Source organism: Paenibacillus sp. HW567, from assembly GCF_000374185.1.
Classification (GTDB): domain Bacteria; phylum Bacillota; class Bacilli; order Paenibacillales; family Paenibacillaceae; genus Paenibacillus_AQ.
This window is the reverse complement of record NZ_KB910518.1, coordinates 1,853,833-1,969,175: the sequence shown is the minus strand read 5'-3', so window position 1 is coordinate 1,969,175 and position 115,343 is coordinate 1,853,833. Positions and strand designations below refer to the sequence as shown.

The 115,343-nt window shown below is 50.7% G+C and carries 97 protein-coding genes (2 of these 97 only partly in view); 18 read left to right on the top strand and 79 right to left on the bottom strand.

All coding sequences use genetic code 11. The features are described 5' to 3' along the window. The 4 genes from B212_RS0108790 to B212_RS0108775 all read left to right on the top strand — a co-directional run. Nucleotides 1–199: the end of an alpha/beta fold hydrolase gene (locus B212_RS0108790; protein WP_019910235.1), read on the top strand. 611 nt of this gene lie to the left of the window's left edge; 199 of the gene's 810 nt are visible here — the last part of the coding sequence; its start codon lies beyond the left edge, outside the window; it ends in the stop codon at nt 197–199. Nucleotides 200–317: 118 nt separating this feature from the next. Further along, entirely contained in the window at nt 318–677 is a 360-nt protein-coding gene (locus B212_RS0108785; RefSeq protein WP_019910234.1) for a winged helix-turn-helix transcriptional regulator, read from the top strand. 98 nt (nt 678–775) lie between these two features. After that, nucleotides 776–1,216, top strand: a complete 441-nt coding sequence (locus tag B212_RS0108780; protein ID WP_019910233.1) for a pyridoxamine 5'-phosphate oxidase family protein — start codon at nt 776–778, stop codon at nt 1,214–1,216. A gap of 76 nt (nt 1,217–1,292) precedes the next feature. After that, the gene (locus B212_RS0108775; protein WP_019910232.1) at nt 1,293–1,811 is read left to right on the top strand and encodes a hypothetical protein; all 519 of its coding nucleotides are present in this window, start codon (nt 1,293–1,295) and stop codon (nt 1,809–1,811) included. Between the two features lie 176 nt (nt 1,812–1,987). On the opposite strand, the gene B212_RS0108770 is transcribed toward B212_RS0108775, so the two are convergent. The 17 genes from B212_RS0108770 to B212_RS0108685 all read right to left on the bottom strand — a co-directional run bounded on the left by B212_RS0108770 (nt 1,988) and on the right by B212_RS0108685 (nt 19,026). After that, a complete protein-coding gene (locus B212_RS0108770; protein ID WP_442950099.1) occupies nt 1,988–2,281 on the bottom strand; it encodes a hypothetical protein in 294 nt (97 codons plus the stop codon). 11 nt (nt 2,282–2,292) lie between these two features. Beyond that, complete coding sequence (locus B212_RS33100) at nt 2,293–2,916, bottom strand: HNH endonuclease signature motif containing protein (protein ID WP_019910230.1); 624 nt, start codon at nt 2,914–2,916, stop codon at nt 2,293–2,295. Between the two features lie 119 nt (nt 2,917–3,035). Continuing rightward, a complete protein-coding gene (locus B212_RS0108760; protein WP_019910229.1) occupies nt 3,036–3,590 on the bottom strand; it encodes an SUKH-4 family immunity protein in 555 nt (184 codons plus the stop codon). Between the two features lie 17 nt (nt 3,591–3,607). Then, nucleotides 3,608–4,024 (bottom strand): hypothetical protein, encoded by a 417-nt coding sequence (locus tag B212_RS31110; protein WP_019910228.1) that lies wholly within the window; start codon nt 4,022–4,024, stop codon nt 3,608–3,610. A 25-nt stretch (nt 4,025–4,049) separates the two neighbouring features. Next, the gene (locus tag B212_RS35905) at nt 4,050–4,724 is read right to left on the bottom strand and encodes an IS630 family transposase (RefSeq protein ID WP_019910227.1); all 675 of its coding nucleotides are present in this window, start codon (nt 4,722–4,724) and stop codon (nt 4,050–4,052) included. Further along, entirely contained in the window at nt 4,721–5,179 is a 459-nt protein-coding gene (locus tag B212_RS35900; protein ID WP_019910226.1) for a helix-turn-helix domain-containing protein, read from the bottom strand. The genes B212_RS35905 and B212_RS35900 overlap by 4 nt, the downstream gene beginning before the upstream one ends. A gap of 58 nt (nt 5,180–5,237) precedes the next feature. Continuing rightward, nucleotides 5,238–5,714 carry a hypothetical protein gene (locus tag B212_RS0108740; protein WP_019910225.1) on the bottom strand — a complete coding sequence of 159 codons (477 nt, stop codon included), beginning with the start codon at nt 5,712–5,714 and terminating at the stop codon, nt 5,238–5,240. 222 nt (nt 5,715–5,936) lie between these two features. Beyond that, nucleotides 5,937–6,632 carry an SMI1/KNR4 family protein gene (locus B212_RS0108735; RefSeq protein WP_019910223.1) on the bottom strand — a complete coding sequence of 232 codons (696 nt, stop codon included), beginning with the start codon at nt 6,630–6,632 and terminating at the stop codon, nt 5,937–5,939. A 9-nt stretch (nt 6,633–6,641) separates the two neighbouring features. Further along, a complete protein-coding gene (locus B212_RS33780; protein WP_019910222.1) occupies nt 6,642–10,946 on the bottom strand; it encodes a hypothetical protein in 4,305 nt (1,434 codons plus the stop codon). Between the two features lie 186 nt (nt 10,947–11,132). Then, nucleotides 11,133–13,061, bottom strand: a complete 1,929-nt coding sequence (locus tag B212_RS0108720) for an FtsX-like permease family protein (RefSeq protein ID WP_019910221.1) — start codon at nt 13,059–13,061, stop codon at nt 11,133–11,135. Then, nucleotides 13,058–13,813, bottom strand: coding sequence for an ABC transporter ATP-binding protein (locus B212_RS0108715; RefSeq protein WP_019910220.1), 756 nt, complete (start codon nt 13,811–13,813; stop codon nt 13,058–13,060). Before B212_RS0108715 ends, B212_RS0108720 begins: the two co-directional genes overlap by 4 nt. 97 nt (nt 13,814–13,910) lie before the next feature. Continuing rightward, on the bottom strand, nt 13,911–14,915 hold the full coding sequence (locus B212_RS0108710; protein WP_019910219.1) for a sensor histidine kinase: 1,005 nt from the start codon (nt 14,913–14,915) through the stop codon (nt 13,911–13,913). Beyond that, entirely contained in the window at nt 14,912–15,601 is a 690-nt protein-coding gene (locus B212_RS0108705; protein ID WP_019910218.1) for a response regulator transcription factor, read from the bottom strand. The genes B212_RS0108710 and B212_RS0108705 overlap by 4 nt, the downstream gene beginning before the upstream one ends. A gap of 22 nt (nt 15,602–15,623) precedes the next feature. Next, on the bottom strand, nt 15,624–16,517 hold the full coding sequence (locus B212_RS0108700) for a sensor histidine kinase (protein WP_019910217.1): 894 nt from the start codon (nt 16,515–16,517) through the stop codon (nt 15,624–15,626). 11 nt (nt 16,518–16,528) lie between these two features. Beyond that, nucleotides 16,529–17,326, bottom strand: coding sequence for an ABC transporter permease (locus B212_RS0108695; RefSeq protein ID WP_019910216.1), 798 nt, complete (start codon nt 17,324–17,326; stop codon nt 16,529–16,531). Further along, nucleotides 17,319–18,242, bottom strand: coding sequence for an ABC transporter ATP-binding protein (locus B212_RS0108690; RefSeq protein ID WP_019910215.1), 924 nt, complete (start codon nt 18,240–18,242; stop codon nt 17,319–17,321). Before B212_RS0108690 ends, B212_RS0108695 begins: the two co-directional genes overlap by 8 nt. 91 nt (nt 18,243–18,333) lie before the next feature. Next, nucleotides 18,334–19,026 carry a response regulator transcription factor gene (locus B212_RS0108685; protein WP_232231468.1) on the bottom strand — a complete coding sequence of 231 codons (693 nt, stop codon included), beginning with the start codon at nt 19,024–19,026 and terminating at the stop codon, nt 18,334–18,336. 169 nt (nt 19,027–19,195) lie between these two features. Between B212_RS0108685 and B212_RS0108680 the strand changes: the two genes are divergently transcribed. Next, entirely contained in the window at nt 19,196–19,441 is a 246-nt protein-coding gene (locus tag B212_RS0108680) for a (4Fe-4S)-binding protein (protein ID WP_019910213.1), read from the top strand. Nucleotides 19,442–19,522: 81 nt separating this feature from the next. Here the strand turns inward: B212_RS0108680 and B212_RS0108675 are convergent, their stop codons facing one another. From B212_RS0108675 to B212_RS35660, 36 genes are all read right to left on the bottom strand, one after another. Continuing rightward, nucleotides 19,523–20,221: a polysaccharide deacetylase family protein gene (locus B212_RS0108675; protein ID WP_019910212.1), complete on the bottom strand. Its 699-nt coding sequence runs from the start codon at nt 20,219–20,221 to the stop codon at nt 19,523–19,525. A 25-nt stretch (nt 20,222–20,246) separates the two neighbouring features. Next, nucleotides 20,247–20,837 (bottom strand): YkoP family protein, encoded by a 591-nt coding sequence (locus B212_RS0108670; RefSeq protein WP_019910211.1) that lies wholly within the window; start codon nt 20,835–20,837, stop codon nt 20,247–20,249. Between the two features lie 253 nt (nt 20,838–21,090). Then, on the bottom strand, nt 21,091–22,080 hold the full coding sequence (locus B212_RS0108665; protein ID WP_019910210.1) for an amidohydrolase family protein: 990 nt from the start codon (nt 22,078–22,080) through the stop codon (nt 21,091–21,093). Beyond that, nucleotides 22,080–23,015: an alpha/beta hydrolase gene (locus tag B212_RS0108660; RefSeq protein ID WP_019910209.1), complete on the bottom strand. Its 936-nt coding sequence runs from the start codon at nt 23,013–23,015 to the stop codon at nt 22,080–22,082. Before B212_RS0108660 ends, B212_RS0108665 begins: the two co-directional genes overlap by 1 nt. After that, on the bottom strand, nt 22,990–23,451 hold the full coding sequence (locus B212_RS31100) for a MarR family winged helix-turn-helix transcriptional regulator (protein ID WP_019910208.1): 462 nt from the start codon (nt 23,449–23,451) through the stop codon (nt 22,990–22,992). Before B212_RS31100 ends, B212_RS0108660 begins: the two co-directional genes overlap by 26 nt. Before the next feature lie 91 nt (nt 23,452–23,542). Continuing rightward, a complete protein-coding gene (locus tag B212_RS0108650; protein ID WP_019910207.1) occupies nt 23,543–24,157 on the bottom strand; it encodes a TetR/AcrR family transcriptional regulator in 615 nt (204 codons plus the stop codon). 208 nt (nt 24,158–24,365) lie between these two features. Beyond that, nucleotides 24,366–24,611: a hypothetical protein gene (locus B212_RS0108645; protein ID WP_019910206.1), complete on the bottom strand. Its 246-nt coding sequence runs from the start codon at nt 24,609–24,611 to the stop codon at nt 24,366–24,368. Nucleotides 24,612–24,788: 177 nt separating this feature from the next. Next, complete coding sequence (locus tag B212_RS0108640) at nt 24,789–30,761, bottom strand: tail fiber domain-containing protein (RefSeq protein WP_019910205.1); 5,973 nt, start codon at nt 30,759–30,761, stop codon at nt 24,789–24,791. 48 nt (nt 30,762–30,809) lie between these two features. Continuing rightward, a complete protein-coding gene (locus tag B212_RS0108635; RefSeq protein ID WP_019910204.1) occupies nt 30,810–30,992 on the bottom strand; it encodes a hypothetical protein in 183 nt (60 codons plus the stop codon). A 20-nt stretch (nt 30,993–31,012) separates the two neighbouring features. Further along, nucleotides 31,013–33,868, bottom strand: coding sequence for a tail fiber domain-containing protein (locus B212_RS0108630; protein ID WP_019910203.1), 2,856 nt, complete (start codon nt 33,866–33,868; stop codon nt 31,013–31,015). Between the two features lie 27 nt (nt 33,869–33,895). Further along, nucleotides 33,896–34,645 (bottom strand): phage tail protein, encoded by a 750-nt coding sequence (locus B212_RS0108625; RefSeq protein WP_019910202.1) that lies wholly within the window; start codon nt 34,643–34,645, stop codon nt 33,896–33,898. Beyond that, complete coding sequence (locus B212_RS0108620; RefSeq protein ID WP_019910201.1) at nt 34,642–35,514, bottom strand: hypothetical protein; 873 nt, start codon at nt 35,512–35,514, stop codon at nt 34,642–34,644. The genes B212_RS0108625 and B212_RS0108620 overlap by 4 nt, the downstream gene beginning before the upstream one ends. 258 nt (nt 35,515–35,772) lie before the next feature. Further along, nucleotides 35,773–39,420, bottom strand: a complete 3,648-nt coding sequence (locus tag B212_RS0108615; protein ID WP_019910200.1) for a putative baseplate assembly protein — start codon at nt 39,418–39,420, stop codon at nt 35,773–35,775. Next, the gene (locus B212_RS0108610) at nt 39,420–39,815 is read right to left on the bottom strand and encodes a GPW/gp25 family protein (RefSeq protein WP_019910199.1); all 396 of its coding nucleotides are present in this window, start codon (nt 39,813–39,815) and stop codon (nt 39,420–39,422) included. The genes B212_RS0108615 and B212_RS0108610 overlap by 1 nt, the downstream gene beginning before the upstream one ends. 3 nt (nt 39,816–39,818) lie before the next feature. Beyond that, entirely contained in the window at nt 39,819–40,214 is a 396-nt protein-coding gene (locus tag B212_RS0108605; RefSeq protein WP_019910198.1) for a PAAR domain-containing protein, read from the bottom strand. Nucleotides 40,215–40,230: 16 nt separating this feature from the next. Next, nucleotides 40,231–40,953, bottom strand: coding sequence for a phage baseplate assembly protein V (locus B212_RS0108600; protein ID WP_019910197.1), 723 nt, complete (start codon nt 40,951–40,953; stop codon nt 40,231–40,233). Beyond that, nucleotides 40,950–41,993 carry a phage late control D family protein gene (locus B212_RS0108595; protein ID WP_019910195.1) on the bottom strand — a complete coding sequence of 348 codons (1,044 nt, stop codon included), beginning with the start codon at nt 41,991–41,993 and terminating at the stop codon, nt 40,950–40,952. The genes B212_RS0108600 and B212_RS0108595 overlap by 4 nt, the downstream gene beginning before the upstream one ends. Before the next feature lie 12 nt (nt 41,994–42,005). Continuing rightward, complete coding sequence (locus B212_RS0108590; protein WP_019910194.1) at nt 42,006–42,617, bottom strand: CIS tube protein; 612 nt, start codon at nt 42,615–42,617, stop codon at nt 42,006–42,008. Continuing rightward, on the bottom strand, nt 42,617–44,170 hold the full coding sequence (locus B212_RS0108585) for a hypothetical protein (RefSeq protein WP_019910193.1): 1,554 nt from the start codon (nt 44,168–44,170) through the stop codon (nt 42,617–42,619). The genes B212_RS0108590 and B212_RS0108585 overlap by 1 nt, the downstream gene beginning before the upstream one ends. Beyond that, nucleotides 44,170–44,649: a phage tail protein gene (locus tag B212_RS0108580; RefSeq protein WP_019910192.1), complete on the bottom strand. Its 480-nt coding sequence runs from the start codon at nt 44,647–44,649 to the stop codon at nt 44,170–44,172. Before B212_RS0108580 ends, B212_RS0108585 begins: the two co-directional genes overlap by 1 nt. Before the next feature lie 9 nt (nt 44,650–44,658). Then, nucleotides 44,659–44,844, bottom strand: a complete 186-nt coding sequence (locus tag B212_RS35785; protein ID WP_028530696.1) for a DUF6760 family protein — start codon at nt 44,842–44,844, stop codon at nt 44,659–44,661. After that, nucleotides 44,841–45,209, bottom strand: coding sequence for a hypothetical protein (locus B212_RS0108570; RefSeq protein ID WP_019910189.1), 369 nt, complete (start codon nt 45,207–45,209; stop codon nt 44,841–44,843). The genes B212_RS35785 and B212_RS0108570 overlap by 4 nt, the downstream gene beginning before the upstream one ends. A gap of 140 nt (nt 45,210–45,349) precedes the next feature. Further along, complete coding sequence (locus B212_RS0108565) at nt 45,350–45,793, bottom strand: phage tail protein (RefSeq protein WP_019910188.1); 444 nt, start codon at nt 45,791–45,793, stop codon at nt 45,350–45,352. Between the two features lie 23 nt (nt 45,794–45,816). After that, nucleotides 45,817–47,355: a phage tail sheath family protein gene (locus B212_RS0108560; RefSeq protein WP_019910187.1), complete on the bottom strand. Its 1,539-nt coding sequence runs from the start codon at nt 47,353–47,355 to the stop codon at nt 45,817–45,819. A 312-nt stretch (nt 47,356–47,667) separates the two neighbouring features. Then, entirely contained in the window at nt 47,668–48,240 is a 573-nt protein-coding gene (locus B212_RS0108555) for a DUF4255 domain-containing protein (protein ID WP_019910186.1), read from the bottom strand. 2 nt (nt 48,241–48,242) lie between these two features. Then, the gene (locus tag B212_RS0108550) at nt 48,243–50,687 is read right to left on the bottom strand and encodes an ATP-binding protein (RefSeq protein WP_019910185.1); all 2,445 of its coding nucleotides are present in this window, start codon (nt 50,685–50,687) and stop codon (nt 48,243–48,245) included. A 180-nt stretch (nt 50,688–50,867) separates the two neighbouring features. After that, entirely contained in the window at nt 50,868–51,407 is a 540-nt protein-coding gene (locus B212_RS0108545; RefSeq protein WP_019910183.1) for a hypothetical protein, read from the bottom strand. A 65-nt stretch (nt 51,408–51,472) separates the two neighbouring features. Then, a complete protein-coding gene (locus tag B212_RS0108540) occupies nt 51,473–51,868 on the bottom strand; it encodes a hypothetical protein (RefSeq protein WP_019910182.1) in 396 nt (131 codons plus the stop codon). A 64-nt stretch (nt 51,869–51,932) separates the two neighbouring features. Then, entirely contained in the window at nt 51,933–52,166 is a 234-nt protein-coding gene (locus tag B212_RS0108535; protein WP_019910181.1) for a hypothetical protein, read from the bottom strand. Between the two features lie 81 nt (nt 52,167–52,247). Next, nucleotides 52,248–52,652 carry a hypothetical protein gene (locus B212_RS0108530; protein WP_019910180.1) on the bottom strand — a complete coding sequence of 135 codons (405 nt, stop codon included), beginning with the start codon at nt 52,650–52,652 and terminating at the stop codon, nt 52,248–52,250. Between the two features lie 208 nt (nt 52,653–52,860). Further along, nucleotides 52,861–53,529, bottom strand: coding sequence for an SMI1/KNR4 family protein (locus tag B212_RS0108525; RefSeq protein ID WP_019910179.1), 669 nt, complete (start codon nt 53,527–53,529; stop codon nt 52,861–52,863). A gap of 259 nt (nt 53,530–53,788) precedes the next feature. Next, entirely contained in the window at nt 53,789–54,451 is a 663-nt protein-coding gene (locus tag B212_RS0108520) for a hypothetical protein (protein ID WP_019910178.1), read from the bottom strand. A 17-nt stretch (nt 54,452–54,468) separates the two neighbouring features. Then, a complete protein-coding gene (locus tag B212_RS31095) occupies nt 54,469–58,587 on the bottom strand; it encodes a hypothetical protein (RefSeq protein WP_019910177.1) in 4,119 nt (1,372 codons plus the stop codon). Nucleotides 58,588–58,823: 236 nt separating this feature from the next. Further along, nucleotides 58,824–59,090, bottom strand: a complete 267-nt coding sequence (locus B212_RS0108510; RefSeq protein ID WP_019910176.1) for a hypothetical protein — start codon at nt 59,088–59,090, stop codon at nt 58,824–58,826. Nucleotides 59,091–59,201: 111 nt separating this feature from the next. After that, entirely contained in the window at nt 59,202–66,476 is a 7,275-nt protein-coding gene (locus B212_RS0108505) for an HYR domain-containing protein (protein WP_019910175.1), read from the bottom strand. Between the two features lie 137 nt (nt 66,477–66,613). Next, entirely contained in the window at nt 66,614–66,745 is a 132-nt protein-coding gene (locus tag B212_RS35660; protein WP_269636908.1) for a hypothetical protein, read from the bottom strand. A gap of 513 nt (nt 66,746–67,258) precedes the next feature. On the opposite strand from B212_RS35660, the gene B212_RS0108490 reads away from it, so the two are divergent. Both B212_RS0108490 and B212_RS0108485 read left to right on the top strand, forming a co-directional pair. Continuing rightward, nucleotides 67,259–67,477 carry a helix-turn-helix domain-containing protein gene (locus B212_RS0108490; RefSeq protein ID WP_051128163.1) on the top strand — a complete coding sequence of 73 codons (219 nt, stop codon included), beginning with the start codon at nt 67,259–67,261 and terminating at the stop codon, nt 67,475–67,477. Nucleotides 67,478–67,661: 184 nt separating this feature from the next. Further along, a complete protein-coding gene (locus B212_RS0108485; RefSeq protein WP_019910170.1) occupies nt 67,662–68,609 on the top strand; it encodes a serine hydrolase domain-containing protein in 948 nt (315 codons plus the stop codon). A gap of 12 nt (nt 68,610–68,621) precedes the next feature. On the opposite strand, the gene B212_RS0108480 is transcribed toward B212_RS0108485, so the two are convergent. Beyond that, nucleotides 68,622–69,380, bottom strand: coding sequence for a CPBP family intramembrane glutamic endopeptidase (locus tag B212_RS0108480; protein ID WP_019910168.1), 759 nt, complete (start codon nt 69,378–69,380; stop codon nt 68,622–68,624). Between the two features lie 28 nt (nt 69,381–69,408). Beyond that, nucleotides 69,409–69,927: a hypothetical protein gene (locus B212_RS33090; RefSeq protein ID WP_019910167.1), complete on the bottom strand. Its 519-nt coding sequence runs from the start codon at nt 69,925–69,927 to the stop codon at nt 69,409–69,411. A gap of 145 nt (nt 69,928–70,072) precedes the next feature. Here B212_RS33090 and B212_RS0108470 point away from each other — a divergent pair, with 145 nt between their 5' ends. Continuing rightward, nucleotides 70,073–70,480, top strand: coding sequence for a hypothetical protein (locus B212_RS0108470; RefSeq protein WP_156830096.1), 408 nt, complete (start codon nt 70,073–70,075; stop codon nt 70,478–70,480). Between the two features lie 84 nt (nt 70,481–70,564). On the opposite strand, the gene B212_RS34960 is transcribed toward B212_RS0108470, so the two are convergent. From B212_RS34960 to B212_RS0108450, 4 genes are all read right to left on the bottom strand, one after another. Then, nucleotides 70,565–70,741: a hypothetical protein gene (locus B212_RS34960; protein WP_019910164.1), complete on the bottom strand. Its 177-nt coding sequence runs from the start codon at nt 70,739–70,741 to the stop codon at nt 70,565–70,567. Nucleotides 70,742–70,820: 79 nt separating this feature from the next. Next, nucleotides 70,821–72,812 (bottom strand): chemotaxis protein CheA, encoded by a 1,992-nt coding sequence (locus B212_RS0108460; RefSeq protein ID WP_019910163.1) that lies wholly within the window; start codon nt 72,810–72,812, stop codon nt 70,821–70,823. 16 nt (nt 72,813–72,828) lie between these two features. Beyond that, entirely contained in the window at nt 72,829–73,254 is a 426-nt protein-coding gene (locus B212_RS0108455) for a chemotaxis protein CheW (protein ID WP_019910162.1), read from the bottom strand. A 22-nt stretch (nt 73,255–73,276) separates the two neighbouring features. Next, complete coding sequence (locus B212_RS0108450; protein WP_019910161.1) at nt 73,277–74,866, bottom strand: methyl-accepting chemotaxis protein; 1,590 nt, start codon at nt 74,864–74,866, stop codon at nt 73,277–73,279. A gap of 272 nt (nt 74,867–75,138) precedes the next feature. On the opposite strand from B212_RS0108450, the gene B212_RS0108445 reads away from it, so the two are divergent. From B212_RS0108445 to B212_RS0108435, 3 genes are all read left to right on the top strand, one after another. Continuing rightward, nucleotides 75,139–76,476 carry an MFS transporter gene (locus B212_RS0108445; RefSeq protein WP_019910160.1) on the top strand — a complete coding sequence of 446 codons (1,338 nt, stop codon included), beginning with the start codon at nt 75,139–75,141 and terminating at the stop codon, nt 76,474–76,476. A gap of 77 nt (nt 76,477–76,553) precedes the next feature. Then, nucleotides 76,554–77,309: a PIG-L deacetylase family protein gene (locus B212_RS0108440; protein ID WP_019910159.1), complete on the top strand. Its 756-nt coding sequence runs from the start codon at nt 76,554–76,556 to the stop codon at nt 77,307–77,309. A 92-nt stretch (nt 77,310–77,401) separates the two neighbouring features. Beyond that, nucleotides 77,402–77,830, top strand: a complete 429-nt coding sequence (locus tag B212_RS0108435) for a PH domain-containing protein (RefSeq protein WP_019910158.1) — start codon at nt 77,402–77,404, stop codon at nt 77,828–77,830. 94 nt (nt 77,831–77,924) lie between these two features. On the opposite strand, the gene B212_RS0108430 is transcribed toward B212_RS0108435, so the two are convergent. Further along, on the bottom strand, nt 77,925–78,776 hold the full coding sequence (locus B212_RS0108430; RefSeq protein WP_019910156.1) for a GNAT family N-acetyltransferase: 852 nt from the start codon (nt 78,774–78,776) through the stop codon (nt 77,925–77,927). 185 nt (nt 78,777–78,961) lie between these two features. Here B212_RS0108430 and B212_RS0108425 point away from each other — a divergent pair, with 185 nt between their 5' ends. Then, nucleotides 78,962–79,999: an asparaginase gene (locus B212_RS0108425; protein ID WP_019910155.1), complete on the top strand. Its 1,038-nt coding sequence runs from the start codon at nt 78,962–78,964 to the stop codon at nt 79,997–79,999. Here B212_RS0108425 and B212_RS0108420 read toward each other — a convergent pair. The 8 genes from B212_RS0108420 to B212_RS0108380 all read right to left on the bottom strand — a co-directional run bounded on the left by B212_RS0108420 (nt 79,996) and on the right by B212_RS0108380 (nt 94,761). Beyond that, a complete protein-coding gene (locus B212_RS0108420; RefSeq protein ID WP_019910154.1) occupies nt 79,996–81,096 on the bottom strand; it encodes a GerAB/ArcD/ProY family transporter in 1,101 nt (366 codons plus the stop codon). The genes B212_RS0108425 and B212_RS0108420 overlap by 4 nt on opposite strands. Before the next feature lie 30 nt (nt 81,097–81,126). Next, complete coding sequence (locus tag B212_RS0108415) at nt 81,127–82,299, bottom strand: Ger(x)C family spore germination protein (RefSeq protein WP_084673262.1); 1,173 nt, start codon at nt 82,297–82,299, stop codon at nt 81,127–81,129. A 9-nt stretch (nt 82,300–82,308) separates the two neighbouring features. Beyond that, complete coding sequence (locus B212_RS0108410) at nt 82,309–83,826, bottom strand: spore germination protein (RefSeq protein WP_019910151.1); 1,518 nt, start codon at nt 83,824–83,826, stop codon at nt 82,309–82,311. Between the two features lie 296 nt (nt 83,827–84,122). Further along, entirely contained in the window at nt 84,123–85,847 is a 1,725-nt protein-coding gene (locus tag B212_RS0108400; protein ID WP_019910148.1) for a GMC family oxidoreductase N-terminal domain-containing protein, read from the bottom strand. After that, nucleotides 85,840–86,499, bottom strand: a complete 660-nt coding sequence (locus B212_RS0108395; protein WP_019910147.1) for a hypothetical protein — start codon at nt 86,497–86,499, stop codon at nt 85,840–85,842. Before B212_RS0108395 ends, B212_RS0108400 begins: the two co-directional genes overlap by 8 nt. A gap of 152 nt (nt 86,500–86,651) precedes the next feature. Further along, the gene (locus B212_RS0108390) at nt 86,652–88,082 is read right to left on the bottom strand and encodes an amino acid permease (RefSeq protein WP_019910146.1); all 1,431 of its coding nucleotides are present in this window, start codon (nt 88,080–88,082) and stop codon (nt 86,652–86,654) included. A gap of 78 nt (nt 88,083–88,160) precedes the next feature. After that, entirely contained in the window at nt 88,161–93,584 is a 5,424-nt protein-coding gene (locus tag B212_RS0108385) for a diguanylate cyclase (protein ID WP_019910143.1), read from the bottom strand. A 13-nt stretch (nt 93,585–93,597) separates the two neighbouring features. Beyond that, nucleotides 93,598–94,761 carry a hypothetical protein gene (locus B212_RS0108380; RefSeq protein WP_019910142.1) on the bottom strand — a complete coding sequence of 388 codons (1,164 nt, stop codon included), beginning with the start codon at nt 94,759–94,761 and terminating at the stop codon, nt 93,598–93,600. Nucleotides 94,762–95,038: 277 nt separating this feature from the next. Here B212_RS0108380 and B212_RS34440 point away from each other — a divergent pair, with 277 nt between their 5' ends. The 4 genes from B212_RS34440 to B212_RS0108360 all read left to right on the top strand — a co-directional run bounded on the left by B212_RS34440 (nt 95,039) and on the right by B212_RS0108360 (nt 99,618). Further along, nucleotides 95,039–95,203: a hypothetical protein gene (locus B212_RS34440; protein ID WP_019910141.1), complete on the top strand. Its 165-nt coding sequence runs from the start codon at nt 95,039–95,041 to the stop codon at nt 95,201–95,203. A gap of 234 nt (nt 95,204–95,437) precedes the next feature. After that, nucleotides 95,438–95,872, top strand: coding sequence for a VOC family protein (locus B212_RS0108370; RefSeq protein WP_019910139.1), 435 nt, complete (start codon nt 95,438–95,440; stop codon nt 95,870–95,872). A gap of 100 nt (nt 95,873–95,972) precedes the next feature. Beyond that, nucleotides 95,973–99,110, top strand: a complete 3,138-nt coding sequence (locus tag B212_RS0108365; protein ID WP_019910138.1) for a hybrid sensor histidine kinase/response regulator — start codon at nt 95,973–95,975, stop codon at nt 99,108–99,110. 103 nt (nt 99,111–99,213) lie between these two features. Further along, complete coding sequence (locus B212_RS0108360) at nt 99,214–99,618, top strand: CBS domain-containing protein (protein ID WP_019910137.1); 405 nt, start codon at nt 99,214–99,216, stop codon at nt 99,616–99,618. An 87-nt stretch (nt 99,619–99,705) separates the two neighbouring features. Here B212_RS0108360 and B212_RS0108355 read toward each other — a convergent pair whose 3' ends face one another. From B212_RS0108355 to B212_RS0108305, 11 genes are all read right to left on the bottom strand, one after another. Next, nucleotides 99,706–99,984: an STAS domain-containing protein gene (locus B212_RS0108355; RefSeq protein WP_019910136.1), complete on the bottom strand. Its 279-nt coding sequence runs from the start codon at nt 99,982–99,984 to the stop codon at nt 99,706–99,708. Nucleotide 99,985: 1 nt separating this feature from the next. After that, entirely contained in the window at nt 99,986–102,001 is a 2,016-nt protein-coding gene (locus B212_RS0108350) for a methyl-accepting chemotaxis protein (protein WP_019910134.1), read from the bottom strand. Nucleotides 102,002–102,022: 21 nt separating this feature from the next. Next, a complete protein-coding gene (locus B212_RS31085) occupies nt 102,023–102,415 on the bottom strand; it encodes an ATP-binding protein (protein ID WP_019910131.1) in 393 nt (130 codons plus the stop codon). 14 nt (nt 102,416–102,429) lie between these two features. Continuing rightward, nucleotides 102,430–103,860, bottom strand: a complete 1,431-nt coding sequence (locus B212_RS0108340) for a SpoIIE family protein phosphatase (RefSeq protein WP_019910129.1) — start codon at nt 103,858–103,860, stop codon at nt 102,430–102,432. A 169-nt stretch (nt 103,861–104,029) separates the two neighbouring features. Beyond that, complete coding sequence (map, locus tag B212_RS0108335; RefSeq protein ID WP_019910128.1) at nt 104,030–104,776, bottom strand: type I methionyl aminopeptidase; 747 nt, start codon at nt 104,774–104,776, stop codon at nt 104,030–104,032. 193 nt (nt 104,777–104,969) lie between these two features. Continuing rightward, a complete protein-coding gene (gene cysI / locus B212_RS0108330) occupies nt 104,970–106,694 on the bottom strand; it encodes an assimilatory sulfite reductase (NADPH) hemoprotein subunit (protein WP_019910127.1) in 1,725 nt (574 codons plus the stop codon). A 54-nt stretch (nt 106,695–106,748) separates the two neighbouring features. After that, on the bottom strand, nt 106,749–108,608 hold the full coding sequence (locus B212_RS0108325) for an assimilatory sulfite reductase (NADPH) flavoprotein subunit (RefSeq protein ID WP_028530690.1): 1,860 nt from the start codon (nt 108,606–108,608) through the stop codon (nt 106,749–106,751). Between the two features lie 247 nt (nt 108,609–108,855). Next, on the bottom strand, nt 108,856–109,314 hold the full coding sequence (lspA, locus tag B212_RS0108320) for a signal peptidase II (RefSeq protein ID WP_019910123.1): 459 nt from the start codon (nt 109,312–109,314) through the stop codon (nt 108,856–108,858). Between the two features lie 130 nt (nt 109,315–109,444). Beyond that, a complete protein-coding gene (locus B212_RS33085) occupies nt 109,445–112,693 on the bottom strand; it encodes an ATP-binding protein (protein ID WP_019910121.1) in 3,249 nt (1,082 codons plus the stop codon). Then, a complete protein-coding gene (locus B212_RS0108310; protein ID WP_028530689.1) occupies nt 112,671–113,051 on the bottom strand; it encodes a response regulator transcription factor in 381 nt (126 codons plus the stop codon). Before B212_RS0108310 ends, B212_RS33085 begins: the two co-directional genes overlap by 23 nt. A gap of 52 nt (nt 113,052–113,103) precedes the next feature. Then, entirely contained in the window at nt 113,104–114,741 is a 1,638-nt protein-coding gene (locus B212_RS0108305) for a GGDEF domain-containing response regulator (protein ID WP_019910117.1), read from the bottom strand. 219 nt (nt 114,742–114,960) lie between these two features. Between B212_RS0108305 and B212_RS0108300 the strand changes: the two genes are divergently transcribed. Together B212_RS0108300 and B212_RS0108295 are read left to right on the top strand one after the other, a co-directional pair. Next, a complete protein-coding gene (locus tag B212_RS0108300; protein WP_019910116.1) occupies nt 114,961–115,230 on the top strand; it encodes an ACT domain-containing protein in 270 nt (89 codons plus the stop codon). A 60-nt stretch (nt 115,231–115,290) separates the two neighbouring features. Further along, on the top strand, nt 115,291–115,343 hold the 5' end (the start) of the coding sequence (locus B212_RS0108295; RefSeq protein WP_269637006.1) for a PFL family protein. It continues 1,303 nt past the right edge of the window; the window shows 53 of its 1,356 coding nt (coding positions 1–53); it begins with the start codon at nt 115,291–115,293; its stop codon lies off the right edge, out of view.

Sequence of the window (115,343 nt, the reverse complement as noted above, 5' to 3'; positions counted from 1 at the left end):
TCATGATCTTGCAAAAGTGCAGGTGCCTACATTGATTCTTCATGGCATTCATGATCAGGTTTGTTTGTACCCTTTGGCCGTGGCGCAGCATCAAGGAATAAGGAATTCTGTGCTTGTGCCATTCGAGAACAGCGGCCACGGATTATTCTATGACGAACGCGAGAAATTCAACCGGGAGCTGTCGAGGTTTGCCGGGTAGATCTAAATAAAGGAGAAACAGCCTTATATATAAGAGCTGCTTCTCCTTTTTTATGCCTCATAAACTATACTATAATCAGGTTGATCGAATGTAGTGACCTTGTGAAAGGAAGAAACGCGTGAAAATAAGAGATTCATATACCTGTCCACTGGAGCTTACACACGATATTATTCGCGGGAAATGGAAGCCGATTATTTTATGGCAGCTTGACAAACATAATGCTTCTCTTGCTCAACTCGAAAATGAAATTGAAGACATTAATCAGAAGATGCTGCTTGAACATTTGAAGGAGCTTGCCGAGCATAAAATCATTGGCAAAACTACATATGAAGGCTACCCGCTAAAAGTGGAATATTATTTGACGGAAAGAGGCAAACAGCTCGTAGAGGCGATTGTGATCATGCAAAGCGTGGGTGTCCAATTAATGCAGGAAAATGGCATGGAAAATTTTCTTAAAGTTAATAGCTTCATTAGCTAATCCGCAAGGTAAAAGACTTACAAAAAAGTGGGTACTGTTCTGCTAATTCAATAATTTGTATACTGCTCCTATAGCCATATGCCAAGGAGTGATTCATAGTGGAAAAAGTACCGGAAATGATCAATAGACTGCTAGACAGTCAAAGCACCGCCTTTATTGGTTCCGTGGACAGTGATGGATTTCCAAATATGAAGGCGATGCTTGCCCCCCGCAGGCGGGAGAACCTGCTTCATTTCTATTTTACGACCAATACCTCTTCAATGAGAGTGAAGCAGTTCAGAGAGAACAATAAAGCCTGTGTGTATTTCTGCGACCAAAATAATTTTATAGGTATGATGCTGACAGGGACGATGGATGTGCTTGAAGATGCGGCCTCCAAAGAAATGATTTGGCGTGAGGGAGATACCACCTATTATTCGCTGGGTGTAACAGACCCCGACTACTGCGTATTGAAATTCACCAGCCAATCGGGCAGGGTGTACCGCAGCTTTAATTCAGTCAATATTGACATTCATACGGGCGAAGTTCTCTTCCAGTAACATTAACGAATGACTCACCCTAAATTCAGGGGGTATTTGCTATTATTGCTGATCCCTTTAAAACATGGAGGTTTATATGGGAGCACATATTTATTTTGAAGTACAGAGCTTTACAGCGGTCAGATTTATAGGCAAAGAGGTACTTGTCGGCAAGAAGAACCCTGTTCCCGATTTATGGAAATCGATGTTAAACGATGGAACGAATAATCTTCTTCAAAGTCTGCCCAACCGAGTATCTCCACTTAGAGACACGATTGGATGGATGGGTGAGTACAATCCGCAGACAAAAGAGTTCACTTATATTGCAGGAATATTTGCCAAACCGGATACAATAGTTCCAAACGGATTTTCTTACCGCGACATTCCTGATTGTCTAATGGGGATTGGCTGGATACAAGGAACTACCTCTCACCTGGAAAAAGGCGCTCATGGTAAAACAGAGAAAATCATGAGAACAAATGGATATATGCCCGATTACTCAATCGTCGGAATTTCAATGGAATATTACTCATTCGATAAGTATGCAAATATTAAGGAAGATGGTAATAACATCTTTACTTTTGGATATTATTTACCATGCAAAAAAATTGTCTAGCCATAAACTTCGCCAGTATCCGGCCGAGCAGACCCATATTAACAACACTGACTGAATGAGTTTTTCGCTTATGATTATTTGCTCTGGTTGAATGATGGGTTTATTCAGCACTGGGTAGCTCCACCAAAAAGAAACCTTGAAGGGCCACGAAGCCGATCAAGGTGTTGAATGTTTTATTAATTTTGTTGCCTTATCCAAGAGCTTGACTCAGTTTCCCTCCAAGCAATCCAACCAAGCGGCAAATCATTAAGAATTGTTACAGATGAGTCATATTCCACGATTTCTTTAAGGCTTACTAGAAGAGCATTATCCATGTCTACATCTTCTCCACAATGAAACTGCCACATGCCATCATCCATATCATGTGAAACAAATAATATGGGCTTTTTCATTGCTAAAACATCTTTAGTCGTCAGAGCCATTGTGTTAGGTAAATCATTAAATGCCCAATTATTTGACAAATTAGTCACTCCTATTTTATTCAGTCATCCCATTTAAGTCTGTTCTCTTGTCTAGACAATACTTGCGCATTATCGTAGCTATTGGAGCCGCCTTTACTACGAGGGTCAATATGGTCAATCTGTACTTCATTCTGAGGTGGCTTAACACCCGTCTGACTTTTTTGAGAAGGCACTAACTCTTCCCCTGATAAGTCAGACTTTAATTTGCCACCATTTTTTTTCATGTTCTCTTCAATTATCTTTTGCTTTTGGGTTTGGGTAAATTTTTTTCCTGAGCCAACACTTTTTGAATCAGGTATGTTTGAGTATGGACCATTCCCCGTCCCCTTAATACTATCGAAATCTATCCTACTCTTATCTCCATCCGCACCCTTGGAGATCATTGCTCGCTCATCAATATCTACTTTATTGAGTTTTGCTAACTCCGCATCGCTAAGGGTGATCGGTTTCTTGCCATCACGTTCAAGCTGCTTCAGTTTTTGTTCATCGACATTGTGAATTGTTCCGTCCGCGAGCAGCACCCAAGGATTAACCTCGCCGTAAAGACGGATATGCTTCCCTTTGCGCTCCAGCTTAAACCTCTTGAACTTGAACTTCGCAAGAACCCGGTCAAGCAGGCCCTTAAGCTTTTTGACCTCCTTCATGAGACGAAAACTAGTCTTGAAGCAACCGATGTTAACAAAAAAACAGGTTGATCGTGGTAGCCGCTGACCATAATCAACCTGTTCAATGCAAAGGAAAAGCGATATGATAGTCCCAAATTTTAGTATTGAAAATTATTTAGCTCCTCTTCCCATAAACTCCCTTGAGTAAAGGAATCAGGATCTATCTCCTCAAGTCTGTTAGTAATCCATTGCAGCAAATCTCTACTTGCTTTTCTTTCAATAAATGCTCTTCTACCTTTTTCAGCTTTAATTTTTTTTATAAAATCCACATAAACTAACAAGGATTCCGCAAACTGTGCTATTGATGAATTTATTACCACTTCTTCATTGTCCTTATCATAGTCAATATATATGACCTCATCATTCTCCTCATTGATACATATGGGGTGACCGCTACCAGTGAATCCAACATATATATATTTCCGATAGAGAGATTCAGCATCATTATATTTCTCGGTTAATCTGACCCCACCTCCTTTAGCCGAGGATTCAAAAGTTAGAAATGGAGGAGCTGATTCAGGTAAACCCGCCTTAATCAAGAAATGCTTTGATTCTTGAGATAAGGAAAATGTATCTATGACTATATCATCATATTCAACTAGACCATAAGTTTCCTTATCCCAATTGTCTAAAAACTCTTGTGGTGTAATCATCCATACCTCCACTATTTTTATTGTTTTGGTGGTTTTTTCTTTCTTGGCTGTCTAGAACTCTTTGATAAGTTCGTACCCGATGTAAATACTTTTCCTATTTCAGATAATGGGTCGTTACCCCTTATATTGTGGTTTTTCTCAAAATTGTGTATGCCGCCAAAACCTTTATGCAATGATTGTGGCACAGCAGCAGCTTGACCTCCACCACCAATATGGTGGTGGATAAGCTTATCACCTTTGCAATCTTTATATTGAGGGAAGTGTTTAATAAACTCATCATCCACTACTGGAACTAATCCATCTTCAATTTTTGCTACATTTGCTTTACTAAAGACTTCAGGGTGTTTATCTAGTAATTCATTAAAATGTTTTGAAGCGTCTCTTTCCCACCCTGCCGAGTTTGTTCCACCCTTTCCCTTGCCCTTATAGTTCATTTCAGAAACTAGTACCTTGACCGCTTTAGATTTTAGGATACAAATGTTTTAATTTGCCTCTGGCTTCCTCGGTTGTGAATTGCCACTGGACCGATTTTTGATCCTGGTTGCGCTTGACTTTCCAAGCCGTTACTTCTTGCTGTAATTGTTCAATTGAGCTAATTCGGCGGTGCAGACATTGTATCGTCATTGCGCTCAGTTCAATTTCAGCAATATTTAGCCAGCTTCCATGCTTCGGTGTGTAGTGGATCTCCAAACGCTTTGCTAACGAGAGCGCTACATCAGGAGAAAAGGTTTCATACAGCGATGAGAGGGTATGCGTATTCAAGTTATCCATGACAAGTCGAATGCGCTTCGCCTTTGGATAGTGGACTTCGAGCAATTCGCGGATCTGTTCTGCCCAATCCGATTTGGTCCGTCTTTGGCTCGCACAAACGTGGCGCCAACCGGCCAAAGGTTCTGTGAATAAAAACAGGGTGCAACTACCTTTACGCTCGTATTCATAGTCTTCCCGGCGTACCTTCCCTGGTTTCATCTTCTCCGGCGGGCGGGTGTGATCCAGCAGTTGCACAGGCTGCTCATCCATACAAATGAGCGGGATCTCGAAATCATACGGGAGGGCGTAGGTTTCAAGCACGTCTTCCATGCGGGCAACAAATTCAGCATTGGCTTTTGCGGGTATGCACCATTGCTTTTTCAAATGAGGCTTAAGTTTCGTTTTTTTAACGTTTGGCGAATGGTTTCCCGTCCAACGGACTCCAGAATACCCAGTTCAATCACTCGACTTGTCAGAAGACGAATCGTCCAGCGGGCATATCCGTTTGGTGGCTCAGAACACGCGAGTGCAATGATCCGAGCTTCCTCTTCTCCGGTAATTGCAGCCGGACGACCGGGATTGGGACGTTGCCGATAGTGAAGTGTCAATTCCAGCCCATACGTACAATAGTCTTTAATTGTATGGTGGACGGTAACATCGCTGACACCGACACGCTGGGCGATTTCAATCTGTTTTGGAATCTGCCCCTGACTCTCATCAGCCAATAACAAAATGAGGCAGCGATTGCGAATCCCTTTAGAAGTCTTCTTGTCATGAATAAATCGATTAATCTGCTCCCGTTCTTTTGGACTCAATTCTATCTTATATTTTTTGTACATTGCTTTAACCCTCCCGTATACTTCTATATCAAGAGGGTAATTCTAAAATGCTATGCGGTCAAGGTACTAGTCTAGGGTCTGCTCTATATTCAATCGGTATTTTATCTACTTCAATATTACGGTACGCTCTACCTGAACTATAGTCAACCTCCTTGAGTGTATCTTCTAGAGCATCACCCAGCCCCTCAATATCATCAAAATCAATCTTACCGTCTTTACTAGCAACAGCCTTATTATAGACGTCTACTCTTTGAGAGTCTGTCAAGCTCTTGATCTTATCGAGTTCAGCCTGGGTGCTAATTCCTGCCTTTTTACCCTCAAGACTGTCTACTTCTTTTATTTTGCCATTAGCTAGCAATACCCACGGGTTAACCTCCCCGTAGAGAAGAATGCGATTCCCCTTGCGCTCCAGCTTAAATTTCTTGAACTTGAACCTCGCAAAAATTCGGCCGAGATGGGCTTGGAGCTTCTTAGCCCCCTTCATGAACCCTTTTTGCAGGCTCTTGATCACGATTTTGCCGCTCTGGATGATCATGCTGCCGCTCTTAGAGGCCAGTTTCGCTCCGGTTTTCAGTTGCGATTGATTTCAAAAATCTGCGAAAAAACGAATATAACAAAAAACAGGTCAATTACGATGGTCTGACCATAATCAACCTGTTTGATGTAAAAGAATAACGTTATTTAAGTTAAAAAATTAAAGCATCTTATGTGCGTACAACGAATAATAGATTCATTCGGCACCAGCCCCACCTTTTAATTACACCTCGAAGCCGATTACAATCCATTCGTCAACTACATCCCAAAAGTTTATCTTGTATCTTGGCTGTTTATTCGTCCACCACAAAGTAGCCAGATCATTATCAAAATTACTATAATCTACTGCAACATAACCACCCATTCCACTTTTAAAGAAACCGAAAGTAGTTTTCAAGTCAATTTGTAAAGGTTCCTCTAACTCCTCTATAATGCCCCATTCATCATTGTCAAAAAATGTTACATCTTCCAGAGGTACTAAGCCCATAGATTCACCCGCATAATAATAAAACCCATTATGAACATTTTCATAAAACTTCCGTATTGACGGGGGGATTTTATCCCAAGATTCTTCTAGCACCTTATGGTTAAACGCATCTTTGGGGCTTCGCCCCTCATAATAGATTTCCTTACTCCCCGTTTTTATCGTATATAAAATAGAGTACCTACCATCTATTTCCATCAATTCAATTTCTTTTAGATGCTCGGACAAATAAGATATAGTGTTACTCAATTCCGCACCCATATGTTCTCTCCACATTGACAGGATAGCTTCAATTCTCGTGGTTACATCAGTTTTGATAAACAAATCGTACCATGCACTTGGCATCCACTCAGGATCAAGTTTATTGATTTGATCAAATGGTATTATTCGCACATTTCTTTTATACTTTCTTAAAAAATCAAGTTTATTTTGCATACTATTATATCATCTCCTTCTATCATCTATATCTTTTTTATTTCGTTCAACAAAATCATCTATTTGTTTTTGTAGTTTCCTTCCCAGTTCTTGTTCTTTTTTGATCATTTCTTCTCTAAATTTAGGGTCAACATCAATATTTTCTTTTTTATACTTCGTCCATTCTGAAAAAGATTTCGATCCCTTTGATTTATTGGCTGATTCACTTAATCCTATAAAGTTATCAGGATTGTTTAATACTTCTAGTTGTTGTTCTTTAGTTAGCTTTTCGAAGCCTTCCATTGTTACTATGCTATTCATAGGCACGATATGGTCTGCTTGAAGTCTTCCTGTTATTTGCTTACCTGGAAGAGCAGGATCAGGAGTTCCTATCTTATCCTCAATGCTTTCATTTACCCGATCCCGTATTTCTTGAGTCGGTGTTTCATCTCTTAGCTCATCATATAGCTCTTTTGAAATCTTTCTATCTTCATACCGAGGCGCTGTACCAACTTCACCCTTCTCCTTAATACTGTCCAAATCAAGCTTACTCTTATCTCCATCCGCACTCATGGAGATCTTTGCCCGCTGATCCTTATCTAATTTATTGAGTTTTTCTAACTCCGCATCGCTAAGGGTGACCGGTTTCTTGCCATCATGTTCAAGCTGCTTCAATTTCTCTTCGTTAACGTTGTCTAGTTTCCCGTCAATCAACAGCACCCAAGGATTAACCTCGCCATACAGACGGATATGCTTCCCTTTGCGCTCCAGCTTAAACTTCTTGAACTTGAACTTCGCAAGAATCCGGCCAAGCAGGGCTTGGAGCTTCTTAGCCCCCTTCATGAACCCTTTTTGCAGGCTCTTGATCACGATTTTGCCATTGCGGATGATCATGCTGCCGCTCTTGGAAACCAGTTTGGCTCCGGTTTTCAAAAGACTCTTGATGCCCTTGGCTCCCGCACCTGCGGCGGCCTTTACCCCTTTGGCCGTTGCCGCTGCGCCTTTCTTCACGGCTTGTCCGGTCTTCTTGAGTCCCTTGCCGAGGCCCTTGAACCCCAGCTCCATCGCCATCTCGACCAGGCCCATCGCCAGCGCTGTTGCCAGCGCGATAGCCGCCGGTTCGATCAGCTTCTGCCAGCCTTGGCTCAGGTACGTGCCGATATAGCCCGAGGCCTGTGCGAGGGTTTGCGCCACGGATACAATCGCCTGCGCTTCCATGACGGTCATGACAATATTCATCAGGACCGGAAGAAAAGCCGTGACCGCTCCGCCTGTGAGAATTTCCGCAGCCACAACGCCGACCAGTATCCCTACAATGGCGGCCAAGAGCTGTAATCCATGGGCTTTCATCCATTTTATTACATATGTTTTGATCTGGTCAAACACCATTTTGGCATTGTTCGCCCGCAGCGACACGCCGTCTGCGATTTTGCCGCCGAGGCTTTGGTTCGCTTTTCCGGTATCAAAATCCGCCATAATACTATCCATCGTATGCGGATCGCTGCTGCCCGGAAGCTGCTTGGTTTCGCCGTCTTTGAGGTTCATGTCCTGGACCAGCTCAGGGTCCATTCCTCCCTCTTCCACCGACTCCATTTCGATGTCGTCTGCGGTAAGCTTCTCTTCCGGCTGCGGCTCTCCCGCTTCCTGGGCTTGCTCTGCTCCGCCTTCTGCGGCACCTGCGCCAAGCGGCTTCGAAATGTCCACACCGAGCAGATACTCCCACATCTTGCCTTCCAAATGGCTGAAGGATCGCTTCGCTGCCTTGCCAAGCGCCCCGATCCGTTCCATCACATCGAGGAACACAGCAATCAGGAGGTTGCCTATGGTGGAGATTAGTTTCGTGTAGAAGTTCTGCACAACAGCCAAAGCCTGATCCACTTTGGTAGCCAGGAAGTCCATGACCTGGGTGACTTTCGTTTTGAGCTTTTGTGCGAGCTGGTTGACGGCTTTGACGGCTTTGTTCACGACGCCGTCAATTTTGCTGCAAATCTTGGCGGCGATGCCCGGGAATTTGGCGAATACGACGGAGACCAGCTTTTTGAGCAGGGTGCCTAAGCCTTTGATCAGGGTGGTGATCAGCTTGCGGCCCAGCTCGATAATGCCCAGCACGGCTTGCTTTGCTTTTTCAAAAATAAACTTAACCGCTTTTCTCAGACCCTCGAAAATGAAGTTGACGGCCTTCTTGACGACTTCGACCACCGCTTCGAGCTTGTCCTTCACCCAGCCGAGGAAGCCGCCTTTTTTCTCTTCTTTGGCTTTTTCCTCTTGATGTTTGCCGTCGGCTTCTTTTTTGGCTTTGCTGTAGGCGGTTGTGGCTTCCTGCTCGGCTTCGGACTGCCGTTTCTTAGCTTCGCGTTCCTTTTCGGTGCGCACGGTGTTGATTTCGCTTTTCTTCTGCTGGGCGGCGGCTCCGGCTTGTCCGGCATAGTCGGCTTCGGCGGCATCCAACTCATGCTTCCACTCACCGCGCAGGGCATTCACTTCGGCCTTGGCTCCGGCCTGCTGGCTGAGCTGCTGCTCCTTGGCTTCGGCTTCCGCCTTCTGGATTTGCGAGTGGCTGTCCGCCTTGGAGAGCGTAACTTTGCTGTCGAATTTTTCTTTTTCTTTATGGTATTCGGCTTGCTTGGCTCCGAGCTGCTTGTTCATCTCCGGGGCCAGCGTCTTGTTGAGGCCGGCGGTCATCTCGCCAGGGATGGCTAAGGATGGCAGCTTTTTGGCAGAAGGAGTGTTGCCGCCTTGCAGCTTTGCGTCCGCCTTCAGAGTCGAGCCATCCGGTTCGGGGAAGATATCATTTTCACCGAACGGGGTGCTGATCTGGCCCATCTCCGCTTGCTTGGCGGCGCCTACTTGCTGCGTGGCTTCCTGGCTGAAGCTCTCCACTTGGGAAGGATCGGCTTCGCCGGTCATGCTGATGCCGGGCGGCTGGGCTGCGGCGGAACGGATTTCGCTCATGATGGCTTCGGGATTTCCCTCTGAGCCGGAGGAGCCGATGTTCATCCGCTCCAGGTTTCCCGGAGCTGCGGCTCCCCCGGTCCGCTTGCTCTTATAGCTCTCTGGAGCAGCGTGCTTCAGCGGCACCGGCTTTCTCCGGGCTTGCAGCACTTTCCCTTTCAGTCCTGTCGGCGCGGGGATCACCGGGAGGGACTGCTTCGCCTTTTGCTTCTGCTTCGCAAAAGCTCCTGCGGAAACGTCAACAGCCTGAGCATACGCATCCCCCATCTGGGTAGGCTGAACCTGGGTCAACTGGTCCAGAATCTGCCCCGGATCTTCGCCGCGGATATTGACCTTCTTGGCCTTGGCCGGGGTTTCCTTGCCGTCCCCGGCTATGGCGCCGAGGGCCGCTCCCAGTGAAGGCTCCTTTGAGGCGGCTTGTTCGGCTTTTCCTGCTTTCTCCGAGGCGTCCTTAGCGCCGTTGGTCCCTTTTCCAGCCTTGCCTTCCTTAGTTTCCTTGCCTTCCTTAGTTTCCTTTCCTTCCTCGGTTTCCCTAGCGTCCTTGCTTCCCTTAGCACCCTCAGCTTCCTTGCTGTCCTTTGCGTCTCCGCCAGCCTTGCCGTCCTTCTCATCCGCTGACTGCACTTCAGCCGGCTCCGCCGCTGGTTCATTCCCGCCGCCCGTAGCCTTGGAAGCAGCCCCCGCTTCCTTCTTCTGCTGAGCCGCTACAGCTTTACCTTCTCCATCTGATTGTCCAGCAGCCGAATTCCCACCGCCTCCTACACTGCCAGGTGAAGCTTCTCCTTTTACAGGGATTTCCAGCAGATTCTTCTTTAAAAATCCCTTTATTTTCTCGCTTGGCTTCGCCTTCTGGCTCGGCTGCTGCTCAAGAACAGCGCTGCTCTGTTTCGCAGCCGCCGCTGCCACACTCTGAGTCTGCCGCACCTGCGACTGCGCCTCATTTGCCGGTTCCACCTTAACCACCGGTGTCTCTTCCACCTGTGCGGGTTGTATGGGTTGTTCAAGTTGTTCAGGTTCGGATTGTGCAGCTTGAAACGCCTCTCCCCCTTGAACCTCTTGAACCTCACCAACCTTCGCCTGATCTCCCGGCCTCTTCCCTTCCAGCTTTCCGCCCGCCTCTCTATCCGTCTTTCCCTCTTTCTTACTGTTCTTTTTCAGCTCGGATAACAACTGAACCACCGCGCGGTGGCCCAGGGTCCGCTGAAGCGCCATCTGATCCTCCTGCGTTAATGAAGACGGGTTCTTGCGGATACGCCGGATAATTTCCACCGGGTCCGGCTGCCGCGCAGCCGCTGGCTTCCTATACGTCTGCTCATAGCTGTATGGTTTATGATAAACGGAAGTCTGTTCCTTTTCCTTGCTCACCTTTACCTGAGACTGCAAGCTAGGTTCCCCCTCTGTAAAAATCAGTCCTATAGAAGATGTAAATCCTATAGCGCTTTTTACAGCCAGGTGGAGAAAGCAATATTTTTTACTCTGAAGAAGACGCCCATATTGGGCGTACTAAGCAAAATGGCTACCGAGAACATCTCGGCAGCCTTTGGTCCATCTGGATATAGCTCGCTGGAGTCACAGCGACTCACGAATCACTCTTTTGTAATACAGCACCGACAGGAACCCGAAAATGGAATACAGCGCTGTATATAGCAGCATGACCAGAATCATTGGCGTGAGCATTTCCGTGCCGAAGAAGAACCAGCCGGACTTGACGGCGAAATAGCTATGGCTCAGGCCAACGACAAGCGGAATCCCGAAATTGAACAATTGCTTGAGCTGAATGCCGCGCAGGAGGTCAACTTGGGTAAAGCCCAATTTTCGCAGAATGGTGTAGCCTCCCTTTTCCTCCTCCCCTTCATCCATTTGCTTGAAGTAAAGAATACAGCCGGAAGTAACCAGGAAGGTCAAGCCCAGGAAGCCGACAATAAACATAATAAGCCCCATATTGTTGCGCTGGCTCATTTCAAACTCATGCTGTGAAAAGCTTGGAAACTCCGGCACCTGATCCGTAAAAATTTGATTGGCCTTGGCTGTCTTGGAGCGGTCGTCAAGCTCAACCCCGTAGTACTCCGCCTTGTCTTTTCCTTTTTGCAGCTTGGGGTCCAGCGCCTTAACCAGCTTCTGGTAGACTGTCTCATCGACAACAAATATGCCTGCGCCTCCGTTGTAAGTGTAGGGGACAATAGATTTCTCGGATATACCCACAAGCGTCTGCTTGATCGTACCGTTCAAGGTCTTAATGCCAACCTCACCGCTATCATTCAGTTTAATCAGCATATCCAGAGCACTGTTATACCCCATAATCCGGACTTCTCCGGGCTTAACATCCAGCCCCTCCAAGCCGCTGTCGCTGACTACGGCAGTAGAAAGAATGGTGTCTTTGGAATTCTTCGGCATAATTTGCGCTGCATCGACTTCTACCATTACGGGCTGCATATGAATTTCTCTGTATTTGATTTGCGCCGCATCCAGCGCCTGCACAAATTTCTCCTTGGCCTCCACCCGTGCAAACCCAAAATCGTTAGGCGAGCTGCTCTTGGCATTCGCTCCGGCAGAATAATATGAGATATAGCTGAGCGACAGCAGCCCGATCGCCAGCGCAGATACCGTTGTAATAATGGTCAGTAAGAGCGCATTCGACTTCATCCGGAACATAATGGATGAGAGCGAAAGTACCTCATTGATCGACAGGTAGCCTTTTTTACTCTTGCGGATGGCATTGAATACGAAGCTGACAGAGCCTTTATAGAACAAATACGTGCCAATAATAACCAGACCAAGGATAAGGATCATCGAGATCATCAGCTCGTTCATGCCGTTTATTTTCCCATTGAAGAGCAAGGTGGATAAGTAATACCCAACCGCGATAAAACCGATCCCGAGCAGGCCCATGACGATCTCCCACACCGGCATTTTCTTAATGCGCTCCTGTGCGGTGGAAGTGACCTTGAACAGGGAGAGAATGCTCTGCCCCTTAATGAACATGTAGTTCATCAGCATGATGAGCAGGTACACCGCGGCAAAAACAATCACAGTCTGCTGCAGCGCCTCGGGCGAGAAGCGGAGCTTGGCAACGGCGTCAATCGCCAGGATTTTGAACAAAATCATCAGAATCAGCCGCGACACCGCAAAGCCCGCACCGATCCCAACGACCAAGGCCCCGAAATAAAGGATCAGGTTCTCCGCGCTCAGCAGCTTGAAGATTCTTCCCTTCGTCAGTCCAATTAATTGAAACAGTCCAATCTCCCGGCTGCGCCGTTTGATGAAAATCGTATTGGCATACAGCAGGAAAATCGCCACAATTGCCACCAGCAGCACCGAGGATGCGCCGATAGCCGCTCCGCCTTTGAGCGTACCAGCGACTTTGTCCATTGAGGGATCATACTGTAGTGTAACGAAGGAGAAATACAGCGCCACACCGAAAATCAGCGCGAAGACGTACAGGTAATAGTTTTTAATATTTTTCCGCAAATTGCGCAGGATGATATAATTCAAGCTCATTGCTGGACACCGCCTAGTACACTCTGGGTCTTGATAATATCATTGAAAAAGGACTGCCGGGATTCATCGCCTTTGTTCAGTTGAGTGTAAATTTGCCCGTCGCGGATAAACACCACACGGCTGCAATAGCTGGCGGCAACAGCATCATGGGTGACCATTACGATTGTGGCCTGACGTTTGGTGTTCATGTCGGCAAGCTTGTTCAGCAGGTCGGAGGCAGACTTGGAATCCAGCGCCCCAGTTGGCTCATCTGCAAAAATAATGCTTGGCTCATGCACAAACGCCCGCGCCGCTGACGTCCGCTGCTTCTGTCCGCCGGAGATTTCCGCCGGGTACTTGTCTTTCAATTCGTAGATGCCCAGCTCGCCGGCCACCTGTTCAAATCTCTGATGGGCCTCTTTCTTGGAAATGCCGGTAATGGAGAGCGGCAGCAGCACATTTTCTTTGACCGTGAGTGTATCCAGCAAGTTATACTCCTGAAAAATAAACCCGAGATGGTGTTTACGGAATTCAGCAAGCTGCTTCTCCTTCATGCCCGTAAATTCCTTGCCTTCAATTTCAATTGTGCCCTGGCTCACCCGGTCAATGGAGGACAGCACATTCAGCAGGGTTGTTTTTCCCGAACCGGATGCCCCCATGATGCCGACGAACTCGCCTTTGTCCACCTGAAGGTCAATGCCCTTGAGCACTTCCTGTTTGTTGAATTTGTTGCCGTACGTTTTATAAATTTTATTCGCTTCAAGAATCATCATGTTTGCCCACTCCTTATCTATAGTTCTATCATAAGCGGGTTTTCTTACGTTTTCCTGCGTTTCGCCGAACAATATGAATAGGCATGTGACATTGTTGTCACATGCCCGTAATCCGCAGAAAGTCATTTTCCCGCGGAAAGGTTAACGTAAACGTTGTGCCCTCCCCGGGCATGGACGCTGCCTGAATGCCGATCAGCAGCGGCTCCGCAACCTGCCTTGTCAGGTACAGTCCCATTCCGGTTGCGGCTCCTTCCTGCCGGCCCAGTGTCGAGGTGAAGCCTTTGTCAAAAATCCGCGGCAAATCCCTCGGATCAATCCCCCGCCCTTGATCCTCAATGGCGAGCACGGCATGTCCATCCACTTCCCGGCTCACAATGAGGATATCGGAGGCTTCGCTGTACTTCACAGCATTCGTCAGCAGTTGTCGAAGCATGAAGCCCAGCCATTTGCCGTCGGTCAGCACCTCTTCTACAGCCAGCGAAACATCAAACCCGATCCCTTTGGGAATACACCATGATTTCAGCGCCCGGATTTCTTTGTTCAGAATCGGCTCAAGCCGGGTGACTCCAATAACCAGATCGTTGCGCATGAACGGAATCCGCTTCTGATGAAGCTGCTGGTCGAGCAAATGATGGAGCCGCAGCCATTCGTACATTAATTGGCTCTGCAGCGTCTCGTCCGGCAATCGCTCGATCATGAGCTGCATGGCGGTAAGCGGGGTCTTGACCTCATGAATCCAGGACAGCAGATCATCCTTCTCCTGCTCCAGCAGACGGAAATTCTGCGCAGACTCCTTCCTGTACCGTTCGGTTTGGGTATTCACCGCTTCCTGCACCAGCCGCTCGAACGGGCTTGCAGCTTCGCTGAATGTGCTATGATCATACACTTCGTCCCAGGCAGCCATGTTTTTATAGAACCGGGTCTCCTTCGAGTATCGGACAAACACAAAAGTAATGCAGACCAGAACATTTAATACGACAATGTACAGCACCGGCAGAAACGGAATTGTAACATCGACATAGGCCACGAACAGAATGATCACCTGCAAGACAACAAGCAGGAGCATCCAGCTCCGCCTTTCCTTTATGTATTTCCTAATCATGGAGCCGCCTCTTCGGTCGCCATATAGCCTTGTCCCACCTTGGTTTCGATACAATCGCTGAGGTCCAGCGGCTCCAGCTTTTTACGCAGCCGGTTCACGTTCACGGTCAGCGTATTGTCGCTCACAAAATGCTCGTTGTCCCACAGGCTTTTGATAAGCTCCTCACGCTCCACAATCTGATTTTTGCGCTCGACCAGAAGCTTCAGAATGAACATCTCGTTTTTGGTCAGCAGCGCTGTGCCAAGGCCGTTCGTAATTGTATTCTTCCCATATTCAATGGTTGCCCCGCGCCAGGTTTTCAATTCAATCCGTTCGGTGTTGTAGTTGTATACCCGGCGCAGCGTGGCCTGGATTTTGGCGATAAGCACCTCGAAATGGAAAGGCTTCTGTATAAAGTCATCGGCTCCGAGCTGCATGGACATTACCATATCACTAGGATGGTCGCGGGAGGACAGAAAAATGATCGGCACATTGGAATGGGCGCGAAGCATCCGGCACCAGTGGAACCCGTCAAAGCGCGGAAGCTGGATGTCGATAATGACCAACTCCGGCTTAACCGCCGCAAATTCCTCCAATACGTTGCCGAAATCCGAAATCCCGTAGATCTCATAGGACCACTGCGCCAAGCGCTCCTTGATCTCACTGAAAAGCGTAACATCGTCTTCGATAAGCATGATTTTGAACAATGAAGCTGCCCCCTTTCGAAATTTATACCGGTAGCTCAACGCGGATCTCAAGAAACCCGTCTTGCATAGCTGCGCTTGTGCTGCCATCAAGCTGTTCGGCCAGGAGCCTGACTATGGACAGTCCGAGACCTGTCGTTCTGCTCTTCGCTTTATTGGCTGTGTAAAAGCGCTCAAACAGCCGGTTCACATCCATTTCGGCAGCATGCTTCACGTGATTACGGAACACAATGACCGCATTCTGCGTTGTCCGAATCTGCACCTCCAGGTCGCCATCGGAATGTGCGATACAGTTGCGGATCAGATTGTGAACAATTCTTACGACCATTTCCTTATCGGCAAAAGCATACACGGGCGCCGCTTCCGCGATATGCACCGCTAAATGCTTGTCTTCAAAGGCTTCTGCGGCTTCCGCCAGGCAATCCGCGACCAGATTCGTCAGATTGATCCGCCGGAGCTCCGGGTCCGGCTCCGCGTTCACAAGGTAGGAGTATTCAAAAAACTGTTCAATCAGGCTGCCCAGTTCATCCGCGTGCTTCCCGGCAATCCGCAGCTTGTCCCGCTCGCCTTCGGACAGATTTCCCCGCTCCAAAAGCTGCTGATACCCCTTGATGGCGGTAAGCGGCGTCCGCAGATCATGGGAGATATTTGCGATCATTTCCTTGAAGCGTTTTTCTTCGCGGATGCTGTCAAGACGGAGGTTCTCCTCCGCCTTCAGGCATTTGTTGATATTGGCCGTCAACCGGTTCAGCTCCCGGTTGATCAGCTCCAGACTAAGCGGCTGCCGCGTTCTTTCACTCAGCCTCTTCTCAAGCTGCCGGTTAATATTGCGTAGCTGCAGCCGGAGCAAGATGTGATACACGGCGAGCAAAATAACTAAAAACACCAAAATGACAACCGCTGTCGTCAAAGCCTTCACCGGCCCTTCAATTACTTGATTTCCGTTCTCCGAAATACGCTGTACGTGATGGCAAGCATCACAAGCAGAAATATCAGACTCACCGCGATTGCCTTGAAAATAACTGCCGCACCTGAATTTATCGTCATTAGCGCATAGTTCCCGCTAAATGGAGTAGCGGCGAAAATACGGTCAAATCGAGGAGAACTGTCCGCCAATCTTCCAAGCTGCCCGCTCAGAATGGACAACCCATAAAAAATAGCAACCACAAGAACCGGCTTCTTGAGCACAAACGCGAGAGGCACGGTAATACTCAATTGTGCCATGTAGACGATCATTAGGGTGAGGCTGATTCCGAGCAGCTTCAATCCCCCAGAAGCAGAAAGGCCGCTGCCCGCTCCTGACGTCATAAGATGAAGGAAACCCAAGGCCACAGAACCCATACTATAGTCGGAATTCGTACCAAGAGCAATCCCCGTTATGATAACATAAGGAAGTAAGATGAACGCCAAGGCACAGCAGAATACGATGGTCTTGCTCACGATGACGGCTCCCCTGCCGCTTCCGGCCGCTATAGCATTATGGATCGTTTTGTTATCAAAATCACCGCAGATAAAGACCCCTGCAATTACCGCTCCGAGAATGCTAATTACGTTCACATCTGAGAAGAGGAACCCAAGGTCAGTTAAACTCTCATCAATCTTGTGTTGCGGGATCAGATAGGCCATAATTGCCATCGCTGCTGCGCTTAATGTCGTGATTCCAAATAGGATTTTGATCGCCATAGCTTTACGTAGTTTATATAAGTCAGCCCAAATCAGATTATACATTGCTGCCACCCCCGATAACAGAAATAAAGTAATCTTCAAGCGTGTCACCCTCAACGGAAAGGTTGGTTACGATAATTCCATGTTCATAGAGGACTCGCGATACTTTTTCTTTGTCGTCCAGGTAATCATAGAGCTTGACGGTATGATCCGGCAGCACGTTGTAGTTCTTCGTATGCAGCCTCATTTCCAGAACACTTGCCAGCTTCGCGGGATTGTCGCAGTGAATCCGAAGATGATGCCTGCAGCGTTCTTCAAGCTGTGCCAGCGTAAGCGTCTGTCTGACCTCGCCTTTATGAAGGATAATATAATCCGTTGCCGTCTGATACAGCTCCGGCAGGTTATGACTTGAAATCAGTATGGTCATTTGCTGATCATCACACAATTGTTTGAGCAGCTTGCGGATTTCCACGACACCTAACGGGTCAAGGCCGTTGATGGGCTCGTCCAGAATAAGCAGCTCCGGATTGCCCAGCAAAGCGATAGCGATCCCTAACCGCTGCTTCATGCCCAGGGAGAAATGCTTCACTTTCTTCTTCCCGGTATCCGCAAGACCGACGAATTCCAGCAGCTCTTGCTCCACTTCCTGATTGGGGATGCCCCGCATAATCCGGTGAAGCTTCAGATTTTCCTTAGCGGTCATACTCAGGGTGATCCCAGGATACTCAATCATGCAGCCCAATCTTTTGCGTTCAGCCTGTAAAGCCTTCTCTCCAGTATGGCCAAAAAGCTCAATGCTGCCGCCGGCAGGAAAGCTCAGCCCGGCAATAAGCCGCATGAGTGTAGTTTTCCCCGCTCCATTCTGCCCAATCAGGCCATAGATTCTGCCGGCTTCCAGTGTAATGGACACATGATGCAGCACACTCTGGCCCCGGTAGCTTTTTGTCAGGTGATTAGTTCTTAGCACAGCTTCTTTCATTTTGCTCACCAGCCCTCTCTGGCTCTACTGTAATTTTCAAAGGTTTAGAAAAGGTTAAGTGCGGCAAAAAGAGGTTCTGAGCATACTACCGTCACTTCTTGTATAACCGGTAGCCCAGGCCCCACACCGTTTCGATATATTCCTCCTGCGGATTGAATTGTCTAAGCTTATTGCGCAGGTTGCTGATATGGGTCTTCACCGCATTGTCATCGCCGAGATATTCATCCTGCCAGACCGACTCATACAGATTGGACTTGGTGAACACCTTGCCGGCGTGCGTCAGCAGCAGCTCCAGGATCATGTATTCTTTTGCCGTCAGCTCCACATCGTTATTGCCTACAGTGACATGCTTGGTGCCTGTATCCAGCAATAAATCTTTGTAGCGCAGAGCTGTGCTCTCCTGCTTCAGCTTACGGGACCGCCGCAGATTGGACTCAACCCGTGCGATCACTTCGCCCAAATCAAAAGGCTTGGTAATATAATCGTCTGCGCCCAGCTTGAGCAGTTCAATCTTCGTGCCGGTCATCCCCTTGGCGGAAATAACGATTACGGGGATATCCGAATATTCGCGCAGCTCTCTAAGCAGCTCGTCCCCGTTCTTGAAGGGGAGCATAATATCGAGCAGAATCAGATCATATTGGTTGCTGCGGATCTCCTGGCTGTCATCAATGCCGGTATAAGAGGATTTCACGAGGTAGCCCGCATCCGCCAAAGCTTCCGCAAGCATCAGATTAACATCCTCCTGATCTTCAATAATAAGAATACTCTCCACCGATCTACCCAATCCCTTCCTTGCTGCAGCTATGGAACATTTAACCAAAATGCCAGAATCATTTTAACACAGAACCTGGGGATGGGGTTATGCCTTCCCTGTATTGTCATGCTTCACTTAACTCGCATTCGGGTAATAACAATTGAAGTATATTTTAAAAAGGCAGGAAGGATGTAAGGAAATGAGCAGTGAACAAAAAGTGTACTACGGCAAGGATATCAACGTTACATTTAATTCGGAGAAATGCATTCATTCCGGTGTTTGCGTTAAGGGCTTCCCTTCCGTCTTTAATCTAAGCAAACGCCCGTGGGTCAACCCGGATGCCGCCACTGCGGAGGAGCTTGCCAGACATATTGACAAATGTCCAAGCGGTGCACTCAAATATGCGCGTCTGAGCGATGAACATTCAACAATGCAAGAGGTCTAAACAACATATAAGTTGGCAAACAGCCTGTAAACCGCACCCCGGGAGGGGCGGGTCTACAGGCTGTTTCAGTTTCAGTTGCGCTCATGCCATTTCATCCAGCCGGACGAATTCCAGATCCCTGGTCTTCAGTTGCTCCAGCGCTTGCTCTAAAGCCTGTAGCATGAAATGCGGCGCTTGCCGGTCCGCTCCTACTGTCTCGCCGCTGTCGTGCAACGCAATAATTGAGCCATCGGTAATCCGGCCTAATAGTGTTGACCGAAGCCTGGTCTGACAGACCCGGCTGCTCCAGTCACCCGGTATCAGCGTCCAGAGAACAATCCGGTATTGCTTGAGTCGCCAGAAATCAAACAGATTGATTAATCCCCAGGGCGGACGATAATGGTCAGGTCTCGTGCCAACAATCGACTCTATAATATCTGCGGAGCGCTCCAGGTGTTTCCGCCGGATTGTACCGGGCAGCATCAGCCAGTTGGACGTATGGCAATAATTATGGATGCCGATCTGGTGGCCTTCCCTGGCCATTCTTCTGATCAAATCAGGATACTGCTCCGCTTGGGCTCCAAGCACAAAAAACGTTGCCTTCACCTGGTGAGCCTCCAATAAGTCAAGCAGTCTTGGAGTGTACTCCGGGTGTGGTCCATCGTCAAAAGTAAAGGCGACCTGCCCGGTGGCCCTTCCTTTACGGATGACACCGAATCCGGCCATGCGTGTGATCAGACTGGGAACGATCATGTATAGAATTACGATGAATAGTATTGCGGTAGCCGTGTATTTGAACATATGTCCTCCCTCACTCCATATCTATTTACCCGGACATTTTCTGTGCAGGCGAGAATCGTTGCTTCAGTGAAGCCCGCGAATGGACCAGCCTCATCGGCACCAGTTGTTCGGTGCGCCGCCCAATCCGCTCCCGCCCTTCCGGGTGCAGCGCAGACAGCAGCAGGCGAAGATAAATGGTCGTCATGCGTCTAAAAAAACCGGGCTGAAGGTTCTGCTGCTCAAAGCCGAGACCATGCGTGAGTCCCCGGTGGAGAAGCGTAATCCCTAATACGGCCTTCACCTGCTTAAATTCGTTTTGCGTCTCAAAGGCCTCATTGATCTGCCGCATGGATTGACGCAGCATTCGCGCCGTCTGGAGCGCAGCCCGGTTCGAGCCTTCGGCTTGAATCAGCTTCAGAATGCTTCCGTTATCAAGATGGAGCTCCCCTACCCACTCCCCCGGATGAATCACCGTGGAATCCTCGCATACGATGGGCTGCCCTCTATGCTTTTTAAGCATTACACTGCATATGCCAAAGTGTGTCGTGCCCGCTCCACGAAACCGTGAACTGAGCGCAAATGCCTTTTCCCATAACATCCAGACCGACTGTACCGTGGTTTTGCTTGGTTTGATCATGATCCCGTTCATCCCCCTAAGTAATCCATTGTCGTCATTAATCCTAATGGTAGCTGCCAATCATTTCTTTTTTCTTAGCCGAATCTTACGATAATCTTAAGCTCGGGCGGTGAGCACCAGTGTCACTGTTCTTTTAGACGTCTGCCATTCGCCAAGCCCTGCAATCTGGAAAATTTGGTTAATCTATCTTCTGCCGGACTGTACACAAAAATAGACCTGGCGCTTCGCCAAGTCTACTTCCATGATGAAAAATTTACTTTATCAGCTTGCCATTCTTATCGGGTGCGATATTCGGAAATAAACGCAGCGCATTGTCCGAATAGATCTGCCTGCGCTGTCCATCTGTCAGCAAGTCCGTTCTGTCCAGGTCATCTGCTAAAGATTTGCAGGCCAAGCCGGGTGTATAAGGATAGTCGCTGCCGTACATGAGATGCTCCGCCCCCGCTAGTGGCAGCAGATTCGCCAGTTGTCTGGGCAGACAGGCTCCGGCAAGGTCATAGTATAGTCCTCGCAGTGCGGCATACATATCCACTGCAGTATTTTCCATATGTCCGCCGAAAGCTGAAGGCATCATTTGAAGAGCCGGGGCAATCCGGTCGGCGAGAACCGGCAGAAATGCTCCCGCATGGGGGACAATAAATTGTATATCGGGGAAGCGGTTCAGGGTTCCTGTTAATATCAGGTTCATAACCGTGCGGGTCGTATCGAAGAAAAATTCCATCATGGGAATAGGCAAAGCTTCCGCTACATGCTCTGGAACAAGGCCCGGTTTATTGGGATGGAGCGTGACTATGGCTTTACGATTGTTCAATTCTGCAAATATGTCCTCCAAGCCCGGATTGCCCAGGTACACTCCCAGCACGTTCGTCGGAAGTGTGAAGCCATCCGCATGCAGGACATCCAGGGCATATTGAATTTCTGCAATACTATACGGAATATCCGGCAAGGGCAAAGAGGCCAGCAGGCCAAACTTCCCGGGATATTTTCTTACAAGCTCCGCACCTTCTTCGTTGGCTATTCTAGCCAGGTCTCTCGCAGCACTGCTGTCTCCAAAATGAATGTGGGGAGAAGACAAGGAGAGTATAGAAGCAGCAATCCCCAAGTCATCCATAGTCTCCAAGTGGATGTCAGGGCTCCATGCAGGAGTAGGAAACCCGTCGGGGTGCGGTCCACAGAATTGAAGCAAAGCCTCTCTATACGCCTGTGGCAGGTAATGGGAATGAAGATCAATTTTCGCTGTCATTACAGTACCTCATTGAAAGCTTTGCTTAATTGCGTACACACCAGGGCCAGGGCGTCTCTTGCTTCCTCCAAGGTCATCTGCATGTTGAAAAAGCCGTGAATGACGCCATCGTATCTTTTCAGACAAACGTCAACTCCGGCTGCTGCCAAACGCTGCGCATACAGTTCTCCTTCATCTCTCAGCGGATCAAATTCGGAAGTAATGATACATGCAGGAGGGAGTTCTCCGAAGCTGCCGGCTAGCAGGGGGGAAGCCAACGGATTCTTGGCCTCGCTTAATTCATTCAAATATTGACGGACAAACCACTCGATGCCTTTGGTGGTAAGTCTGTAGCCTACAGCATTGTCCACCCGCGATTTCGGGTTGGTTTCACCCATTAAATCTAACATAGCGTTAATCATGAGCTGGTATACAAGCTTAAATTCCCCTTTATCTCTGGACAGTTGGCTAATCACAGCCGAAAGGGTTCCCCCTACGCTGTCGCCGCCGATGGCGATTAAATCGGGCAGAATATTTAATTTATCCGCATGATCAGAGATCCATTTCACAATCTGGTAGCATTCTTCCACCGGCTCTGGGAACTTGTGCTCCGGCGACAAGCCATATTCTATGGAGATTACCGTACAATTCGCGGTGTTCACAATCGTGCGGCATAACGGGTCATACACTTCAATATTTCCGAACACAAATCCGCCGCCATGAATCCATATCAAGGCCGGATGAGGGCCAAATCCTGCGGGAGAATAGACTCTGACCCGAGTATCTCTTACGGATGTTGTAACGATAAGATCGTATACAGCTCCAACTTCTTCAGGGCTTCCTTTACAATCGTCCCAGCTTGCGGCGTACCATTCCCTTTGTTGATCAAGCGGCAGCGCATAAAGTTGCTCAAAATCAGTTTCAAGCAGCTTATTCAATGTTGGGTTCAGCGGCATGTTCATACCCTTCTTCCTCAAATGTAGTGAACTCGTCAAGATCAACGTTCATCGCTTGTTCAGCCATCATTTGCAGCCCTCTGGTCACCTGATCCTTTGCCTCTTCATCCATCCCTCCGGTAACATACCTCTCCCACTTTTCCAAACGCTTGTAGAAATAATCCTGATGCTCACTTCCCTTGAGGGTTAAAAAGAGCTGTTTGGCTCTCTTGTCTTCCGGCATCGTTTCCCGTCTGATAAACCCTTTTCTTTCAAGCGATTTGATGGACCTCGCAGTTGCAGCCTTATCAATAAAGAGCAATGAAGATAATGCCTCCTGGTTGATCCCCTCATTGCCGTATAGGTTCATCAGCAGGATGCTTTCCGAAAAGCTGATATCCAAGCTGGCAAAAACGGATGTAATGTATGCCTGAGTTTGTCTGTTAAAGATCCCCACGTATCTGGCTAAAGGTAAAAGCTCCAGTGTGACCGCCTCCTATAGTTGATCGAATCAACTATGTTATAACGCTAAATGTTGATTGTGTCAACTAAGGCCTCTCCGGCTTGCGGTTAAGCGCGGTCAGCAGCGGGCCGTCCCGGACCAGGCGGGTTAAGATCAATGCCAGCTCCTCCGGGGGAAGCGCCCTGCCTGTATCGAACCAATGACGGATCACACCGAAGTGGGCGGAGCTGAAGTAGGCGACAATATAATCGGCAGGAACCGTGAGGCTGTCTTGCTCCAAGTCCCGCATCGGCAGCTTTTCATACATACGTCTCAGGATGAGGGCTCTTAGTCTTTTACCAAAAGCGTTTCCCTCCTGGGCAAAAAAGATAGCGAAAAAACGCTGCTGCTCCGTCATAAAGCGGATGAACTGGACAATCGACGGAAACAGCTCATCCTGTACCCCGCTGCCAAGCAGTTGTTCCGGCTCGCTACGAGCAGGCAGGTTGTTCAACTGCTCTATGATCCGATCCTCCATCTTCTCCATCAGATCGTAAATATCCAGATAATGCAGATAAAAGGTGCCGCGGTTGATCCCCGCCTTGGCGGTCAGGCTCCTTACATTCACACTTTCAATCCCCTGCTCCTCAACCAGCGCAAAAAAAGCCTCGTCAATTAACTTTCTCGTTCTGACCACCCGCAGATCATCGGCTTTGTTCACAAGAACTCCCTCCACTTAATGACACTATTTCGAAATAGTGATTATTCTATATTCAATATGCCCTATTATAATAAACACATAGTTTATAAATCAACACACCGTTTATTATCTGAAGGATGAAATATCCGATGATTTCACACGTATCTTTCAAAAAAGCCGCCTAACCCAGAAGTTGCAGGTTAGGCGGCTTGATGGTTTTGTCCAAGTCTTATTGTTCTCTGCTCTTGATCGCAAAGCTGCGGACCTTCATCCATTTCCCTGCGACGAACTCGTCAATGGTTCCGGTTTTCGTTCTGACGCAGAATTTATGCTGTGTTCCTTTGTCAAACCCCGTTGCTTCATAGAGCAAATCATCGCCTGACTGCCCTTTATAGTAGACCTGTTTCAAGCCAAGCCTGTGGAGCAGTTCCAGCTTTACACTTTCAATATACGTGCGCGAATATTCCTTTGACATCCATGTTCCTCCTGCGGTATCCATCTTCTCATTCCATATCACTTCACTTCTTTGAGGATAACGCAAAAGCTCCAACTTTACACTTTTATTTTGGGCTTCCATCTAACAATGAAGAAGCCCCCACAGTCATATCGCTGCAGGAGCTTCTAAACCCATCCGTTTATGAGCGCATTCCGGTTAAATGCCTGCCAAGGCTGCTACCTGCACTTGCAGCTCGTTAACCTGCTTGCGCATGTCCACAGCTTCTTTTTGCTGCTTCTGCACAACCGTTGTCAGGACGGCGATGATATCCATCAGCACGACAGATTTGTGATCGGAGGTGGCAAAAATGTGCGGCACATCCTCGGCGATGAAGCCGATATTTTGCTGCTTGCCGTTCTCTTCTTTGTAGTTGAAGGTGACTGGCTTCAGCTTATTCAGCAGCTCCAGCGCTTTTTTGGCAGTAAGGCCGGAGATGTTCTCCTTAAAGGTTCTGGAGGAGGTCTGCGCGAGATTGGTCGCCCGCAGGTTCCCGTTCACATCCAGCTTGTAGCCGTCTGTGGCTGTCTTGCCTATCCCCACATTGCTGCTTGAATCTACAGTGATCGCACCCGTCAAAGCAGTTAGCTCATCGTGGGTATGATCACTGTAAGCAAGGCGCTTCATGCCGCCTTCAACACCAACCTGCCATTCATCTCCGGTCTCATCCCAAACAATCTGTGCTTTCTTGTCTTTTCCCCGGTTGACCTCGATGCCCTTGCCAACTGCCAGGCTGCCGCTGATTGCAGCATCCACCGCAGTCAGCTTGCCGGTTAGCGCCGCGTCCTTGGTGGTCAGTGTACCGGTTAGCGTTGCGTCCTTCGCGGTCAGATCACCGCTCACAGCCGCATCGGTCACCGTCAGCTTCCCGGAGACCGCGGCATCTCCCTTCACATCCAGCTTGGCTGTTGGCGTTGCCGTTCCGATCCCGATATTGCCGGAGACAAGCTTCAGCACACCGGTCAGGTTCGCCAGGTCCGTAAGCTCCGGATGGGTATGCCCGCTGTAGGAGAGCTGTTTAAGGCTGCCGGCAAGCCCCATCTGCCATTCTTTAGAAGCTTCGTTCCAGAGAATCTGCGCTTTGGCGTCAGTGCCTCTAGCCACTTCAATCCCTTGACCAAGGGTAAGATTTCCGCTGACTGCAGCGTCCTTGGCGGTCAACTTGCCGTTCACAGTAGCATCCTTGACAGTAAATGCTCCGCTGACATTGGCATCCTTCAGCGTAGCCGTTCCAGTCACTGACGCATCCTTGGCGGTCATTGTTCCATTGACTGCAGCTTCGGTGACAGTCAGTTTGCCGTTAATGACCGCATTTCCGGTCACATCGAGCTTGGCTGTTGGCGTTGCAGTGCCGATGCCGAGATTGCCGGAGACGATCTTCAGCACAGCAGTCAGATCGGCAAGCTCTGGATGGGTGTGTCCTTGGTAAGACAACTGCTTAAGACTTCCGGCAATACCGACCTGCCATTCATCAATCGTTTCATTCCAGAGGATTTGCGCCTTCGGATCTGTACCTCTGCTTGTCTCCATACCCTGGCTAACCGCAAGGCTGCCTGTGAATACGCCATCCTTCGCCGTCAGCTTATTGCTGATTGCAGCATCCTTGGCGGTCAATGTGTTTGCAATTTCCGCCCCGGCCGCATTCAGCTTGCCGGTGAGCTGCGCATCAACTGCTGTCAGCTTGCCGGTGACTGCCACATTTCCGTTCACGTCCAGCTTGGCTGTCGGCTTAGCCGTACCGATGCCGATATTCCCGGAATCTACCGTCATTGCTCCGGACAATCCGGCATATTCAGGATGGGTATGGCCTTTGAACTCAATAGCCTTCAGCGTATTTGCCGCTCCGGCCAGCCATTCGTCGGCAGTTTCATCCCAGATGAGCTGCGCCGGCAGAGCGGTTCCGCCGCGGAATACCTCCAGCCCTGCATTTTTCACAAGCGGGATGTCGCTCGGTTCATATTTGTTGACCACGATAATATTGTCTTCTACGTCCAAATTGGTCGCATTGATCGTTACCAGATCGCCGTTCACTGTTAAATTCCCATCTACCGTCAAATCCTTCGAGAACTTAGCACTTGCAGCACTCAAATCGCCTTTAATCGCTGTATTGCCCTGGACCTCAAGCTTCGAATCAGAATTAGCAGGAATAGTCCCAATCCCTACATTTCCCTTCTCTGTAACACTGAAGGCCGTTTTGTCACCTGTAGCTTTCACTTCCACCAGCGTAGTCGGCTTCAATGTCCCAATCCCTATATTTCCTGTCTTGGTCACACTGAAGGCCGTTTTGTCTGTAGCTCTGACATCCATCACCGTCAACTCGTCCGGCGCTGATGTCCCGATCCCTACATTTCCCTTCCCGGTCACACTGAAGGCCGTTTTGTCACCTGTTATTCTGACATCCACTAACGCGAGCGGATGCGAAGTCCCGATACCGACATTCCCCACTGTGTTGGAATAGATGGCAACAGTGTCCCCAAGCTCGTTATACAGCGCGTTCTGTCTGCCTTTACCTGTGCCAAACTCATACTTTGTTGTCCCGTCCCCATAGAACCAGGCATTCCGCTCGTTGTCCCATTCAATGCGCGGATTGGGCAGTAGCGCTCCAGTCTTATCCAGACCGACCGGCACTTCAATGCCGTGAGCAAAAAGGCTTCCCTCCACCACCACGTTGTTACTCACATTAACATCCACCGCGCTAATTCCCTTGTTAAAGGTAGTGTCTCCTTCAAAAACCGCTTCTTTACGAGCAGTCATCTTGCCTGAGAAGGAAGCGGCTCCGGCGATTTCCGCCTCTGTCCGGAAGATCGCCTTGCCGGCCACATCCAGCACCTCGGTCGGATTTTCGGTGCCCACCCCCATCTTTCCGCTGCGCGTCAGACTGAGGACGGTTTTACCCGCGGTCCCCAGCTTCCAGCGGTCCTTCGCCCACTTGATCTGGGCACTGGTCTCCGTTCCTTGGGCAACCTCAAGCCCATCGCCAACACTCACTGTTCCGGCAATCGCGGCACTGGCAGCGGTAACCGCCCCAAGAATATTGGCGCTGGCGGCTTCCAGGCCGCCGGAGGCAACGACATTGCCGGCTTTATCGACAGTCAATGCTTTCTCACCGGAGGTCCCGATCTTCCACAGGTCCTTGTCTTCATCCCAGGCTATTTGAGCTGCGGGCTGGCCGGTGCCACGGAAGATCTCCATTCCCCCGCCGGAGATTGAGGACACAGCATCATCATTTCTGTTGAGCGTAATCAGCGGGCTGCCGATCTCCAGCTCATCTGTATGAATGCTGGCCGAAACGCCTCTGACCTCAAGGTTCCCGGCCACGGTAAGATTGCTGCCGACAGTGAGGTCATGATGAACATCCACATCGCCGTCCGCGCTGGCGCTGAGTGCGAGAATGTCGGTCTGCGGATTGTATAGCTGGCTGTGGATATGCAGGGAATCTGCACTCGCCTTTTGCGTCAGCTTATCCCAAGAGCTGCCGCTTGCGATATTTTCCAGCGCGCTGCCGGTGCCCACCTTCCATTTCCGCTCGCTCTCACTCCAGATGATTTTGGCGGCAGGCTGCGATTCGCCGCGGTATACCTCAAGCCCGCTCTCATTCACTGGGGGAGTTTCGCCTTCGAATTTGTTAATCTTGATCATATTATCGGTAATGACCAGATCTTTCTTCTCGACGGTTGTGGTCGTTCCCTTGACGATCAGGTTGCCGGCCACGGTTACCAAGCCATCCACCGCCAGACCGCCGGTAATATCCGCGCCGTTGTTCACGCTGAGCGTTCCCTTTACTTCAGCATCATTTGTAATCTCTATATTCCCCTCGGCGTTCACCTCGATCGCCGTTGTGCCTTTGCTGTCACTGAGCGAGTTATGTCTGTGCAGTCCGTCGGCATCTGAATTTACGCCTCCGGTTAATGCATCCCAATTCTTGCCGTAAGCAATATTGGACAGCTCGTCTCCCAGCCCCAGCTTCCATCTGCCTTCACTCTCGTTCCAGACCAGCTTGGCGCTGGGGTTCTTCTCGCCACGGTACACCTCAATGCTGCTCTCATTCAAGGTGGAGCTTACTCCTTTGAATTTATTCAGCTCGATGCGGTTGCTGGTAACCACCAGCTCCTCTTTGTTGACATATGTGGTTTTGCCCTTTACGGTGAGGTTTCCTTCAATGGTTGCAGAGCCGCCCACATTCAGATCGGCCTTCAGATCAGCATTGCCTTTACCGGACAGCGTTCCGCCGATCTCCACATTCCCGGAAGCCGACAGCTTGCCCTGATCATCTACGGACACTACGGTACCTCCTGAGGAGGTGCTCAGTGTACTGTGCTTGTGAGCTTTATCAGCTACGGAGCCGTTCGTCAGCGAATCCCACTTGTTGCCATACGGAATGTCGGACAGGCTGCCTTCAATACCGATTTTCCACTTGCGCTCTGTCTCATTCCATTCCATCCGGGCACTTGGATTCTGGCTTCCCCGGTAGACGCCCAGACCACCTTTGCTGTCCAGGGTGTTATTCCCGGTCTTGTTCACCGTAATGAAGCTGTCCGCCACTTCCTGCTCAATCTTCTTGATGACAACCTCTTCTTCTCTAACGATCAGCTTGTTCACTGTAAGCGTCTCGCCAACCATCAGCTCATGCGGAATAGTTACGTTCCCGTCAGCGCCGATTTCCAGCGCCAGCAGACTTTTATCCTCATTATGGAATTGTCTGTGGGTATGCAGGGCATCCGCATTGCTGCTCCCGCCGGTCAGCTCTTCCCACTGCTTCCCGTCAGGAATGTTGGTCATATCGCCGTTTACCGTACCAATCTGCCACGATTTCTCCTGCTCATTCCAGGCAATCTTGGCGTTCGGCAGCGTTTCTCCACGGGATACCTCCAGTCCCCCGTCCTTGGCTACAAGACTCCCGTTCACGGTTAAGGTGTTCTCAATGACAATATTCCCCTTCGGGTCGCTGCGAAGCACCGGGTCTCCGGCTGCCGAATGAAGCTGGCTGTGAACGTGCAGGCTGTCCGCATTGACCCCGCCATGCAGCTTCTCCCAGTCAGCGCCGTAAGCCACCTTATACATTCCGCCGTCCGGCTGACCCTCCTTCTGGTCCGTTCCGATCTTCCAGGCTTTATCTTTCTCATCCCACACCAGCTTGGCACTCGGCTCATCCTTGCGGATGATCTCGATGCCGCTGCTGGTCTTGTCATTGGCATTTTTATTGAGTGTAACCATATTCCCGCCAATGACCACCTGCGGAACATCCAGTACCGCCATCCCCCCGCTGACATCAAGCCCAGCTTTTGCCGAGAGCGGACCTGCCACAGTGGCAGAACCGGACATGTCCACATCCCCGGAGGCGTTAACCTTGAAGGCCATCTCACTGCCGGCTTTAACCGTCAGCTCCCCGTTGACTTCAACCGCTCCATGGGTGTTGAGTGCACCGGATTTAATTGTCCCCGTGAACTCTGTCAGAGAGGCATGAACATTGAGGTTGTTCCCCTCATTGCCCTTTTCATCCACAGAGATGTCGAAAAAGGGCAGCGCAGGGTCTTCTTTTGAACCAATGATTATTTTCTTGGCCTTCAGCGTGGTTCCGCCTACCGCTCTGATCCGCAGGGGCTCTCCATCCACATCTGTATCATAGATCCCGTCGATGCCCAAGGTTCCGTCCTGGTTATGCTTCATGGTCACGCGGGCCAGCAGAATATCCGTCTGGACATCTGTGGGCTTCTTGGAGCTGGCTTTGAGCTCTGAAACCTCCCACACATGAATTTCCTTGCCCCCGCCTTTGATGAGGTCCTTATCCGCCAGCTCTTCCTTATAGTTCACTGAAATATAGATTTGATCCGAGGTGCTGTAGCCCGATAAATCGAGCACCCTTGCCGGATGGGCATCACTGATTATAATTTCCTGGCTGATTTCTTCATTGTTGTCCAGGTCAATGACTCTGTTCAAGGCGAAGCCCGGCGTTATCTCAATTTTGGTCTGCTCTTTCTTCACAACTTCGAGACCTGTGACAACTCCCCAATCATGAAAATAACGGTTGTGAAGGCGCTGTAAACGCTTGTGGTGATCCTGATCCAGCGTCAAATCATCTTCCTTCAGCAAAAGTCCGTTGAAATAATGCATGCGTTTCATGTCCTTTGGCACAATCCCACTCCTCCCGGCTTTTCAAATATGCGGCTATACGGCGTTTGTTCAGGCCTGGGCAGACTCTTCTTCCCCGGCAACTAATTCCTCCAGTGCCTGGATCGCACCGCTGATGCGCATAATGGTGTAACCCAGATTGCTGCGTTTCTCATCCAGCTCCTGCATCATCCGCTGCCCGGATTCCATTTCTGCTTTCAATTCGTTAATACGTGCTTCTACTTGTTCTTTCATAGCGTTCATCCTCCAATGGTTTAGGCACCCTGCAGGGTGGCAATTTGTTTTTGCATTCTTGTGATCGCTTTTTGCTGGTCCTTTACGACACTGGTCAGCACCGCGATAATATCCATTCCGCTAACCGCCCGTTGATCGGCATCCGCCAGAACGGCTGGAACCTCTTCCGCAATAAAACCAAGTGTTCTTTCCTTCGTGCCGTCTTTGTATTTAAAAGAAACCGGGTTCAGTCCTTCCAGCAACTGCTTCGCTTCTTTGACCGGAAGATCGGCAATATTGTCCTTCAGCTCACGTGAAGACCACCAGTACATGCTGCCGTTGGCGTATACACCGCCGCTGGCATGCAGATAAATGCGGTCCCCGGCGTCATTGGATACACCGATATCCAGCACGCAATTTTCCCCGCCGGTCGGATAATACTTGATCCATGCCGAGTCACCGCTGCCGCCGCCGGGATCGGAAGGGAAGACAATACCGTTGTTGCCGCTGCCTGCACTTGGAATAATGGCATTTTTCACTTCAAGACTGCTGTGCACGGAGGCATACGACCAATCGTTGCCGTAATTCAGCACCAGATTGCTTCCATTATCGACCAAGGCTCTGCCAGGGGAGCCCCGGCGCGCGGAGTAACCCATGCAGAAATCGGCACAGCCTACTGTAGCGGTAAAGTAATTCCCTACATTCAGCCTGTTGAACTGTCCGTCGAAGGTGAGCACATCGGTCTTGATCTTGCCGTTAATTACCAAATCCCCTGTAATCTGAGCGTTGCCATTCACCTGCAGGAAGCCGTTCACATCCAGACGGTCCCAGATCGAAACCTTCCGGCCTTGTCCGCCCGAGGAGTTGCCGACGATCATTAAGGTTTTGTAATTGGTGGTGTCGTTGCTGATTTCAGCGCGGTTATTAGCCTGGTCAGGGAAGCCCGTCCAGCCGGAGGTGAAACGGATCGGATTCATCTTATCCCCGGTCAACAGGCGCATGCCTCCGGCGATATCCAGCTTGTCTGCCGGATTAAGCGTACTGATCCCCACATTGCCTGAAGCATTCAGGGAAATGTGATCATTGCTGTCGTTGGAGGTACCGATTTCCAGGGTGCAATCTTCTCCGATACGCGGATAATATTTGATCCACGCCAGGTCACTGCCGCCGCCGCCCGGGTTGGCCGGGAAGATGATGCCGTTATGCTCTCCGTTGCCCGCGCTTGGAATGATCTCCTGTGACGCCTGCATTTTGCCGTTCACATACAGGAACCCGTTCACATCCAGGCGGTCCCAGACCGCAACCTTTCTTCCCTGCCCGGCTGACTGGTTGCCGATAATCATCAAAGCCTTGTGATCGGTGATATCATTGCTGATTTCTGCACCGTTGATTTTATTGTCCGGGAAGCCGGACCATACGGAGGTGAAGCGGATCGGGTTCTTGCCGCTGAGAATGCGCAGGCTGCCATCCACATCAAGCGAATCCTCCAGCGCCTTTTGGGGCCCGATGCCGACATACCCGTTTTTATTCCAGGAGAGAACCGGCTTGTCGGTCCGCGTGCCGTCCGGGTTAGCCGTTCTGGCGCCCAGGATACCTCCGGCATTCCCGAACAATACTGGCCCGTCAACCTCAAAACCGGCAAAAGGCTTACCTGTCCCGAACCAGCCAAGCCCATGCGAGCCGTCAACCGTATCCTGGTTCGTCGCTTTTAGCCAGAGGGTCTTGTCGTCCTTGAGCGCCAGATCAGCATCGCTGTACAGCTTGCCTGAACTATTGAAGCCAAAGGACAAGCCCTCCTGTGAGGACAGCTTGCTGTGTCTGTGGAGCAGGTCGGCGAATTCATATTTGATCAGGCTGTCCCACTCATTGCCGTAAGCGATTTTCTTCAGGTCCGTCCCCAGCCCCGCCTTGAAGCATTTCTCATTCTCCACCCAGACAATCCGGGCGTCATGCGTGCCCCCGTCTCCGCGGTACACCTCAAGTCCGCCGTCCCGCGGGCCGGGAAATTCATATTTCGGGTCATCATAGTTCGGGCTGTTCACCTCAACGAAGCTGTTCATAATCCGCATTTCGCTCTGGGACTTATCCTTGCTCTGCAGGAGCAGCTCTCCTTGAATCGTCAAATCACCTTCAACTTTGATGTTGCCTGTAAATTGGGTATCCTTGGAGTTAACCTCCAGCACGGCACCTTCCTGCAAGGTGTACACCGAAGGCATGGCGGCCAGGCTTTCTTCATTCAACTGCATATCCTCGATGCTATCGTCGCTTTTGGCCTTGATAACGAGCTTCTCCGTAACCATCTTTTTACCTGCTGCCCCGGCGTATACCCGAAGCGGCGTACGGACCGCGTCGCTGTCATAATCAAAAATACATGTATTGTCGATTATGAGTCCGGCGGCTTCCCTGCGCGGAACAATCCGGGCCAGCACAATATGCTCCGGGCCTGTAGGCTTGGTGGTGCTGTGGCTGATCTTCCCCCGCTCCCAGATATGAATCTCCTGGCCCTGGCCGCGTTCAACATTCCGCTCGGCTTCCACTTCCTGATAGCTGACCCACAGATAGATGCTCTCGTTGGCGTTATACTCGGAGAGATCCACCGGATTGTCCGGGTGTCCCTCATACATGAGAATCTCCTGGCTGATGCTCTCGTTCTTCTGGGTAGTTGTCCCCTTGATCACCACTTGATTCAGCGCCAGACCTTCCGCGACCTTTACCTTCATTTGTTCTCCCTGAGCAAGCATTGGCAGCACCTTCAGTCCGCAAACAATCCCCCAGGTGTGCAAATAGCGGTTATGCAGCCGCTGCAGGCGCAGATAGAAATCCTGGTCCAGCTTATAATCCTCCGCGTTCAGGAAGAGACCGTCAAAGTACCGCATTCTTGCAAATTCTTTTCCCATTAGTGACTTGCCTCCGTTCTATAATCTCTATTCCTCTGTCATACCCCCGAGCAAGGTTTCCATTCCCAGCGCGCCATACACCCCAAGGCACATATAAGGGACTTCAATATTCAGGCTGGAGTTGGTGTAAAAAGGTTTTTCCTTCCGGATGACCTCCTGCAGGATTCGTACCTTATTCTGCAGAATTGTCCGGCTGTGTGCAGGAAGGACAACATGAACGGAGAAATAGCTTGGCTTCGCCGCTCCCACCATTGTGTTGATCCCCACACGCTGTGCGTTGCCGCAGCGGACCGGCTCCTCATAGTCACTGATATGAATTGCTGCTTCTTCCCCCGCATATACCTGCAAATATTCCGCAAGCCCCGCCAGCGTTCCGCGTTTCTTGTATAACTGGACGATGCTGCCGAGCAGATTGCGGTTAACCGTGCTGCGGGCGGTGGACAGCGGAAGAGTCTGCAGGGTGGCAAGCGTTCGCTCCCGGTTATCCTGCTCACCGTCATATTCCACCCCCTCCGCAAGCTCCAGCCCTACCCAGCCGGCCAGCCACGGCAGAAACTGCGAGGGGGCCAGAGCTGGGTCAAAATACTGGTGCATGCTGTCCAGCAGCGCTTCAATGCCCACCGATTCTTCACTGGTTGCCCCGGTTTTGCCGGAGAGCATTGCTTCAAACGCCTTCAGGAACCGGCCCAGAAAAAACTTCTCATCGGATTCTCCCGATTTCTGCTGGAACACCCGCGGAAGGTACTGCACATAGCTGGTATCGTTCGGACTGCTCATGGTTCCACCTCAACCTTCAGTTCCTGCAGCTTAAATAATTGATAGGGCAGCAGCTCGGGCGACTCAAGCACCACACGGGTGACATGGTCGATTCCGGTTATGCCCTCTACCAGATGGTACAAATCGGAGGCGTACAGCCTTCTCCCCGGAGGCCAGCCCTGGCCCTCCTCTCCTCCGCTAACCGGGTCAAGAAACCGGACAATGCTGGTCTTTACAGTGCTGCCTATGCTCTTATCCTTGGCTGCAACCACCATCTCGATCTGGACCTCCCGGTAATCAGGCTCCACCACATGAACACGGGTGGTCAGCAGCTTGCGGGCATCCAGATAAGCTTTGACACTTTGTTTGATCTCGGTTATTTCCCGCAGCAGATCCTTCTGATTGTCCGTTTGCAGAATCAGAATTACGGAGACATGCCCGAAGGCTTCTTTCTTCACTCCGGTGCCGTTCTCCAGATCCGTATTGATCAGACACAGTGTGCGGACCGCCAGATCGGGATACTTAGTAAGGATTTGAGAGATTTCGAGCAGGCCCTGCTCGGCCAAGAGCTGATAATCCGCTGCGGTTACAGCTCTATAAGATTGCGAGAATTGCTGCGCCCCGCGGTGTATCCCGGATGCCAGCTCTTCCCCTTCTGCCAGCGTAATGCCAAGCAGCTTGAGAAATTGTAGCTGGCTCTCCTCTGTCACCTGGTCCATACGGTACAGCACCATTTCACTGAACCAGGCAAACAGCTCCAAGAGTGTGATGCCGGGGTCCGAGGGGTTATAATTCGTCCATTCCGGATCGTAGAGCGGAATCAGCGATTTGGCATCGGCGACAAGGGCATCAAATCCAAGATCATCCAGGTTGGGTACAGGAAGCGGCATGCGATTTCCTCCTTTCTGTGATTATAAGTTGAACTTTAAATTTCATATTAAGGCGGATCGTACTGCGGGGAACATTTGGACTTCCGGCCGCTGTTGTCTTCAAATTTCTTGATTTGTACCGCTCTTCGCGGTGGAAATCCGTAGACAGCTTATGCTTACGATGCCAGCTTTCCTACGGAAAGCTCTCAGGCGGACGCTAACGCTCCTACAGTTCCAAATTTCCCCTCCGCACTGCGCCTTCTTAAAAACCTTTCAAATTCAACTTATTTGTAAATTTTTAGCAAAACAATGCGGGCAACGGGTTGCCGTCTCCGGTGCTGCTGTCAGCTCGGTCAAATATTTCCGGTCTTCCTTCATGATCGACGCGAGCTTACAGTCTGCCGTAGTGCCGGTCAGATCGTGAATGCGGTTCGTTTTCTTGTCCAACAAATAAGGAAAGACCAGCTCGTCCGGCTTGTTAATGAAATGAGTCCCGCCATAGATCAGCTCATTCGACTCAAGATAAATATTTTCCGAGCGGACCTCATGAATCTTAAGCGGCGTAGTGTTGACATACTCATCGGTCCGGCTCAGGTAGACAATGTCCCTCTGCTCAAGCAATGCAATTTTTACAAAAAATGAAACCGAACCCGCTGCGACCTCATTTAAAATATAGGTGCGGAGCGTCAAATCCTCGGTAATGTCAAATTCCAAATCGCTGCCCTCAGGATAACTCCGCTCCAGCGGTTCCTCATCCTTGGTCCGGCATTCCAGAATGTCACCGTCAATGGATACTACCATCAGCTCTACCGGACTATAGCTTCTGTAACGGAGCCTGATGAATTCCTTCTCCTTGAAGCCCTTCAGCACCAGCGTCTTCACACTGCTTCCGGCCTCAATTGTTTCCCCAAGCGCATAGAGGATGGAGTTGTCGTCAGATCTGACCGCACTGTATTTCGGATAAGCTGCCAGAGGTTTATAGGGACCGCTCTCCAAGGGTTCAAGGCTTACAGTAAAACACTGCACCGAAGCTTTGACGGCAATCCCGGAGACATAGTCGACACCGGGCGTATTCTTAATCACTGCATAGACCTCGGACACATACAGGTGTTTGCCTAAATCCCAGCCCGTATTTCCGTCGCCTCCATACAGCGGATGAAAGAACATCTTCAGATTGTCAATAATCCGGCCTTCCGCAACCTTTCGCTGATCCACTGAGGTGAAGGTTACATTCGCTTCCACTCCGACACGGACATAATCCGGGCCCATTACCTGGATTCCCGGCACATTGGTGTCCAGAATCGCTGAGGTCCGTTCGCGCAGATAGGCTTCAATCTCACTGAGCAGCTCCTGGCTGGGAACCGGCTTCGGATCGTTTGTCTCCGGTACGACAATCATCGTGGCTGTGCCGGGAACGAATTCCAGGTCGCTGTTCATGGCGCTGAGGCATTTTACTTTGGCAATCTGCGGCATGGCCTCCCGCACCAGCCACTCCATATCCTCGGCGGTTACACCTCTGTCCCAGCTCTTCAGCGTATGCGGGCCGCGGATTTCCGCCTGCTCCGCTTCTTCCTCGTCAAAGCCGCCATCCGCTGGCACCGGATTGGTCACCGAATCCAGCCAACTGAAGCTGTCCCATATCTTCGTAATGGTTCCAGCCGCCACATTCCCAGTGGCTCCGCCCCCATGCTTGTAATCGCACTTGATGTTGTCGATTCCGGTCGGCGGGATCATGCCGTTTTTTCCATCCCCGAACATAATCGTTCCGCTGCTGCGGTCCATCATATAGTGCCTGCTGCCGGATGCGGACATGGAGAAGGCATCGACCTCCTGCCAGAGCACCCAATCTCCTTGTCCCGAGGTCTCACGGATGCTGAGAAGCTGTCCGGGCAATACCGGTGTTTTGGATAACTGGAATGTCTGGTTCTCTTCGCCGTTGCTGGAGCCGGGAATCTCGGCGGCAATCGAATTGGAGTTGCGGGCCCACACCGCATTTGCGGAGATCGCCTCCACCTGCGGCGGAATATCAAAATCCCCTTCGTCCAGACGGGCACGAATCCAGTAGTGCTCTGTTCCGAACAGCGGACGCTTCTCGATATCTGCGGGAACGGCAAACTGCAGAATCTCACGTCTGGTAAACCCTCTGATCTCGTCATTGACACTAAGCGTCATCCACCGTCTGCCCTCCCAATACTCCCAGGCCACGATCGGATGCCCGAGCTGCTCCCCTGTCAACGGGAAAAAGAGCGACACCGGCAAATTGCTGATATCACGGTCAAATGCAAGATAAAACGTCGGCTCCACCTCGGCACAGGGATAAAAGGGCTTGAAGTATTGACCCGGCTCCATGCATTCAGCCGTCTTATCCTCAAAGCTGAAATTATTCTCGGTGAGCACCATTTCCGGGTGCGCCTCCAGTGTATAGCTGTAGGTTATGCTGAGCTTGCGGATCGAAGGCGGCGCGTAGGTCGCTGGCGTCACCTTGAGCTGGGCCACGTTGATGCTGGCTTCGCCAAGCTTGACCGCTTCATCCTGGTATTCATATTTCGCTTCCTCGCCATAGTTCCCGCCGGTGATGCGGACACGCAGCCAGTGGCGTTCTTCGCCGTTAATCGTAAGCGGCTGCATCCCCGGGCACCGGAAGCTGAGGGTCCCGCTTGCGGTTAAGCAGGATACGCGGGCGGCAGCGGCTTCTGAATTCCCCGCAGCTCCGCTGCTCTCTTCATGCAGGCTGTTAATCGCAAGCCATTCGCTTCCGTTCCAATACTCCCAGCCCAGCTTGACATAGGGGGTATCCGGCAGCTTGCTGATCTCCGGCTCGGACAGCTCAATCTTGAGTGAAATCTCTGAATCCGCCTTGGAGAAAACCTCATTGCAGGCGATGTAGAACGTGTCATTCACCTTGGGCTTCTCGCCAAAGGGATAATAATCCTTGCCCATGTCCAGCAGCGTTCCATTGTTCACAGCCAAATCGGGCGATAATGGAGCCGGGCTGACTACGCTCAGCTCCATGCGGATGTCCTCGATATCCGGCATTAGTCCAGCCTTGGTGATTGAGGTTTGCAGCTCGGCAAATATCCATTTGTTCGTCCAAGATTCTAGCGCCTCCCCGCGTTCATAACCGGAAATGGCTTTGGAGTGAACCCCGGACAGGTGATCAAATTGAAATACAGCCCTCCATGCGTTATCTGCTGTCTCCCGGATATAATCCGGCTTCTGCCGGACGGCGTTCCCCTGGTCATCGAAGATGAACCAGTTCATATCCAGCAGCGGGCTGCGCTGTTGGGTGTCCCCTTCCGCCTTCGCAGACGCAGCAGCTTCAGGCTTGTTAAAGTACACCGACAAGCGGCTGCCCGCCTCCTCGAAGCCTAGCAATTGCGAATGGCCCAGATACAGCCTGTGGACCACCGTGGAATCTCCTGTGAACAATTTGGCGTTCTTACCGGAACGCTCCTCTGCGAACAGAAAATCCTGATTGCTCCACCGGTCTTCCCCGGGATCAAGACTGACGGCTCTGACCAGACGGGGCTGGATAACCGTCAAATCCTTCTCGGTTTCAAAAATCTCCTCAGCTCCGGTTTCCGGCTGGGCCGATACCTTGGTCCCTGCCGGTATCGTGCTGAGCTTGTCCGAATCCGGCTTCTGCTTGAACAGCAGGGGGGCTTTGGCTGCTCTCGGAGGCGTAGGATGAATGCCGATCAGATTCAAGAAGGAAATGAAGTTCTTCTCAGGCGCCTTGTTCAAACGGTCAATGACTTTTCCCATCATGTCCGTAAAGATATGAACCAGGGCGTCCACCTTCTTATCCGCTTCCAGCTCCGTCAGATCTGTCCATTCTCTGCGGCAGTATTGGTAGATTAAGCGTCTCAGCTCCGGAACCAGTTGCTCCTGATTCCGCTTATCAATGACAGGCACATTGTTTCGCATTATTTCCCCACGCTTTCAAGGAAGAATGGATAAACCAGATTATATTTGCTGTTGCTGGCCTTGATCGAATAGTCGATGGACACTTCCAGCTCCGACAGATCGGAGCGTGGCGTGACTGTAATATCATCCACTTCAATCCTCGGCTCCCAGTTCAGCAGCGCTTCTTGAATATAGCTTCTGAGCAATGTGGCGGTGCTCATTGTATTTGGCGCAAACACAAGCTCATTCAGCCTGCAGCCAAAATCAGGCCTCATTACACGTTCACCCCGGGAGGTGGATAAAATCAGAATGATGGATTCCTTGATGGAGTCTTCACCTTCTGAATGATTGATACTGCCTCTTTGGACAGCGAAGGGAAATTTCCACCCCCGTCCCAAAAAATCAACGACTTCCATAATTCAGCCTCCTATTAAGACCGTCCCTGCCGCAACCACCTTGCCGACAGGCAGGTCAGCCGGATCATTGCAGGTTAGCGCCGGATCGCTGTTTCTGGCGGCCATTTTTCCATTGATTTTTACTGTTGCGCTTCCGGCTATGATTTTCCCCTGATTTTTCGGAGGTTTTTGAAAAGGGCCTCCCTGCGGGACATGGGCCGGTGTATTGGTAGCCGTGGAGTCCACCGTCGCTGCCGGCTGTCCCATGATATTGACATTGCCGCTTAGCGCACCGTCCAGAATCCCTGTAAACGGATGGGGCAAGGGCGTCGGAACGACGGCGGAACCGGCTGGAAGCATAACGATGTGCGTATCCGTGGCAAGAATACGGTCCCCTTTTTTCGCGGCAGGTTGTCCCATGTGTCAGTTCTCCTCGCTAATTGATATTCACCGTAGCCCCTTTGAGGGTCATGCTGCCCGATGCTTTGACATCCATCCCCGCGGAGGCTTCGATTTTGGTCGCTGCCGATGATTTCATTTCAATAGTTTTGGCGGAGAGGGACAGCTTGCCCTTAGGCGCGGAAATGTCGATATCCTGCTCTGACAGGATTGACAGCTTGTTCGCTTTGATATCTATGACAATCTTGTTTTTGCCTGATTTGTCGGCGATTCTGATCTGCTCTGCACCGCTTGTATCATCGAGCTGGATGACATGCCCTTTGGAGGAGGTGAGCGTTATTTTCTCCTTCCCCCCGGTATCGTCAAATTTCAGCACATGACCGCTGCGCGATTTAATCATACGGATGTTGTTCTTGCCGTCTTTGTTCGTCTCGGGCGGGGTGTCCTTGCCGTTCCACAGAGAGCCGATTACATAAGGCCGGTTGACATCGCCATTCTCAAAAGCCACCAGCACCTCATCATCCACCTCCGGCAGAAAAAAAGCTCCCCGCTCCTTCCCTGCCATCCAGGAGGCCATCCGCGCCCAATTGGATTCCGGCATGCCCATCAGCGGGATCTTTACCTTCACCCTTCCCGGCCCCGGCTTATCCGCATTGTTAGCAGAATCATTGCTAGTGACAATCCCCACCATTACCCCGTAGATCCGTCCTTCATTAATGATGCTGTCGGTAAAATTTGAAATTCCGGGTCCTTCATTCATAGGCCAGTCCTCTTTACCTTAAATGTCGTTGTGTAGCCTTTGCTGTCTATCTTGTGAACCGTGGAGACAATGTAATAAATGCCGCTGAAGCGGTCCCCGAGGCCCATCAGCTTCACCGTCTGGCCGGCCCTAAGCTGCGGATTTCCCCAGCACATGCCCTCCCCGGCGATGAAATCGCGGAGGCGGCTGTTGTACGCGGCGGATGCCAGCGTTTTGGCCTCGCTCATATCCAGCAGATTCTCGGCCATGATGGCAATCGGCGATTCCTCGATGGCTTTCGCGCTCAGCGCGAACCCGGACTCGGTCCCGCCCATCTTGGTTTTCTCATCCCCGGTCTTGGCCTCGGCCTCCAGCTCCTTCTTCTCCTTGACGTCCCAGCCTCTGATCTTCACCTTGCTCCCGCGTGTCAGCGTCCGCAGCTCCAGGTTCAGCCGTTCAAAGTCCTTCTTGAAGCTCATCTCAGGCAGACCGGGAGCTTTCCCGGCCCGCGACTTGACATAATACAGCTTCTTGTCGTCCACATACAGCTCGTAATCCAGCATGGCCGCCCTCTCCAGCAGGAACTCGTAGTTGCTCTGATTGTTCTGGAATATGTAGGGATATACGGTCCCCGTATCATCGACCACTGGTGTCAAGCCATGCTCTTTGGCGATTTCCGAAGCGATGTCGCTGTCCTTTTTCTTCAAAAAAGCTTTGCTTCTTGTCCCCATGCGGAGCCTGTGAAGCAGGTCGTACCCGCGGATCTCCACCACGGAGTGCTCGGAGAAATTCAGATCGAGGGAAGTAACCTCCCCGCTGATGAGCGGCTCGGTTTTGTCCAGCCCAAGCGACAGCTTCACTTTATCTCCCGGCTTGATGCTCTTGAGATCCGTGCCCCGCCACATGCCGCTGCCGGAATTGACCATATTCATCTGGATGGAAAATAAAGCCGGCAGATTGATTTCATCCTCCAGCGTGACGCCCTCCACCGCTGCCGTCAGCTCTTGGGAAAGCTTGCTTCCATTCAGCTCAATCTTGTAATTCGCTACGCTGGTGCTCATGTAACCCCCGCCTTAATCCGGGATGACCAAGGTCCTCCCGACATCATTTTTTCCAGGAAAACCGATGGGATTGACGATCTTGTTCAGCTCGGCGATTCTGCGCCACATCAGCGGATCTTTCAGCGCTTCGTTCGCAATCAGATCCAGCCGGTCGCCGCTCTTGACCACCCACAGCTTCCGGCAAGCATTAAGCCCCTGGCTGTCCTCCACCGTCTTGTCCGGCTCATCCGTGATGAACGTGACGTCCAGCAAGGAACGCACAGGTGTGCCGTTCTCCATGAACATCGTGAATTTCTGTTCAATCTTGCTCAGGAGGCCGCGATAGGTGAAGCCGCCCCAGACGAACATGCAGACCGGCGGCTTTTTCGTGCTTTTGCCGCTTACCTTGGGATCAAGCAGTGAGGTCAGCAGTTTCGTTTTCTTGCGCACATCCGTGCGTTTTTCATACGTGTCATAGAATAAAGAAACCTTGAATTCAGGCGTTTCCGTAATTTGAAATTGCTTGTTATTCTTCTCCCCGGTATATTTGCCTTCAAACGAAACGGTGTACTCGTTGGGGTTGAACATCACCTCAATGGCTCCGCCGCCCATATCCAGGGGGATAATTTTCGCTTTCTCCGCCATTATCTAAGCCCCCTCCGATCTTTCCGAATGGCTATTCTCTTCTCAAGCACCTGATAGACCCGCTCTGCGAGCTGGTTCAATTCCGCCGCGTCCAGCTTTGTAGCGGGAGCCTTTGCCTGGACGGGGAAATGGGCGGGAGGCTGGACAGCCTGCTCCCGAAGGACATCTCCCGTGTGCGTCTGTTCCGGCGTTGAAGCCATTGCCGCTCCGGGCTCAGGCTTGCGCAGAATCAGGCTGCGCGGCCGGTCCGGAAGCTGAAGGCTATCTTCTTGCTCCGGGGCGGCTGTGATCCGCCGGCCTGACTTCAGAACGTTAGCGTACCGCCCGTAAGCTTCCGTCAGCCGGGCACTGTTCAGCAAGGCTGAAGTGTACCGCACAGCGGCCGCCTGCGGTCCTCGTAACTCCTGAAGTTTATGCAATTCTTGCGGCTCTTGCGGAACCGGTAACTGCAGAATCATCCGCCCCTTCCACAACGGGAGCAGTTTGGGCGCTACTACAGACTTGTGCTGCTGCGCCTCCCTCTGGCTTGGCGCGGCCTCCATATGTTCCAGTGCCGCCTCAATTCTCCGGCCAAGGGCCAGCTTAAGGCTAGGACCCGGCGAGAACTGGAGACCCGGACTTGGCACGAAGGCTGTTGATGGAGTGCTATGCTGTGTTCCCACAGCGATCCCGGCAGAGCCTGAGACTGCCTCTTTGGTAATAGGCTTCAGTGCCAATAATGGAGGCCCGGTCAGTCCAGACCTTTCGGCCTTTTCGGGCGGTGCGGCCTGCACCTCCTGATTCAGTACCAGAACCTGAGCTGCGGAAGAAGCCTTAGGATCTCTAATCAGGCTGTAGATCCGCAGAGCCTGAAGCTGGCGGTAGGCAGCCGGCACATGCTGCGGAGCATTGTCAGCACCGAATTGCCGCAGCCGGGGCAGCTTAAACTGCTGTAGCTGAAGTTCGCTCGCTGTTCCGTGCTTCGCTTCTGCCGCCCTGTCAGCCAAGGCTGACTTCAGCGGAGGAACAGACCGCCGGAAATCACGGGTCCCTTCAGGATGCCTAATCGCAGACAGAGACAGATCCTTCAGCGCTTGCGGCTCCCTTAGGCCGGAATGAAGCGGCGGGTAGGAACCGGCCAGCCGATTCTGTTCTGATCCTCTATGCTCCCTGACTCTCTCCTCCAGTGCCTCAGTAGGGTGAGGACTGCTGTAGATCAGCTTGCTGTCTCCCTTATCACCGCTCTCATTCGGCTGAAGGACAGACAAGCTCCCGGGTGAACTCCGGATTATTTTCAACATAAGATTTGGTGACTTCTGCAGTGTAAGGGTCTGCATCACCGGATGGTAAATAGAATGGTAAATATGCTTCTCTGTGTGAGAACTGATATTGTTGACAATCACGTCAGAGGGCTTCGCAGCAGGCTCCGTTAAGGACAATGGGAATTTCCGCAGAATCAGGCTCTGAAATTGCCGCCGCCATCGCGTTAAGCCATACTTTCCCAGGATGCCTTGGACAAAGTCCAGCCTCTTCCGGTCCGCCAGTGGAATATGCGCCCGGATGATCGGTTTCATTATCTGTACCTGTACAGCCCGTTATGGGTTAGCACCAGACTCTCGACAGCAACCGAACTGCTGCTTGCACTGAAGGCCGGTCCTTCCCACTTAATGGGACAGGCCTCGATAAAGTTCCACCACACCTTGGGCGTGCCGGAATGGTCCAGCAGACAGATGGAGCCGCTGCGCCGCTTGATTACGCCGTTGATCACATTTTGATACCAATTCCAGAGAAAGTCGTCGTTCGTGACTCCGTTCTTCAGCGTCAGGTCAGAAAATTTGGTCTGACTGAGGAAGACGAACTCCTTATGATTCTCCCCGCCGAAGTTCTTGCGCTCCACCTGCGTCTCAATGCTCAGGCCGGAAACATCGGTAAACCCGCCGACAGAAATCCCGTCAATTTCAACAATGAAGTTATAGGCCAGATAGGGGTCTTCCCGGTATCCGGGAACCCAGTTCCGTTTTGCTCCGATATTCAATATGTTTTGTGCCTTCATGTTAACCTCCTAAGCCTCAAAGAAGTCCTTCTTGTCTTCCCCGCCGCTCAGCTTCTGGTTGATCTTGCTGACTTCCCTGCACCAGCGGCCCCGTTCGGAATGCTCCAGATTCAGCACCGCTGTATAGTCCCAGTGCAGGTAGTAGGTTAGAAAGGCTACCTCCTCATAGAGGCGGTCGAGAGGGTAGCCGACTATTCCCCCAGAGATTCCATTTCAATGTCGAACGGCTGCTCGCATTTGGGGCATTTGGCATGCACCGTATTTGCGCCGTTCTGGTTAATCCGGTTATACATATCCTGCAAATAGGCAAAATCGGAAGTATACAGCTCTTCGATCACCCGCGGCGTAATCATCTTAAGCCCTCCCAGGCCGGTTACGACTCTGGAGAGCAGGATGACGGTCAAGTACGCAGGGTTCTGCTGGACCCGTGAATCCCGGAGCGGCGTAATTTCATCTGCGGCTGTCGCCAGGCGCATCGTGCCCTGTTTATGCAGCGTGCCTGCTTCATCCACGTACCCTTTGGGCAGCGTAAAGCTGAATTCAGTCTGCAAAAGTTCCATGATATCCCTCGCTTCTACTCAGATAGTTCTGGTGTGTTCGCCCTTCCCGGACAGCATCATCAGCACTGAATTTGATCGCATACCTTCCGTCTCATGGTTTGGAGTATCGCATCAAATTCATTGTGACGATGGACGGAAGACTATTTCACCCGGCGCACACCTTCATGCACAAGCTCCATAGATTCGACAGAAACCTCGTTCCCTTTGGCGCTTAATGCGCTGACATCGTACTTGATCGGCCAGGCTTCGAGGATATCCCACTGCGCCTTGTCATTGCCTTCCTCATCGACCAGAATAATCGACAAGCTCTTACGGTTCTTGAGGGCTCCCTTGTCTTCAATCGACTTGCGCCAGTTGTAGAGCTCCAGGGAATCAGTCAAGCCTTTCTTCAGGGTGATGTTCCCGAATTTAGTCAGTCCTGACAGCTTGCGTGCATGCGGAGCATCTATGCCCTCGCGGTAATCCACAGCTTCTGTGGAGGTATCCGGAATCGTCGCATCCGCGAATGCCGCGGTTTGAATGCCATCAATAACGACCCGGAAACGGTAATTGCGGTATGGGTCCAATCTTTTGCCGGTTGCCATAGGATCATTCTCCTCTCAATCTTTTATTTGGACAGGGTTTTCTGGCTAACCCGAATGATTACAAATTCAGCAGGTTTGACGGGTGCTACGCCGACTTCAATGATAAGCTGGCCTACATCCCGTACTGAAGGAGGATTGTTCTCCTCATCCACTTTGACGAAGAAAGCTTCTTCCTGCGTAGTTCCATACAAAGCGCCGTCTCTCCAGACACGGGTCAGGAAGGCCGTCAGGTTGCGCTTCACCTTGCCCCAAAGGCTTGGATCATTCGGTTCAAAAACAACCCATTGGCTGCCCTCATCAAGCGATTCCTCAATGTACATCATCAGACGACGGACGTTGACATAATTCCATTCGGAATCGGAGGACAGGGTTCTGGCCCCCCAGACGCAGATGCCTTCCGGCAGGGAACGGATCACGTTGATGCCGTCGGGATTGAGCAGCTCCTGCTCCGCTTTGGTGATGACCTTCTCAATGCCAACGACGGAGTCGAGATAGCCGTCCGTTGTGCCTGCCGGCGCTTTATGAACACCGCGTACTGAATCCACATAAGCGTAGGTCCCGGCAACGGCACCTGACGGCGGCACGAGCTTTTGCTTGCCGGTAAGCGGATCATTGATATACACCCAAGGGTAGTACAGCGCGCCGTAAGAGGTATTGAACGAATTGCCCGAGTAATTGCCCGCACCTTCCTTGAAATCCTTGACTTCCAACGGGGTCAGTCCATGCGGAGGATCAACGATGAAGACGCAATCCTTTCTTTGCTTGCAGTAATTGAGCATGTCCAGAATCGTGCCCCGGCTGTATGCCATATCCGCAAGGTCAGGAGCCGCAACAATATTGATGTCGTCAATCGTATCGAACGCATGGATACCGGTCCGGCCGACAGAATCACCGAGGAAATCAATCGGGTTCATCCCGTTCACGCCGCCGCTAAGCGACAAGGCCGCTTCGTTGAAGGCCGGTGTTTTCTCCATATTCTCCAGAATGGTCAGGTCAACCAGCGGCTTCACTTTGACAAAAGCGGACACCTGATTGATCTTCTCCTCGAAATTGATCAGCAGCATATTATCGAAAACTTCGACGATTTTGCCGTCTTCGTCTTCCCCGGTGTATTCATCATCGAATTCACTGTCGAGCAAATACTGCACAACCATTTTGAAGCCGAATTGCTGCTTGTTGGAGGACTGGCTGATCTTAACCGAAATCCGGTTGCCCCAATTCCCCTCGGAGCGTGCAACCACCTTGAACAGATCCAGGTTGTCTGTATCTCTGATCGTAAGGGAAGCTGGCTGAATATCTTTAGCTGCCGCTCTTACCACATAGCAGGAGGTGCCTCCTTCGGCGAAAAAGTTATACACCGCATAGGCCAGATAGCCATTCGGAATAAATTGGCCGAACTCGCTTACGAATTGGCTCCAGTTCGTGACCAGCACCGCTTTGCCGATCACACCTTTCTCCGCAATCCCTACAAAAGCCCCCACAGATGTGCCCACGCCGGCAATCGGCTTGACACCGCTTGAGACTTCCTCTACATACACTCCTGGCGATGAATAATTTGCCATCTCTTACCCTCCTAAATTTTTGTTAGCATTACTTCACGGATTCCGCTTCGTACAAAAATCACTTCGAAAGCATACGCTAAAAGTTTTGTTAGCACATGCCTCCATGAATTGTCTTCGTACAAAACTAGCTTCGGAAGCATACGCTAAAAGTTTTGTTAGCACATGCCTCCATGAACTGTCTTCGTACAAAACTAGCTTCGGAAGCATACGCTAGAATTTTTGCGGAATATCCGCTGATTCGGGTTGCCTTGCAGATGAGCTTATTCCTTCCATGAATCACTCCCTTCAAAGAAGAAGCCTGGGCCATTCTATTTAAATGGGGTGGATGCCCAGATCCTTTACCTGAACCCGCGGAATCTTGATAGTCTTGTCAGCCGGCAGCCTTACCGGTGACACCAGATAGGACAGGCTGACCTTGGCAGGCTTGCCGGGAAAAACCTCCCAGAGCTGCTTGATATCCTGAATCGTGAGATTGTTGTAGGATATCCTGATTTTCTCGTTGCCGCATGCGGCAAGGTTGCCGGTCAGATCCGTTCCGCTGAGCACCGGGTGCTCATGAAACAGTTGAAAAATTCTGCCCAGAATGAGCTGCTCCGTCTCTCTGTCCTTGGCATACGGGGTGAGCAGATAATACAAATCGAGATAGGCAGGCGGGTAATGGAACTCGTTCGTGCCGCTGATCTCTTCCTTCTCACTGTTGCGCATGCTGGGGCTGTGGCTTAAATAGTACAAGCACATCGAGAGCTTCATCGTTGAGCTGTCAATGTCGCTTGGTGAGCCGAAGCTGATGAAGCTGTCGTCATTCAACTCCGGCACATGTGCCTTCAGCAGAGCCTTGAGGCTGGTGCTGACATCTCTTATTACCGTACCGGTATCCACGGCCATGCTTATTTCACCTCGATCAGTTTGTGGTAGGGGGCATAATCGGATTGCAAAAAGGTTTTGCCCAGCTTGAGATATTCCCGTTTGGCTGCAAGCATGATCTGCTTCATCCCGATGGGGCAGCCCTCATGCGCAGCATAAAAGGCCGCGTTCAGCGCAATATTCTTGATATTGCCTCCGGCAAGGATGAACTTGTCCGCCATGAAATCGTAATCCATGTCAGGATCAAGCGGCGCTCCCTGCGGGAACATGCCCCGCCAGATCAGCCCGCGCTGGTTCTTTTCCGGGAACGGGAACTCCAGCTTGAAATGCAGCCTGCGCGCAAAGGCATCATCCAGGTTCTGATTGAGATTCGTAGCCAGAATGACGATTCCCGTATACTCCTCCATCTTCTGCAGCAGGTAGCTGATCTCCACATTCGCATACCGGTCATGCGCATCCTTGACCTCGGAGCGTTTGCCGAACAAGGCATCCGCCTCATCAAAGAAGAGAATCGCATTGGAGGTTTCCGCTTCCTCAAAAATCCGCGAAAGATTCTTCTCCGTCTCCCCGATATACTTGCTCACAATCTGCGAAACATCAATTTTGTAGATTTCCAGGTTCAGCTCCGTTGCGATTACCTCCGCAGCCATTGTCTTCCCCGACCCCGGCGGGCCGGAAAACAGAATGTTCAGCCCCTTGCCAAGTGACAAACGTCCCGCGAAGCCCCACTCTCCATAGACCAGCGAGCGGTACTTCACCTGGTTGCAAATCTCCCGCAATTGGCTCATCTGCTCGCCCGGAAGCACCAGCATGTCCCAGGTATAGGCCGCACGGATCTTCGTGGCCAGCGCCTGAATCTTGCGGCTGGATTGGAAGTAGCACGCCTGGTACAGCTCCTTCGGGCTAATCTCCCCGCTGCCGGAGCCGTTCCAGACGGCGATGTTCTCGCCTCCGGTCAACGCGGCCCGGATCTGCCCGGAGGTAAAGCGGAAGCTGCCGCTGAGATCCTCCATGCTGATCTGCGGAGACAGCCTGTAATCCTGACTGAAGGTTGCCCAAGCCTGCTTGCGGGCCGCAGCATCCGGGAATGGAAAATCAACCTGGATGAAATTCAGACTGTATCCGGTCAAGCTCATTCCCCACTCCGACTCTCCAAGGATGAAAGTCAGCGGCGCATAAGTCTCCAGCATGTCCACCAGCATCCGGCTTTTCAGCTTGTAGCGGTCATCCTCAGTTGCGATGCTGTCAAAGCCCGTAATACACAATGCTGTTGTTATAAGAAGAGTGTGCCTTCCCAGCAGCCGCAGCATTTCGCTGTAATCCGCCTCCGGTTGCAGCAGCTTGTCCATCTCGACCACCAGCAGCGAAGCGCCAAGCCGGACGCTGACCGCCTTGACCGAGCGAAGCTTCCCGGCTTCATCCGGCCCGCTGCAGTACAGGAGGCTGCCGCTCCTTCGTTCCATCCTGCCGCTGTAGTGCTTCACAAACCGGAGCATGCTCTGCTCCGTTTCATCCGGCTGCCCCGTCTGCTCCGGGAGCTCTGGGGGATAGAGGCCGGCCACCTTCGCCAGACGTTCATCGAGCACCTCATAACCCAGCAGCGCATTCACCGTCCAATCCTCCAGCTTGAGCAGTCTGGCAAGAAGCGGGATGCGGCTGTCGCCGTATTCCCCCCTCCGTTCCAGCAGGAGCTTCATCAATGGCGCATCGGCGCCGAACAGCAGACGGGCCGCGAGCCGCTCTTCCTCCGTCTGAGTAAACAATTGCAGGATAAAATCCACAGAAGGACGCATATCCGACATATCATTCTGCAGAAAAGCGTAAATGCGCTCATACCTCCGGTCCAGCTCAGGGGCAAGACAAGCGATAATGCACCGCATTTCGAGTTGCGACAGATTCAGCCTGGCTGCCAATTGCACAAGCGGCAGCTTGATTCCTTGCTGGCTGCTAGCCTCCAGCCTGGCTGCGATGCGCAGCTCCAGCAGGCCGAGCTTTGCAGTCAGGAGACTGGCATCCTCCTCCCCTGTTACCTCAGCATCCAGCAGACAACGGATCTCACTGTCCAACAGGACCAGCTCGGCGTCCATCTGCGGCTTCGCAAGCATTTGCAGCAGAAGCTGCAAATTCAGCCGCCGCAACTCCTCCGCCAGATGCTCATGGCTGGAGGTGTAGGGCTGGACCGCCTCGTCCGCCTCGGCTTCGGAAGCAGCATCGGGAACCGGGGAACGAGCGGACGTTGAGTCCGCTGCCTTGCTTGCATTGGCCGCATCAGGAGCGGGTTCAGCCGCAGGATTCGCAGCCTGTTCATTTGCCTGATCCAGAGCGTGTTCAACGCTCAGGCCCAGCGCTAGCTCCACATTCCTAGCTTGCGTAGAATCTTGCTTCAAAGTGGCTGCTGCTTCGCCTTCCACATACTCGGCTTTCGGCGTTTCCTGACGAAAGGTTCTGGCAAGTTTTTTAAATTTCATCGCCCGTTTATGTCCTCACTCTATATTTTCTCGTTCATATATAAAGTAAGTTTGGGGTGGGGGTTTACAACTGGATGAGGGAGGAAATTTGGGGAGAGTTAGAAGAGGAAAAAAAGACAGGCCGATTATTCAGTCTTTGGACTGTAATCGACCTGTTTTGCTCATCTTTTTTATGCAAAATCACTTCCGCTTCTTCTTATCTTTTCTTGCGTTTTCTTCGGCTTCCAGCTCTGCTCTTGCGGCTAGCATATTAGCCATGAAGTCAGCATTCATTCTTTCACTTACAATTTTCAATCCAACGTCTTGTTGTTCTTTTTCCTCTTCAACTTGAAAACTTTTTATAAAATCAAGAAAATTATCTGATATTAAAAAGACATTATCCCAATAATCATCTAAACTAACGTTTCTGTATTTCTTCTCATTTAGCATTAGGTTTGCAATTAATTCATTTTCGTGATACCAAAAATCCGGAAGCGAAATGTGATATTTCTCCTCAATTTCCGTAATTCCCTCTTCAGAATAGTTTATTTCTCTAGGTGGTAGACCAATCTTAAATAAACATTCTTCTAAGACTTTGAGCGAATCATTTATGTTTTTCATAGGGTGCTCCAACCTCCTTATACCACTCGCACCTACTATAGCTTTCTTGCCTTTCTTAACCCCTTTTTCTGCCCTGTTGGCTATAAAAATGCACCTCACAGAATTGACTGGATTAAACAAGAGCCTACTCCAATATCAACTTTATGAGGTGCACCTCGCTAGTAACAAAAGATCACTTAAAAAATTCACAAAAACATATTCGTAATATCATCCCATTCTGTAGATAATGGTAAAGGTTGTCCATCAAAATAAGCATCAAATAACTTTAAAACCGTATCCAGGTCTATGACTTGATTCGACTTAACATCAACCACTGAACCTGAAATTATTATTTTTTTTATCCCCTCATTTTCAACATTTATTTTTCTGGCCTTCCAATGAGAGAATTCTGCATCTTGAAGCATCTTCCTGATCTCAACGGTATATTCTACCGGACCACCGCCAACTTGGATATAATTACCCTCCCCTGTTTCTAATACCGCATAAGAATTAGAAGTTCCATTTATTTTTCGTAAGCAGCTTAAAAGTTCATTCTTCTGAATATTTTCTATACGGTGGCCATTTTCTGATTCGAATATCATTTTTTCCCTCCTACTATGGAGTTTAAGTCAAGATTATTAATTTTAAATAGACATTGTTGGACCGTCACCTCATCGGGTCTACCCTTTTTTCAAAAATAACATTTGGACAAACTTCAAGATAGCCTGCTTCTTCACCTTTGATACGACGGAACTGCACACTAAGTCCTTGATCGCACTCTTCCAGCTTTCTTAGGAAGTTTCTTTTTTTGTTGTAAACAAATCCTAAGGACTGAAGGTATGGACTTAAACCATCTATAAGCTTTTCAATAACCGGATCTATTTTTTGAACAGGGTCCACCTTTACCGTCTCCTAGTCAACTTTTATTAGTTCTACAACATCAATTCGCTCAAAATCTCAAACGTGCATTTTCTAACTAACTTATTTCCATCCTCTCCATTTCCAAACATTATACTGTGCTACCCAGGGTGATTTCTTTACTATAAAATTATCAGTATTAATTTTCCCCTTTGTCCAAAAGCCGGAAAAACCTGTTCCTTGAGGAGAAACATCTTGTGAAAATACGGCTTGGACTTGAAATTTTAGTTGATTAGCACTAAATGCTGGTCTGAATCTCAATCGTATTGGTTGTGAGTTTTCATTAGAAATGTCCGTTTTAGAAAATCCCAATATTTGCGAACTCATTTCGTTATCATCGACATAAACAGAACATCTATACTTAAGTTCTCCAATGTCATTTTCTAGTTGTATAAGAATAGGGTTAATCGAATTTTTTATTATAGCTTCAATTATCTCATTAGTAGGAAGAAATTCTTCTGAGCTCATTAAAAAACAACCTCCTTTCATTAGGGTAAACTAATATCAAAGCTCTTAATCACGATTTTACAGTTACCCTTGGCTCAAAATAAAACCAAAACCAGCAAATCTCTTCAGATGTCTGAGACTTGCTGGTTTCTATATTTGATCCAGATAAACTTACAACTCTTACTGTTACATGTTATCAACACTGGCTGAATGAGTTTTCACTTACGATTTATTCTCCTCCTCTTTCTTTTGACTCTAATCTTTCCCTTGCTAATCTCATTTTCTCCATAAAATCATCACTAATATTTATACTAGCAATTTTAGAATTAATATCGCTTATTACTTTCTCTTCCTTGACCTGCAAACTCCTGATGAATTCAATAAAAGAATTTGCAACTAAATAAATGTTATCCCAATAATTATCAATTGTTATACTACCTGATGGAGCTTCATCCAACATAACCTTAGCTGTAAGCTCATTCTCATGATCCCAAAAGTAAATTTTTCCGCTAGCTTCGCCACTTACCCCAATACATATTAGGTTACCGGCAGAATCATTGGCTATCGGTAAAATTGATCCAGGAATTCTTTCATAGTATTGCTGTATACTTTTTTCAAGATTATTAACTCCGGCGCCAGTAGTAAAGAATGACCCAATTGATTCAGTATTATTCTGGTCAGACCATGGTGTTCTTTCAATAGTTTGATACTGAAGAGATTCATTAAGATTGCAATCTCCATACACCATAAAGTGCTTGTACAATTCTGGAAGAACTAAATCATACTTCTCTTCTATTCTTTCAATAATCGCCGAATTATGATTTTTATTATCTTTTGCAGTGATCCTCAATGCTAATAAACGTTTTTTCAATTCTTCAATTGAGTCATCCACCATCATGGAAAATTTATCCTTTTCGCTAAGGCTGATCGGTTTCTTGCCGCCGCATTCAAGCTGCTTCGACTAACATGAAAACTAGTTTTGAAGCAAACGATGTTAACAAAAAATAGGTCGATCATGGTACATCCCACCACAATCAACCTGACTTACGTAACATAGCAATTATTTAACTTTCATATCCATATCTTCACACTTTCTGTTATCACTTTATAGATCCTTCTTTTGATGAAATTCCCTATTCAAATTTTCGTTCAGATAATTATTGTATCAACATTTCTGCATATAAAACACAAGCTAGTAACCTGCCTTTTTCTTGAGATTTCAAAGATGATAGTGCATCGGTGAAATAATCCTCCCCTAATTTATCAATAAATGAAGTACATTGAACCTTCAATTTATCAAATGATGCATTGTTATCTATACATTTTCTAGCTAAAGATTTCAATTCTTCAAATGCTTCCGAAAATTCTTTAGCTGAACAAAGTTTATTGTACATCTCCCTTGAATAGAAATAGAATTTTGTGCGTTTATTTACTATGAATGGATTAGCCATATCCCTCTCTACTGAGAAAGCTAAACTTGTTATATTGCTACTTAGTTCAACAAGTTTTTGTCCCACTGAGTATATGATTTCATCAGAGACTTCATAGTCGGAATAAACAACGATCTTAAATCCAATATTAAGGACTTCTATTCTATCGTCAGGAAATTCGACCGGTGCTATCCAGAGAGCTATAACCACGTCGCCCCCTTTCGCTCGATTATCCGTACACTTAATATATAGCGCAATTTTTTCATTATAGCGTTTTACAAATACACAATAATCACCTTCAGAAATTAATGGTGGAGTTACTTTGAACCCTGCCGCTGCAACAGTTACACCAAGTGTTTCTTCCATATCCTTACTAAAAGTTTGCCCCATAGTGATCCTCCAATTATCTAAAATGGTTTTTTGGGACCAAATGTCCAAGGTATACCTGCGCTTGTTAATTTATCAAGTAAAGGCTTCATTTCAGGTGACACTGTCGGATCATGATCAAAATGCCAATGTGGATTTGCTTCTCCTGAATTGAAAAGTTCTATATCTTTATTTATCTGTCCTTCCATACGCGATATTTCTGACTGTGTTCTGGGTCCTTTGCTAAAATTATCTGATTTAAATTCTATATCCTTTCCTTTATAACGTGCATCATAATTTCGCCCAGCATCCTTAACCCTTCTACCATTTTCATTCCCGAATAACTCTGAGACCCTTTTATCATGCCACTCTGTTATATATTGCCACCTAGTTTTCTTCTTACTTTCAGGCGCCTTTATACTATCAAAATCAATCTTACCGTCTTTGCTAGCAACGGCTTTATTATAGACGTCTACTCTTTGGGCATCCGTCAAGCTCTTGATCTTATCGAGTTCAGCCTGGGTGCTGATTCCTGCTTTTCTGCCTTCCAGACTATCGACTTCTTCAATTTCCCCCTTAGCCAGCAGCACCCAAGGATTAACCTCTCCGTAAAGAAGGATATGCCTACCCTTGCGCTCCAGCTTAAACTTCTTGAACTTAAACTTCGCAAGAATCCGGCCAAGCAGAGCTTGGAGCTTCTTAGCCCCCTTCATGAACCCTTTTTGCAGGCTCTTGATCACGATTTTGCCATTGCGGATGATCATGCTGCCGCTCTTGGAGGCTAGTTTGGCTCCAGTTTTGAGCAGACTCTTGATGCCCTTGGCTCCTGCGCCCGCGACTGCCTTCACGCCTTTGGCGGTTGCTGCTGCGCCCTTCTTCACGGCTTGTCCGGCCTTCTTGAGTCCCTTGCCGAGGCCCTTGAAGCCCAGCTCCATCGCCAGCTCCACCAGCCCCATCGCCAGCGCTGTTGCCAGCGCAATAGCCGCCGGTTCGATCAGCTTCTGCCAGCCTTGGCTCAGGTACGTGCCGATATAGCCCGAGGCCTGTGCGAGGGTTTGCGCCACGGATACAATCGCCTGCGCTTCCATGACGGTCATGACAATATTCATCAGGACCGGAAGAAAAGCCGTGACCGCTCCGCCTGTGAGAATTTCCGCAGCCACAACGCCGACCAGTATTCCTACAATGGCGGCCAAGAGCTGTAATCCATGAGCTTTCATCCATTTTATTACATATGTTTTGATCTGGTCAAACACCATTTTGGCATTGTTCGCCCGCAGCGACACGCCGTCTGCGATTTTGCCGCCGAGGCTTTGGTTCGCTTTTCCGGTATCAAAATCCTCCATGATGCTCTCCATCGTATGCGGATCGCTGCTGCCCGGAAGCTGCTTGGTTTCGCCGTCCTTGAGGTTCATGTCCTGAACCAGCTCAGGGTCCATTTCTCCCTCTTCGACCGACTCCATTTCGATGTCGTCTGCGGTAAGCTTCTCTTCCGGCTGCGGTTCTCCCGCTTCCTGTTCCTGCTCTGCTCCGCCTTCTGCGGCACCTGCGCCCAGCGGCTTCGAAATGTCCACACCGAGCAGATACTCCCACATCTTGCCTTCCAAATGGCTGAACGACCGCTTCGCTGCCTTGCCGAGCGCCCCGATCCGTTCCATCACATCGAGGAAAACAGCGATCAGGAGGTTGCCTATGGTGGAGATTAGTTTCGTGTAGAAGTTCTGCACAACCGCCAAGGCCTGATCCACTTTGCTTGCCAAGAAGTCCATAACCTGGGTGACTTTCGTTTTGAGCTTCTGCGCGAGCTGGTTGACGGCTTTGACCGCTTTGTTCACTACGCCGTCAATTTTGCTGCAAATCTTGGCGGCGATACCCGGGAATTTGGCGAACACGACGGAGACCAGCTTTTTGAGCAGGGTGCCTAAGCCTTTGATCAGGGTGGTGATCAGCTTGCGGCCCAGCTCAATAATGCCCAGCACGGCTTGCTTTGCTTTTTCAAAAATAAACTTCACCGCTTTTCTCAGACCCTCGAAAATGAAGTTGACGGCTTTCTTGACGACTTCGACTACCGCTTCGAGCTTGTTCTTCACCCAGCCGAGGAAGCCGCCTTTTTTCTCTTCTTTGGCTTTTTCCTCTTGATGTTTGCCGTCAGCCTCTTTTTTGGCTTTGCTGTAGGCGGTTGTGGCTTCTTGTTCGGCTTCGGACTGCCGCTTTTGGGCTTCGCGTTCCTTTTCGGTGCGCACGGTGTTGATTTCGCTTTTCTTCTGCTGGGCTGCGGCTCCGGCTTGTCCGGCATAGTCGGCTTCGGCGGCATCCAGTTCGCTTTTCCACTCGCCGCGCAGGGCATTCACTTCGGCCTTGGCTCCGGCCTGCTGGCTGAGCTGCTGCTCTTTGGCTTCAGCTTCGGCCTTCTGGATTTGCGAGTGGCTATCCGCTTTGGAGAGCATGACTTTGCTGTCGAATTTTTCTTTTTCCTTGCTGTATTCGGCCTGCTTGGCACCGAGCTGCTTGTTCATTTCCGGGGCCAGCGTCTTGTTCAGGCCTGCGGTCATCTCGCCCGGGATGGCGAGGCCCGGCAGCTTTTTGGCAGAAGGAGCATTGCCGCCTTGCAGCTCTGCGTTTGCCTTCAGGGTCGAGCCATCCGGTTCGGGGAAGATATCATTCTCACCGAACGGGGTGCTGATCTGGCCCATCTCCGCTTGCTTCGCTGCGCCTACTTGCTGCGTGGCTTCTCGGCTGAAGCCCTCCACTTGGGAAGGATCGGCTTCGCCGGTCATGCTGATGCCGGGCGGCTGGGCTGCGGCGGAACGGATTTCGCTCATGATGGCTTCGGGGTTTTCCTCTGGGCCGGAGGAGCCGATGTTCATGCGTTCGAGGTTCCCCGGAGCTGCAGCTCCCCCGGACCGTTCGCTCTTATAGCTCTCTGGAGCAGCGTGCTTCAGCGGCACCGGCTTTCTCCGGGCTTGCAGCACCTTCCCTTTCAGTCCGGTCGGTGCGGGAATGACCGGGAGGGACTGCTTCGCCTTTTGCTTCTGCTTCGCAAAAGCTCCTGCGGAAACGTCAACAGCCTGGGCATAGGCATCCCCCATCTGAGTAGGCTGGACTTGAGTCAACTGGTCCAGGATCTGCCCCGGATCTTCGCCGCGGATATTGACCTTCTTGGCCTTGGCCGGGGTTTCCTTGCCGTCCCCGGCTATGGCGCCGAGAGCGGCTCCCAGTGAAGGCTCCTTTGACGCGGCTTGCTCGGCTTTTCTTGCTTTCTCCGAGGCGTCCTTAGCGCCGTTGGTCCCTTTTCCAGCCTTGCCTTCCTCGGTTTCCCTAGCGTCCTTGCTTCCCTTAGCACCCTCAGCTTCCTTGCTGTCCTTTGCGTCTCCGCCAGCCTTGCCGTCCTTCTCATCCGCTGACTGCACTTCAGCCGGCTCGGCCGCTGGTTCATTCCCGCCGCCCGTAGCCTTGGAAGCAGCCCCTGCGTCCTTCTTCTGAGCCGCTATAGCTTTTTCTTCTCCACCCGTTTGCCCAGCAGTCGATTTCCCAGCGCCTTCTACGCTGCCAGCCGAAGCTTTCCCCTTTACAGGGCTTTCCAGCAGATTCTTCTTTAGAATTCCCTTTATTTTCTCGCTTGGCTTCGCCTTCTGGCTCGGCTGCTGCTCAAGAACAGCGCTGCTCTGTTTCGCAGCCGCTGCTGCCACACTCTGAGTCTGCCGCACCTGCGACTGCGCCTCATTTGCCGGTTCCACCTGAACCACCGGTGCTTCTTCTAACTGTGCGGGTTGTATGGGTTGTTCAAGTTGTTCAGATTCGGATTGTGCAGCTAGAGCCGCCTCTCCCCCTTGAACCTCCTGAACCTCACCGGCCTTCTCCTGACCTCCCGGTCCCTCCTGCTTCACTTCAGCCTCGCTACCCGTCTTTTCCTCTTTCTTGCCGTTCTTTTTCAGCTCGGATAACAACTGAACCACCGCGCGGTTGCCCAGGGTCCGCTGAAGCGCCATCTGATCCTCCCGCGTCAACGAAGCCGGGTTCTTGCGGATACGCCGGATAATTTCCACCGGGTCCGGCTGCCGCGCAGCCGCTGGCTTCCTATACGTCTGCTCATAGCTGTATGGTTTATGATGAACGGAAGTCTGTTCCTTTTCCTTGCTCACCTTTACCTGAGTCTGCAAGCTAGGTCCCCCCTCTGTAAAAATCAGTCCTATAGAAGATGTAAATTCTATAGCGCTTTTTACAGCCGGAAACATAAATAAATCTATTTATTGAATTTTTTTCAAAAATAAAATGCCAAAAAGCCACCCAAGGGTGGCTTAAGCAAATAGTGCTCCTGCATTAGTGCTCCTGCATTAGTGTTCCTGCATTAGTGTTCCTGCATTAGTGCTCCTGCATTAGTGCTCCTGCATAAATGTTATCCAAGCATTATTTTCAGTAAAAGCCCTGCAGCCGCAATAAATAATCCCACACTGCTGATAATGGTTCCTACCAGCCACCGCTGGTTCTCACCTTGCCGAACCTTCAATCTGGCCAGCTCATCCCGCATCTCATCTATGCGCAGATGTGCCGATTTGGTGCTCTGCATCGCCTCAAGCGCAATATCCCTTGCGGAGTTCATAATGTCGAGCTTTGTTTCTACGCGGGTCAACCGTTGTAATATTTCATTCATGTCATCTGGCATATAGTACCCCCGGAATGGAGCTGGTTGGTTGATCTCTCATCTTAAGCTCCAGGCTGCCGCATTCATGAGCGGACGGCAGCCTGGAAATGGTCCTTCACTACCCTTATGTGCTTACGGTTCTATCCCTGCAATTAGATTTCCAGAGGAATAGACCGTAATTTTATTGGTATCTGTATAATCTGTTGCCGATGCATTGAAGGAATAATCATTAGTCTGGATGTAGTTAGAATAGTCCGCTTTCCAGAATCTGCATTGGATTTCTACTTTTTCACCCGGCTTCAGACTTCCGGCACTTTTGGAGAAGCTGATCTCCAGGTAATAATTGCTACTCGTCTTGCTGGTGGTCTTTTGGAAGCTTCCTGTGATATAGGACTGAATAGCGCTGCTAGAGCCCCATACCCGGGCGTAATCAGAGTAGAACCCTTGCAGTTTCTCACCATCAATGGTGTAGTAGTATCTAATCTTGATATTTGAGAGCTGGATAGTGCTGTTGCTCGTATTCGTGAATAAGATTCTTGGAGCAATCGTATTCGTAACGCTCGCTCTGTTGGCATTGAACGATTCGACTTTAAACGTCTGAAATACGGTTACATACTGCACTGCCGTCGATACATTGCCATTCGCATCGGTGGCGGTCCAGGTGACAGTTGTTTTTCCAACCGGGAAGCCATCTGCCGGAGCATCATTCTTCAGTGTATAGCCGAAAATATCGCTCGCTGTGGCTTGGCCCAACGTTACATTTGTGCGGGTTCCGGTCGCGGCTACAGATACATCTGCTGGCGCTTTAAGCACCGGCTTCGTCGTATCCACAACCGTGATCTTCTGCACGCCTGTGGTCACATTGCCATTCTCATCGGTAGCCGTCCATTTCACTTCCGTTGTTCCGAGTGCAAACTCTGACGGAGCATTGCTGGTTACGGTGACTTTGAAAATATCTGTGCCTTTCGCCTGACCGATATCCACCGGAGTCTTCAAGGCAGTCGCTTCGACGGTTTTATCGGCTGGCAGCGTCAGTCCCGGCTTCGTCGTATCCACTACCGTGATCTTCTGCACGCCTGTGGTCACATTGCCATTCTCATCGGTAGCCGTCCATTTTACTTCCGTTGTTCCGAGTGCAAACTCTGCTGGAGCATTGCTGGTTACGGTGACTTTGAAAATGTCTGTGCCTTTCGCCTGACCGACGTCCACCGGAGTCTTCAGCGCAGTCGCTTCTACGGTTTTGTCGGCTGGCAGCGTCAGTCCCGGCTTCGTCGTATCCACTACCGTGATCTTCTGCACACCTGTGGTCACATTGCCATTCTCATCGGTAGCTGTCCATTTTACTTCCGTTGTTCCGAGTGCAAACTCTGACGGAGCGTTGCTGGTTACGGTGACTTTGAAAATGTCTGTGCCTTTCGCCTGACCGATATCCACCGGAGTCTTCAGCGCAGTCGCTTCGACGGTTTTATCCGCTGGAAGCTCTAAAGCTGGCTTCGTTGTATCCACTACCGTGATCTTCTGCACGCCTGTGGTCACATTGCCATTCTCATCGGTAGCCGTCCATTTTACTTCGGTTGTACCCAGCGCATAATCTGCCGGAGCGTTGCTGGTTACGGTGACTTTGAAAATGTCTGTGCCCTTCGCTTCTCCGATATCCACCGGAGTTTTCAGCGCAGTTGCTTCTACGGTTTTATCCGCTGGAAGCTCTAAAGCTGGCTTCGTTGTATCCACTACCGTGATCTTCTGCACGCCTGTGGTCACATTGCCATTCTCATCGGTAGCTGTCCATTTTACTTCCGTTGTACCCAGCGCATAATCTGCCGGAGCGTTGCTGGTTACGGTGACTTTGAAAATGTCTGTGCCCTTCGCTTCTCCGATATCCACCGGAGTCTTCAGCGCAGTCGCTTCGACGGTCTTGTCGGCTGGCAGCGTCAGTCCCGGCTTCGTCGTATCCACTACCGTGATCTTCTGCACGCCAGTGCTTACATTGCCGTTCGCATCTGTAGCCGTCCAGGTGACTTCCGTTGTGCCCAGAGCAAACTCTGCCGGGGCATCGCTCTCTACGGTTACGTCAAAGATATCTGTCGCTGTTGCTTTACCAATCTCAACAGGTGTTTTGACTGCTGTGGCTTCCAGTGTGATATCTGCCGGAAGCCTCAGTACAGGCTTGACGGTATCCGTAATAGTTACTGTCACAATGCCAATCATGACATTTCCGTTGGCATCTTCGGCGGTCCAGGTCACTTTTGTCGTTCCGATTGGGAATTTAGCTGTAAGAGTCTCCCCGGAAGTGATCGGTCCCTTGCCGCCGAACCCTGGCGCATCGGTTGTTAAAGTGTACGGGAAAATTTCCTGTACTCCAGGTACTTCCAGTTCTACAGGTGTTGCCAGCGCGGAAGCCTCCTGAGTGATATGGAGCGAGCCTTTGAATTTCAGCAATGGATTGGTTGTATCCGTAACCGTCACCTTCTGCACGCCGATGGATACATTGCCGTTCTCATCCCTTGAGGTCCAGACGACTTCAGTTATACCCAGCGGATAAGCTTCCGGAGCGTTGCTGGTTACAGTTACTTTGAAAATATCCGTTGCCGCCGCTTGTCCAATCTCCACCGGAGTCTTCACGGCCGTCGCTTCTACGGTCAGATCCTTCGGCACGGTCAGAACAGGCTTGGTCGTATCCACTACCGTGATCTTCTGCACACCGGTGGACACGTTGCCGTTCTCATCCTTCGCCGTCCAGACGACTTCAGTTATACCCAGCGGATAATCCGCAGGAGCATTGCTCGTAATATTGAATTTGAAAATATCCGTTGCTGCCGCCTGTCCAATCTCCACAGGGGTTCTCACAGCAGTTGCTTCTACCGTAACATCCTTCGGCACGGTCAGAACAGGCTTTGTTGTATCCACTACCGTAATCTTCTGTACGCCAGTGCTCTCATTGCCGTTCTCATCCTTCGCCGTCCAGACGACTTCAGTTATACCCAGCGGATAGCTTTCAGGGGCATTGTTCATAATCATGTATTTGAAAATATCCGACGCTGTAGCCATCCCAATCTCTACAGGGGTCTTCACTGCTGTAGCTTCCACCGTCAGATCCTTCGGCACAATCAGCACCGGTCTCGATGTATCCACTACCGTGATCTTTTGGATTCCAGTGGATACATTGCCGTTTGCATCTGTCGCGGTCCAAAGAACCTCTGTTGTGCCTAACGGATAAGAATCCTTAGCATTGCTGGTGATGTCAACTTTGAAAATATCCGCCGCTGTAGCCTGTCCAATCTCTACAGGGGTCTTCACCGCCGTGGCTTCCACTTGAATATCCTTCGGCACGGTCAATACCGGCTTCGTCGTATCCACTACCGTAATCTTCTGCACGCCTGTGGATACATTGCCGTTCTCATCCTTCGCCGTCCAGATGACCTCTGTTGTACCCAGCGGATAATCCTTCGGTGCGTTGCTGGTAATGGTCACTTTGAATAGATCTGTAGCTTCAGCCTGTCCAATCTCTACAGGGGTCTTGACCGCCGTAGCTTCCACTTTTACATCCTTTGGAACGGTCAGTACAGGCTTGGTCGTATCAGCTACCGTGACCTTTTGCTTGCGGGTAGAGATGTTTCCATTCTCATCCTTGGCTGTCCAGATGACCTCTGTAACTCCAATCGTGAATTTAGCCGGAGCATTACTCGTAATTTCGCTTACGCCGAAAATATCCGTGGCTGCCGGAGGTGTCAGCGCTACCGCTGTTTCCTTGCCAGTTGCTTCAATCGTAAGGTCCGGTGTGTCTGCTATAACCGGCGCTGTTGTATCTACTACAGTAATCGTCTGTGTTTCGTTGCTGACATTGCCGTTCGCATCTGTAGCTTTCCAGGTCACAATCGTCTTGCCCAGCGGGAAGCTGGCCGGAGCATTGCTTGTAATGTTCACCGGGAACAGATCCGTAGCAGTCGCCTTGCCAATATTGACAGGTGTATTTACCGCTGTAGCCTCTACGCTGATATCCGCAGGTACCTTAAGCACCGGAAGCGTTGTATCGACTACAACAATTTTTTGAATCTCCTTCGATACTCTGCCATTGGCATCCGTAGCGGTCCAGGTAACCTCGGTTGTTCCCACCGGATAATCCGCCGGAGCATTGCTTGTTACCTTGACCGGGAAAATATCTGTCGCCGTTGCTTGTCCAATGACTACAGGCGATCTTACAGCCGTTGCTTCAATTCTGATATCTGCAGGCACATGGAGCACGGGATCGGTGGTATCGACAACCGTTACATTCTGTGTGCCGATTGCCACATTGCCGCTTGTGTCCTTAGCCATCCACGTTACCTTTGTCGTGCCTACCGGAAAATCATCCGGAGCGTCATTAATCACAGTGGTTTTGAACAAATCTGTTACGGTTGGCTCGCCAAGATCAACAATCGAGCGAATTGCCGTTGCCTCCACCGTAATATCCGCAGGTACCTTGAGAACAGGTTTGGTCGTATCGACCACTTTGACCGTCTGCGTTCCTGTCGTTGCATTGCCGTTCGCATCTGTAACCGTCCAGGTGACTACCGTCAAGCCCAGCGGAAAATCTGCCGGAGCATCATTTTTAACCGTCACCGGAAAAATCTCAGTAATTACCGGCTGGCCAAGCTCCACCTTGGTGCGTTCCCCGGTTGCTTCTGCCGTTTTGTTGCCGGGCAGTGTAACCAGCGGTTTGGTCGTATCCACAATCGTAATATTTTGCGTTCCCTTGGTGCTGTTGCCATTCTCATCGGTGGCGGTCCAGGTGACAACCGTTTTCCCGATGGCAAAGCTGTCCGGGGCATTGCTGGAAATGGTGACCTTGAAAATATCCGTAGCCGTTGCTTCTCCCAGCTCTACCGGTGTCTTGATTCCGGTGGCTTCTGCTGTAATATCCTTCGGTACAGTCAGCACAGGAGCCGTCTTATCGGTGACGGTGATGGTCTGATCGGCCTCTGAGACATTGCCATGCTCGTCCGTGGCGGTCCAGGTAACCTTCGTAACTCCAACCGGATAATCTGCCGGTGCATTATTGATCAGCAGAACATCGAACAGATCGGTTGCTTTGGCCTCCCCGATGTCCAGCTTCATCCGCTTGGCGGTGGCTTCTACCGTAATATCCTTCGGAATCGTCAGATTAGGTTTGGTTGTGTCCGTGATGGTAATCAGTTGATCGGCAAAAGAGGCATTGCCGTTCTCATCAACTGCCTTCCAAGTGACCTTTGTCGTTCCCACCGGATAATCTGCGGGTGCATTATTCGTGATAGTCACTTTAAAAATATCCTTCGCCGTAGCCGTTCCGATGGCAACCGGCGTTTTTCTGCCTGTAGCTTCCTTAGTAATGTTTGCAGGAACGGTCAGCTCCGGCTTGGTTCTATCGACCACAATTACATTTTGTGTGGCTATAGCCATGTTCCCGTTCGCATCTGTAGCGGTCCATGTGACCTCAGTGGTCCCGACAGGAAATTCCTTCGGAGCATTGTTCACCACAATGACCGGGAAAATATCCTTTCCTACCGCACCGCTCACTACGACCAGTGTTTTTACAGCGGTAGCTTCCACTACGATATCCCCCTGCACGGTAAGCAAAGGTTTCGTTGTATCCTTTACCGTAATTTTCTGCACCTGCGAGGAAGTATTCCCTACCGGGTCAACGGCTGTCCACTTAACGGTTGTAGTGCCGATAGGGTAATCTGCCGGAGCATCGTTCGTTACGGTGACATCCGGGATGGAAATATCCTGCACCGACGCTTTTCCAATATTGACAGGTGAGCGGATCGCCGTAGCTTCGATAGTGATATCTGCCGGTACGGTGAGCACAGGAATCGTTTTATCTATTTTGATCTCAGTTCTCTGAGCGGGAGTAGCGTTTCCGGCTTGGTCCACAGCCCAGAACGATAGCGGGGTAATGCCCTCTGTCTGAACGGTAAAGGCCGCCGTGGCCCCCGGGACAATCTTCTCTTCCCCGGCTGCGCCCAGAATATAATGGATTTCTTTCACGCCCGAATTGGCATCGGAGGCGGTCAGTGAGACTGTGACATTCGCACTGTTCCAGCCCTTTGCATTCGCTTCGGGGCTTAGAATACTGGAAATAACCGGACCGCTTTTGTCAATTTTTATCGTGGCGGTTTTGGCTGGTTCAGTGTTCCCGGTTTTGTCCACAGCCCAATAACTGACCTTAGCGGTTCCCTCAGCGCTAAGCTCTATTTCCGCATTGGCGCCTGCCGTTTTGACCGGTTCGGCATCTCCTATCTTGTAGTAAACGGAATCTACCCCGGACAACGGGTCCGCTGCCGCAAAATGAAGGGCGACCTTATCATGGCTCCAGCTTCCGGAGTCCTCATTCCCCCCTGTTACTGTTGTAACCGGCGGGCTGTTGTCAATGTTGATGGGACCGAAGGTGGCAATGGAATAATGGTTCTTGTCGTCGTCGCTTGAAGCTGCGCTGTCGATAGCCTTGCCTGTAGCCATCTGATTCGCGCCTTCTGCAGTAAATACCTGATCGGCGGTCAAGAATTTGATCGGAGATAACGTATCCGCCGCTGTGTAATGCACAGTCACGGAGCGGTTGCTCCATGTCCCTGCAATGTAGCTGCCCCCTCCATCCTGTGAGGCAGTTGCGGTAATGTTTGGCGGGGTTGTGTCGATCAGGTTGGAGCCTACCGCTCCGATCTCTACCCGGAAGGTTACCGGCTGGAGGCCGGGAACGGTGGCTTTTACCTCCAAGGTTTTGATAACCCCGGTGCTCTTGGAATAGACCTGGAAGCCTTCTCCCACATAACCGGTGTAGGTGTTGGCGGCAGAAGCGTAGCCGTTAGCATCCGTCATGACGGTGACGCCGTTGCTGTTAAGACCTCTCATCACCGCGGTTATGGTGCTGTCTTCCGAGGCTGTGAAGGTAACCGGAACACCTGCAAGCGGGTTACCCGACAGGTCCTTGACAGCTACGACCTGCGGAAGCATAAAACCCCGGCCGCCCGGGATCACACCCGAGGCCTGCGCTAATTTGATCTGCTGCAGCGGCGGCGAGACTGCGCCCATCGTCCCCTCCACATCGCTCATAGCGAACAAGCTCATGGATAGAGAGCCCCGGTGCAGGATCACTCCCAGTGTCGGGTCTATGCCATACACCGAATCATAGACGGAGCCGCTGACGGAACCGCTGACTAAATCTTGTACCGGCACCACATTCGTTACCGGCTCAGCAGGAAGCTCTGTGCCATACACCGCCGCATAGGCTTTGCCTGCTTCCGCACCCGCAGAGTCAACCGTAAGGCTCTTTTCAGAACCAAAAACAGCGCCGGGCGCGACCATTAGAACCAGCAGGGCCAAGCCAAGCCATTTGGCGATGATGCCCTTGCCTCCATACTGCACACGCTTCAATCCTTTTTTTGAATGTTTCATCATGCATCCCCTTACTTTTTTAGTGATGAACAAAAACTATGATTACGACAGCATGCCCCTCCTTTAATAATCAAAGGGAACTCCGGGCGGCTTTTTACAACTGCTTGTTGCGATTTACGTAATATCCGATTTTCGTTTCAGCTCTGCTCAAGCTTCGTGACCTTCTGTCTGGTACAGGTAATGTTAGACTTTGCTGCCTGACCCGGCCGCGCAATCACTACCAAGGTCAAAAATGTGTTCAAAATCTCGGGTGTAAAATCCTCCTTCACCGCCATCCCCTCCTAGTAGGTATAAAATCGACATTAAGACAACATGATTCTTCATAATTAATGGTATTTGAGAGAGTATTTTTACAACTTTGAGAAGATATTTAGAAATCATGTAAATTTATGTTTTTGCTAGTTGTGGAATCTATGGAATATTCTACTTGTTATATGAGGAGATCAATCTAAGCGAATCAACAATGAACATGGGGGAGTAGTGATGATTACCTGCGATGACGAGCTAGTAGAAACCTGTCGGAAGTTATTGAAACGCTCAGCATGGAGAATCCAGTATAAGACTCGTATTCAACAAATAAGAGAGTGCAACCAGCTTTACGACAACCAGTTCTATGACAACAGCTTTGAGAACATGATCATATCAGAGCTGTTTGTAGACGAATTGCTGGAAACGCTACCTTGGGAGAAATGCAGGTACATAATTAAGAAGACGGTAATTGATGGAATACCTGAGCAAGAAGTGGCAAAGGAATTGCACATGACTCAACAGGGGGTAAGCAAATGGAAACGAAAGGGCTTAGAAATCCTGAAAGAATATCTCATCACTTCGTTGAAACCGTAAAAAAGGCGCAAAGCGGGGACAAAGACTCTATGGAGGATATCCTCACCCTCTTCTCGGGAGACATCGAGTATTTATCCAAATTTATTATGCTTCCCAGGGAAGAAGCGATTCAAACCCTGACGATTGAACTCATCAACATCGTGCATCAGGATTTATAAGGTTAATAAGCAAAGACGGGCCGTCCAGTACATATCATCTATCTTAATTTTGACAATGAGGCTATAATTTCATTATAAAAAGCTGCCCTTGAGAACAGGGCAGCTTTTACTTTTTTTATGGATATACTTAGGGGTAATGGGTTATTCTTAGGATCTGCTACTTCATCGTGAAAGGACGGGACCCATGAATTTGTCTGCACTATCTGAAGTCATTCCACCGCTGAATTTGAGAAGCTGCCTAATTAGCCGCGAAGGCCGGCTTGTGTTCGAGTATTACCGGGATGACCGCACACTGAAGGAGATTGCCAGGATCAATTCCTGCACCAAAAGCGTGCTCTCTGCGCTGATCTGCATCGCGATGGATCAAGGCCTGCTGCCGCAGCCCGCTGCTCCGGCAGCACAATTCTTCCCGCAGCTACAGGCGGGCAAGGATGTGCGCAGGCAGGAGATTACGCTTCAGCATCTGCTAACCATGTCAGCCGGGTTCAAATGGAACGAGTTCGGCGGGCTGAATTCTTTTCCCAAAATGACCAAATCCCCTAATTGGGTGGAGTATGTACTGGAGCAGCCGCTTGCCGATGCTCCCGGCACGCGCATGGAATACAACTCTGGAGTGTCCCAACTGTTATCCGCCATTCTGGTTCAGGCTTCGGGAATGACAACGGCGGAGTATGCCGGGCGTTATCTGTTCGGACCGCTTGGAATTGAAGCTTATGAATGGGAGCAAGATCCGCAAGGAATTCATACCGGCGGCTTCGGACTCCGGCTGCGTCCCGCTGATCTGCTGAAATTCGGACAGCTCTATTTGCAGCAAGGCGTCTGGGAGGGCAACCCGGTCATTTCGCGGGAGCAAGTTGCCCGTTCGACGGAAGCTGCCCTTCCCGTGGACGCTCCCCACCAAGGCGGGTACGGCTGGCATTGGTGGACGGATGCCTATCCGCTGGCCTCAAGCGATGGGGCGGCGATGCAATATTACTACGCCCGGGGCTACGGAGGCCAATTTGTCTATGTTCTGCCGGAGCTTGCAGCCGTCGTTGTCCTCACACAGGACAAGCAGGGCAAGAGCAGCGCTCCGGCCGAAGTGTTCCGTGAGCTTATTGCTCCTGCACTTGCCGCTCCAAGCGGGCTTTGAACGTCCGCAGACTTATGCAGATAGATGATGGCTTTGCTTGCGGCGCAACAGAACAACAACTAAGTAGATTCCATACAGGAAATATAGAATATTCAGCAGCGATACCAACAGAATTTCCTGATCCAAATTTTCATTGCTGACCATAGCCAGCGCGTCATAGATAAAATGAAACGCAATCAAAGGAATGATGTTGTCTGCGGTTTCAATCAAGAGCGCCAGCATACAGCCCAGCAGCAGGGCGTTGATCACTTGCAGTAAAATATGTATAAACTCGGTTCCGTTCAGCGCATTCGCCATATGTAGGATACCAAAAAATACAGATGAAAAAACAATATAAAACACAGGTCCCTTAAGCCGCAGCTTTTCCCGGAGGATTCCTCTAAAAATCGTTTCTTCCGTAAAGCCGACCAGAACCGTCATCAGAAGAATACTTACAACCTCGGTTACAGACAGGTCAAAGTTGATACCGTTCATAGCCGGCTGGAACAAAGCGATGATCAGCAAGGGAATATAATACAAAACCTGCTGCGTCTTCGCCGGATTTAATTTTTTGAATCCGAAGCTGGCTAGGGAACGGCCTTTTCGGGTCATATAGACACTAACGATCACTGCCATTACGAAAAATGCACAAGCCTGGGCAATCCTTACCCCCGTATCGTCAAGCTCCATAATAGATGCGGCGGCGGAGGCCACGGAGACCAATAAGATCAGCACAACTCCCAGCATAATTGAAAATAATACCGGATGCCCTTTTGCAGTGTTTTCTTTCATTTTATTGCTCCTTTTTATTGGATTGGTTTCAGTGCTGTCCTGCCTCTGCGCTAATGTCTATGCGATGTCCATCCCGGGTAGTCGCATAGACCTTCCAATCCCCGGAAACCCCGCTGCCATCGGACATTCGGAACGTCCTTGTCAGCTCTTGTTCAGCCTTCACTTCCACGAATCCATATGCATGACTCCCGCGGTATACATTGAAGATGGCGATGCCCGAGGCGCCGTTGTTTTTAAGGTGAATCTTTAACTCAGTTCCGTAGTCTGGAACCGCTGTGAAGTAATTTTCAAAGCTGCTTCCCTGCTGCCTGACCTCTTTTATATATAAAACACCCTCCTGCGGGATAGTACCCGGGCTGTCTTCGATTTCTACTGCATCCGCTGCTGCACTCGTTGCCGCCTGTGCCTCCTCTGCTTCTGCCGCTGCTTGTCCGTCCGCCGCCGGTTTCCAGACCACAAGCAGGACCAGCAGGACAGCAATTGCGGTTGTCATTACAATCACATAAATACGGAACCACCTTTTACGCACCTTATGTTCAATGTTCATTCTATGGACTCCCCCCTTTCTGCATTTGATATTAATCACATGGCATTAGTTTACTCTATTATAGTCTACCAAAAATTTCTGTGGGAAAAGATATATTCACATGTTATAATCTCATAATCCGTGTAACAGAAATTTATTCCCAGTCATGCAGGGATTCAGGAGGGTCATAGTCATCACGAACAGTCACATCCGCATTGTGAAAGTATCCGCAGAAATAGAGAAAGATGAATATGAATTTAAAGTCAGCCACTGGCGGCTGCTTCTGGAGACTAACCGTTATTACGAGATTAAGCCAGAGAACGGCCCGGTGAAAAGAATTTTCAAAGAAAAGCTGAACACCATCGTTGATGAAACCAAGTCCTATACGGACGGTTTTCTCGCCTGTTCGGCCTTTTGTGATGAGGAGCGGATTGATGAAATGCAGTCGGAAATCCTGAAGAATCTGCAGCTCAAGATCAATGTCTATATGAATGAGCTTCAACTCAACCAAAAGGCCATTGACCAGCAATACCTTTGTCCCAAGACTGGAGTTTTGCGGGGATCACAAGCCTGACCGGATATGCCGGTTCATTGAAATAGCCGAGGGGACCACAAGGTTAATTGTCTGTGGTCCCTTCGGCTATTTGTGTTGCGGCTATTATAGAAGATCTGCGCTCTTCAAGGCATGCTCCCAGCTAGGGAAATAATGCAGCGCACTGCGCATGAGCTCGGGGTCCTGCTGCTTGACTTGCTTTTTATTCACAGTTCCCCCACTCGACTGAAGCTGCCGAATCCGGCTGATCACTTCATCTGACCCCAGTGTAATATCCATCATCCCACCCCTTTCCTGGTGTTTCTTACCATATTTTTCACCATCGCTGCGGTTTCTATACCACGTACTGCGAGCGATGGTGCTAATGGCTTACCAGGTAAGACGCATCCAGAATCAGGGCAACCCGGCCATTGCCCAGAATTGTCGCACCGGAGAGATGGTTCATTGTCCCGAGAGATTCGCCCAGGGATTTGATGACAACCTCCTGGTTGCCGATGATCTCATCTACGGCAAAAGCTGCGATCTTGTCAACGGATCTGACAATCACCAGAGGAATGGTTTTGGAGCTGCGCGTAACCCGGGGGTAATGCAGCTTATCCCCCAGCCAGGAGAGCGGTACAATCCGCCCATGCTTGAGAATCGTTTGCGCCCCCTGGACGGTCTGAATCTCTTCGGGAGCAATCCGCACAATTTCGGCTACATTATACATCGGGAGAATAAGCACCCGGCCAGAGACGCTCACAAGCAGGCCCTTAATAATGGCTAGAGTGAGCGGCAGGCGGATGATGAAGACCGTACCTGTGCCCGGCTCTGTTTCGATATCTATGATTCCGTTCAGCCGGCCGATCTGACTTCGCACGATATCCATTCCGACCCCGCGCCCGGACACGTCGCTTACCTCGGAAGCAGTCGAGAAGCCAGGCTCGAAGATGAGATGAACCGCTTCCTGGGTAGTTAAATATCCGGCCTGTTCTTCCGTAATAATGCCTTTGCCCAGAGCGGAGGCCTTTATCCGGCCGGCGTCAATGCCCTTCCCGTCATCCTCCAGACGGATAACCACATGGTTCTCTTCGTGGAAGGAGGTAAGCGTGATCCTTCCCTTCACCGGCTTGCCCAAGTCCGCCCGCACTTCCGGACTCTCAATGCCGTGGTCTGCGCTGTTGCGGATCAGGTGGATCAACGGGTCGCTTAATTCCTCAATAATCATCCGGTCCAGCTCAGTCTCACCGCCCTGTATCAGCAGCTCAATATCTTTGCCGAGCTTCTGGGCCAGATCTCTGACCAGGCGGGGGAAGCGGTTGAATAGCTGATCAATCGGCAGCATGCGTGTCTTCATTACACCTTCCTGCAATTCTTTGATCAGGCTGCCCATGTGATCCGACACACTGCCAATGCCCGGCAGAACCCTGGCGGGATCGTCACGCATTCCGGCAGCACTCAAATCCGCCAGGGATGTCTGCTCAATCAGCAGCTCACCGACCAGATTCATCAGATGATCGAGACGCTCCACGTTGACCCGGACCGTTGGATGGCTGGCTCTCCCCCGTTCTTCGGACTGTGTAACAGTCTGAGGGGCTTTTGCCGCTTCCGAATCGGCAGCCTCCCTTGCACTCCCCGCAGTGCCTTCAAGCTGGTACAGAGTCACATCCACGCTCTGGATATCAGAGTCACTGCGAAGCAGCTCCTGCACGAGCTGCGGCGCCTTGGCTGTGGCCGTTATAACGGCAAACCTGCCATAGCGTTCATCCTCATCCGCACCTGAAGCTGCGGCGGGAGACAGTGTAACGGCAATGATGCTGCCGCATAGATCCTCGATCCGCTGCAGCAGGATATAATGTCTTGCCGCCTTCATCAGACAATCTTCTTTCAGCGTAATGCTGACAGCGAGCAACTGTTGCCCAGCGGCAGCAGCCTCCTCGGCCTTGAGCAGCCCCGCTGCGGTCAGAGCCTGCAGCGGGGCCGGCTCCTGACGCTCAGGCTTGTTGAGCAAAGCTTTGATCTCTGCCACAACGTCACGGCAGTCCGAGAATGCTTCTCCACTGATGTACTGGCTGCGCAGCAGCTTCATCGCATCCAGTGCCCGAAACAGAGTATCAATCAACACCGCCGTGATCTCCGGCTTCTTCTCCCGTACCCATTCCAGGGCATACTCGACTTCATGGGTCAAATCGCTCATTTCTCGGAAGCCCATCGTTGAGGATGACCCCTTAATCGTATGCGCAGCACGGAAAATTGTTTGAATCAGCTCTGGAGTCGGTGAATTCTCCAAGGCAATCAAGGATTGGTCGATCCGCTCCAGTTGGTCGTTCAGCTCCTCTATGAAAATATCGCGGTAGGCTGACAGCTCCATCATCTTATTGTTCTCCTTCCTAACCGCCGAGTATTTCCTCCAGCTTCAGAATGCCGATCAGCCCGTCGCCGCGTTGTCCAATCCCCAGAAAAACACCTTCCCGGCTGCGGCTATGCCCGGCTGACGGAGGATGAATCTCACCGTAAGTGGTCACCTTATTTACCTTATCTACAATTAACCCCACAAATTCATCCCGGAAGCGGACTACAATAATCCGCGTAGCCCGGGTGTAAGGCTCATCGGGCATCCCCAGCAAATTGCGCAGGCTCATCACGCAGACTACCTTGCCCCGAAGGTTGACTACCCCCTTCACTTCACTCCTGCTGAAGGGGATATCCGTAATGGTGAGCATCTTGATAATTTCATGGATTTCTTCGATGCGAATCGCACAGGTTTCGGCGCCTACGGCAAGCTCGATATATTGTTCCTTTTGCAGCGTGGACATGATTTCACCTTCAATCTGTGAATTAATGGGTCTTGAATGCCGCAGCGGAGTGGGCCAACTCTTCCGAGAGCTGCGCCAAGGCCTGGCAGGTTGCCGCCGTTTCCTCCGAAGCGGCAGCAGATTCCTCACTTGAGGCTGCTATGGATTCCACCGAGCTCATCACTTCGGCAGCCTGAGCCGATTCTTCTTCACAGGCCGCAGCAATTTCATTGACCTTGAGCGAGGAGTTGTTCACCATGCTGATAATCTGCTCAAACGCCTGGCTGGTCATTGCGGATTGCTCCACGCTTTCGCCAACCGCCCGGACGCTCTGCTTCGTATTTTCCTGCATCGCCTTGATAATCTTCGTAATTTCCTTCGTTGCGTCACTGCTGCGTTCCGCCAGCTTACGGACCTCATCCGCAACAACCGCAAAGCCGCGGCCCTGCTCACCGGCACGTGCAGCTTCAATCGCCGCGTTCAGAGCCAGCAGATTGGTCTGCTCGGCGATATCGTCAATGACCTCGATAATGTCGCCAATTTTATGGGAATCCTCTTCAAGCTGGCTCATCTTCTGATTCACTGCCTGCATGCCCTGAAGCGAAGCTTCAACTACATATCCGCCTTCACGGGCAGTCTTGACCGTATCATTGGACAGGTCGGCGGCTTCCTCCGCGCTTCCAGCTACAGAGTTGATCGCGAGAGACAGCTCTTTGAAGAGCTCAGTAATGCTTGCCGCTGCAGACGACTGGCTGGTGCTCGTACTGGCAATCTCCTGTGTGCTCGCCGAAATCTGCTGGGAGGAGGCGGCAACACTTTGAGAGTTCATTACGATGCCGTTAATCAGATCCTTCAGGTTGTCAACCATCCGGTTCAGTGCGGCAGCCAGTTGTCCAACTTCATCCTTCGAGGAAATCTCTGATTTTTGCGTCAAATTGCCGTTCGCCACCTCGGAAGCAAGTCCGAGCATCTGCAGCAGCGGTCTTGAAATGGATCGGGCAATGAAATAGCCGATTAGAATACTGATCAGGACTGCGCCAACAACAGTTGAGAGGGTAATGATCAGCGCCGAAGAATAGGAATCCTGGGAATGGCGGTCGGTCTCCTCCGCGAGCTTTACATTAACCCCAATCAGTTCGGTCATATCTTTGATAACAAACTCACCCTGGGCCGACAGCTCCCCTTTTTGAAACTTGATATAAGCATCCGTACCCGCTTGCTCCGCCAGAAGAAGACCTTGATCAAAAAGCTTCTTATATTTCCCGTAATCTTCATCAAAGGCGCGCAGCAAATCCTGTTCTTCCGCAGTAGTAGCAAGCGGCCGGTAGTTGTTCACTTTCATCTCAATATCCTGACGGACTGCAGCAATGTCTTCTTTGAGTCCTGAGATTTCCGCAGCATCCGTAGAAATATTCAGATCCCGCAGATACACCCTTGCTTTCTGATAGCTGATTTGGGCAGCGGAGAGATCTCTTACCGAGATCAGATTATTGCTGTACATCACCTTCATATTCGAGTTTGCCGTACGCAGTGTGAAGATTGAATACACTCCAAGTCCTGTCAGAATCAAAGCTACGGTTAGAAACGCAGAAATGATTTTTGTTGCTGTCTTCATGTTAGCGTACCATTTCATTTCAAATTCCCCCTGAGGATAGCTTCTTTGCGTCCGCTCACTTGGCGTACCTTGTACGGGCCAGCGGACAGCTTAGCTCTTTTTCGACATTTTTCGTTAAATTTTTAATAGCTAACTTTCGCAATAATGAAATTAGCTGCATTTCAGCCGCCGGCCACCTGCCGGATGCGGCTAAGCTGTGGGCTTGACAACAGGAGTAAATCAGCTATAAATAAACATAATTAGCAAATGGTTCTACCCAATAATACATTTACAGAAAAGAGGGCTGTCCATTGGGGACAAAGGTATCCTTGGCAGAGAAAATGGTTTTCTCCGGCGGTTTGCTGGGCCAAAATATGTTATACAGCTTTATGTCGATGTACATTTTATTCTTCTACACTGATTTACTTGGCATCCCGGCAACTGCCGCCAGCGTTATTCTGGTGACCGCGAGTATATTTGACGCCTGTCTGGACCCGCTTATGGGCATGATTACAGACAAAACCCGCTCCAAATGGGGGAAATTCAGACCTTACCTGCTGTTCGCCCCCTTCCTGATTGCCGCGGCCACCGTCCTGTGCTTCTGGGATTTCGGGGGTTCCGCCACACTGACGCTTGTAGTCGCCACAGTCTCCTATCTGCTCTGGGGAATGCTCTATACGGTCTGCGATACCCCGCTCTGGGCAATCTCCTCCGTGATCTCCACAGATCCGGGTGAACGGACGCTAATCGTTACGTTAGGCAAAATAGGCGGGACTATCGGCACAGTTGTCATCACTATAGGCGGCATCCAGCTCCTGCTGGCCTTCGGCGGCGAAAGAAGCACAGCAGCCTACTGGTATTCCGCGATTATTGTGGCTGTCATCGCCGCATTGACTATCTTTTTGACCGGACTGATTTCCAGAGAACGGGTTGCGCCTTCTACCGAGAAAATTTCCTTCAAAAAAAATCTGCAAACGATCTACAAAAACAAACCGCTGCTTGCCCTGCTCGCCTCGCTGCTCATTATCAACATGGTCACCGGCATCAGACAGAGCATTCAATTGTATTATGTTGTGTATGTATGGGGGGATGCCAGGTACGGAACACAGCTCGGAATCAGCCTCGTGGCCGGGATGCTGCTGGGCATGATTGCAACACCCAAGCTGCTCACGCGCTTTTCCAAAAAAAATGTGTTTATCTTCTCCTGCATCCTTGGCAGTCTGTCCTGTCTTATTCCTTATCTGTTCGGGGATCAGAATATCCTGTTCACACTGGTATTCTTCGGGGTCAGCTTCTTCTTCTCCGGGATGACTATCATTGTAAGTACCTCGATGCTGCTGGATACGATTGATTATTCGGAGTGGAAGCTGGGCTTCCGGGGGGAGGGACTTGTCTTTTCTACGAACACCTTTATTACCAAGTTCAGCGGCGCGGTGTCCAGATTGATTATCGGAGCAAGCCTTGGCTTCCTGAATTACGCAGAGAATCAGCCGTCTACCCCGGGGCTTCAGCACGGCCTTAGCCTTGTGATGTTTTTGTTGCCTGCGCTCTGCTTTCTTGCTGCCATTATCCCTATCCTGTTCTATACTATTAGTGATAAGCAAAGAGCGCGGATATTGACAGATTTAGAGCACAGCCGGTCACTGTAGGCGCGGGGAAAAAAAATAGACTATACAGTATGATAATCTATAGTTCAATTGATATAGAGTAAAAGGAGCGAATCAATATGGATTCAGCAGATCTGGTTAATCTTATGGCCCCGCCCGATCTTACGGGCTGCAGCAAAATATTGTGTGTGCAGCCGCACCCGGATGACAATGAGGTCGGAATGGGCGGAATTATCGCCTCTTTTGCCGGGAGAGGCTGTGAAATCCATTACTTAACCGTGACAAACGGTGATCTTGGGGCAATGGACGATAAGCTGTCCTCTGAGGAAATTGCAGCGATCCGCATGCGGGAGCTGGAGGAAGCAGGACGGTCCCTCGGGGCTACGGTGTTCCATCAATTGCAGCATGGCGACGGCACACTTGCGCATATCCCGGCATTGGCTGCAGAAATTGCAGAGATCATCCGCACTGTACAGCCGGACGCCATCTTCTGCCCCGATCCGTGGCTGGCCTATGAAGCCCACTATGATCATATCGTCACCGGACGGGCGGCCGCACATGCCTTTCTGTCCTCAGGTCTTCCGCTATATCCTAGAGGGACAAGCTCCCGGGCCTGGCAGCCGAAGGCAATCGGCTTCTATTTTACCGCTGAACCCAATACGGTAGTTGATATCACCCCGTACTTCGAGCAGAAATTTACCGCCATGGCACTGCACCGCAGCCAGTTTAATGAGGAGATGCTGCAATTATACCGCCTCTATTTCCATATGAAAGGCCGGCAGCTTGCCGAAGGGAAGGGGTTCGACATTGGCGAAGGGCTGAAGGTGCTCTCCCCGCTGCATTTGCATTGTTTTGTGGATGCCGGATTGGTGTAACGAAAAGGATTTCGCCACTGCCTGGTGAATATTAACATTGTGCATGTAACACCAAGTCCGGCTTACGGACAACTAACAGGAGGGAATATGTAATGGCTAACTTGTTTGGCGGGTTATTGGGCAATTATTCGGAGGTAACCATCCCGGAGCTTAAGAATCAATACGGGGCCTATCTTATGCCGCAGGAAGAAATTCAGATGGGCTTCAAATTAATCCGCGACGCCTTTATTATTACAGATGAACGATTGATCCTGATTGACCACCAGGGCGTAACCGGCAAAAAGACCCGTGTGGCTTCCATTCACCTCGCCTCCATCTTCGAGGTCACGATGGAAACAGGCGGCACCGGCTTTGATGATTGCGAGGTTACACTGCACTACATCACTTCTCCTTATCACAAAAGCAATAATCTGCAGACCGCTTCCTATAAGTTCGAATTCGGCAAAAAATTTAATGTACAGCCTCTGTACACTGCCCTGGTCAGCATCGCCTCGGAAAATTTCAAGCGCCTGAACGGCTGATTGTAATTGTATGGTTCACACAGCAAATCCCCCTGTACCGCTGATGCGGACAGGGGGATTTGCTATGCGCGAGCCGGGTCTGCCTGCTGCGGGCTTAGCCTATAGATCCGGGCAGCCGGTAATAGGGCAGCGTCAGTGAAGGCTGAAATCCCAGCTTCTGCGCCAATTGATAGGAGCCTTGATTCTCCAATCGGCAAGCCCATACCGGCTCCAGGTCATGCTCCAGACAATAGTCGATCAAGGCGGAGGATACAGTAAACGCATATCCTTTGCCCCGGTAAGCCCCGGCTGTCTCTATCCCAATCTCCAGTTGATGCTCCGTGCGGCAAGATGCAAAGGCGGTAGAAGCGGCCTCCTCCCCTTCCAGAATGCTATAGCCAACGCCATCCGCCAGGAAATGCTCCTCGTCCCGCCAGAAAAAACGTGGAACCACAGAGCCGGCCTGTGCACGAAACTGTTCTTTTCCCGTCCGCACAAGAGCTGCATCCCGGCGGAAAAATTGCTTCTTGGCGTCCAGATAAGCCTCGCGGTCAAAGCTGAAGTTGACTCTGGTATTCTTCTGAATCCGCCGGGGGTCTTCCGCTTCAGCTTCATCCCCATTCCCTATCACCGTGCTGTTATGGGCAGCAAGCATGGAGTCTATCAGGGGACTCCATGCTCCCGACGGATCGCCCTGCAGCCATTCCGGGTGATTGCGGATTCCCGCTTTATTCGTTATGTAATCATACAGGCTGCGATTAAACTCTTCATTGCCGGCATCTCCGAACAGCAGCGACATCCCATAAGGATGAACCACATAAAAGGTACGGGGCGTGTCCGGATCATCGGCGTAAACCTGTCCGGGCACACACTCCTCCAGCACGGCCCTGGCAAAGAGTGTGTTTATTTTCACTTGATCCAGCAGGGACAACCCTTTGCAATAATCTTTACTCTCCAGTGTAAGCATGCTCTTAGCTCCTTGCTATAACTTAATGATTACCCTCATTATATTATAGTATGGCTTGCACTAAAGGACGGATTGTTTGTAACAATCCTCCACAAAAAAACACCTTTTGAACCGGAAATCGTATGTTATAATACATTCAGCAAAATTTTATACATTTTTGATTTGATCTGAAAGGAACACAAGTGATGATTATTCCAGCTCCAGAAGTGAATTTTACCGCTTCCTCTTTCTATAACGCCAGCCTGAAGAATGTAGTTATTCTCGCCACCGGCGGCACGATTGCCGGCAGCGGCGAAGCGCATAAAACCTTGAATTATGAACCCGGCGCGCTGCCGATACAGGATTTGCTGGACAGTGTTCCCCACCTCGAACGGGTAGCCAATTGCGCGGGTGTGCAGGTCAGCAATCTGTGCAGCGCGGACATTACCAGCGAGCACTGGCTTACTCTGGCGGCATTAATCAACACGCTGGCGCTCAGGGAGGATGTCCACGGTTTTGTGATTACACATGGAACCGATACACTGGATGAGACCTCCTACTTCCTGAACCTGGTGCTAAAAACCGACAAACCGGTAATCATCACCGGCTCCATGCGCCCGGCCACGGCGATCAGTGCGGACGGACCGCTCAATCTATACCAGTCGGTGGCACTAGCTGCCAACCCCGAGGCCTGCGGACAAGGAGTAATGGTTGTTTTTGCCGAGGGAATCTACAGCGGACGCGATGTGCAGAAGGTGAATACCTTCAAGGCCAACGCCTTTGATGAACGGGATTTCGGCTGCTTGGGCTATATGCGGGACAGTCAAGCTTTTTTCTATACACGTTCCCTCAAAAAACACACCACCGCCGCACAGTTCGACGTTTCAGCTCTGACCGGGCTGCCGGAGGTGTCTGTTGCCTACTTCCATGTCGATGCCAATCCGGGCATTCTGGATTACTTGTCCACGATCTCCAAAGGCATTATCATTGCCGGAGCAGGCGGCGGAATCTACAGCAAGCCCTGGATTGATAAAGTCGGCGAACTCAAAAATAACAATATCCCGGTCGTCCGCTGCTCCCGGATTTCCAGCGGCATCACACTGAAGGATTCCTATATTGACCTCTCCGCCAATTCGATTCCCTGCAACAGTCTGGTGCCGCAGAAGGCCCGGATTCTGCTGTCGCTGGCGCTGACCCAGACCACGGGGTACGAGGAAATTGCGGCCATGTTCAATGAATACTAAGCAGCCTGTTTTTTCCCCTGCTTCCATTTGCCAACAATAAGCAAAAGCAGGGGCAGGCCGATCATGTTCACAGGCAGGGCAACCGGCACCCAGTACCGCTGCAGGTAATTCGTTGTCGCTTCCGTCACATTTTGGGGAATTAACGCAAATATAAACATTATCGGGGCAAGGAACCAAATCATTGTTCTCCAGTTGCGGATATGTAAAAATTGGGCCGTTCCATAGCTTGCAATGAAGAAATAGACGGCCAATTTGATGAAGACGCTGGCAATCCAGATCACGACCGGAATCGCATCGAAATTGTCGATAAAACCGAATAGCGAGATCTTCTTGGTCATTTCGAAAAAAGGATACCACATGTTAGGCGCAAGATTGACCCCTATCGTGAAGATGATCATAATCGTGGCCATCAGTACAAAGAAAACCGCGCTAATTACCGCCCCGAGCGCATACGGTACCCCCTTGCGCGGCTTGCTCATAAATGATGCAAACATAAGGTACTCAATGGAATGTCCGAGATAAGAGGCGGGAGCCAGCGCACCGCCCAGTATTCCTGTTATGCCGCTGTCCGCATACACGGGAAGAATATTTTTCCAGTCAACATTGTTGATGCTCGCGATCAGGGCAATGCTGACCATGACCAGAATGATCGGCCCCAGAAACTCGCTGCAGCGGCCAAGGCTTTCGATTCCTCCCGCATAAGTGGCATAGACAATCAATAGGATCATCAGTAGAATGATCGCTTCTTTGGGTGTCGCCTGAAGCAGCATAATATGAACCATGTCGGTAAATTGACGCAGAACGATTGGGATGATCGTATACCATTGGACCAAATAGACAACAATTACAATTTTGCCAATCCAGGTTCCAAGAATCAATTGGCTGTATTCAATTAAAGACTTTCCGGGGTAGAGATTCCCGGTTTGTGTCGCCAGCATACCAACCAGCAAGGCAATGCAGCCGGCCACGACTATAGATATCCACGCATCCTGCTTCGCCGCCTGCAGGCTTGGGGTAAGCGTCATCACCAGCGTCATTCCGAGGTCCATACTGAAGATGATCCAGAATACCTGTATGCCTGTTAATTTCATCTTCATGGTTAGCATCCTCTTCCATATAGTGACCTGCTATTTTCTTATATGGGAACGTCCCAGTGTTTTACCTATCTGCTCAATTGTGAGGTCAACCTTTACAGTCACCGGTACATCCGGAAAGATGTCACTCCATTTATTCATTATTTTTTTCCAGATGTAAGGATGTTCAATGTGAACCTCTTCTCCGATCCCGAAAATATCCGACTTCAGCTTTTTTTGTACATATCCCAGCATGCTCTCGATTCTGCCTTGCACTTGTTTGGAGAATAGTTTTTCGACAAGTATTCTATCCTGGGGATTATTCAGATCTATTCTCGAATTGTTAGTGACCACCCGGACCAAAGTTGAGAATGACGCGGTCACCTGGGGAAGCTCATTTTTTATCACCGTCTTTACCTTTACGCTGCTCTTTAAGGACTTCACACTGATGGTCCCCTTATATTGCTTGTCTTCCGGTTGCGCCTGCACTGTAAATCCTATCCGGTAAGGATCATCAATCCACCAGCGCAGCAGCTCCAATTCATCGGGCTTCAAAAAGCCGGTCAATTGATCTCCCAAGTAAACTGCAGCATGGTCGACTGCAAATGACTCCTTATCAGTGTCCTTATTTAACACTCGGATGGCCGCGGTTACCGGCGAAATCCCCGGCGAGGAAAAGGCCTCAAATAATTCATCGCTCTTAACCGAAAAGCTGGATCTGCTGGATTGAAGTTTACTTATACCAAGTCCCGGAATAAGCTCAAGCTGATAAGGCACATTTAAAATTTCTTTGGCTGTTGCTCCATAAGCTGTCAGTACAAAGCAGTTGTATCTATTTTCAGGAAAACGAGTAAGCAGGTCCTGAATTTGATTGAGGCCGTGCCTCGCACACTTTTCCCCGATTATGAATACTTCCCTGTGTCCAAAATAAATAAAGCGGGACATTTGCTCCTGTAAACGGTCATTGGCCTCCTGTATGTCACGTCCCTTGTTCGAGATGACGACAACCGGTTTCTGAGCGCCTCCTCCAGTCTTCACGGCACTGGGTATTCCTGTGGGGAGAGCTACTTGATAGGTCATTTCAATCTGCCCGTCATCCGTAAGGTCGATTCCGGTGGCCACTACCAAAGCAAGATCATCCATTTCCCTGCGGTCCCAGCAGCCGGTAGTCAAGCAGAGGATCATAAGAATAACCAAACCTCTTCGTGCCATCGCTTCTACGCGCATTGTCTCCGCTCACTCCAGTCGCTGCCTTGATTGCTTATGGCGTTTCAGCATACTCCCCCACGGGGCCCTGATTAACACATCTCCTAACCCCGAGGGTCTGAACGGTGCAAGCGGCGTCATGTAGGGGACACCGAAGGAACGCAAATTAACCAGGTGTATTAGAATAGCTATCTGACCGACCCCTACCCCATAAAGTCCAAATGTCGCAGCCAGCAGCATAAGCGGAAAACGTATAATGCTGATCGCTTGACTCATGCCGGGATTGGGAATAAGGAAAGAAGAGATTCCTGTTATAGATACGACAATGATAATCGTAGCCGAAATAATGCCTGCCTGAACGGCGGCTTGTCCAATCACAAGCGCTCCCACTATACTGATCGTCTGGCCCACGGGACGGGGAAGACGTATGCCTGCCTCACGGAGCGCCTCAAATGTGATCTCCATGATCAAGGCCTCCATCATCGCCGGAAAAGGAACAACTTCACGCGCCGCAGCGAGACTCAAGGTTAAGCTTGTTGGAATCATCTCCTGGTGATAGGTCGTAATCGCAATGAATATGGCAGGGAGCGACATTGCCAGGAAAGCGAAAAAATATCTCAGCCAGCGCAGCATGGTAGCAACCATAAATTTCATATAATAATCCTCAGCGCTCTGAAAACCGAACCAGAACGTTACAGGCAAAATCAGCACCATTGGAGTGCCATCCGTAAAGACGGCCACTTTGCCTTCGATTAACGAACCCGAAACTACGTCGGGACGCTGAGTCGACTGAATGACGGGAAAAGGCGAGAAGGGATGATCATTGATCAATTCCTCAATATATCCGGATTCCAGTACACTATCCATGTCAATGCCGGCTATCCGGCTCTTCACTTCATCAATCACACTCTGCTTGGCGATATTCTCAAGATAGACAATCATGATGTCGGTATGGGAGATGTTGCCTGCATTGAGCTTTACCGTCTTCAGCCGGGGGGTACGGAGGCGATGACGAATCAGCGCAATGTTGATATCCAGCTTCTCAATAAAACCGTATCGCGGACCGCGGATAACCGCCTCTGTTGACGGTTCCTCCAGCGGACGGTTCAGCTTATCCTTCAGTTCAAAGGAAAAGGCCTGCGTGGAACGTTCAACAAATAAAACAGCCTGTCCTTTGAGAATACGTTGAGCAATTTCATTCATAGTTGAAACAACTGTGGGCTGTACAACCGAAGAAAATTTGAATTTCAGGTGTTCATAGACTTGGGAGGAATTATCCAGAGGCACAACCTCCTGCTGCATCAGGGGAGCAAGGAAGCCGTCGTCCCAAGCCTGTTGGTCCACCAAAACGTCGAGATATACCGCCATGCCTGGCATAGAGCCGAACATATGGAGCCTGCGAACGACAAGATCGGAACAATTGGCGAACAATTGAGCAATAGCCTCCTCGTTGCTGTCGAGGGACTCAGAGATTTCCAGGTCAATGGCGGGCTCGGACTGCATCAGTCGTTTTCCGAGAGAATCGGATAATTTTTTCTCCCTCCCCATTCATCATCCACCCCTTTCCATTTTAAATTATCCAATCCATTAATGGATTATTCAATATTCTCAAATCAAACAAGGGCTGTCTCTCTGGTCTTGGCTAAACCATTGAGATAGCCCCCGGCAGGCTGGACCCAGGTATATTTTCCCTGCTGCCGTGCATACTTCTTGCATGACAAACAGAAGGGATGTTGGATAAAATGAAGGTGTTCGGAAAAGCCATCGCCTTTTTGCTTATCGTTGCTTTATCAGGCGCCGTTCTGTATTACGCAACCGTAATGGGGAACTAGGGAATTTGAAACTCAGCTAAAATACTTGGCGACGATTTTCTCTGCTGTCCGCGTGGCCAGCGCCTGTGTGGTCAGCGTTGGATTCGGGCCGCCAATTCCATTGAAGTGTACGCTGTTATCAGCGATGAACAGGCGGCTCACTTGATAAGCCTCGCAGTTCGTATCGGTGACATACCCCATCCGCATCGTGCTCTCAAGGTGGAGCAGGAAGGAAAAGGGCGTATCCGAGCGGATAATCGTTCTGGCACCGGCTTGCTGCAGCGTCTCCGAAGCATATCTCGCCAGCCTATCACGTCTCTTGAGCGTCTTGATGCTGGGAGTATAATGAATGACCGGAATCGGTCCGTTCTCGTCTTTCAGCAGCGGATCGACCTCAACCCTGTTGCGGTACAGCGTCTCATCATCCGTAAGGAGCAGCATGCTCATCGTCCGGCTATAGTTCATCATCAGCTCTTTGAGCTTGGGGCCGACGACACGGCCGCGAATGTTCCACGGCGCTCCCGGCTCCGGCGGATTAAGGGCGTCAAAGCCCGCTTCACTGAAGCCATAGGTCAGAAATGACATGATTCCCGGGCTTAAGCAGGACACCTGGAATATCCCCGTTCCCGGAATATCCACCCTGGCCCCCGAGGTTTGACCGGCGTACGGATAAACGGACGGCAGACCCATAATGCTCAGCAGATCCTTTTCATCAAATACGCCCGCGACCCAGTCGAAGCAATGATTGGTCAGTCCTCTGCCCACCCATTCGTTCTGAGGCAGACCCGAATTGAGCCAGAGGCGTGGTGTCTCAATGCAGCCCGCAGCCATAACAACGGTTCTGGCCGTTAGCTCGCCGACTTCCCCCGTCCACGTATCCCGAAACTGTACACCTGAAGCACGCAGTCCTCCCTTGGGATCATGTGCTGTTAAAATTTTGATCACGAAGGAGTTGGGCCGGACCGCGACATTTCCGGTCTTCAGCGCGAGCGGGATGTAGCTGACAAGGGTGCTTCGTTTCGCGATTCTATCAACGGACGGCCCGGATGAGCAGCCATTGACACAATTCCCCTTCAGGGTACATCCTTCCATGACCGATAATTGCTCAAGTGAATAATTCGGGTCCATCAGATGCTCGTTCGGCGGCAAAATGGCATTCGGATTCGGACGGTAGCCCGGAGTCGTGACGTTGAGTGTCGGAATGAGCGGCCAGCCTGCTTTTTTGGCACCATAGTAAAAAAGCTCTTCCTTAGGCGTTGTAGGTGCGAACTGGACGGGCAGCGTAGCTTCCGCTTTCTCATAATAGGGCATCAGCTCCCGGTAGCTGATCGGCCAAATATCATCAACCGCAACGGGAAAAGCGCGCGGCGATTGGCTCCAGTAGTGTTGGGTCGTTCCGCCCACACCGGACGCCTGCCAGATGTCACCCGTCTGGCGCATAACCCTGTGCCACGGCGTCCGGCGGCGGTCGGCAGGACCAAAACGGAATACGCCAGACACCACATCGTTCATATTATTTTCATATGCATTGAAAATCTTCTTGTATATCCCCACATCCAAATCCTTATAATCGGAGCTCCATTCCCCGCCACGCTCGCTGTTCGGATTCTCCCATTTCTTGTTTCCGTACCAAGGGCCTGCTTCCAGTACCAGCACTTTCAAGCCTGCTTCGCCAAGCTCCTTCGCCGCAACGGCGCCTCCGCCGCCGGACCCAATGACAATTACATCCGCATCGAACGTTGCCTCAGCCTCATACAATCGTGGATTCCCCTCCCTTACGCTCGATGGTCAGCATATTGCCAAGGAGGACACGGTAGCCAGGGACCACTCCCGGATAACCTGCCTGCTTCCAACTGACCGGGAAATATTCCAGCCTTCGCGCAGTCGGCGTTCGAAGCCGGGTCGTCCCGTAGGCTGACCATTCCGAGTAATTTCCAAACATCGTTTGCCTGGTGAGAAAATCAATCATATACCGGACAAGACCTCCATCATTCCGGTAAGGAGGCGGCAAGGCTCCCAGATCAACCTTCATTTGCTCCAGTATTGCAAGCACACGAATCCGGTCAGCCGGGCACAACGAGGCAAACGGACTGCTCCGCCATAGCAGATGGTTTGGGGCATGCTGCAGTTGTCCCGAGGCAGCGAGCTGAACCGCCCCCGCATCGAGGAGTCTTGCAGTAGAGCAGGATAGCGGAATAACCGTCAAATACAATCCCAGCACCAGCGAAAGACTGTGATCCAGCTCCCAGATCATGTACTCGTGAATGCACAAATCTACGGCTCCGGCCGCTTGCTCCGCATCATCTGCGCAGGTCACCGGCGAACCGGGAATGATCGCTTCAACAAGCGCCCTAAAGGTCATGAAGGTCCGGGGATCGACGGTTGCCGCATAGGTTGTAGCCGGATGCATAATAGCTCCCCCTTTAATCAGGTTTGGATCGTCTGCAGAGTCCCGCATCACCTAATCTTATTCGGCAGAATGAGGTTTAAGACGCTATCAAGGCACAAAAAAGAGCTTCCCTGTAAGCGGAAAAATCTGCTTAATGGAAGCCCTTCTCTCTTTTATTTCCGTTCCTTCTTCCCTTCCAGCTCCTCCGAAGCTTCCATCTGCGCTTTCACGGATGGCATCTGCAGCAGGGGCTTCCGCACTCTTCCCGGTTCCCTTGCCCTCCTCCGCCATCCTACAGCATAGATCCCCGAGAACAGCACAACAAACATCACTCCGGCGGCGAGCCCCCCGCCCTGGCCGGGGATCAGCGGCATGCTCGCCAGAATAGCAACCAGACTTGCGATAGCAAGCCAGGAGGTGTAGGGATAACCGCGCAGGCCATGCCCCCCGGTTAACGGACTGCCGTGCCGTTTCCGCAGCCGGTAATGGCTGGCCATGATAACAACATACGAGAACAGCAGCGAGAAGCCGCCCGAGCTGACCAGAAAGAGGTAGACCCCCTGCGGCAGCAGCATACCGAGCCATAGACCGGCCAGCATCGCGCTCCCGGAGATCAGGATGCCCCGGTACGGAATGTCTGCACGGTCCCGCATCCAATCCGGAGTATGGCCTTCCTCAGCCAATGACCGCAGCATCCGGCCCAGACCGAATACAGAAGCCAGCATGGTTGAGAGAATAGCCGTTACCAGTACAATGTTCATTACATTCCCGGTCCACCCCAGGCCATACAAGCTTAATGCCGATACAAACGGACTCACCTGTTCTGACACCCGGGCAGGCGGAAGAAGCAGAAATAGCGCAGCTATGGCAGCTAAATACAGGCTGACTAATAACACGATTGTATATCTGATCGCTTTGGGGATAGTCACCCCCGGATTGGCTGTTTCCGATGCCGCAAGACCAAGCACCTCAAACCCGGCATAGGTGAACATGACCATCAGCATGCTTCCGGCGATTCCGGCCACCCCTCCCGGCATAAGGCTCTGCCCGCGGACAACCCCCAGGCCTACGGCTCCCGTGCCTCTGCTGCCGATCCCCGCAATCAGAGCCACGGCAAGGATTACAAATGCAGCAATCGCAAGCAGCTTAAACGCGGCAAGGCCGCTCTCCAGCTTGCTCAGCCGTTCTGCGCCGAGCAGGTTAAGCAGCGTCACACCCACAATAATTCCGGACCCGAGCAGTGACAGCGGCAGGGCGGGAAACCAGCCCCGCAGCAGAATGGATACCGCTGTAGCTTCGCTGGACATTGCGAGTACAAGCCCTGTCCAATATACCCAGCCCACGGTGAATCCCGCTCCCCGCCCAAAGGCCATCTCCGTATACGTCCGAAAGGAGCCGGCGACCGGATTCGCTACGGTCATTTCCGATAATGCGGACAAGATGAAATACACCAGTATCCCGCCGATCACATAGGACAGCAGCACAGACGGCCCGGCTGCACGGATCGCTACCGACGAGCCAAGAAAAAACGAGCCGCCCACCACCGTCCCGAGTGCAAGCATCGTAAGCCCCCACACCGATAATCCTTTCTTGTCACGCTCCATTGCAGCAGCCTCCCCTTCCTTTTTAGGAGGAGTATCTGCAAAAAACGGGGAAATTACCCTTGGCGGTGCAAACTTCCATTACTGAAGCAGAGTTACACAGTTCCTGCCCTCCGACTTGGATTGATACAGCGCATCGTCGCCAAGCTTGTAAATGTCCTCTTCCCGGTGGTTATCCACACGGACAGCGGCAACCCCGATGGAGACTGTAATAATTCCGTAATCCTCACTGAGCGCATGCCGGATCTGCAGCTCGGCGATGCTTCTTCTGAGGCTCTCGGCATATTCGCGCGACTGCCGGGGGGTGAAGCCGGTGATGACGATGCCGAATTCCTCCCCTCCTAGCCGGAACGCATACCCGTCCGCCCGCGCTGCCAGCTCCTGCAGCAAGGCTCCCACTCTCCGCAATACCGTATCACCCTCATAGTGCCCGTAGGTATCGTTGTATTTCTTGAAATAGTCGATATCCATCATCAGATAGGTCAGATATTGCGACCCGGAAGCGGCCTTCTCCACTTCCTCCAGGAACACTTTATTGAAGTATCTGCGGTTGTACAGTCCCGTCAGCTCATCGGTGATGGAGATCCGTTCGATCAGGTGAATATACTTGTTCAGCTCCTCATTGTTCAGCTCCAGCTCCCTCGTACGTTCCGCAACCAGCTCCTCCAGATGCTCCTTATGCCTGAGCAGCTCGCCTTCCGCTTTTTTGCGCTCCGTAATGTCCTTCACTGTTCCCTGGATCGCCGGCCGGTTCAAGTAATTGACCCGCGTCACTTTGTGAATCACCGTCACCTCGCGGGCCTGATCCTTATGCATTAAAGTAGTCTCATATTCATAGGGGGCCTGCTTGCCCTCTACCCTTCTGGCGTAATAATGCATGACCTTCTCCCGCTCCGAGGGGCTGACGAAATTCTCAAAGGGCTGCTCCAGCATCTCTTCGATTTCATACCCAAGCATTTGCGCCAAGGCTTCATTTGCATATTTGCATATTTTGTCCTGCGTAATAAAGATGCCGTCCTGCAGATTGTTGACCAGCTCGCGGTATTTCTCCTCCGAACGCTCCAGCTCCGAATAAAGCGTGGCATTCTCCAGCGAGAAGACCATTTCCCGGGACAGCAGATTGATAATCTTCATCCGCTCTTCGGTAAATACACCCGTTACCAGGTTATTTTCCAGATAGATGATTGCAATGGTCTTATTCTGGTTGATCAGCGGCATGCAGACCATGGATTTGGGCCGGTGCTTGACAATATACGGATCATTGACGAACGGAGTCTCCGAGAACGCATCCTTGTAGATCAGGCTCTCCCCGCTCTCCTCCACCTGCTTCAGAATCGAATACGGCAGCGGATCAAACACTGTACGGTCATGCACGGCCACGAAAATTTTATCATCCTCCGGGCGGTATTCGCCTTCCACCAGCAGATTCGTCTTGGAGGTCATGAGGATACAGCCCCGTTGCGCTCCGGCGTTTTTAATGACGATTTCCATCAGCGCTGCCAGCAGGTTGTTCAGCTCAATTTCTTTGGAAATGGCCTGTGAAGCCAGAATCATCGAGTTCAAATCTATGCTCTCGGAATAATCCGTAATCGTGCGTCCGTGCAGAAACTCCTTGGTGGATATTCTCCGGACAATCTCCGGGTAACGATTATTGAGAAAGCCGACCTTCCCTTTTGCCCCCCAGAGCGAATAATAATACACGGACTGTCTCAGCAGATAAGCAGCGAACTCCTTGTAATCCTTGTTGTAATAAAAGCGTGCCGCCAGCTCACTCGTGAGCGCTTTATACCGTAGGAAGCCGCCCTGCTCGCTGGCCTCAATGGCCAAGTCGTAGTAGTAGCCTGCCTCATCGTCCTTGCCCGAGATTCTGGCCCATTCAGCCTTCATCAGCAGCTCATGCTGGCGGAAGGTCCCGGGAGCATGCTTGGCCCATTTTTGCATCCGGCTGTATTCCTTGCGCATTCTGGCCCGGGCTTTTCTCTTCTCATACCCGCCCAGCCGCTTATAGCTATAAGCCAGATTCAGGAACGTGTAGAGAGCGAATTCTTCCATAAATACCGAACCGGCCAGTGTGCCGATAATCGGGTAGGCTTTCTCGATGTATTCCAAAGACTCGGTGTAGCTTTCATAAGTGAACAGCAGCTTCATTTTATAGATATAGTAAATTGCAATCCCGGAATAATATTTGGCTTCCTCCAGCTCCCGCAAATAGTCCCTTTCACTGAACGATTCACTGTCAAACGAAAGGTTGTTCTCCAATTCACCACCCAGATTCAGCAAATACTGCCGGGCCAGCAGTGCGGTCGCAAGTGATTCCTTGTATTTGGTATTCTCGATCATGGCAATCGTTCTGTCGCTCTCCTGCAGATTGGCGGCAATATCCAGCGTCGGATTCCAGAGATTCACATAGAAGCAGGAATGCGCCAGATAGAGCAAATCCCCTGTCCGCAGACTGGCTTCGATCGAGGAAGTGAACCATTCCTGCAGCGTGTCCCAAGGCTCGGTCCAGGCATGGCAGAACAGCGTATATAATACGATAGCGGCCCCTTTCCACTGCTGATCATGGAACTTGTCATTAATCCGCACGCCCAGCCGGCCATAGTCGAACGCGCCCTTAATATCGCCGAACCCGGACAGCAGCATGGCATACCCGATAAAAGCGAGTGCGGATTCAGGCGAATTGCCGTATTTCAGCGTCAGCCCGACCTTCTTCAGTACCGCAAAGCCAAACAGTGAGGTTTCCCCGGAAATAAAAGCAGGAGGGATAAAATTGATCAGCAGCCGCATAATCAGCTTCATTTCCGGGTCCTTCATTTCCGGGGCTTCGAAGATGCTCTCGACAGTTCTCCCGCGAAGCGCCAATTTGATCTTTGCCAGCTCGGCCAGAACCGAGGCCATGCCTACCTTTGCTGGAATTCTGATGCCAAGCGCAGACAGCCCCCGTTTGCCGGAGTCAATGGATTCCTTCATCATCCCCAGATACATATAGTGATTGGCCTGCATTTCATAGATTTGCGCCAGGGCAAGTCTGTCGTTCGTATGCTTAATCAGCTCTCTGCAAGCTGCATCGGCAGCTTCCACCTGATGGGTCAGATAGCCGCACTCCGCATACAGCTCATAGATTTCCGCCGTTCGCGGTGTGTTCTCTTCCCAGGCATCCCCCTGCAGCAGGCTGATGGCTGCTGTAAGCAGCTTGAAGGCCGAGTCATAACCAAAAGCAGACTTGGCCTTGCGCGCAGCCTTCAGGTTAATCCCGATAACATCGTTGATATCAGCTTTGTCCACAAGCCCTTCCAGACCTTTGTTCAAATGCGAGGCGATCTCAACGATTCTTTCTTCCGCTTCTTCAGAGGGCAGATGCTTAATCAGCAAACGGCCAATCGCCAGATGCAGCCCCCCACTTTTGCCGGAGTCAAGCTTCTGGTAAAAGGCCTGCTGAATCCTGTCATGGGCAAAACGGAACTGAAGGTTCATCCGGCCCAGCAGGTCTGGCTCCGGTTCCGCCAGGAAGCCGGAAATCAGCCCGTACCGGTGATCCACCGGAAGAATGAACTCCTCCTCCACAGTCTTTGCAAACGCACGGACAATGACTTCAAGCGGCTCTTCCGCAATCAAGGCCAGGATGCCAAAATCGAACACATTGCCTATCGCGGCGCTTAGCATCAAGATCCGCTGTACATCCTCCGGCAATTCCTGCTGCCGCAGCATCAGAAAATCAACAACATTCTCATTCACCGGCAGGGAGAGGATCTGTTCAAGCTGCCAATCCCATGCCCCCTGCACATCGTCAAAGTACAGATAACCGTTTTTATATAAATCCTTCAAAATTTCATTTGTAAAAAAAGAGTTGCCTTTTGTCCGCTTGTATATCACCTCCGTAAGCTCTAGCACCCGGCTCTTGGAGGTGTACAAAGTATCGGCGATCAAGCGCCCCAGCTTATCCTCGGACAAGGGGTTCAGTGTAATGCTTCCGACCTCGCGGCTTTTCTCAATTTTGGCGATCGCGCCAAAGAGCGGGTGTCCTTCATGAATTTCATTCTGCCGGTAAGAGCAGACGATAAAGACCCGGCGCAACTGGGGATCAAGCACAAGTCTCTCAACAAGCTGGAGGCTGGAGTAATCCGCCCACTGGACATCGTCCAGGAACAGGACCAGCGGTCTTTCATTTCGCGTGATTCCTTCAATGAACTTGGCAAAGGTGAGAAAGAAACGGTTTGTTTCCTCCGCAGGGTTAAGCGGCTCCATCTCGGGCTGGACGCCAATCCAGTCTGCAAGCTCCGGGATGAGTGCGGCAATCAGATTGCCATTTCCGTCCAGAGCTTTGGTCAAGGAGCGCTTAACATAATCCTTATGCTCCTCATCCGGGCTACCCTGCAACTGGCTGATCAATCTTCGGAAAGCCCGAATCAGCGCACTGTAAGGGATATTTTTGTTATACTGGTCGAACTTTCCTTCAGCAAACAATCCCTTCTCCTGGCTGATGTACTTATGCAGCTCATGCACCAGAGCGGTTTTGCCCACACCGGCTTCACCCGTGACAAACATCAGTTGGGGATTGCCCCTGACACTTCTGCGGAACGCATCGACGAGGCGTGTAGTTTCCTGCTCGCGCCCGTATAATTTCTGCGGAATCCGGAATAGATTCAGCCGGTCCTCTGCGCCAACCACAAAACTCTCCTGACCGGCAAGGCATTTCTTCAGGTCGGCTTTGATCCCGTAGGCGCTGTGATATCTGTCTTCCGAGGATTTCTCCATCAGCTTCATGATCACAGCCGACAGGGCGCTGGATACCTTGCCTCCGGTAGCTTTGTAAGGCGGAACCGCTTCTTTGGCGATAATGGAATAGATCTGCTCCAGCATCTCATCAGCAGCGTAGGGCTTCGTTCCGGTCATCATCTCATACAGGACAACTCCCAGGGAATAATAATCACTGCGGTAGTCGATATTCCGGTTCATTCGGCCCGTCTGCTCCGGAGAAATATACTGCAGGCTTCCCTCCAGCACACCGCTGTTCTGAAAATCCCGTTTCTCCCTGGTGAGCTTCACGGCGAGGTCAAAATCTATAATCTGAACGATGTCCCGCTCTCTGTTCCATATAATGTTGGAGGGTTTGATATCCTTATGGATTACGTTCTGTTCATGAATCGCTCCGAGGATGTCCACGACCCTGACTGCAAGCTGCAGCAGCGTTTCCTGGCCCAAATCCTCCTCTGCCATAATTTTCTTGAGTGAACGCCCCCCGATATCCTCCAGTACCATCACGCAACAATTGCTGTGCTCTACCAGCCTGTAGGGCTTGATAACACCGTGCATGTTCTTGTTCAGCTCTGTGAGCAGCTTATACTCCTGCTTGAACCGCAGCACAGCTTCAGTCCCGGAGAACTCCGACTTGAGCACCTTCAGAATGACCGTATCACCAGTCCAAGCATCCCTGCATCTGTAAACTGATTTTATGTAGTTATCGGAAATGGTCTCCAGTATCTGATAATGTTCGAAATCAATCATACCCACTCCACCTTTAGCTGTTATCTCCCGTCACTTCGAAGTCAGCGTCAAATTTGAACACATAGGCAGCTATCAGCCAGATAATCCAGCAATTCAGCCCGAAAAAGAGATACCCGAAATAGCCCAGGACAGGCATCTCGGAGAAAATATGGAATTTGTCCAGATAAGGTACGGAGTACTTCCAAAAATTCGGGTTGGTCGGAGCTGAATCGTGAAACCATTCGCTGCCGAAATTCCAGAACTCCCAGAAGAAGCCGTTGAACAACGTCGCCAGACCGATCAGAATTACATTAGACCAATCGCCGTTCCTGATCGTTGTAAAAGGCGTCCAGTAGCCGACCAGCGCCATTGCGGCGGACAGCATCGGAACCAGGGCGACCCAGAGCACCCAAAACAGCAGATAAGGATAATAGCCCATGCCGAAGGCCAGAATCAACCCAAGAATGTAATAAATAATCAGAAGGGTCCGGGAAACGGAGAGCTTCGGGCCATATTTGTAGCGGTTCCTGAAGGCGCTGGAGGTCTTAAGAAGCATATACCATTCAATGATCGCCGGAAGCACCGTCGTGTACGACAGCGAGAACCAGAACACATTGCCGAAATTCGTGAAGATTTTGTTATTGGGATAATACCAGTTTTCGATGACAAAAAAATTCAGGTATTCGAAGGCGAACCAACTGAAGCAGGACACCACAGCGAGAAGCTGCATGACATGGGGTTTGCGGGAGATGATCGACGCGCCTTTATTTCTTTTATAGACCAGGCCATCCAGAATTAGAATGAAGGACCACCACAGCGGGACAAAAGTGTAATATTCCAGTGAAATGACGAGCTTCACCCGTGCCCACATCAGAAACCAACTGATCACCAGCACAGGCAGGCTCCACCAGAACCAGACCGGAAAAGGAGTAGCCTTACCTTTCGGCGCGGGAGCTTCTTTCACTTTTTTGAATCCGAAAAGACGGGGAAATACCAGCACCAGCGTAATCAGCAGCGCAACAACGCAGGCCAGGGAAAAATACAGCACACTAAAACCCGGGTCAGCCTCCGCCAATTGGGCGGGAAAATCGCCATAACCCGGCGGCATCCCCTTCCATTTCGCTAAGCTCCCGAATAAAGGCAGCAGAAAAATTAAAGCAAACGTCACGATCAGGAAAAGCGTCTTGTTCTTCTTCATAGTAGTGACAACCCCTCTTATGTATGAAAGTAAAGTCGAATTATGCTGATATTCTCGCTATTTATTCGATACCTGCCCAGATTATTCCTGCTTGGTGCTTTAGTCATTCTGCCATTTTCCTATTCCCTGTCATGTACACAGCCAAAGAGCGCTCCAGCGGCCAATTCAATGGCATACAGAACGCCCTATGATCTTAACATATGACTATTTCCTCTGCTCACGAGAGTGTTCAACTTAATGTAATATCACCCCATTCGATCCGGCAGAAACAGAGAGCTTGAGAAACATATACGAAAGTGAATATTCGTTAAGCGAATTGGCCGGGCGCAGTGAATACCTTTTCAAATGGCTTGATCTGTTCGAACACCGTTCCGACCTGATCACCGATGAGCAATTGCAGCAATGTTATTCCTGGGTCAATGAAATTTTAAATGAATTATGAGTTTCACTATACGAACAACAGACATCCATGCCGCTCTTTCGCGGCACTTCAGACGATGAAATTCCATAGAAGACCCTCAATTTAGCTTCGCCAAATTCGAGGCTTCCATAACAATGTCCTCTGTTCGGACATCGTTATTTCAGGATAGATCCGTATATTTATAAATGGATAGGCACATGCTACAATGTGGATGCAATACGCTTGTCTGTACAAAACACTTGAGGAGTGAAGCATGTGGCAATTAATGTTTACTTGAATTTCAACGGAAACTCCCGTGAAGCTGTGGAATTTTATGCGGGCGTCTTTGGGACAGAAACTCCGAACATCATGACTTTTGGACAATCACCTGCCGATCCTTCCTACCCTCTGCCGGACGAGGCCAAAGATCTTGTAATGCATGCCATGCTGCTTGTTGACGGCAGCCCGCTGATGTTCTCGGATGTTTTTCCGGGCATGCCTTTTGTGGAAGGGAATAACGTAAATCTTACACTATCAAATACCAATGTCGAGAAGCTCAAAGGGTGGTACCATAAGCTTGCCGAAGGCGGAACTGTAACTATGGAATTGCAGGAGACCTTCTTTAGCAAATGTTACGGCAGCCTGAAGGACAAGTTCGGCATCATCTGGCAGTTCAACCACGACAATGGTGAAGCTGGCAATAACGCTTAAACTTATACCGCTAAATATTAAGGATATAGGACCTTCTTCTGAAGGATTCTGTATTCTTTTTTTGAAGGAAAATGCGAATTATTTGTCGAATTAAAGTTTTATGATGAATAAACCAATTCAATTTTACTTGAAAAATATAACCCTCATTATGTTGTATTTGGCCATCCTCCTGGCCATCCGCTGGTTATGGCTCACCGCTTATGCCACACCTGAGCACCCGAAGGCTGTTCAAGGTGTGCTTGATTTGCGCGGCTGGAATATCAAAGACTCCCGCTCCATTACACTGGACGGCGAGTGGGAAATATATCCCGGCAAATTTTTGACACATGAGGATTTTTTGCACCCTAATATGGAGAAGCCGGGTTTTGTCATGGTTCCAGGCGACTGGAGTGATGCTGTCACTAAAGGGGAGCGTCCCTCCTTCGGCTTTGCAACCTACAAGCTGCGGATTCTGCTGGGCCAACCACTAAATGAGCCATACGGATTCTGGGTTCAGCGCATTCAAGCTGCCTCAGAGCTCGAAATTAACGGACAAAAGGAATTGCCCATCGGCAAGCTATCCGACAGCAAGGCAGAATACACACCAAAGGCAATTTCATACACTGCGTCCTATATTGCCGCGAACCGCCAGGAGATTGAGCTGCTCGTCCGCACCGCCAATTTCGACCAGCCTCTGGATGGCGGCATCGTCCATTCCATCCGTTTCGGCACTCAAGCGGTAATAGACACCCAGCGCTGGTATTCGATCGGCTTTCAGTTGGTAACATTCATTATTCTGCTTCTGCATGCCTTATATGCCGGGATATTGTATTTTTTTAATCCCCGGCAAAAAGCCTTTTTGCTGTTTTTCCTGCTACTGCTGGCCGTTGGCATCTCCATCGTGGCAGATAATGATACCCTGCTGCTCCTGTGGCTGCCGATCAATTATGCCTGGGCGCTGAAAATCAAGCTGCTGTCTTACATATGGCTGTCCTTTTTTATGCTGCTGCTCAGCTATAACTTCTCAGGGAGCCCGAAATACGGCAAATGGTTCAAAGCCTATGCTGCGACCTTGTTTCTCTATTCCCTCTTTTTGCTGATTGTGCCTGTACAATATATTTTTCACACGATCCCCTTGTTCGCCGTTATCTATCTGCTTCCAGTGACGGGCGTAGTCTGCAGGATTGTGCGAATGGTGATTCAGGAACAAGAAGATGCGGTTTTTTTGCTTTTTGCCGCAACCAGCATTGCTTCCAGTGTAGCTTGGGGTACTGTTGAATCCTTGGAAAAAACCAGCAGCTACTATTACCCTGTCGATGTCATTGCGACCATTGTCGGCTTCTCAGCTTATTGGTTCAAGCGTTACTTCCGCAATTCGGAAGAGAATGCCAAGCTTACGTGGAAGTTGCAGGAAAATGACCGGCTGAAGGATCAATTCCTGGCCAACACCTCACATGAGCTGAGAACCCCTTTGCATGGCATCATCAATATCGCCCAGACCATTGCGGCGAAAGAGCAGGCAGTGATGGATCACAAAAGCGTTCAGGACATGGAGCTGCTCATTACCATTAGCCGCCGGATGTCCAATTTGCTGAACGATCTTCTCGACGTAACCCGTCTTCAGGACAAACGGATTGTGCTGCAGCAGCAGCCTCTGTCCCTTCAATCGCTGGTTTCAGGCGTCATCGACATGTTTGAATTTATGACAGAAGGCCGGGCGCTGATGCTGAAAAATGATATTGCAGACTCGCTGCCTCCCGTATTCGCCGATGAGAAACGGCTTGTGCAGATTCTGTTCAACCTGTTGCACAACGCAATCAAGTATACCAACGAAGGCAGCATTACCGTATCCGCCGCGACTCAAGGCAAGCAACTATCTGTTCATGTGGCAGATACGGGTGCCGGTATGGATCAAGCAACGCAGGCCCGCATATTTGAGCCCTATGAACAGGGACAACAAGGGATCAATGAAGGCGGCGGGATAGGCTTAGGCCTTAGTATTTGCAAGCAGCTTGTGGAGCTTCACGGGGGAACCCTCAGTGTCCGCTCTGCACCCGGCCAAGGCTCCATGTTCTCCTTCACACTTCCCCTGGCCGATGCTTCTGACAGGATACGAGCGCTGGATATCTCTGGCGGTGATATGATGGCGAACACCGTGACTTCGGAAGCATGTCTTGCCCAGCGGAGTCATTCTGCCGCCCTGTCCACGCTATGGAGTACTTTCCATCCTGACGAATTGCAAATATCTGCAGGCGAGGTCAAAATCCTGGCAGTCGATGATGATCCGGTCAACCTCAGGGTGCTGTCCAGTATTCTCTCGGGGGAGCATTATCATATCCGAACGGTTCTAAGCGCCGGCGAAGCCTTGAAGCTGCTTGGCACGGAACAATGGGATCTCCTCATTGCCGATGTGATGATGCCGAATATGTCCGGTTATGAGCTGACCCGGACTGTTCGTGAGCGCTTTTCAAGCTACGAACTGCCTATACTGCTGCTGACCGCCCGCAATCAGCCTGAGGATATCTATACGGGTTTTCTGTCCGGGGCGAGCGATTACCTGGTCAAACCTGTTGACGCCTTGGAGCTTAAGTACCGGGTCCGGTCTTTAACAGGGCTGAAGCAATCCATCGACGAGAAGCTGCGCATGGAGGCTGCCTATTTGCAGGCACAAATCCAGCCGCATTTCCTGTTCAATACTCTGAATTCAATTATGGCCTTAAGCGAATTTGATACCGAAAAAATGCGCGATCTCAGCGAGGCGTTCTCCTCCTATCTGCGCATCAGCTTCGATTATATAAACTCCAATCAACTGGTCGCTCTCTCTCATGAGCTGGAACTGGTTCGCGCCTATCTATATATCGAAAAAGCCCGGTTCGAGGAGCGGCTATCCATAGAATGGGAGATTGAGGAAGGGTTAGATCCGCTGCTCCCTCCGCTCACCTTACAGCCGATCGTAGAAAATGCGGTCAAACACGGACTGCTCAGCCGATCACGCGGAGGTTTGCTTATCATCCGCATTTCCAGAATGGACGGCTTCATCGTCTTTGAGGTCAGGGACAACGGAAAAGGCATATCGGAAGAACGGATTGGCCACCTGTTGGATCATACCCGCAAATTCAGCGGCGGGATCGGACTGCTCAATACGAACAGGCGTTTAACCCAGCTCTACGGCCGGGGGCTGAGTATTCAGAGCAAGGTGGATCAAGGTACTTCGGTGTCTTTTATGATTCCACAATTGGACAAGCCGGAGGGCAAATAGAAGCTCTCCGGGCAAAAAATCAAATTTTAAATACGCTTACATAGCAAACTATGGTTTAATATAGGTACGCGATCTGCAAAATTCTGCTGAAAGGAGCCTACCTATGGAAATATCCTCTTTTTTGCTGCCCAAAGCTCAGGTATCCTTCATCACCTCCTCCATAAGCATGCTGGAAGCCCTGGAGCAGCTAGAGCATCATTATTATTCGGCTATCCCGATCATTGATGAAGAAGGTAAATATGTTGGAACCTTATCGGAGGGAGATCTGCTATGGAAGCTGAAGAATACAACGGGCTTAACTTTTGAGAATTTGCGTGAAGTCACAGTAAACGAAATCCAGCGGCACGTGCATAACGAAAGTGTCGGGATTCATGCCCAGATGGAGGATATGCTCACACTGGCTGCGGACCAGAATTTCGTTCCGGTTGTGGACGATAGCGGCATCTTCCTTGGCATTATCCGCCGGAAGGATATTATTGAATACTACACCCGCAACATCACTGACTAGCCATTTTCCCGGACCACATACCTGCACCGTCATACTAAAAAAACGGCTGGACTGTCCTTATAGGGACGCCCCAGCCGTTATTATCACTCAGAGAATCTCAAACACATTCGTTAGTCTGGTTAACTCAAAGATTTTCCGCACATTGGCATTCAACGCCTTCAGCCTGATCGTGCCGCCGTTCTCCACACACTTCTTGTAGGAGCTGACAATGACGCCAAGACCGGTGCTGTCAATAAACTTGCAGCCGCCAAAATCAAGCAATAAGCTGGAAACCCCATTCTGAATATGCTCTCTAATGCTCTCTCTAAACTCACTTGCTTCTTCCACCGAAAACATCTCGGGCATTTCAATCGTAATCTCGCTCACGCTATTCACCCCTGATTTTAAATTTCTCCACGAGGGTCTCCAGTTCGTTCGCCATAGCGCTTACCTCCTGGGCCGAAGCCGCGAAGTTGTTGACGGTAGCCGCCTGCTCCTCTGTCGCACTGGATACATTCTCGCTATTCGCTGCCGCTATTTCCGAAATGCTGCCCATATTATCAATAAGCTTGATAATTTGATCAGAGGTTGCGACCTCATCCTTGGTAATATCCAGAATCTCCCGGACACTTTCGGTTATGAGCTCCACGGAATTGATGATATGAATAAAAGCAGTATCCGTATCGTTGACCACACGGACTCCGCCTTCCACAGCCTCCGATGCGCCCCTCATTGAATCCACAGCCTGTGAGATCCGCGAGACCATATCATGAACCAGCACGGAAATCTCATCCGCCTGTCTGTGCGTCTCATCCGACAGCTTCCGCACCTCACCGGCCACCACGCTGAACCCTCTGCCGTCTTCACCTGCTCTTGCGGCCTCAATCGCCGCATTAAGTGCCAGCAGGTTCGTCTGCTCGGCAACCGCATTGATCGTGCCGATAATTGTCGCTACCTTTCCTGAAAGCTCACTGACGGTCTGAAGCTGCTCTTCGGTTGTCTTGGTGCTGCTGCTGATAATATTCATTGCTTCTACCGTATCCATAACCTGCGCTCTTCCCCGCTTCGCGGCTTGATTGGTAAGATCCGCATTGCCGGAGGTTGCCGATGCCTTGCTCTGCGCCATCTGAACCAGGCTGGAGAGCTGCACCAGCACCTGTGAGGCGTTAAGGACAGACTGATTGCTGTTCTCCGCACCTGAGGCGATTTCCTGAGTGCTGGAGCTGATCTCTTGAATGGACGCGCTGATCTCCTCCGAAGAGGCCGCCATTTCTTCGGACATCGAAGTCAGGGTAACGGAGCCGGCCCGTACCTTCTCAATAATGGCCTCCTGCTTGTCAATCATCGTATTGAAGGATTCACTCAGTGTCTGAAGCTCGTCCCCGGAGCGGATCGAGGTATGTACGGTCAAATCTCCATCGCCGGCAAGAGCCATAGCCTTCTCCAGCTTGATAATCGGATTCACAATGTTGCGTGTGGTGAAGAAATAAGCCGCGAGCAGGGCAACCAGTATAAATGCAATAGTAATCAAAAGCGTAGTACTGCGGATTTCTGTCGCTGGAGTCATATATTCCTTAACATTGGCCGTGGTAGCTACAATCCATTTCCCCGCAGGCTGAAAGGAAACGTACTTATGGACGCCTTCATAGGTATAGAAGCCATCCGAAGCTTTTCCGCTCTTCATAATCTGCACAAGGTCATTCAATTCCTTGTTGCTGTTGCCGTCCAGTGTTTCCTTGAGAATCTTCTCTTTTTCGGGATGATAGACAATAAGTCCTGTACGGTCAATCATATAACCGTATCCGTTGTCTCCAATCTTAACTTCGGCTACAGGAGCGGAGATGGTATCAAAAACGACCGTTCCGATAAGCACGCCTGTTACTTTCCCGCCCTGCTGCAGCGGACGGGCAACCGCTACAATATGCTGATTGGTCTCCTTGGAGAGAATAACCTCGCTGACAGCTTCTTTTCCTTGAAGCGCCTGCTGAAAATAATCACGATCCTTCACACTCAGTCCCGGGTTCTCGGAGCTGTTGGTCAGCAGCACCTGTCCGTCTTTGTCCGCGATGAGCAAAGATTCCAGCAGCTTCGCATAGTCCTTCTGCAGGCCGGAGATATAATCATAGGCCAGACTCTTGTCTGCCGCCCCGTCAGGGCTGGCGGCAAAGCTCGCCAGTGTATTGTTCTTGCTGGCAATGCCCAGATAATTGCCTACAGCTTCAAGCTGTGCATCGACTGACTTGGCAGCCGATTTCGTGGTGTCGCGCAATTCCTCTTCAATCGTTTTTTGCAGCGCATCTGAAGCCAGATTATAGGATATAACGCCGGAAATAGTGAGCGGCACACTTATAATAAGAAACAGCAGGATGCTAATCTTTACTTTTAAACTTAATTTCACTTTCACAGGATTCTCTCCTTTTTATTTCTACGAGGGACATACACATTTGCTGATGTACATCGTATTGTGAATCATCTCCACACTATCCGAGTAGCAGCGGATCAGGTACAAGCCTCTTCCGCCTTCACCAAGCAATTCGTCAGTGCTGATGCTATCCGGGAAGACCAGTGCGGCCCCTCCCTCCCCGGAGTCCTCCACCTGGAGGTTAAGCTGCTCGCCGCTGAGCAAATATCTAATCGTGATCGGTTTGGTGCAATCGCTGTGATTGCCGTGATAGTAAGCATTCGTGATGGCTTCAATCAGAATCAGCCGGATGTCAAAGGCATAGTCCTCCAGCTTAAGCTCCTGAATGATCCTGTCAATAATCTCCTGGTGATTGTTCAAACCGTGAAACCTGATTTCCTTCTGAACAGCTTCCATAAACCTCTCCTTCTTCATTTGATATTCAGGCTGAGCCAGGTGCAATCATCCTGCAGACAAGCGCCGGCAAGCTTCGCAGACAGATAATCGTAATCACGGCCCAGCTCTTCGTTATCGTACAGAAGCTCCATCCCGTCGCTATAAAAGCAAAAACGGTCGCCCGAATGAAAAGCTACTGTCTTCTCCTCAAATTCACTGTTGCCGAACATTCCGAGCGGCGCGCCTTTGACCGTAATGCTCTCGGCCTCCTGATCCTGCGGGATATACAGAAACTCATTAATCCCGGCGCCTGCCGCTTTCAGCACCCCGGCCGTGAAGTCGAGCTGAAAGCAGCAGGCGGCAATATAATCCTCACCCAGATGCTGGAGCGCCCTTTGATTGAGACCCTTCAAGACCTGCAAAGGATCATCTGTAGCTGTAAGGCAGTCGAGAAACAGCACCCGCAATGCGGAGATGCTCAGCGCAGCCGAAATGCCTTTGCCCGTAACATCGCCGATCATTCCGATTACCCGCTTTTCATCTATTTTGTGAAAAATAAAGAAATCGCCGCTAAGCGTTCTGGCCGGGATATACAGCTTGTCCAGCTCTGCCTTGTCCTCCAGCGGGAACGTAATGGAATGGCGGTGATTCTGCAGCTTGACTGCGCGTTCCACTTCCTTCTTGCTCTCCGTGATGTCCCTCAGCACCAGTTGCAGCGCCTTTTCCTCCTCATACACAATCGGCACACCGGAAATTTCCACATCAAACACACGTTTGTCATGCCGGATGAACCGCTGCTCAATACGAAAGCTTTCTTTGGAGGTTGTGCCCCAGGTCTTCAGATGGTTATCCTTGGCGCTGCTGATGTATTCCTCTTTAAAAAAAGCTTCAATCCCCCGCCCGATCAGCTCTTTCTTCTCCTTGCCGAACATTTTTTCCGTTTGTTTGTTGGCGAACAGAATAGTGCCCCCGCTGTACACCAGAATCGCTTCAGGGCACAGCTCTACCAGATCCCGGTACCTCTCTTCGCTCTCCCGGAGTCTTTGCTCCGAACGGACCCGATCGCTGATATCATGAATTACGGTGTAGATGCATGACCTTCCAAGTATCGACATCATTCCGGTGCGGATCTCCACATCAATCAAATGCCCCCCGGCCAAAAGATGCCTGTCCATAAATACGCGGTTTTTCCCGCCTTCTCCACCGGGCATGGCACTCTTCAGGAACCCTTCCGTTCCAGCCCCGCTGTCCGCCTGCAGATCGGTGATATGAAGTTTTCTGAAGATACGCGGGCTGTATCCGTAGAATTCACAAGCCGCCCGGTTCGCATCGGTGATGCGGCCGTCCACCGGGTCTACCATTAAAGTGATCAGATGGTTGTTCTCATAAATGCAGCCATAATGCTCCATGCACTGGACTGGACTAGGAGCCTTGAGCAAATTCTTGCAATTTTTAACTGTAACCATTCTTAATCCTCTATTCTGCTTCAGCCTTAAACCTTACCATTATATGCATTTCATCTACAGCCAGCCGTGAATTCCGACACACATCGCACGAAAACTCGATATTTGTCACATAAATAACCCGCGCTTCCCCCTTGTAGAAGGAGAACACGCGGGTTATTTGTTCATCCTGTTACAGCTCAGTCAGGATAATTGTACCGTTAGGGGTAATTGCCAAAGTATGCTCGTATTGTGCCGACAGGCCGCCGTCGATGGTCCGGGCTGTCCATCCGTCTGCATCCACCTTGGTCCGGTAGCTGCCGGTGTTCAGCATCGGCTCAATGGTAAATACCATGCCTTCCTTGATACGCGGCCCCTTGCCGGCAGGCCCATAGTGCGGCACCTCCGGCGCTTCGTGCATTTCGGAGCCGATGCCATGACCGATGAAATCACGGACTACCGAGAAGCCGTTAGATTCGGCATAGACTTGTACGGCATGGGCGACATCACCGATCCGGTTGCCGGCCACCGCCTGTTCAATGCCTTTGAAGAGCGACTCTTTGGTTGTCTTCAGCAATTTGTCCGCCTGCTCGCTGATCGTTCCGACGCTATAGGACCAGGCCGAATCTGCCAGCCAGCCATTCAGGTTCACGACCATATCAATGGTCACGATATCCCCGTCCTTCAGCTCCTCATGCTTCGGAAATCCATGACAGATCACATCATTCACAGATGCGCAGGTTGCGTAGGGGTAACCGTGATACCCTTTTTGCTCCGGGGTTGCCCCTTGGGAAAGAATGAATTTCTCGGCAAACTGGTCAATCTCCCAGGTAGTGATTCCCGGTTTGATTATTTGCGCGATTTGCCGGTGGCATTCCGCAAGAATTTTGCCGGCTGCCCGCATTTTTTCGATCTCTTCCATCGTTTTCATGATGATCATACATTTCGCCTCTTCTGTACAGAACGCATTACTCACTATAATGGCTCTTGGTTATGGTATTTTGGTTCTCCTTTATATTATGTAAGAAAATCGCCGGAAATCCAAATTTAATCTTGCGTGCTCCAAAATAAATAACGAATCTGTCCCCCTGCTGCCGGGAAGAACAGATTCGTTAGGTATACAATGTGCCTAGTCAATCATGGAAATGGATTCCCGAGGTAACGGCCTTGACGTAACCGCTGCGGATCACAAAGTCCCCGAAATGCTCGCCCGCCTGACGCTCCTTGGCATAGCGGTGAATGATCGGCGTGAGCGTCTCCAGAATTTCCTTCTCATCAATACTTTCTTTGTACAGCTTATTTAATCTGTCCCCGCTAAAGCCCGCGCCCAGATACATATTATATTTGCCGGGAGCCTTGCCGATGAAGGAGATTTCGCCCAGCGCCGGTCTGGCGCAGCCGTTCGGGCAGCCGGTCATGCGGATAACAATCTCTTCATCGCGGAGACCCGCTTCGTCAATAACCAGTTCCAGCTTATCCAGCAGCAGCGGGAGATACCGCTCGGCCTCAGCCATAGCCAGCCCGCAGGTTGGCAGCGCCACACAGGACATGGCACTCCGCCGCAGAGCGGTATGATGTGCGCCGTCGGTCAGGCCGTACTTATTGGCTAGCTCATTGACCTTGCGTTTCTTCGCGCTGCTTACGCCGCCAATGATCAGATTCTGGTTGGGAGTCAGCCGGAAGTCTCCGCCGTGAATTTTGGCAATTTCCCGCAGGCCTGTCATGAGCAGATTGCCCTCGCGGTCCTGAATCCGTCCGCTTTGGATATAGAGCGTCAGATTCCATTTGCCGTCCACGCCCTTCACCCAGCCGTAACGGTCTCCGTTGTGGTCAAAATGATAGGTGCGCGCCGGTTCCAGCTCCCAGCCCAGCCGGTGATGCAGCTCTCCGCTGAACCATTCCAGGCCGTGACGGTCAATGGTGTATTTGAAGCGGGCATTCTTGCGGACAGAGCGGTTGCCGTAGTCGCGCTGGATTGTGACCGTCTTCTCCGCCACATCAATGACCTGCTCCGGCCGGCAGAAGCCAATCACCCGCCCAAGCTGGGGATAAGTGCTGGTATCGCCGTGGGTCATGCCCATGCCGCCGCCGACGGAAACATTGAACCCGGCCAGCTTGCCGTCTTCCAGAATGGCGATAAAGCCCAGGTCCTGGGAGAAGACATCTACATCATTTGCGGGAGGAACGGCCAGGCCGATTTTGAATTTGCGCGGCAGATACACCGGGCCATAGATCGGCTCCACCTCCACCCCTTCTTTGCTGTCCACTACCTTCTCGCCATCCAGCCAGATTTCATGGTAGGCGGGTGTGCGCGGCGCCAAATGGTCGCTGAGCTTGCGGGCCCACTCATACACCTCGCCATGAACCTCGGACTGGTACGGATTGGGACCGCTCATCACATTGCGGTTGACATCACCGCAGGCAGCCAGGGTGGTCATCAGCGTATCGTTAATCGACTTGATCGTCTTTTTCAGATTCCATTTGAGCACGCCATGCATTTGAAAAGCCTGGCGGGTGGTCAGCCGCAATGTGCCGTTGCCGTACTTATGGGCCAGCTCATCCATGACCAGCCACTGCGCCGGAGTAGCAACACCTCCCGGAGCCACAACACGCAGCATGAACTGAAAGGCAGGCTCCAGCTTGGAGCGTTCCCGCTCACTCCGTAAATCTCTGTCATCCTGCATATAGCTGCCGTGGAATTTGAGCAGCCGGTTGTCGTCCTCGGGCAAGCCTCCGGTGACCGGATTGCTCAGCGTTTCGACTAATGCCCCGCGCAAATAGTTGCTCTCCTGCTTGATATGTTCAACATCACTAGGCGGGCCGCCGATGGGCTTCACCACTGATTCATAATTTGCCACTATTCATCGTCTCCTCCAATTCCAAACTTCCCCTCCGTACTTCTACACTCTAAATTAATAAACATCGCGCTGGTAGCGCTGCTCCTGCTGCAGGCTGTCGAGATAGGCGGCAGCCGCTTCGGGGCTCAGTCCGCCTTCCTCCTGAAGGACGGTAATCAGCGCCGATTGGACGTCATGGGCCATATGCTTCTCATCACCGCACACATAAATGTGGGCACCCTCCTGCAGCCAGGTGTATAGCTCGCGGCTGTGCTCCAGAATCCGGTGCTGCACATACACCTTCTCTTCGGTATCCCGGGAGAATGCCACATCCAGCTTATTCAGCACACCGTCCTTCAGCATCCGCTGCCAATCCGTCTGATAGAGGAAATCGGTCACGAAATGGCGGTCGCCGTAGAACAGCCATGTTTTCCCATCCGCTCCCTGCTCTTCGCGCTCCTCCAGGAAGGAACGGAACGGCGCAACTCCTGTGCCCGGACCGATCATAATTACAGGCACAGCGGGATTTGCCGGAAGCTTGAAATTGGGATTGTTCTGGATATAGACCGGCAGAGTATCTCCTGGCTGCACTCTTTCCGCACAGTGAACCGAGCAGACTCCGTAGCGTTCGCGGCCATGCGACTGATAGCGGACTGCACGGACGGTGAAATGAACCTCATCGGGATTAGCCTTATAGCTGCTGGCAATCGAATACAGTCTTGCAGGCAGCTTGCGCAGAATCGGTACGAAGCTGCGGGCCGGGACTTCCCACGGCGCGAAATCCCGGATCAGATCCAGCAGATCGCGTCCTTGGATATACGCCTTCAGGTCCTGCTGCCGATCCGGTCCCAGCAGCCCTTGCAGGGCGGCGGACGAAGACAGACCCGCTGCCTGCTCAAGCAGCGGCTTGGTCAGGACGGTTATCTCATAATGGCGAAGCAGAGCTTCCTTCAGCGGACCCTCTTCGCCCTTTTTGTTCAATTGAACGGCTTCGTCGGGATTCCAGCCCATTGCGGCAATAATCTCCTCGACCAGCCGGGGATGATTCTCCGGGTAGACACCCAGGGCATCCCCCGGCTCAAAGGTCAGATCGGAGCCTGCCAGCGACAGCTCCAGATGGCGGGTCTCCCGGTCTGAGCCGCGGCCGTTCAGATTCAAATTCTCGAGCACCTCGGCATGAAACGGGTTATTCCGTGAATATGCCGATTGCGTCGGCTCAGCTTGCCCGGCAGCCGGTACATCCTGCCCGGCAACGCCCTGGGCATTCTGCGAACCGCTTAGGGCGCTGAGCACCTGCCCAGTCCACTCTGCCACCTGCTCATCGTAATCAAGATCGCAATCCACACGCGGGCTGAGCCGCTGACCGCCAAGCTCTTCCAGCTTTTGATCGAAGTCTTTGCCCGTCTGGCAGAAAAATTCATAAGAGGTATCACCGAGCGCCAGCACAGAGTAGCGCAGATGACCGAGCTGAGGTGCCCGTTTGCTGTTCAGAAATTCGTGAAAGGAACGGGCATTATCCGGCGGCTCTCCTTCGCCATGGGTGCTGACCAGAAGCAGCAGGTTCTCCGTCTTCTTCAGCACGTTTGGCTTGAAGCTGTTCATCGCCATCGTCGTAACCTGGAAGCCCTGCTCCTCCAGCTTGCGGGACAGGCCGGACGCTAGGCGCTGGCAGTTGCCCGTCTGGGAGCCGAACAGCACCGTCACTTCGCGGGACACCACCGGCTGCACGGCTGCAGGTACGGCTCCCGCGCCTAAAGCGGCTGCCGGAAGGGCAGCCACTGAAGCGGCAGATCCGGCTGTGCTCTCCTGCAATGAGAGTGCGGCTAAATCCCCGCCGAGCCAAATCCGCTGCGAGTCTGTGAGTGACGGCAGAAGGCGGTTCAGTAGCTCTATCTGCTCCTCATTGAAAGGACTGTTCGTAACTTGTAATTGCAACAATATCGACCTCTCCTCAGCATGAAATCTGCTTCCCTTTTAACATCTTTGAATCAGGCTATCACAATTACAAGAAACGAGCAACGAGTCTGAATTCAACTAATTACTGCAATAAAAAGAATATAATCCCATAAAATGCGCAAAAGCCGCTTAAATCAGAGTAAAAAGCTCTGGTTTAACCGACTTCATTACAATTAATGATAACTTCTATTAGATAAAATGATAGTTGAATGCTGTGAAGAGGGGCTTATCTTTTAAAAGCAAACCGCTTAAGCTGGCCTGTCAGCAGGTGCACCACAATCAGCAGACCGCCGGCATTGATTGCCAGATCGGCCAGATTCAGAATGCCGCCTCGGCTCCCGAAGACGAGAAAATCCGTTACCTGATGGTAGAGTATGCGGTCAATGGCGTTGCCTATCGCCCCGCCGACCAGAAAACCGCTGGCCATTTCCAACACAGGTCCGCGAAGCTCTCCTTTGCGTCTGTAATAGAAAATTGCAACAACGAAAAGCACAGCCACAATAGCGAAATACTTCCCATATCCCTGAAAGGAGCTGAACGCCGCCCCGCTGTTCTCGTAATAGGTAAACTGCAGATGCCCGCTCCAGACCGGAATCGACTCTCCCAGTTGCATATTGGAGCGCACCGCCCATTTGGCCGCCTGGTCTGCCAGAATGACCCCTATGGCAATCAGATAAAATAGCATGGCGTTCCTCCTCTGCACTGTTTATAAACAGCGAATGTGTTGCTGATTTGTCATGTACAGCTTAACACAATAATGCATCCGGATTCACCCCGGCGGCGGTCCCGGGCGATTGTCGCGGGTGCAAGCTTAGTTAACTGCCGCTGTCGGGAAACAGCACTTCCCCGGACTTCGACTGAATCTCCACAATTCTCTGCAGTGTACCCGACAGCTCACCAGGCGGATAAGGTTTGGTCAGATACGTCTTTACGTTCTCCAGCAGGGACTTATCTGTCTGATCCAGTGCAGAGGAGATTATGATCGGAACCTGCTCTGTCCGCGAATCATGCTTGAGCATACGGATCAGATCCCAGCCGTCCAGCTCCTCCCCGAGCATCAGATCAACAACAATCGCGACAAAAGGCGTCTTCAGCGCCTGGTCGAACGCTTTTTGCGGATGGTAATGGTGGGTGACCCTGAAGCCTTTGCCCTTCAGCTCCTCCGAGAGCAGCAGCGACAGGCTGTAGTCGTCCTCCACGATCATCACATTCGGCTTCTTATCCTTGTCTGTGAAGATTTCCTCATCCTGACTGCTGTCCTTTGCAAGCTGTACAGGCAGACTGAACCATACCGTGGTGCCTTCACCTTCCACTGACTCGATGCCGATGGCCCCCTTGTGCTTTTCAATAATTTCCTTGCAGATTGCAAGCCCGAGACCCGTTCCACCAATCCGCTTGGAGGCGCTGTTGTCCACTCTTCTGAATTTCTGGAAAAGCTGGCCGATCTGATTCTTGGGAATGCCCAGACCCGTATCCTGAACCCGCACGACAATCCGGTCCGGCTCATTGTGAAGCAGCACCTTGACCTCCTGGCTTCCCGGCGAGAATTTGATCGCATTGCTTAGCAGATTCGTGAGCACCTGGACCATCTTGTCTTTGTCCACAGATACTTCATCGTGCAGCGCGTCGTCTTCCAGAAGGATATGATGAGTGCCGCTGAGCTTGTACTGGTCTATGACGCTAAGGACAATCTCACTGAGATGCGCCTGTTCAATAGTGTATTGCTGCGTACCGGACTCCATTCGTTGCAGATCGAGAAAATCATTGATCAGCTCGGTTAGGCGTTTCGCTTCCTTATGAATGGTCTCCAGATATTTGAGCTGCTTCTCGGGTTTCATCGTCTTGGACAGCAGCAGCTCTGTGAACCCGAGCACACTGGACAGCGGTGTCCGCAATTCATGGCTGACTGTGCTGACCAGCTCTGATTTCATCAGGTCCAGCTCGTACTCGCGGGTGATATCCCGGTGTACGAACAGCGTGCCGATCCGGTCTTCACGGCGGAGCACCGGAATTGCATAGACATCCACATGCTTAATCTCCTCTGTACCAAGCGAATATTTCATGGTGCTGGACTCCACCGTCTGCTCCAGCATCGCATTTTGATAGAACTGCCGCAGTTCTTCCGGTTCATTGGACATCCCGCAGAACACTTCCAGCCACACCTCTGCCGGAACAAGCGTGCCCTCGGTCCATTCCGTGTATTGAAACAGCCCGCCAAGCGCCTTGTTAATATGCTGCATCACGCCATCCGTATTGACGAACTGGATACCTTCGTTGACATTGTTGACGATATCCCGGTTAAGCATGCGGCCATGCTCGATTTCCTCATACATCATCAGCCGCTCAATCGCCAGAGCAACCCTGCTCATCAGCCCCTGGATTTCGCTGAGCTCCTCTTCTGTGAATTCGCGCCCGATCCGGCTGCCGCAGAATACGGCGAGAATCTCTTCATCCGCGTTCACAACCGAAGTGTAATAATCGTAGCAATAGACCTTGTCAGGAGAAATCCCCTGTTCACTTGGCGAGCCTGTTCTTTTGACCATATAGGATTTCTCACTGGCAAGGCGGTGCAGCATGTCGCCGTTGTTCTGATCGAGATAGCGTTCCACATTCTGCTGCGGTACGCCTTTGACGGCGGCAATCCTATCCTTAACAATCAAAAAGAGACTGGAGTCAAAAGCATAGATCCGGTTCATAAATTCGCTGAATTTCTCGGCAAACTCCTGTTTATCCAGCGTGTACGTAATGTCATGGTTCAACTGGTTGTAGCGCTCCAGCATGATTGAGGTCTGCTCCGTATTCTTCAGGGTGTACGCAAGCTGCTCCTGCACCTGCTTCAGGGAGGTGATATTGTTCGCAATCAGGATAAACTGATAGATCTGACCCTCGTCGTTCAAATAAGGCATAACGGTCATATGCAGCCATACCGATGCCGAACCATCCTTCACAAGAACTTCAATTTCGCCGCTCCAGATTCCGCCTGTCGATAATTTGGTGATGACCAGCTCTAGCTGGGAACCGGAAACATTCAGCAGCTCGAACAGCCGGAAGGGGTAACCGATAATTTCAGCGTTTCTGTAGCCTGTATAACTGCTCAGGTTGTCGTTGGCGTAAGTGAAGATCCCTTTGTCCGATAAAATACCCACAGCCGAGGTCTGATTGAGCGCCTTCATCATGCTCTCGATCTCGCTTAGGGAGCGCTCCAGCCTGAACTGCTGATCCTGAAGCTCATCCTGCTGGGCATGCAGCTCCTCGTTCTGCATCGTCAGCTCTTCTTCCTTGTCCTGGATGCTCCGCGCCATATTGAGGAACGCCTCATACAAACGTCCAATCTCATCCCGCTTATGCAGGTTGCCCAGAAGAATCTCTTCTCCGGCTGCAAGGGAGTGGGTTGCGTTCTCCAGACGGACAATCGGATCAATCAGGATTTTGAGCATCCTCCAGATCATCAGCGTAAAGAACAGCAGCAGAAATGCGCTTAAGCCAATAGAAACTATAGTATAGATGTCGGCTTGCCTGATAGAATGGTCGGCGATCTCATTTAGCCCCCGGTCTGATCTGGCTTTGAAAGCCTTCGTATAGCTCAGAAAATCATTGACCGATTGTGTGCTGCCGCTTTGGGACAGCTTCCGAAGCCCTGCATAGTCGTCATTCTCAACCAGCCGGATGGCCTCGGGCAAGGTTTTCTGCTTGTAATTCTCATAAAAAGCCGTCAGATCTTCCCGGTACTTTGCTTCCCCCGGCGACAGCTTCAGCCCGGCGTACTGCTGGAGAATATTGTCGAGATTGCCCAGTGCGGTATTCAGCAGCTTGAGCTCACTGCCGCTCTTCAGCGCAGCATAGCCCCGGGCCCTGAAAAACACCTCATTCAGTGTTGCCGCCAGCTCATTTATCGTCTCTGTCTTATGCTGCAGAACGTTACGGTCATTCTTCAGCTTAGTCTGCTGTGTATTTATGTAAAGGAACAGCACACCTACTACCAGAACAATCAGCACGAACAATCCGGCAATAATGCGGTAATATTTTGTTTTGATGCTGGAGTCAGCGTGTCTGTTTGTGCTCACTGAGGATGCCCTCCACAATCTGCAGCAGCTCCATCGGACTGAATGGCTTCGGCATGAAATAACGTGCCCCGGCCTCCCTGGCCTTGCTGCGGTCATTGTCCTGCGCCTTGGCGGTCAGCATCATAATGGGCATGGCGCTTGTGTGTTCTTCTCCAAGGGCAGTGAGCACTTCAATCCCGGTCATTTCCGGCATCATATAATCGAGAATTACCAGGTCATACTGCTCTTCAGATAACCTGGACAGCGCCTGCGCGCCATTCTCGGCGGTGTGAATCTCCACGTTCTCCAGATCCTCCAGTGTGTCTTCAATCAGCATACGCAGAATTTCTTCATCGTCCACGATCAGTACTTTTTGCATGTTCATTCTCTCTCACCTTTCCGTTCAATCTAATGCTGTCTGAATTTCTGTGCTAGAACAGAAATCTGTGAGCCAGGCGCTCGATCCGGGTCAGCAGCTCCGGCAGATGGAACGGCTTGATTACATAATCATCCGCCCCCATTTGCAGGGCATGGATAATATCGTGCTGGTCATTGCGGCCGGTCAGCATAATGACCAGAATATTAATTTCGGGATAGCTGCTGCGGACCCGTTCAAGAACCTCCAGACCATCCAGCTCCGGCATTACCCCGTCCAGCAGAATAATGTACTTCTCCTCAGGGTCATACCAGCCCGATTGCAGAAACTGAGGGCCGCTTGCATAGCTGCTGACCTTCACACCGGCGATGCCGGCCGGCTCCCAGGCCGCGAACAGTCCGGTTACAATCCGGCAGAGCAGCGCATCATCATCGACGACAATCACATTCAACAGCGGTGCGGCTTTGGCGGCTCCAAGCTGATCCGTGTACAGGGTCGTCCGGTTTCTCCCGGTGTGCTTGCTGGCATACATCGCCTGGTCCGCTTCCTCAATCAGCTTGTCCGGGTCATTCTGCTCCTCGCGGATCTCCGTAATTCCGCCGGAGAAGGTCACCTGAAAACGCTCATTTTTGGCGGTAAATTTATTTGCGGCCAGTTGCTGCTGAATCCGTTCCACGACCAGCAAGGCGGATGAAGCATCGGTGTTCGGCATAAACAAGGCAAACTCCTCACCGCCGAAACGGCAGAAAGTGTCCTCCACCCGAATCGAAAGGCGCGCCACCTCCGAAAAAGCCTGCAGCACCTCATCCCCGACCAGATGACCGTAGGTGTCATTAACCAGCTTGAAATGATCCAGATCCATAAGCGCCAGCGAAAAAATCCGTCCCGTCCGCCGGAAATCGGAGCCGAGCTGCTTCATCGTCTGATTGAAGTATTTGCGGTTAAAAGCCCCTGTCAGCTCATCCAAGATAATGGATTCCTGCCATTCCCGCTTCAGCTCGAAGCGGTTCTTGATCAGCACCAGAAACAAATCAATATCGAGCGGCTTAGCCATATAGTCCATCACACCCAGCGAGTAGGCGTACATCTGAATTTCCTTGGAATGCTCCCCGCTGACAATGATGATCGGGATGCGCTCTTTTTTGGCCTTGCCGATAATCTGCTTCAGCACATCAATTCCGCTCTGGTCAGGGAGCAGGATGTCGAGCAGAATCAGATCCGGCTTGCTCTCATAAAATATCTTCAGTCCGCGCTCGGCGGACAATGCAATACTGACGTAGTAAGACTCCTTCTCCAGCGATTCACGCAAAAAAGCCACCAGCCCGACATCATCATCAATGATCAGAATTTCATGCTGCGGCTGTAATGCGGACAACGCCTTCCCTTCCTGCAGCGGAAGCCCGGGCGGGGTATTCCCCATTTCCGGCCTGTCGCCAAAAAGCTCCAGCAGCGGGTACAAATACTCTCCCCATTCCGCTTCAGGCCAGCCTCTTCCGCTCTCCTCAGAGAAATAGAGCAGCGAGTGGTCGGCCAGCTTCTCCACCCTGCCCAGGCCGACCGTTCCGGCCGTGCCTTTCAGATTGTGCAGAAAACGGTAAATGTCCTTTTCATCCACAAGCGGTAAGTCTGACCATTCCTGAAGCGTTTGTCTGGTGCGCTGTTCAACCAGCTCTTTGTATTTTCTTGTTGTCATCGTAGCTCCTTCAAGCCATTATATTAACCTGGCATTTAAACATAGTATAATAGTCCTGTCAACTATAATCCATGTAAAATAGGGAAGAAGATCAACTTTCTGAAGATATGGACAAAAAAACTTTGGTTGTAGAGTGTGCAATCCTTTGCCATAATAATTGAAACGGTTCATTCCGTTAAAGCGGCGGATGAACAGAGCACAAGATAGGAGGCTTTTTCATTGAAGGGGATCATTACTGTACTGGGAAAAGACAAGGTAGGCATTATCGCAAAGGTCTGTACTTACCTCGCAGGCCACAATCTCAACATTCTGGATATTTCGCAGACGATTGTGCAGGATTATTTCAACATGATGATGATTGTAGACATTTCTGCGCCTAGCAAGTCCTTTGAGGAAATTGTCGAGGACCTGCAGCAGGTGGGCGAAGAGATCGGCGTGGAAATCAAGCTCCAGCATGAGGATATTTTCAATATTATGCACCGGATTTAGACAGCCTGAGCACCACTGCAAAGAAGCCATTGTCAACAAAATTTAAGGAGCATAGCTATGATTTCAATTGTTGAAGTACAGGAAACGAATAAAATGATCCGGGAAATGAATCT

Excerpts from the sequence above, each read along its gene's own strand:
- B212_RS0108775 (WP_019910232.1), top strand. The coding sequence starts at position 1,293 with ATGGGAGCACATATTTATTTTGAAGTACAGAGCTTTACAGCGGTCAGA.
- B212_RS33100 (WP_019910230.1), bottom strand. The coding sequence starts at position 2,916 with ATGAAGGAGGTCAAAAAGCTTAAGGGCCTGCTTGACCGGGTTCTTGCG.
- B212_RS0108760 (WP_019910229.1), bottom strand. The coding sequence starts at position 3,590 with ATGATTACACCACAAGAGTTTTTAGACAATTGGGATAAGGAAACTTAT.
- B212_RS31110 (WP_019910228.1), bottom strand. The coding sequence starts at position 4,024 with ATGAACTATAAGGGCAAGGGAAAGGGTGGAACAAACTCGGCAGGGTGG.
- B212_RS35900 (WP_019910226.1), bottom strand. The coding sequence starts at position 5,179 with ATGTACAAAAAATATAAGATAGAATTGAGTCCAAAAGAACGGGAGCAG.
- B212_RS0108740 (WP_019910225.1), bottom strand. The coding sequence starts at position 5,714 with ATGATCATCCAGAGCGGCAAAATCGTGATCAAGAGCCTGCAAAAAGGG.
- B212_RS0108735 (WP_019910223.1), bottom strand. The coding sequence starts at position 6,632 with ATGCAAAATAAACTTGATTTTTTAAGAAAGTATAAAAGAAATGTGCGA.
- B212_RS0108720 (WP_019910221.1), bottom strand. The coding sequence starts at position 13,061 with ATGAGCTTGAATTATATCATCCTGCGCAATTTGCGGAAAAATATTAAA.
- B212_RS0108715 (WP_019910220.1), bottom strand. The coding sequence starts at position 13,813 with ATGATGATTCTTGAAGCGAATAAAATTTATAAAACGTACGGCAACAAA.
- B212_RS0108710 (WP_019910219.1), bottom strand. The coding sequence starts at position 14,915 with ATGATTAGGAAATACATAAAGGAAAGGCGGAGCTGGATGCTCCTGCTT.
- B212_RS0108695 (WP_019910216.1), bottom strand. The coding sequence starts at position 17,326 with ATGTATAATCTGATTTGGGCTGACTTATATAAACTACGTAAAGCTATG.
- B212_RS0108690 (WP_019910215.1), bottom strand. The coding sequence starts at position 18,242 with ATGAAAGAAGCTGTGCTAAGAACTAATCACCTGACAAAAAGCTACCGG.
- B212_RS0108680 (WP_019910213.1), top strand. The coding sequence starts at position 19,196 with ATGAGCAGTGAACAAAAAGTGTACTACGGCAAGGATATCAACGTTACA.
- B212_RS0108675 (WP_019910212.1), bottom strand. The coding sequence starts at position 20,221 with ATGTTCAAATACACGGCTACCGCAATACTATTCATCGTAATTCTATAC.
- B212_RS0108670 (WP_019910211.1), bottom strand. The coding sequence starts at position 20,837 with ATGATCAAACCAAGCAAAACCACGGTACAGTCGGTCTGGATGTTATGG.
- B212_RS0108665 (WP_019910210.1), bottom strand. The coding sequence starts at position 22,080 with ATGACAGCGAAAATTGATCTTCATTCCCATTACCTGCCACAGGCGTAT.
- B212_RS0108660 (WP_019910209.1), bottom strand. The coding sequence starts at position 23,015 with ATGCCGCTGAACCCAACATTGAATAAGCTGCTTGAAACTGATTTTGAG.
- B212_RS0108645 (WP_019910206.1), bottom strand. The coding sequence starts at position 24,611 with ATGTCAAAGGAATATTCGCGCACGTATATTGAAAGTGTAAAGCTGGAA.
- B212_RS0108635 (WP_019910204.1), bottom strand. The coding sequence starts at position 30,992 with ATGAAAGAACAAGTAGAAGCACGTATTAACGAATTGAAAGCAGAAATG.
- B212_RS0108630 (WP_019910203.1), bottom strand. The coding sequence starts at position 33,868 with ATGGGAAAAGAATTTGCAAGAATGCGGTACTTTGACGGTCTCTTCCTG.
- B212_RS0108625 (WP_019910202.1), bottom strand. The coding sequence starts at position 34,645 with ATGAGCAGTCCGAACGATACCAGCTATGTGCAGTACCTTCCGCGGGTG.
- B212_RS0108620 (WP_019910201.1), bottom strand. The coding sequence starts at position 35,514 with ATGCCGCTTCCTGTACCCAACCTGGATGATCTTGGATTTGATGCCCTT.
- B212_RS0108615 (WP_019910200.1), bottom strand. The coding sequence starts at position 39,420 with ATGCGAAACAATGTGCCTGTCATTGATAAGCGGAATCAGGAGCAACTG.
- B212_RS0108610 (WP_019910199.1), bottom strand. The coding sequence starts at position 39,815 with ATGGAAGTCGTTGATTTTTTGGGACGGGGGTGGAAATTTCCCTTCGCT.
- B212_RS0108605 (WP_019910198.1), bottom strand. The coding sequence starts at position 40,214 with ATGGGACAACCTGCCGCGAAAAAAGGGGACCGTATTCTTGCCACGGAT.
- B212_RS0108600 (WP_019910197.1), bottom strand. The coding sequence starts at position 40,953 with ATGAATGAAGGACCCGGAATTTCAAATTTTACCGACAGCATCATTAAT.
- B212_RS0108595 (WP_019910195.1), bottom strand. The coding sequence starts at position 41,993 with ATGAGCACCAGCGTAGCGAATTACAAGATTGAGCTGAATGGAAGCAAG.
- B212_RS0108590 (WP_019910194.1), bottom strand. The coding sequence starts at position 42,617 with ATGGCGGAGAAAGCGAAAATTATCCCCCTGGATATGGGCGGCGGAGCC.
- B212_RS0108585 (WP_019910193.1), bottom strand. The coding sequence starts at position 44,170 with ATGAAACCGATCATCCGGGCGCATATTCCACTGGCGGACCGGAAGAGG.
- B212_RS0108580 (WP_019910192.1), bottom strand. The coding sequence starts at position 44,649 with ATGAAGGCACAAAACATATTGAATATCGGAGCAAAACGGAACTGGGTT.
- B212_RS0108570 (WP_019910189.1), bottom strand. The coding sequence starts at position 45,209 with ATGGAACTTTTGCAGACTGAATTCAGCTTTACGCTGCCCAAAGGGTAC.
- B212_RS0108565 (WP_019910188.1), bottom strand. The coding sequence starts at position 45,793 with ATGGCAACCGGCAAAAGATTGGACCCATACCGCAATTACCGTTTCCGG.
- B212_RS0108560 (WP_019910187.1), bottom strand. The coding sequence starts at position 47,355 with ATGGCAAATTATTCATCGCCAGGAGTGTATGTAGAGGAAGTCTCAAGC.
- B212_RS0108555 (WP_019910186.1), bottom strand. The coding sequence starts at position 48,240 with ATGGCCGTGGATACCGGTACGGTAATAAGAGATGTCAGCACCAGCCTC.
- B212_RS0108550 (WP_019910185.1), bottom strand. The coding sequence starts at position 50,687 with ATGAAATTTAAAAAACTTGCCAGAACCTTTCGTCAGGAAACGCCGAAA.
- B212_RS0108540 (WP_019910182.1), bottom strand. The coding sequence starts at position 51,868 with ATGATATTCGAATCAGAAAATGGCCACCGTATAGAAAATATTCAGAAG.
- B212_RS0108530 (WP_019910180.1), bottom strand. The coding sequence starts at position 52,652 with ATGAGCTCAGAAGAATTTCTTCCTACTAATGAGATAATTGAAGCTATA.
- B212_RS0108525 (WP_019910179.1), bottom strand. The coding sequence starts at position 53,529 with ATGATGGTGGATGACTCAATTGAAGAATTGAAAAAACGTTTATTAGCA.
- B212_RS0108520 (WP_019910178.1), bottom strand. The coding sequence starts at position 54,451 with ATGGGGCAAACTTTTAGTAAGGATATGGAAGAAACACTTGGTGTAACT.
- B212_RS0108510 (WP_019910176.1), bottom strand. The coding sequence starts at position 59,090 with ATGCCAGATGACATGAATGAAATATTACAACGGTTGACCCGCGTAGAA.
- B212_RS0108505 (WP_019910175.1), bottom strand. The coding sequence starts at position 66,476 with ATGAAACATTCAAAAAAAGGATTGAAGCGTGTGCAGTATGGAGGCAAG.
- B212_RS0108490 (WP_051128163.1), top strand. The coding sequence starts at position 67,259 with ATGGAAACGAAAGGGCTTAGAAATCCTGAAAGAATATCTCATCACTTC.
- B212_RS0108485 (WP_019910170.1), top strand. The coding sequence starts at position 67,662 with ATGAATTTGTCTGCACTATCTGAAGTCATTCCACCGCTGAATTTGAGA.
- B212_RS0108480 (WP_019910168.1), bottom strand. The coding sequence starts at position 69,380 with ATGAAAGAAAACACTGCAAAAGGGCATCCGGTATTATTTTCAATTATG.
- B212_RS33090 (WP_019910167.1), bottom strand. The coding sequence starts at position 69,927 with ATGAACATTGAACATAAGGTGCGTAAAAGGTGGTTCCGTATTTATGTG.
- B212_RS0108470 (WP_156830096.1), top strand. The coding sequence starts at position 70,073 with ATGCAGGGATTCAGGAGGGTCATAGTCATCACGAACAGTCACATCCGC.
- B212_RS34960 (WP_019910164.1), bottom strand. The coding sequence starts at position 70,741 with ATGATGGATATTACACTGGGGTCAGATGAAGTGATCAGCCGGATTCGG.
- B212_RS0108460 (WP_019910163.1), bottom strand. The coding sequence starts at position 72,812 with ATGATGGAGCTGTCAGCCTACCGCGATATTTTCATAGAGGAGCTGAAC.
- B212_RS0108455 (WP_019910162.1), bottom strand. The coding sequence starts at position 73,254 with ATGTCCACGCTGCAAAAGGAACAATATATCGAGCTTGCCGTAGGCGCC.
- B212_RS0108450 (WP_019910161.1), bottom strand. The coding sequence starts at position 74,866 with ATGAAATGGTACGCTAACATGAAGACAGCAACAAAAATCATTTCTGCG.
- B212_RS0108440 (WP_019910159.1), top strand. The coding sequence starts at position 76,554 with ATGGATTCAGCAGATCTGGTTAATCTTATGGCCCCGCCCGATCTTACG.
- B212_RS0108435 (WP_019910158.1), top strand. The coding sequence starts at position 77,402 with ATGGCTAACTTGTTTGGCGGGTTATTGGGCAATTATTCGGAGGTAACC.
- B212_RS0108430 (WP_019910156.1), bottom strand. The coding sequence starts at position 78,776 with ATGCTTACACTGGAGAGTAAAGATTATTGCAAAGGGTTGTCCCTGCTG.
- B212_RS0108425 (WP_019910155.1), top strand. The coding sequence starts at position 78,962 with ATGATTATTCCAGCTCCAGAAGTGAATTTTACCGCTTCCTCTTTCTAT.
- B212_RS0108420 (WP_019910154.1), bottom strand. The coding sequence starts at position 81,096 with ATGAAGATGAAATTAACAGGCATACAGGTATTCTGGATCATCTTCAGT.
- B212_RS0108415 (WP_084673262.1), bottom strand. The coding sequence starts at position 82,299 with ATGCGCGTAGAAGCGATGGCACGAAGAGGTTTGGTTATTCTTATGATC.
- B212_RS0108410 (WP_019910151.1), bottom strand. The coding sequence starts at position 83,826 with ATGGGGAGGGAGAAAAAATTATCCGATTCTCTCGGAAAACGACTGATG.
- B212_RS0108395 (WP_019910147.1), bottom strand. The coding sequence starts at position 86,499 with ATGCATCCGGCTACAACCTATGCGGCAACCGTCGATCCCCGGACCTTC.
- B212_RS0108390 (WP_019910146.1), bottom strand. The coding sequence starts at position 88,082 with ATGGAGCGTGACAAGAAAGGATTATCGGTGTGGGGGCTTACGATGCTT.
- B212_RS0108385 (WP_019910143.1), bottom strand. The coding sequence starts at position 93,584 with ATGATTGATTTCGAACATTATCAGATACTGGAGACCATTTCCGATAAC.
- B212_RS0108380 (WP_019910142.1), bottom strand. The coding sequence starts at position 94,761 with ATGAAGAAGAACAAGACGCTTTTCCTGATCGTGACGTTTGCTTTAATT.
- B212_RS0108365 (WP_019910138.1), top strand. The coding sequence starts at position 95,973 with ATGATGAATAAACCAATTCAATTTTACTTGAAAAATATAACCCTCATT.
- B212_RS0108360 (WP_019910137.1), top strand. The coding sequence starts at position 99,214 with ATGGAAATATCCTCTTTTTTGCTGCCCAAAGCTCAGGTATCCTTCATC.
- B212_RS31085 (WP_019910131.1), bottom strand. The coding sequence starts at position 102,415 with ATGGAAGCTGTTCAGAAGGAAATCAGGTTTCACGGTTTGAACAATCAC.
- B212_RS0108340 (WP_019910129.1), bottom strand. The coding sequence starts at position 103,860 with ATGGTTACAGTTAAAAATTGCAAGAATTTGCTCAAGGCTCCTAGTCCA.
- map (WP_019910128.1), bottom strand. The coding sequence starts at position 104,776 with ATGATCATCATGAAAACGATGGAAGAGATCGAAAAAATGCGGGCAGCC.
- lspA (WP_019910123.1), bottom strand. The coding sequence starts at position 109,314 with ATGCTATTTTATCTGATTGCCATAGGGGTCATTCTGGCAGACCAGGCG.
- B212_RS0108310 (WP_028530689.1), bottom strand. The coding sequence starts at position 113,051 with ATGCAAAAAGTACTGATCGTGGACGATGAAGAAATTCTGCGTATGCTG.
- B212_RS0108305 (WP_019910117.1), bottom strand. The coding sequence starts at position 114,741 with ATGACAACAAGAAAATACAAAGAGCTGGTTGAACAGCGCACCAGACAA.